99 protein-coding genes (2 of these 99 cut by a window edge) are annotated in these 113353 nt (G+C 65.6%); 52 read left to right on the top strand and 47 right to left on the bottom strand.

The genetic code is table 11. From position 1 onward, the window contains the following. The 10 genes from AC13GI_RS03540 to AC13GI_RS03495 form a co-directional block, all read right to left on the bottom strand. On the bottom strand, positions 1 to 1144 hold the 5' portion of the coding sequence (locus AC13GI_RS03540; RefSeq protein WP_482995518.1) for an SPFH domain-containing protein. 5 nt of this gene lie to the left of the window's left edge; only the first 1144 of its 1149 coding nucleotides appear in the window; it begins with the start codon at positions 1142 to 1144; its stop codon lies beyond the left edge, outside the window. A 168-nt stretch (positions 1145 to 1312) separates the two neighbouring features. Further along, positions 1313 to 1846 (bottom strand): lipocalin family protein, encoded by a 534-nt coding sequence (locus AC13GI_RS03535; RefSeq protein ID WP_099818556.1) that lies wholly within the window; start codon positions 1844 to 1846, stop codon positions 1313 to 1315. 14 nt (positions 1847 to 1860) lie between these two features. Then, complete coding sequence (locus tag AC13GI_RS03530) at positions 1861 to 2937, bottom strand: SAM-dependent methyltransferase (RefSeq protein ID WP_482995517.1); 1077 nt, start codon at positions 2935 to 2937, stop codon at positions 1861 to 1863. Between the two features lie 5 nt (positions 2938 to 2942). Beyond that, complete coding sequence (locus tag AC13GI_RS03525; RefSeq protein ID WP_482995516.1) at positions 2943 to 3719, bottom strand: DUF1295 domain-containing protein; 777 nt, start codon at positions 3717 to 3719, stop codon at positions 2943 to 2945. Beyond that, the gene (locus AC13GI_RS03520) at positions 3719 to 4261 is read right to left on the bottom strand and encodes a DUF2878 domain-containing protein (RefSeq protein WP_482995515.1); all 543 of its coding nucleotides are present in this window, start codon (positions 4259 to 4261) and stop codon (positions 3719 to 3721) included. Before AC13GI_RS03520 ends, AC13GI_RS03525 begins: the two co-directional genes overlap by 1 nt. Before the next feature lies 1 nt (position 4262). Beyond that, on the bottom strand, positions 4263 to 5528 hold the full coding sequence (locus tag AC13GI_RS03515) for a class I SAM-dependent methyltransferase (RefSeq protein WP_482995514.1): 1266 nt from the start codon (positions 5526 to 5528) through the stop codon (positions 4263 to 4265). Continuing rightward, positions 5525 to 6292, bottom strand: a complete 768-nt coding sequence (locus AC13GI_RS03510) for a DUF1365 domain-containing protein (protein WP_482995513.1) — start codon at positions 6290 to 6292, stop codon at positions 5525 to 5527. The genes AC13GI_RS03515 and AC13GI_RS03510 overlap by 4 nt, the downstream gene beginning before the upstream one ends. Beyond that, a complete protein-coding gene (locus tag AC13GI_RS03505; RefSeq protein WP_482995512.1) occupies positions 6289 to 7566 on the bottom strand; it encodes an NAD(P)/FAD-dependent oxidoreductase in 1278 nt (425 codons plus the stop codon). The genes AC13GI_RS03510 and AC13GI_RS03505 overlap by 4 nt, the downstream gene beginning before the upstream one ends. A 1-nt stretch (position 7567) precedes the next feature. Further along, positions 7568 to 8524: an acyl-CoA desaturase gene (locus tag AC13GI_RS03500; protein ID WP_482995511.1), complete on the bottom strand. Its 957-nt coding sequence runs from the start codon at positions 8522 to 8524 to the stop codon at positions 7568 to 7570. A gap of 84 nt (positions 8525 to 8608) precedes the next feature. After that, positions 8609 to 9376: a hypothetical protein gene (locus tag AC13GI_RS03495; protein WP_482995510.1), complete on the bottom strand. Its 768-nt coding sequence runs from the start codon at positions 9374 to 9376 to the stop codon at positions 8609 to 8611. Between the two features lie 144 nt (positions 9377 to 9520). Here AC13GI_RS03495 and AC13GI_RS03490 point away from each other — a divergent pair, with 144 nt between their 5' ends. The 4 genes from AC13GI_RS03490 to AC13GI_RS03475 all read left to right on the top strand — a co-directional run bounded on the left by AC13GI_RS03490 (position 9521) and on the right by AC13GI_RS03475 (position 11886). Continuing rightward, complete coding sequence (locus tag AC13GI_RS03490; RefSeq protein WP_482995509.1) at positions 9521 to 10144, top strand: sigma-70 family RNA polymerase sigma factor; 624 nt, start codon at positions 9521 to 9523, stop codon at positions 10142 to 10144. After that, the gene (locus tag AC13GI_RS03485; RefSeq protein ID WP_482995508.1) at positions 10141 to 10815 is read left to right on the top strand and encodes a ChrR family anti-sigma-E factor; all 675 of its coding nucleotides are present in this window, start codon (positions 10141 to 10143) and stop codon (positions 10813 to 10815) included. The genes AC13GI_RS03490 and AC13GI_RS03485 overlap by 4 nt, the downstream gene beginning before the upstream one ends. A gap of 19 nt (positions 10816 to 10834) precedes the next feature. After that, the gene (locus AC13GI_RS03480) at positions 10835 to 11518 is read left to right on the top strand and encodes an NAD(P)H-binding protein (protein WP_482995507.1); all 684 of its coding nucleotides are present in this window, start codon (positions 10835 to 10837) and stop codon (positions 11516 to 11518) included. 71 nt (positions 11519 to 11589) lie between these two features. Beyond that, entirely contained in the window at positions 11590 to 11886 is a 297-nt protein-coding gene (locus tag AC13GI_RS03475; protein ID WP_482995506.1) for a hypothetical protein, read from the top strand. Positions 11887 to 11897: 11 nt separating this feature from the next. On the opposite strand, the gene AC13GI_RS03470 is transcribed toward AC13GI_RS03475, so the two are convergent. Both AC13GI_RS03470 and AC13GI_RS03465 read right to left on the bottom strand, forming a co-directional pair. Next, positions 11898 to 12383, bottom strand: coding sequence for a TspO/MBR family protein (locus AC13GI_RS03470; protein ID WP_380651962.1), 486 nt, complete (start codon positions 12381 to 12383; stop codon positions 11898 to 11900). 80 nt (positions 12384 to 12463) lie between these two features. Beyond that, positions 12464 to 14659: an AsmA family protein gene (locus AC13GI_RS03465; RefSeq protein WP_482995505.1), complete on the bottom strand. Its 2196-nt coding sequence runs from the start codon at positions 14657 to 14659 to the stop codon at positions 12464 to 12466. Positions 14660 to 14779: 120 nt separating this feature from the next. Between AC13GI_RS03465 and AC13GI_RS03460 the strand changes: the two genes are divergently transcribed. Further along, entirely contained in the window at positions 14780 to 16627 is a 1848-nt protein-coding gene (locus AC13GI_RS03460) for an XVIPCD domain-containing protein (protein ID WP_482995504.1), read from the top strand. A gap of 34 nt (positions 16628 to 16661) precedes the next feature. Here the strand turns inward: AC13GI_RS03460 and AC13GI_RS03455 are convergent, their stop codons facing one another. Continuing rightward, on the bottom strand, positions 16662 to 17672 hold the full coding sequence (locus AC13GI_RS03455) for a hypothetical protein (protein WP_482995503.1): 1011 nt from the start codon (positions 17670 to 17672) through the stop codon (positions 16662 to 16664). Positions 17673 to 17793: 121 nt separating this feature from the next. On the opposite strand from AC13GI_RS03455, the gene AC13GI_RS03450 reads away from it, so the two are divergent. Genes AC13GI_RS03450 through AC13GI_RS03440 form a run of 3 tightly spaced genes read left to right on the top strand, consistent with a single transcriptional unit; the run spans position 17794 to position 18925 of the window. After that, the gene (locus tag AC13GI_RS03450; protein WP_380651974.1) at positions 17794 to 18255 is read left to right on the top strand and encodes a helix-turn-helix domain-containing protein; all 462 of its coding nucleotides are present in this window, start codon (positions 17794 to 17796) and stop codon (positions 18253 to 18255) included. 11 nt (positions 18256 to 18266) lie between these two features. Beyond that, positions 18267 to 18698, top strand: a complete 432-nt coding sequence (locus AC13GI_RS03445; protein WP_099818538.1) for a VOC family protein — start codon at positions 18267 to 18269, stop codon at positions 18696 to 18698. Next, complete coding sequence (locus tag AC13GI_RS03440; protein WP_099818537.1) at positions 18695 to 18925, top strand: hypothetical protein; 231 nt, start codon at positions 18695 to 18697, stop codon at positions 18923 to 18925. Before AC13GI_RS03445 ends, AC13GI_RS03440 begins: the two co-directional genes overlap by 4 nt. 82 nt (positions 18926 to 19007) lie before the next feature. On the opposite strand, the gene AC13GI_RS03435 is transcribed toward AC13GI_RS03440, so the two are convergent. Next, entirely contained in the window at positions 19008 to 19748 is a 741-nt protein-coding gene (locus tag AC13GI_RS03435; RefSeq protein ID WP_099818536.1) for a DNA/RNA non-specific endonuclease, read from the bottom strand. A gap of 458 nt (positions 19749 to 20206) precedes the next feature. Between AC13GI_RS03435 and AC13GI_RS03430 the strand changes: the two genes are divergently transcribed. The 3 genes from AC13GI_RS03430 to AC13GI_RS03420 all read left to right on the top strand — a co-directional run bounded on the left by AC13GI_RS03430 (position 20207) and on the right by AC13GI_RS03420 (position 22246). Further along, entirely contained in the window at positions 20207 to 20554 is a 348-nt protein-coding gene (locus tag AC13GI_RS03430) for a hypothetical protein (protein ID WP_099818535.1), read from the top strand. A gap of 122 nt (positions 20555 to 20676) precedes the next feature. After that, entirely contained in the window at positions 20677 to 21441 is a 765-nt protein-coding gene (locus tag AC13GI_RS03425) for a DUF72 domain-containing protein (protein WP_482995502.1), read from the top strand. After that, the gene (locus AC13GI_RS03420) at positions 21434 to 22246 is read left to right on the top strand and encodes a DNA-formamidopyrimidine glycosylase family protein (protein WP_482995608.1); all 813 of its coding nucleotides are present in this window, start codon (positions 21434 to 21436) and stop codon (positions 22244 to 22246) included. Before AC13GI_RS03425 ends, AC13GI_RS03420 begins: the two co-directional genes overlap by 8 nt. Before the next feature lie 219 nt (positions 22247 to 22465). Here AC13GI_RS03420 and AC13GI_RS03415 read toward each other — a convergent pair whose 3' ends face one another. The 3 genes from AC13GI_RS03415 to AC13GI_RS03405 form a co-directional block, all read right to left on the bottom strand. After that, positions 22466 to 22963, bottom strand: a complete 498-nt coding sequence (locus tag AC13GI_RS03415; RefSeq protein WP_482995501.1) for a YciE/YciF ferroxidase family protein — start codon at positions 22961 to 22963, stop codon at positions 22466 to 22468. A 146-nt stretch (positions 22964 to 23109) separates the two neighbouring features. After that, on the bottom strand, positions 23110 to 23409 hold the full coding sequence (locus AC13GI_RS03410; protein WP_205404204.1) for a hypothetical protein: 300 nt from the start codon (positions 23407 to 23409) through the stop codon (positions 23110 to 23112). Between the two features lie 182 nt (positions 23410 to 23591). Continuing rightward, positions 23592 to 23831 carry a hypothetical protein gene (locus AC13GI_RS03405; protein WP_482995500.1) on the bottom strand — a complete coding sequence of 80 codons (240 nt, stop codon included), beginning with the start codon at positions 23829 to 23831 and terminating at the stop codon, positions 23592 to 23594. A 247-nt stretch (positions 23832 to 24078) separates the two neighbouring features. Here AC13GI_RS03405 and AC13GI_RS03400 point away from each other — a divergent pair, with 247 nt between their 5' ends. The 5 genes from AC13GI_RS03400 to AC13GI_RS03380 all read left to right on the top strand — a co-directional run bounded on the left by AC13GI_RS03400 (position 24079) and on the right by AC13GI_RS03380 (position 30660). Next, on the top strand, positions 24079 to 24612 hold the full coding sequence (locus AC13GI_RS03400) for a sugar dehydrogenase complex small subunit (RefSeq protein WP_482995499.1): 534 nt from the start codon (positions 24079 to 24081) through the stop codon (positions 24610 to 24612). Positions 24613 to 24657: 45 nt separating this feature from the next. Next, the gene (locus AC13GI_RS03395) at positions 24658 to 26298 is read left to right on the top strand and encodes a GMC family oxidoreductase (RefSeq protein ID WP_482995498.1); all 1641 of its coding nucleotides are present in this window, start codon (positions 24658 to 24660) and stop codon (positions 26296 to 26298) included. Beyond that, complete coding sequence (locus AC13GI_RS03390; RefSeq protein WP_482995497.1) at positions 26295 to 27692, top strand: c-type cytochrome; 1398 nt, start codon at positions 26295 to 26297, stop codon at positions 27690 to 27692. The genes AC13GI_RS03395 and AC13GI_RS03390 overlap by 4 nt, the downstream gene beginning before the upstream one ends. Beyond that, positions 27689 to 28960, top strand: a complete 1272-nt coding sequence (locus AC13GI_RS03385) for a carbohydrate porin (RefSeq protein WP_482995496.1) — start codon at positions 27689 to 27691, stop codon at positions 28958 to 28960. Before AC13GI_RS03390 ends, AC13GI_RS03385 begins: the two co-directional genes overlap by 4 nt. Before the next feature lie 125 nt (positions 28961 to 29085). After that, positions 29086 to 30660, top strand: coding sequence for an alpha/beta fold hydrolase (locus AC13GI_RS03380; RefSeq protein ID WP_482995495.1), 1575 nt, complete (start codon positions 29086 to 29088; stop codon positions 30658 to 30660). A gap of 73 nt (positions 30661 to 30733) precedes the next feature. Here AC13GI_RS03380 and AC13GI_RS03375 read toward each other — a convergent pair whose 3' ends face one another. Next, on the bottom strand, positions 30734 to 31180 hold the full coding sequence (locus AC13GI_RS03375) for a hypothetical protein (protein WP_482995494.1): 447 nt from the start codon (positions 31178 to 31180) through the stop codon (positions 30734 to 30736). A gap of 121 nt (positions 31181 to 31301) precedes the next feature. Here AC13GI_RS03375 and AC13GI_RS03370 point away from each other — a divergent pair, with 121 nt between their 5' ends. Together AC13GI_RS03370 and AC13GI_RS03365 are read left to right on the top strand one after the other, a co-directional pair. Further along, a complete protein-coding gene (locus tag AC13GI_RS03370) occupies positions 31302 to 31460 on the top strand; it encodes a hypothetical protein (protein ID WP_165787226.1) in 159 nt (52 codons plus the stop codon). After that, positions 31429 to 32475, top strand: a complete 1047-nt coding sequence (locus AC13GI_RS03365; RefSeq protein ID WP_482995493.1) for a retropepsin-like aspartic protease — start codon at positions 31429 to 31431, stop codon at positions 32473 to 32475. Before AC13GI_RS03370 ends, AC13GI_RS03365 begins: the two co-directional genes overlap by 32 nt. 146 nt (positions 32476 to 32621) lie before the next feature. On the opposite strand, the gene AC13GI_RS03360 is transcribed toward AC13GI_RS03365, so the two are convergent. Both AC13GI_RS03360 and AC13GI_RS03355 read right to left on the bottom strand, forming a co-directional pair. Further along, positions 32622 to 34346: a fatty acid--CoA ligase gene (locus AC13GI_RS03360; RefSeq protein WP_482995492.1), complete on the bottom strand. Its 1725-nt coding sequence runs from the start codon at positions 34344 to 34346 to the stop codon at positions 32622 to 32624. A gap of 25 nt (positions 34347 to 34371) precedes the next feature. After that, positions 34372 to 36225, bottom strand: a complete 1854-nt coding sequence (locus AC13GI_RS03355) for a 3-hydroxybutyrate oligomer hydrolase family protein (protein WP_482995491.1) — start codon at positions 36223 to 36225, stop codon at positions 34372 to 34374. An 88-nt stretch (positions 36226 to 36313) separates the two neighbouring features. On the opposite strand from AC13GI_RS03355, the gene AC13GI_RS03350 reads away from it, so the two are divergent. Continuing rightward, positions 36314 to 36988 carry a response regulator transcription factor gene (locus AC13GI_RS03350; protein ID WP_099818522.1) on the top strand — a complete coding sequence of 225 codons (675 nt, stop codon included), beginning with the start codon at positions 36314 to 36316 and terminating at the stop codon, positions 36986 to 36988. A gap of 7 nt (positions 36989 to 36995) precedes the next feature. Here the strand turns inward: AC13GI_RS03350 and AC13GI_RS03345 are convergent, their stop codons facing one another. The 4 genes from AC13GI_RS03345 to AC13GI_RS03330 are packed head-to-tail and all read right to left on the bottom strand — an operon-like array spanning position 36996 to position 43921. Further along, positions 36996 to 40328, bottom strand: a complete 3333-nt coding sequence (locus AC13GI_RS03345) for a hybrid sensor histidine kinase/response regulator (protein WP_099818521.1) — start codon at positions 40326 to 40328, stop codon at positions 36996 to 36998. A gap of 46 nt (positions 40329 to 40374) precedes the next feature. Next, the gene (locus tag AC13GI_RS03340; protein ID WP_099818520.1) at positions 40375 to 40860 is read right to left on the bottom strand and encodes a MaoC family dehydratase; all 486 of its coding nucleotides are present in this window, start codon (positions 40858 to 40860) and stop codon (positions 40375 to 40377) included. Further along, complete coding sequence (locus AC13GI_RS03335) at positions 40857 to 41735, bottom strand: alpha/beta fold hydrolase (RefSeq protein WP_099818519.1); 879 nt, start codon at positions 41733 to 41735, stop codon at positions 40857 to 40859. The genes AC13GI_RS03340 and AC13GI_RS03335 overlap by 4 nt, the downstream gene beginning before the upstream one ends. A gap of 11 nt (positions 41736 to 41746) precedes the next feature. Next, positions 41747 to 43921, bottom strand: coding sequence for a TonB-dependent receptor (locus tag AC13GI_RS03330; protein WP_482995607.1), 2175 nt, complete (start codon positions 43919 to 43921; stop codon positions 41747 to 41749). Between the two features lie 170 nt (positions 43922 to 44091). On the opposite strand from AC13GI_RS03330, the gene AC13GI_RS03325 reads away from it, so the two are divergent. Together AC13GI_RS03325 and AC13GI_RS03320 are read left to right on the top strand one after the other, a co-directional pair. Then, complete coding sequence (locus AC13GI_RS03325) at positions 44092 to 45495, top strand: GntP family permease (RefSeq protein WP_482995490.1); 1404 nt, start codon at positions 44092 to 44094, stop codon at positions 45493 to 45495. A gap of 87 nt (positions 45496 to 45582) precedes the next feature. Further along, complete coding sequence (locus tag AC13GI_RS03320) at positions 45583 to 46587, top strand: extracellular catalytic domain type 1 short-chain-length polyhydroxyalkanoate depolymerase (RefSeq protein ID WP_482995489.1); 1005 nt, start codon at positions 45583 to 45585, stop codon at positions 46585 to 46587. Between the two features lie 117 nt (positions 46588 to 46704). Here AC13GI_RS03320 and AC13GI_RS03315 read toward each other — a convergent pair whose 3' ends face one another. From AC13GI_RS03315 to msuE, 3 genes are read right to left on the bottom strand one after another with little or no spacing between them, the layout of a single operon-like run. Beyond that, a complete protein-coding gene (locus AC13GI_RS03315; RefSeq protein WP_099818516.1) occupies positions 46705 to 47745 on the bottom strand; it encodes a methionine synthase in 1041 nt (346 codons plus the stop codon). Between the two features lie 40 nt (positions 47746 to 47785). After that, complete coding sequence (locus AC13GI_RS03310) at positions 47786 to 48763, bottom strand: DUF1852 domain-containing protein (RefSeq protein WP_482995488.1); 978 nt, start codon at positions 48761 to 48763, stop codon at positions 47786 to 47788. Positions 48764 to 48820: 57 nt separating this feature from the next. Beyond that, positions 48821 to 49402, bottom strand: a complete 582-nt coding sequence (gene msuE / locus AC13GI_RS03305; protein ID WP_482995487.1) for an FMN reductase — start codon at positions 49400 to 49402, stop codon at positions 48821 to 48823. Between the two features lie 174 nt (positions 49403 to 49576). Here msuE and AC13GI_RS03300 point away from each other — a divergent pair, with 174 nt between their 5' ends. Together AC13GI_RS03300 and AC13GI_RS03295 are read left to right on the top strand one after the other, a co-directional pair. Then, positions 49577 to 50491 (top strand): LysR family transcriptional regulator, encoded by a 915-nt coding sequence (locus AC13GI_RS03300; protein WP_482995606.1) that lies wholly within the window; start codon positions 49577 to 49579, stop codon positions 50489 to 50491. After that, positions 50491 to 51438 (top strand): methylenetetrahydrofolate reductase, encoded by a 948-nt coding sequence (locus AC13GI_RS03295; protein ID WP_482995486.1) that lies wholly within the window; start codon positions 50491 to 50493, stop codon positions 51436 to 51438. Before AC13GI_RS03300 ends, AC13GI_RS03295 begins: the two co-directional genes overlap by 1 nt. Here AC13GI_RS03295 and AC13GI_RS03290 read toward each other — a convergent pair. The 3 genes from AC13GI_RS03290 to AC13GI_RS03280 all read right to left on the bottom strand — a co-directional run bounded on the left by AC13GI_RS03290 (position 51389) and on the right by AC13GI_RS03280 (position 54246). Further along, positions 51389 to 52321, bottom strand: coding sequence for an ABC transporter six-transmembrane domain-containing protein (locus tag AC13GI_RS03290; protein ID WP_482995485.1), 933 nt, complete (start codon positions 52319 to 52321; stop codon positions 51389 to 51391). The genes AC13GI_RS03295 and AC13GI_RS03290 overlap by 50 nt on opposite strands. Before the next feature lie 128 nt (positions 52322 to 52449). After that, the gene (locus tag AC13GI_RS03285) at positions 52450 to 53526 is read right to left on the bottom strand and encodes an ATP-binding protein (protein WP_482995484.1); all 1077 of its coding nucleotides are present in this window, start codon (positions 53524 to 53526) and stop codon (positions 52450 to 52452) included. A 3-nt stretch (positions 53527 to 53529) separates the two neighbouring features. Continuing rightward, positions 53530 to 54246, bottom strand: coding sequence for a response regulator (locus tag AC13GI_RS03280; RefSeq protein WP_482995483.1), 717 nt, complete (start codon positions 54244 to 54246; stop codon positions 53530 to 53532). Between the two features lie 234 nt (positions 54247 to 54480). On the opposite strand from AC13GI_RS03280, the gene AC13GI_RS03275 reads away from it, so the two are divergent. The 6 genes from AC13GI_RS03275 (at position 54481) to AC13GI_RS03250 (ending at position 62119) form a co-directional block, all read left to right on the top strand. Beyond that, entirely contained in the window at positions 54481 to 55662 is a 1182-nt protein-coding gene (locus tag AC13GI_RS03275) for an efflux RND transporter periplasmic adaptor subunit (protein ID WP_482995605.1), read from the top strand. 2 nt (positions 55663 to 55664) lie between these two features. Then, positions 55665 to 57608 (top strand): MacB family efflux pump subunit, encoded by a 1944-nt coding sequence (locus tag AC13GI_RS03270; protein ID WP_482995482.1) that lies wholly within the window; start codon positions 55665 to 55667, stop codon positions 57606 to 57608. A 99-nt stretch (positions 57609 to 57707) separates the two neighbouring features. Continuing rightward, positions 57708 to 58895, top strand: coding sequence for a serine hydrolase domain-containing protein (locus tag AC13GI_RS03265; RefSeq protein ID WP_482995481.1), 1188 nt, complete (start codon positions 57708 to 57710; stop codon positions 58893 to 58895). Positions 58896 to 58966: 71 nt separating this feature from the next. After that, entirely contained in the window at positions 58967 to 59548 is a 582-nt protein-coding gene (locus AC13GI_RS03260; RefSeq protein WP_482995480.1) for a hypothetical protein, read from the top strand. A 96-nt stretch (positions 59549 to 59644) separates the two neighbouring features. Next, the gene (locus AC13GI_RS03255) at positions 59645 to 61150 is read left to right on the top strand and encodes a serine hydrolase domain-containing protein (RefSeq protein ID WP_482995479.1); all 1506 of its coding nucleotides are present in this window, start codon (positions 59645 to 59647) and stop codon (positions 61148 to 61150) included. Positions 61151 to 61297: 147 nt separating this feature from the next. Further along, on the top strand, positions 61298 to 62119 hold the full coding sequence (locus tag AC13GI_RS03250; protein WP_482995478.1) for a trypsin-like serine protease: 822 nt from the start codon (positions 61298 to 61300) through the stop codon (positions 62117 to 62119). 45 nt (positions 62120 to 62164) lie between these two features. Here AC13GI_RS03250 and AC13GI_RS03245 read toward each other — a convergent pair whose 3' ends face one another. The 3 genes from AC13GI_RS03245 to AC13GI_RS03235 are packed head-to-tail and all read right to left on the bottom strand — an operon-like array spanning position 62165 to position 71669. After that, a complete protein-coding gene (locus tag AC13GI_RS03245) occupies positions 62165 to 62650 on the bottom strand; it encodes a hypothetical protein (protein ID WP_482995477.1) in 486 nt (161 codons plus the stop codon). Between the two features lie 50 nt (positions 62651 to 62700). Next, entirely contained in the window at positions 62701 to 62961 is a 261-nt protein-coding gene (locus tag AC13GI_RS03240) for a hypothetical protein (protein WP_482995476.1), read from the bottom strand. Beyond that, positions 62958 to 71669 carry a glycoside hydrolase family 94 protein gene (locus tag AC13GI_RS03235; RefSeq protein ID WP_482995475.1) on the bottom strand — a complete coding sequence of 2904 codons (8712 nt, stop codon included), beginning with the start codon at positions 71667 to 71669 and terminating at the stop codon, positions 62958 to 62960. Before AC13GI_RS03235 ends, AC13GI_RS03240 begins: the two co-directional genes overlap by 4 nt. 200 nt (positions 71670 to 71869) lie before the next feature. Between AC13GI_RS03235 and AC13GI_RS03230 the strand changes: the two genes are divergently transcribed. Beyond that, on the top strand, positions 71870 to 74521 hold the full coding sequence (locus tag AC13GI_RS03230; RefSeq protein WP_482995474.1) for an excinuclease ABC subunit UvrA: 2652 nt from the start codon (positions 71870 to 71872) through the stop codon (positions 74519 to 74521). A gap of 75 nt (positions 74522 to 74596) precedes the next feature. Here the strand turns inward: AC13GI_RS03230 and AC13GI_RS03225 are convergent, their stop codons facing one another. From AC13GI_RS03225 to AC13GI_RS03215, 3 genes are all read right to left on the bottom strand, one after another. After that, the gene (locus AC13GI_RS03225) at positions 74597 to 75445 is read right to left on the bottom strand and encodes an alpha/beta fold hydrolase (RefSeq protein WP_243379805.1); all 849 of its coding nucleotides are present in this window, start codon (positions 75443 to 75445) and stop codon (positions 74597 to 74599) included. A 94-nt stretch (positions 75446 to 75539) separates the two neighbouring features. Beyond that, positions 75540 to 76322: an SDR family oxidoreductase gene (locus AC13GI_RS03220; RefSeq protein ID WP_099818499.1), complete on the bottom strand. Its 783-nt coding sequence runs from the start codon at positions 76320 to 76322 to the stop codon at positions 75540 to 75542. Beyond that, positions 76319 to 76648: a nuclear transport factor 2 family protein gene (locus AC13GI_RS03215; RefSeq protein ID WP_482995473.1), complete on the bottom strand. Its 330-nt coding sequence runs from the start codon at positions 76646 to 76648 to the stop codon at positions 76319 to 76321. The genes AC13GI_RS03220 and AC13GI_RS03215 overlap by 4 nt, the downstream gene beginning before the upstream one ends. Before the next feature lie 100 nt (positions 76649 to 76748). On the opposite strand from AC13GI_RS03215, the gene AC13GI_RS03210 reads away from it, so the two are divergent. Together AC13GI_RS03210 and AC13GI_RS03205 are read left to right on the top strand one after the other, a co-directional pair. Then, entirely contained in the window at positions 76749 to 77684 is a 936-nt protein-coding gene (locus AC13GI_RS03210) for a LysR family transcriptional regulator (protein WP_482995472.1), read from the top strand. Positions 77685 to 77774: 90 nt separating this feature from the next. After that, a complete protein-coding gene (locus AC13GI_RS03205; RefSeq protein ID WP_482995471.1) occupies positions 77775 to 79286 on the top strand; it encodes a serine hydrolase domain-containing protein in 1512 nt (503 codons plus the stop codon). Between the two features lie 119 nt (positions 79287 to 79405). Here the strand turns inward: AC13GI_RS03205 and AC13GI_RS03200 are convergent, their stop codons facing one another. From AC13GI_RS03200 to AC13GI_RS03190, 3 genes are all read right to left on the bottom strand, one after another. After that, positions 79406 to 80407 carry an NADP-dependent oxidoreductase gene (locus AC13GI_RS03200; RefSeq protein WP_482995470.1) on the bottom strand — a complete coding sequence of 334 codons (1002 nt, stop codon included), beginning with the start codon at positions 80405 to 80407 and terminating at the stop codon, positions 79406 to 79408. Continuing rightward, the gene (locus AC13GI_RS03195; RefSeq protein WP_099818495.1) at positions 80404 to 81186 is read right to left on the bottom strand and encodes an SDR family NAD(P)-dependent oxidoreductase; all 783 of its coding nucleotides are present in this window, start codon (positions 81184 to 81186) and stop codon (positions 80404 to 80406) included. The genes AC13GI_RS03200 and AC13GI_RS03195 overlap by 4 nt, the downstream gene beginning before the upstream one ends. 61 nt (positions 81187 to 81247) lie before the next feature. Then, the gene (locus tag AC13GI_RS03190; RefSeq protein WP_482995469.1) at positions 81248 to 82345 is read right to left on the bottom strand and encodes an alkene reductase; all 1098 of its coding nucleotides are present in this window, start codon (positions 82343 to 82345) and stop codon (positions 81248 to 81250) included. Positions 82346 to 82478: 133 nt separating this feature from the next. Between AC13GI_RS03190 and AC13GI_RS03185 the strand changes: the two genes are divergently transcribed. Next, entirely contained in the window at positions 82479 to 83060 is a 582-nt protein-coding gene (locus tag AC13GI_RS03185; protein WP_482995468.1) for a TetR/AcrR family transcriptional regulator, read from the top strand. Positions 83061 to 83150: 90 nt separating this feature from the next. Here the strand turns inward: AC13GI_RS03185 and AC13GI_RS03180 are convergent, their stop codons facing one another. Beyond that, on the bottom strand, positions 83151 to 84044 hold the full coding sequence (locus tag AC13GI_RS03180; protein ID WP_482995467.1) for a LysR family transcriptional regulator: 894 nt from the start codon (positions 84042 to 84044) through the stop codon (positions 83151 to 83153). Positions 84045 to 84153: 109 nt separating this feature from the next. On the opposite strand from AC13GI_RS03180, the gene AC13GI_RS03175 reads away from it, so the two are divergent. From AC13GI_RS03175 to AC13GI_RS03165, 3 genes are read left to right on the top strand one after another with little or no spacing between them, the layout of a single operon-like run. Beyond that, the gene (locus AC13GI_RS03175; RefSeq protein WP_482995466.1) at positions 84154 to 85212 is read left to right on the top strand and encodes an alpha/beta hydrolase; all 1059 of its coding nucleotides are present in this window, start codon (positions 84154 to 84156) and stop codon (positions 85210 to 85212) included. Further along, entirely contained in the window at positions 85209 to 86417 is a 1209-nt protein-coding gene (locus AC13GI_RS03170; protein ID WP_482995465.1) for an MFS transporter, read from the top strand. Before AC13GI_RS03175 ends, AC13GI_RS03170 begins: the two co-directional genes overlap by 4 nt. Next, the gene (locus tag AC13GI_RS03165; protein ID WP_482995464.1) at positions 86417 to 86902 is read left to right on the top strand and encodes a cyclophilin-like fold protein; all 486 of its coding nucleotides are present in this window, start codon (positions 86417 to 86419) and stop codon (positions 86900 to 86902) included. Before AC13GI_RS03170 ends, AC13GI_RS03165 begins: the two co-directional genes overlap by 1 nt. Before the next feature lie 141 nt (positions 86903 to 87043). Here AC13GI_RS03165 and AC13GI_RS03160 read toward each other — a convergent pair whose 3' ends face one another. Then, on the bottom strand, positions 87044 to 88363 hold the full coding sequence (locus AC13GI_RS03160) for an outer membrane protein transport protein (RefSeq protein WP_099818489.1): 1320 nt from the start codon (positions 88361 to 88363) through the stop codon (positions 87044 to 87046). A gap of 260 nt (positions 88364 to 88623) precedes the next feature. Between AC13GI_RS03160 and AC13GI_RS03155 the strand changes: the two genes are divergently transcribed. The 6 genes from AC13GI_RS03155 to AC13GI_RS03130 all read left to right on the top strand — a co-directional run bounded on the left by AC13GI_RS03155 (position 88624) and on the right by AC13GI_RS03130 (position 96719). Next, complete coding sequence (locus tag AC13GI_RS03155) at positions 88624 to 89250, top strand: TetR/AcrR family transcriptional regulator (RefSeq protein WP_099818488.1); 627 nt, start codon at positions 88624 to 88626, stop codon at positions 89248 to 89250. Positions 89251 to 89315: 65 nt separating this feature from the next. Continuing rightward, on the top strand, positions 89316 to 90428 hold the full coding sequence (locus AC13GI_RS03150; RefSeq protein WP_482995463.1) for an efflux RND transporter periplasmic adaptor subunit: 1113 nt from the start codon (positions 89316 to 89318) through the stop codon (positions 90426 to 90428). Next, positions 90425 to 93490, top strand: a complete 3066-nt coding sequence (locus AC13GI_RS03145) for an efflux RND transporter permease subunit (protein ID WP_482995462.1) — start codon at positions 90425 to 90427, stop codon at positions 93488 to 93490. Before AC13GI_RS03150 ends, AC13GI_RS03145 begins: the two co-directional genes overlap by 4 nt. 39 nt (positions 93491 to 93529) lie before the next feature. Then, positions 93530 to 94807, top strand: a complete 1278-nt coding sequence (gene fabF, locus AC13GI_RS03140; protein WP_482995461.1) for a beta-ketoacyl-ACP synthase II — start codon at positions 93530 to 93532, stop codon at positions 94805 to 94807. A gap of 62 nt (positions 94808 to 94869) precedes the next feature. Continuing rightward, entirely contained in the window at positions 94870 to 95445 is a 576-nt protein-coding gene (locus AC13GI_RS03135; protein ID WP_482995460.1) for a TetR/AcrR family transcriptional regulator, read from the top strand. Between the two features lie 71 nt (positions 95446 to 95516). Continuing rightward, positions 95517 to 96719, top strand: a complete 1203-nt coding sequence (locus AC13GI_RS03130) for a serine hydrolase domain-containing protein (RefSeq protein ID WP_243379795.1) — start codon at positions 95517 to 95519, stop codon at positions 96717 to 96719. Positions 96720 to 96731: 12 nt separating this feature from the next. Here AC13GI_RS03130 and AC13GI_RS03125 read toward each other — a convergent pair whose 3' ends face one another. The 4 genes from AC13GI_RS03125 to AC13GI_RS03110 all read right to left on the bottom strand — a co-directional run bounded on the left by AC13GI_RS03125 (position 96732) and on the right by AC13GI_RS03110 (position 100860). Continuing rightward, positions 96732 to 98327 carry a phosphoethanolamine transferase gene (locus AC13GI_RS03125; protein WP_482995604.1) on the bottom strand — a complete coding sequence of 532 codons (1596 nt, stop codon included), beginning with the start codon at positions 98325 to 98327 and terminating at the stop codon, positions 96732 to 96734. Positions 98328 to 98445: 118 nt separating this feature from the next. Continuing rightward, complete coding sequence (locus AC13GI_RS03120; RefSeq protein ID WP_380652116.1) at positions 98446 to 98838, bottom strand: diacylglycerol kinase; 393 nt, start codon at positions 98836 to 98838, stop codon at positions 98446 to 98448. Positions 98839 to 98898: 60 nt separating this feature from the next. Beyond that, positions 98899 to 100119, bottom strand: a complete 1221-nt coding sequence (locus tag AC13GI_RS03115) for a sensor histidine kinase (RefSeq protein ID WP_482995459.1) — start codon at positions 100117 to 100119, stop codon at positions 98899 to 98901. 45 nt (positions 100120 to 100164) lie between these two features. Then, complete coding sequence (locus tag AC13GI_RS03110) at positions 100165 to 100860, bottom strand: response regulator transcription factor (protein WP_099818481.1); 696 nt, start codon at positions 100858 to 100860, stop codon at positions 100165 to 100167. Between the two features lie 123 nt (positions 100861 to 100983). On the opposite strand from AC13GI_RS03110, the gene AC13GI_RS03105 reads away from it, so the two are divergent. Together AC13GI_RS03105 and AC13GI_RS03100 are read left to right on the top strand one after the other, a co-directional pair. Continuing rightward, a complete protein-coding gene (locus tag AC13GI_RS03105) occupies positions 100984 to 101523 on the top strand; it encodes an NADPH-dependent FMN reductase (RefSeq protein ID WP_482995458.1) in 540 nt (179 codons plus the stop codon). A gap of 141 nt (positions 101524 to 101664) precedes the next feature. Then, on the top strand, positions 101665 to 102012 hold the full coding sequence (locus AC13GI_RS03100; RefSeq protein ID WP_025877128.1) for an RcnB family protein: 348 nt from the start codon (positions 101665 to 101667) through the stop codon (positions 102010 to 102012). 78 nt (positions 102013 to 102090) lie between these two features. Here AC13GI_RS03100 and AC13GI_RS03095 read toward each other — a convergent pair whose 3' ends face one another. Next, positions 102091 to 102369, bottom strand: coding sequence for a hypothetical protein (locus AC13GI_RS03095; RefSeq protein WP_482995457.1), 279 nt, complete (start codon positions 102367 to 102369; stop codon positions 102091 to 102093). A 142-nt stretch (positions 102370 to 102511) separates the two neighbouring features. Between AC13GI_RS03095 and AC13GI_RS03090 the strand changes: the two genes are divergently transcribed. Genes AC13GI_RS03090 through arsN2 form a run of 3 tightly spaced genes read left to right on the top strand, consistent with a single transcriptional unit; the run spans position 102512 to position 104102 of the window. Then, a complete protein-coding gene (locus AC13GI_RS03090; RefSeq protein ID WP_482995456.1) occupies positions 102512 to 103162 on the top strand; it encodes a hypothetical protein in 651 nt (216 codons plus the stop codon). Further along, positions 103163 to 103627: a Rap1a/Tai family immunity protein gene (locus AC13GI_RS03085; RefSeq protein ID WP_482995455.1), complete on the top strand. Its 465-nt coding sequence runs from the start codon at positions 103163 to 103165 to the stop codon at positions 103625 to 103627. It abuts the gene before it with no gap. 4 nt (positions 103628 to 103631) lie between these two features. Then, entirely contained in the window at positions 103632 to 104102 is a 471-nt protein-coding gene (gene arsN2 / locus AC13GI_RS03080; protein WP_482995454.1) for an arsenic resistance N-acetyltransferase ArsN2, read from the top strand. A gap of 24 nt (positions 104103 to 104126) precedes the next feature. On the opposite strand, the gene AC13GI_RS03075 is transcribed toward arsN2, so the two are convergent. Further along, positions 104127 to 105164 carry a LacI family DNA-binding transcriptional regulator gene (locus tag AC13GI_RS03075; RefSeq protein ID WP_243379790.1) on the bottom strand — a complete coding sequence of 346 codons (1038 nt, stop codon included), beginning with the start codon at positions 105162 to 105164 and terminating at the stop codon, positions 104127 to 104129. 408 nt (positions 105165 to 105572) lie between these two features. Here AC13GI_RS03075 and AC13GI_RS03070 point away from each other — a divergent pair, with 408 nt between their 5' ends. From AC13GI_RS03070 to xylB, 5 genes are all read left to right on the top strand, one after another. Further along, positions 105573 to 108704 carry a TonB-dependent receptor gene (locus AC13GI_RS03070; protein WP_482995453.1) on the top strand — a complete coding sequence of 1044 codons (3132 nt, stop codon included), beginning with the start codon at positions 105573 to 105575 and terminating at the stop codon, positions 108702 to 108704. A 68-nt stretch (positions 108705 to 108772) separates the two neighbouring features. Next, positions 108773 to 109531 (top strand): SapC family protein, encoded by a 759-nt coding sequence (locus AC13GI_RS03065; protein WP_099818473.1) that lies wholly within the window; start codon positions 108773 to 108775, stop codon positions 109529 to 109531. Between the two features lie 3 nt (positions 109532 to 109534). Next, complete coding sequence (locus AC13GI_RS03060; protein ID WP_230109535.1) at positions 109535 to 110554, top strand: cupin-like domain-containing protein; 1020 nt, start codon at positions 109535 to 109537, stop codon at positions 110552 to 110554. Further along, positions 110554 to 112098: a tryptophan halogenase family protein gene (locus AC13GI_RS03055; protein WP_482995452.1), complete on the top strand. Its 1545-nt coding sequence runs from the start codon at positions 110554 to 110556 to the stop codon at positions 112096 to 112098. The genes AC13GI_RS03060 and AC13GI_RS03055 overlap by 1 nt, the downstream gene beginning before the upstream one ends. A 64-nt stretch (positions 112099 to 112162) precedes the next feature. Then, a protein-coding gene (gene xylB, locus AC13GI_RS03050; protein WP_482995451.1) for a xylulokinase crosses the window boundary here: on the top strand, positions 112163 to 113353 show its 5' portion. It continues 303 nt past the right edge of the window; the window shows 1191 of its 1494 coding nt (coding positions 1–1191); it begins with the start codon at positions 112163 to 112165; the stop codon falls past the right edge of the window.

The raw sequence follows: 113353 nt of genomic DNA, 5'->3' as shown, positions 1-113353 counted from the left end.
GTCCCAGCGCCTTGGCCTTCAGCGCGTCGTAGTCGGTCTGGGTGATCAGGCCCAGATCCAGCATTTCCTTGGCCTTCTTCAGCTTGGCCACCGGGTCGTCGGCAGCTGGCGCGGCCGGGGTTGCCGGCTGCTGCAGGTTGCCCGCGCCGAACATGCCCGACGCCATGCCCACGCCGACAAGGCCGGCGGCACCGCCGTTCTCGCCTGCGGACTGGATGCCCTGGGCAACGCTGGCCTGCAGGTTGGAATTGCCGCGCGAGCCGGACAAGGCATCGGCGCGCTGCACGGTCTTCAGCAGCTCACGGGTGTTGGCGTCGTACTCGATCGAGACGATGGCGGTCTTGACGATGGCCAGGCCGCGATCGGACTTCCACTGGTAGCCCTGCTCGACGGCGGCCGACAGGCTCTGCGCAAAGCCCAGCGAATCCTGCTGCAGCTTGGTGATGCGGTTGCCCTTGCCCGGATCGTTGGTGTACAGGCTGAACGCCGGCGCCAGCGAACCCACCACTTCATTGAACAGCTGGCTGGCAGCGGCGTTGTCCAGGTCGGTGAAGTCGAACACCTGGCCCGGCTGCAGGTAGCTGGCCGGAACGAAGTTCTTCACGAACAGGATCGGGTCGACGATCTTCAGCGTGTACGAGCCACGGGTGACCGCGCCGACCTGGGTGTTGAGGAAGCCATCGTCCCAGTAGATTTCCGACTGGGTGCCGAAGCGGTTGTCCGGCAGTTCCTTCAGCGAAACGAAGAAGGCGGCCTGCTGCGAGCCCGGCTGGCCGCCGAACTTGAAGCGCTCCCAGCTCTGCTTGATGAAGGTGCTGACCAGGCCGTCGCCGGCGAAGATCGACTGCGAGTTCAGATCATCCGAGCGCCACTCGTAGCCACCCGGCTCGGCGACGAAGGCGGTGATCGCGCCATCCTGGAACAGCAGCAGGCCGTAGCCTTCCGGCACGACGATCTTCGAGCCGTTGCTGATGATGTTGGAGGAGCCACTGGTGTTCGAGCCGCGCCCGGCGTTGGTGCCGTGGGGCACCGCCGCGAACAGGGCTGCCGTGGACGGCAGGCCGGTCGGCACGGTGTAGAAGTCTTTCCATTGGTCCGCCAGCACGCCGCCGACTGCACCCTTCACCGCTTGTACCAGACCCATGACCCACTCCCTGTAGTTGCCGGACAGGCACCACGCCTGTCGTGCTCGGCTGACTATAGAGGAGGCAGGCTACGCGCGGCTAGCGGCCGGGCGAGTCCCCATTCATCTGGTTGTGGGGCCTTGGCCCGCCTGACGCCCCAGCCGCAGCCCGTAGCACTTGCAGGCGTCTCAGCGCACCGACTGCGGTACCCGGCGCAGCTTTCCAGTGTCATACCCCATTGCCTTGATGCGGGCGACCGCCTGCTGATACTCCGCCTCGCTCACCTGCGGCGTACGCGCCATGTACCACACGTAGTCGCGCTTGCTGCGGGCCACGATGGTCTGCGTGTAGCCCTCATCCAGCCAGGCAATGAGGTATTCGGCCTGGATGGGCCAGATGAACTGCATGCCCCAGACCGCACCATTGCCATGCTTCTCGACGCGGCCTATCGGGTGCATCGACTTCTGCGGTGACTGGAAGCTGCCCTTGCGATAGGTAAAGGTGGTCTGGATGCGGCCATCGGCCTGCAGCGCGTAGCTTTCCACGGCATCGAAGGCCTCGCGCTCGGGCCGCGACGGAATATGCGCGATGACATACCAGTCGCCCATGAAACGGGGCACGTCGACCTTCGGCGGCAGCGGGATGGGGCGGGTGTCGTGGCTGCTGCAGCCTGCGCCGAACAGGGCCACGGCCAACAGTGTGAACAGTGGGGCGATGCGCATGGTGGCGGTCTCCTTCAGCGCGGGCGGAACAGGTAGTGGGCGACCAGCCATTGCTGGCCGTCGTCGTAGCCGAACAGCTCGGCGCAGGCCATCCAGAACATGCGCCAGCGCTGCCACCAGATGCGTGCAGCGGCTTCGTCGCCATAGGTCTGCGCCAGGATCGGCAGCAGCTGCTCGCGGGCGGCATCCTGGTTGGCCAGCCAGTGGTTGGCGGTACGCTGGTAGTGGGTGCCGTCCAGCAGCCAGCGCTGGTCCAGTACCAGCTCGCGCTGGAAGTGCAGCAGCGTGTCCGCAGCCGGCATCAGGCCGCCGGTGAAGAAGTGCCGGCCCATCCAGTTGTCGTCGCCCTCGGTTTCGAACGGATACATCAGCGTGCGATGGGCGAAGATGTGCACGAACAGCGCGCCGTCCGGCTTCAGCCAGCGGGCGATGCGACCCAGCAGGCGGTCGTAATTGCGCACATGCTCGAACATCTCCACCGATACGCAGCGGTCGAATGCCGCTGCAGGCAGCTCCAGCTGGTTGACGTCGCGGGTCAGCACCTCGACGTTGCCGAACCCGCGTGCCTCGCACTGCGCCAGGATATGGCTGCGCTGGCTGTGCGAGTTGGACACGGCGGTGATGCGCGCGTTCGGGTAGCGCTCGGCCATCCACAGCGTCAGCGAGCCCCAGCCGCAGCCCAGCTCCAGGATGTGCTGGCCGTCGGCCAGCCCGGCGCGCTGTCCGTACAGCTCCAGCATCGCGTCCTCGGCCTGGTCCAGCGTCTCGCTGCCGGTACGGTAGTAGCAGCTGCTGTACTTCAGGCGATGCCCCAGGCAGCCCTGGAAGAAGGAGGCAGGAACCTCGTAGTGCTGGCGGTTGGCTGCATCCACGTGCAGCGCGAGGGGGCTGCTGGCCAGTTCGGCAATGCGGCGGCTGAATCGCTGCGACTGCTCCTCCATGCTGCCGGCCGACTCTTCGGCCAAGCGTTGTGCGCATAGGCGACGGATGCCCGCGCGCAGCGCCGCATCGGGCAGCCAGCCACGTTCGGCCCAGCCGGTGAGTCCGCCCTCGGTATCGGCAACCGGAGCAAGGGACGGGGTGCTGTTCATCGGAATCACTCCTTGGGGCTGCGCGGAAACCACGGGAAGAACATCGAGGTGCTGCGCTGGTAGTCGCGATAGTCATCACCGCGACTGCGCAGCGCCTGTTTCTCGGTGAAGGGAACGCCACTGAGGTAGCGCAGTAACACATACATCAGCACCGGCCCGGACCAGGCCAGCCACCACAGGGGCGACGTTGCTGCCAGCAGCACATAGGTGAACCAGTGCAGCCACTCGAAGAAGTAGTTGGGATGGCGTGTATACCGCCACAGCCCTTCGCGGCAGGTGCGGCCCTTGTTGGCCGGGTCGGCACGGAAGCGGGCCAGCTGGCGGTCGGCGAGTGCCTCGCCACCCACGCTGAGCAGCCACACCACAACGGCCGCTGCGATCCAGCCAGGCATGTCGCTGCGTGGGTTGCTGGCCACGGCCACGAACGGCAGTGCAAACAGCACCACCAACGCGGCCTGCGCCATGAAAAAGCCGAAGATCTTTCCCTGATGGCCCTGCCAGTGCTCACGTAGATAGCGGTAGCGACCGTCTTCCGCCTCGCTGCGCACGCGGCGCCAGAGATGCAGGGCAAGTCGGCTTCCCCACAGGCCACCCAGCACCGCCAGCGCAATGCGGGGCTGCAGCGCGCCATCACCCAGCCACGCAAGCAGCAGCGCGCCGGCCGCCACGCCCTTTGCCCAGAGGACATCGACGATGCCGATGTTGCGGTGCCTGCGCTGCCAGGCCCAGCCCCAGGCCATGATCAGCACGGCATACAGCAGTACCCACCACACGCTGCTCATCAGGTTGCTCCAATCAATGGGGTGTCGTGGTTGCCGGGCGTTCCGCGGCGGGCCACCGCGCACAGCAGCGACAGCGCGATGCACCAGCCCAGCGCCAGTGTTGCCACGCCCTGCCAGGCAGGGGGCGTGAAATGCACCGCCTGGAATCCGCGCGCCGCAGACAGATACGCCAGCGGCGCCAGCAGGCCGAGGGCCACCGGCAGCAGCCAGTGCCGCTGCAGGAAGGCCATCGATGCGGTCAGCGTCATCGCAAAGGCAGCCCACAACGCGAAGATCCACGGCGGCGGCACCCATCCCAGCGACGCCGCGGCGTAGTGCACGCTGCCGCTGGCGGCAGCGCTGCCATCCACCAGCCAGGCGCAGGCCAGCGCGAGCAACAGCAGGCGAACATCCAGGCGCGGCTGCGGCGAGGTGAGCAACTGGCTGCCGACATACACGCTGGCTGACAGCACCGCCGGCCATTGCCAGCCACGGCCGGCGCCGACAACGGCGCACAGCCACACCATCTGGTTGCCGATCACGTTGGCCCAGGTGCGGCGCATGTCAGTCGATCCGTTCGCCGTGGGCATCGGCTTCGGGGCGGTAGCCAGGCCGTGCCAGCAGCAGATGCGACACGCCGATGGAGCGTTCCAGGAAGCCACCTTCGCAGTAGGCCAGGTAGAACTCCCACAGCCTGCAGAAGCGCTCATCGAAGCCCTGCGCGCGTACCGCCGGCAACTGCGCCAGGAAGCGCTGCCGCCACGCGCGCAGGGTCAGTGCATAGGAGTGGCCGAAGTCCTGCTGGGCGATCAGCTGCAGGTCACTGGCCCGGGTCTTGGCGGCCAGGATGGCGTTGATCGACGGGATGAAGCTGCCCGGAAACACGAAGCGCTTGATGTAGTCCACGCTGCGCCGCGCCTGTTCATAGCGCTGGTCTTCGATGGTGATGGCCTGCAGCAGGGCCAGCCCATCAGGCTTCAGCAGCCGCTGCAGCGTGGCCATGTAGGTGTCCAGATACTCGGCACCGATGGCCTCGATCATCTCGATGGAGACCAGCTTGTCGAACTGTCCCTGCAGATCGCGGTAGTCCTGCATCAGCAACGTCACCCGATCCTGCAGGCCGGCCTCGCGCACGCGCTGTGCAGCCAGTGCGTGCTGTTCCGCGGAGATGGTGGTGGTGGTGACATGGCAGCCGTAGTGCTGCGCGGCGTGCACGGCAAAGCCGCCCCAGCCGGTGCCGATCTCGACCACGCGATCACCCGGCTGCAGTCGCAGCTGCTGGCAGATGCGGTCCAGCTTGCGTCGCGACGCACGCTCCAGCGAGTCGCCGGTATCGGTGAACAGCGCCGAGGAGTACATCAGGTCCGGCGACAGGAACAGGGCGAAAAAATCATTGCCCAGGTCATAGTGGGCGGCGATGTTGCGACGGCTGCCTTCGCGGCTGTTGCGCCGCAGCCGGTTCCAGCCACGCAGCAGCCAGCCGCCGATGCGCGCCGGCCCGCGTTCCATGCCATCGAGCAGGTCGCGGTTGCGTACCAGCAGCTGCACCAGCGCCACCAGATCATCGCAGCGCCAATCACCGTTGATGTAGCTCTCGCCGGCGCCAACGCTGCCGTTCGCGGCCACCTTGCGGTAGAACGCCGGGTCATCGATGGTCACGGTGACCTGCAGGTCGCTGCCTGCCTTGCCCAGCTGCACATCGCCAAACGCATCGCGCACGCACAGGCGGCCGTTGTGCAGCGGCGCAAGCTGGGCCAGCAGGCGCCGGCGCAGGAACGCGTCCAGGGTGCCGGGCTGGGGCAGGGTGGCCGAGGGGGTCATTTCGTTCATCGCGGTTTCTCGGCTAGGGAAGGATGGTCGTGCACAGGGTTGCGCTTGAGCCAGAGGCGCAGTGCCTGCCAATGGATGGCGGCGACCACCTGCGCGCTCATCAAGGGGTAGCAAGCCAGCACCCGGGCAAGTCCGCGGCCATCAATGGGCCGCCGCTGCATGCTCTGGGTGGCATCGAACTGGCGTTGGCCGTCGCGCCAGACCTGCATGTGCACGCGCAGGTCATCAGCGGGCGCGGTAAAGCGCCAGTCATAGGCACAATCCATCGGCATGAAGGGGGAGACGTGGAAGGCCTTGTCGAACTGCCAGCGCAGGGCGCGGCCCTGCCGTATCGCAGTTTCGACCGGAAGCACGTAGGCGTGTCGCTCCTTCCAGGGGGTATTGGTGATCTCGGCGACGATGCAGTCCAGGGTTTCCCCGTCAGCCTGGTAGCAGTAGTAGAAGCTGACCGGGTTGAACACGTGGCCGCCGAAACGCAGGTGGCTCAGCAGGCGCACCGGACCATCGGGGCGCCGCCCGAGCACCGTGGCGGCATGATCGCGCACGGCGTCGGCCAGGGAGAGGGCGGGATCGCCGAAGTAGTCGCTGCGGCGGAACTCTGCCAGGTTGCGGCGCCCGACCGACCACAGCCAGCGCCCGGCGAATACCTGGTCCAGCTCGTCGAGGTCCAGCAGCAGCTGCGCGATGGGATAGCGGAACGCGTGCGCATGCGGGTGGTAGCGACGATGCTCGACGTGGCCGAAGTAGATGGCGCTGGCGCTCATGCAGGCACCTCCATCCGCTGCGCGATGCCGCTGTGGAACGAGCGCGCCTGCAGCGCGTCGACCACGCGGCGGGCACTGCGGATGCCGTCTTCATGAAAGCCCCAGCCCCAGTAGGCACCGGCAAACCAGGTGTGCCGATGGCCCTGTACCTCGCCCCAGCGCTGCTGTGCCTGTACCGCAGCATGGTCGTGTACAGGATGTGCGTACTGCAGGCGCCGCAGTACCTTGGCCGGATCGATGGCCTCGCTGCGGTTGAGGGTCACCACCAACGGCGTGTCGCCGGGCAGCCCCTGCAGCAGGTTCATGCAGTAGCTGACCGTGCAGGGCGCAGCGGGGTCGCGCGGCACATGCGCGTTCCAGGCCGCCCAGGCCTTGCGGTTGGCGGGCAGCAGCGAGGCATCGGTATGCAGCACCGCCTCATTGGGCTGGTAGCGGATCGCACCGAGCACCGCCTGCTCAACCGGATCGGCGTCGGCCAGCAGCGCCAGGGCCTGGTCGCTGTGGCAGGCCAGGATCACTTCATCGAAGCCTTCAATGCCGTTCGCCGTGTGCACGCGCGCGCCCCAGGGCATTCGCTCGACGGCGTGCACGGGGCATTCCAGCCGCTCGTGTACCCGCCAGCGCGCACGCAGCGCATCGACGTAGCGGGCCGACCCGCCCTTGACCACGCGCCAGGACGCGCGCCCGGTCATCTGCAGCATCTGGTGGTTGGCCATGAACTGCACCAGGTAGCGCGCCGGAAAGTCCAGCACCTGTGCGGTCGGTGATGACCACAGCGCCGAGGCCATCGGCAGCAGATGCTCCTGCACGAACGCCTCGCCATAGCGCTGGCTGTGCAGGTACTGGCCCAGCGTAGGTCCCTGCTCCTCGCCGAGCAGCAGGGGGGCGTCCCGATAGAAACGCCGCAGGTCAGCCAGCATTCCCCAGAAGCGCGGGGACATCAGGTTTCTTCGTTGGCAGAACAGACCATCCAGCGAGGTGGCGTTGTACTCCACGCCGCTGCGCTCGCTGTGCATCGAGAAGCTCATCGTGGTGGGCTGCGAGGCCACGCCAAGTTCATCGAACAGGGCCGACAACAGCGGGTAGTGGTGCGGATTGAAGACGATGAACCCGCTGTCGACCGACATCCTGCGTCCGTCCACCGTCACGTCGTGGGTGTGGGTGTGGCCGCCCAGGTAGTCGTTGGCCTCGAACAGGGTGACGTCATGCTCGCCGTCCAGCCACCACGCGCTGGCCAGGCCGGCGATGCCGGAACCGATGATCGCGATGCGCATGTCAGTGCCTCGCCTTGGCCAGCACCCAGGCCGGGATCGGCTTGAGGCCCTTCACCAGGCCCAGCGCAGCCATCACCCGCAGGCCATACCAGCTGATGTCGATCTCCCACCAGCGGAAGCCCTGGCGCGCGGTGCCTGGGAAGAAGTGATGGTTGTTGTGCCAGCCCTCACCGAAGGTCAGCAGGGCCAGCCACAGGTTGTTGCGGCTGTCATCGCGGGTCTCGAAGCGGCGCCGGCCGAAGCGGTGCGCCAGCGAATTGATGGTGACCGTGGCATGGAACAGCACGACGGTGGAGATGAAGAAGCCCCACACCAGCAGCTGCGGGCCGCTGGTGTGCAACGCCGGGGCCACGCGCTCGAGCACCGCGCCGAGGCCGTACAGCGCAGCGGCCAGCAACACGGGCACCACGGTGTCGAACCGGTCCAGCCAGCGCAGCTCGGGGTACCGGGCCAGATCGGGGATGCGCTGCAGGTCGGTGGCAAAGGCGCCGCGGGTGAGGAACCACCCCATGTGACTGCGCCAGAATCCACCCTGGCGTGGGGAATGCGGGTCCTGCGGTTGATCGGCGTGGCGGTGGTGATGGCGGTGGTGTGCTGCCCACCAGAGCGGGCCACGCTGCACGCTGGCGGCACCGATGACGGCGAACACGAACTGCACGGTGCGCGATGCCTCGAAGGTGCGGTGCGAGAAGTAGCGGTGATAGAAGGCGGTGATGGCGAACATCCTGATTGCGTACAGGAACACGGCGACCGCAACCGCCGTCCAGGACACGCCAACCCAGATCACCCCGAGGCAGGCCACATGCAACAGCGCGAAGGGCAGGGCGCGCAGCCAGTCGATGCGGTCACGCTGAGCGCCGTCCGCCGCCACTTCGCTTCCGGCATCGGTATCGAACCAGCGCTGGAAGGTGCGCAACAGGCGCGAACGTCTGCGGAGGGGAGGCGCTGCGGATGCCATGGACGGAAGCCCGAGGGAGTCGATTGCCTACCTCTACGTGTTGCGGTGCCGGTTGGATGCAGACGATTGCACGCGACTGCGCTTTCACTTGGCCGTAACAACGCAGCTCGATACCAGCGGTCGCTGCAGTTCATCGCGCCAGCGTTGCTCCGGGTGCTCGGTGGCGGCGGCGGCAAAGCGCACGGTCACCTGCGGATAGTTGCCACGTGCATCGCGCAGGTTGCTGGTGCCACGGAACTCCAGCAGGCGGCGATCTGCATCGGCGTATATAAGCGACAGACGCGGGGCCACCGCGCCGAACCACGTGTCGAGGCGGACGTCGATGGCGTGGGCGGCAAGCCCCTGCCAGCGCACGGGGCCCTGGTACTGCACCTGCACGGGGTAGAAGCGCTGCCGGCCGGGCACCAGGAAAGGCAGGCTGACCGGCCTTCCATCCAGCAGCGTCTGCCAGTGGCCCCGCACGGCGGCATCGAAGCCGACGTCGATCACGGCATCCGCCGGTAGAGGCAGCTGCTTGATTCGTGATGGCGCAGACCTGTCTTCCTTCCAGTCGACCTGCACCCCGTCGCGGCCGACCACCACGCGGGCCGCCTGGCCGCTGCGGGCGTCCTGCAGCACATAGCCCCGCGCCTGCAGCCGCGCGGCGGCGGGCATCTGTTTGCGGGCGAAGGGTTGCCCTGCAGGGCAGAGGTACTCCACCCAGCGCTCGCTGCCATCGCCGGCCCCGCGCTGCCAATGCACTTCGCGGTAGGCGGCGGTTCCATCGGGTAGGGTGGCAACGCCCTCCGAACGCAGCAGCGGCGCCGCACCGGCGGCGCAGGGGGCGACCATCAACAACCAGGCAGCACGCATCGGGGCGATCCATGGGAGACTTGCCCGCCTGTACGGGCGGTGGCACCGGCTGGATGCACGCTGGCGCCCATTCCGGGTGCATCCAACCGGCGCTGCTGTGCGTAGAGACAAGGACTCCTCTTCACTCAACGGCTGCCCCCGCCGATGTACCGTCCACCCGCCAGCCCCTCTCTTTCCTTCGACACCGCGCGGATCGTGTCCAGTTCACAGCAGCCCAGCAACGAGCCGACGAACTGGAACGGCGAGATGGACGGTGTCGCCCGGCTGCGCGACCGTGATTGCTTCCTGCGCATCTACGACCACTTCATGCCGCGCCTGTGCATCTATCTGCGCGGCCTTGGCGCACCTGCAGCGGTGGCCGAAGAGCTGGCCCAGGAATGCCTGCTGCGCCTGTGGCTGCGTGCAGCCGAATTCGATCCTGCGCAGGGCGCGCTGAGCACCTGGCTGTACCGCATCGGCCGCAACCTGCACATCGATCGGGTGCGCCGTGAGCGCAGCTGGATGCAGGTGCAGGAGGCGGTGGAGGATGCTGCCGCTGGAGATGTCAGCGAACGCAGCAGCGCCGAGCAGTTTGCCGACCATGCCCGCCTGCGCCAACGCATCAACGAGCTGCCGGCCACGCAGGCGCGCCTGGTACGGATGTCCTACTTCGAGGCCAAGAGTCACAGCGAGATCGCACAGGCGCTGGGCATGCCGCTGGGCACGGTCAAATCGCACCTGCGACGAGCGTTCCTGCAGTTGCAGTCGAAGGTCGGGGGTGCATCATGAATCCGCACCATCACCTGCATGAGTCGACGTTGATGAGCTACGCCGCCGGTGCCCTGCCGACGCCCTTGAGCATCGTCGCCGGCACGCATCTGGAACAGTGTCCGCACTGCCGCCAGCGCCTGCGCGAAGCGGAGGCCATCGGTGCCGCACTGCTGGAGCAGACCCAACCGCCGGCAGCTGAGGCGCGGCGGGCAGGGCTGCGCGACGCAATGCTTGCGCAGCTCGATGTGGACCAGGCCGGCACGGTGCCGAGCCCGCTGCGGTCGATGCCGCCGGAACGGCCCGAGGCCGACCCGGACCATCTGCCGAAGTCGCTGCATCCTTACTTTGGCGATTCGCTGGGTCGGCTGGACTGGCGCTGGATGGCCCCCGGCGTGCATTGCATCCGCGCCGAGCAGATGCCATCGCTGATCATGCTGAAGATCGCGCCGGGAAAATGCCTGCCGATGCACAGCCATGGCCGCAGCGAACTGACCCAGATCCTGCGCGGCTCCTACAATGATGCACTGGGGTTGTTCGCGCCCGGCGATGTTGCCGATCTGGACGAGGACGTCGAACACCAGCCGGTAACGGCGCCAGGCGTACCGTGCATCTGCGTGTCCGCGCTGGACGCGCCGCTGGTGTTCAGTGGTTGGCTGGCACGGAAGATCCAGCGCTTCGTCAAACTCTAGGCTTGTTCAAGGTCAACGCATGCACCCAACACGCCCGCTGCGGATTCTGCTGACCGGTGCGACCGGACTGGTCGGGCAGGGCGTTGCCCGTGCCTGCCTCGCTTCGCCGCAGGTGGCGCGGACCGCAGCCCTGGTCCGCAGCCAGGCCGGGCTGGACGCGCGGATCGAACAGATCGTGCTGGAGGATTTCCAGCATGCCCGCGATGTGCGCCCGCAGCTGGACGGATTCGACGCCTGTTTCTATTGCGCCGGCGCGCCACCGGTCGGCACCGCCGAGGATGAGTATCGGAAGGTCACGCTCGATGCCACCCTGGCTGTAGCTGCAGCATGGGCCGAGGCGAATCCAGACGGCCGGTTCCTGTATGTCTCCGGTGCCCACGCCAATCCACACAGCCGGATCATGCCGCTGCGCATCAAGGGCGAGACCGAGACTGCATTGGCGCAGCTCCCGGTGCGCACCGTCATGCTGCGTCCTGCCGGGGTGCGCCCTGTGGCGGGAACCGGCACCCGCCATGTGGCATTGAAGCCGCTGTATCGCTTTGGCGGCCCGTTGATGGCGGCGGCGGGCCGCATCCTGCCTTCGCTGGTGACCAGCAACGAGGCCATCGGCCGCGCGATGATCGTGCTGGCGACGATGCCGGACCCGCCAGCAGTGCTGGAATGTGCGCAGATCAATCGGCTGGGTTCTGCTTCCGCAGACTGAAGACCGTGGTGCACATCTGCTGCACATCGCGGCAACTACAGTCGAGGCTCCTCCTTCTGTGACGCATCGACGTGAACCTGCAGCCATCGTCCTCTCCGCTTCGCCCATCGCGCCCCGCGCCTGACAACGGCCGCTTTGATCTGCTGGATGTCAACGCACTGCAGGATCCCGGCAGCGGCCGCATCGTTCATCTCTATTCGCTGGTGGCGCGCTGCCTGTCCTGCGAGCTGGTGTTCAAGGCGCAGGAAGGCGATGGGCTTGTGAGCACCTCTGCCGCACGGGTGCTGCGCTGCCCGACCGGCTGCGGTGAGCAGGCCTTCAGGGGCAGCGCGCTGCGTCAGTGGCGGCAGGCGCCACACGCTCTGTAAGCATTACCCGGCTAAAGCACGGCCGGATTGGCCTGCCACACGGCGTAGTTGAGCGCGCTGGCGAACGCCACCCATGCCAGGTAAGGCAGCAGCAGCCACGCCGCTGCCGGGCGCACGCGATGGAAGGCGACCACGGTGGCCACGATCAGCACCAGCAACAGCAGGATGTCAGCAAACGCCAGCGCCCCCTGCTTCCAGCCGAAGAACAGCCAGCTCCACAGCACATTGAGCGCCAGCTGCAGCAGGTAGAGCACCAACGCAGGCGTGGCCGCGCGCCATCCGCCCTGGCGCCAGACCAGCCACGCGGCCAGCGCCATCAGCGCGTACAGCAGCGTCCACACCGGGCCAAACACGCTGGCAGGCGGCGCCCATGCCGGCAACGCGAGGCCTGCGTAGAACTCCGCTGCAGAAATGGAGGCGCGCGCGCCCAGCGCGGCGGCCAGAAAAGTGACGATGGCCCAGCCCAGAAGACCAACTGCCTGCCTGCGGACGTTCATGGTGTATCTCCTCCAGCACAAGTGCGGACTGCGGTAGTGCGTTGTACGTAAACGCGCCGCGACTGGATGCAGCCTTCGGTTCAGTCGGCCGTGCCGCCGTCGCTGGCCGCTGCAGCACCGGGCAGCAGCGCTGGCCGCTCCTCGAACCACTCGCGCGCGCCGGCCAGGTGCCATTGCCGGCGCTGGCCATCCAGCTCGATGCCGGCACCCAGCAGGCCCCAGCGCAGGTAGAGGTCGCCGCGCTTGCGCTGCTCCAGCAGATCCAGCCGCGCACGCAGTGAAAGCCGCTCGTTTTCCGCCTGCAGTCCATCCAGTACCAGATGCCCGGTTCGCCAGCGCAGTCGGGTGTGCGCATCCACCTGGCCGGAATCGAGCAGGGACAACGCCCAGCGCGGGTAATCGCTGCGCTCGGCAAACAGCGCCAGCAGCGGGCCGGCGTCGCGCATGGCGAGGTCCGCACGTGCGTCCACCTGGAAGGGTGACTGCGCATCGATGTCGCCGCGGGCGATGGTGACCCGGCCCCACCACGGTTGTGGTCGCTGCTGGTCACCCACCTGCACATTGCGCAGCTCGATCACGCTCCCGCCCAGATCGAACCGGCGCTGGCTGAAATCGCCGCGTCGCAGCCTGCCATTCACGCGCGCGTCGCCCTGCAGGTCGAGCCCGGCGACCTGCAGCCGTGCGCGTTGACTGCGCAGGCGCACGCTGCCGTTGCCGACCCGTCCCTGGGTATCAAGTTCAACGTCGCCGCTCACCTTGCCAGCGCCCCCCTGCAGCCGGACCTGGCCGTTGCCCAGGTAGCGGTTGTAGGCGGTGAGGTCTGGAATGGTTGCGTCGTCGAAGCGCAGCTGCGCGCGCACTCCCTTGCGCAGTTCGCGCAGACGGCCGTCACCGGTGAGTGTCAGCGCCAGATCGCGACCATCGAACAACGTGGCACCTTTGGCGCCGCCGGCATGGGCGCTGAACGTAGGAAGCTTCACCGCCAGTACGGCGCGCGTCGGCGTTCCGGCCTGCAGTTGTCCATGGGCGCTGGCCGTTCCCTGCAGGTGCACGCCGGCCACCTCGGCCACCGCCCGTGCCGCTGGAATATCGACGCTGCTGCCGGCGGCCAGCTCGCCGTTCTGCAGGCGCAGGTCCGCGCGCAGCACGCCGCCGCCCTGCAGCTGGAACCAGGGCTTCTGCACGAACAGCGCGGGAATCCAGTTGAGCGAGGTGAAGGTCCATTCGCCCTTGACCGTGCCAGAGGTGCGTCCCAGCACCTCGCTGGGATCGGCAAATGGAATGTGTCGCCCGGCGATGATCAGATCCGCATCGAGTGCAGCACCGGTGCCATCGCGTTGCGGCAATCGCGCCTGCAGACGGATATCGCGAGCGGCATCCAGCTGTATCGCCAGCGTTCCACGGTCCGGTGCGCCGGCCCCTACCTGCAACGGAACCCGCCAGACGGCATGGCTGCCCGGCTGCAGCGCGCCCTGGTCAAGGGTAAGCGAGGCCTGCAACTGCCCCGGTACGGCAGCGCTGGCAACGGTGGGTCGTTGCGTGTCCGTATCCAGGCGCAAGCCCTGGCTGCGCGCCTGTACCTCCAGCACCGCATGCAGCAGGCCCAGTTTTTCCAGGCCAGGCGCCTGGTCGCGGTAGTGTCGTGGATAGGAGAACTGCGACTGCAACTGCATGTCGCCAAGCAGCTGGGTGCCGTCGAGGCTGACATCGGCATCCGCGAAAGACACCTCCGAGTCCAGCAGCTCCGATGGCCCGCCGCGCAATTGCTTGACGAAGCCGACGGTGCCGCTGCCCTGGCCGACGATCAACAGCTTGCCCGTTCGGACGCTGCGGATGCTGTCGCTGTGAATGGCATCGAATCGCAACGTCCAGCCGCGATCACCGCGTGGCGGTGAGGGAATGGCCTCATCCACACGCGCGATCTCGGCGGCCACACCGGTCGCGTGCAGCGACGGCACGCGCACTTCACGCCGGAACAGTGGCAGCAACGCCAGGCGGGCACTGGCCCGGTCTGCGCGCAGCACATACACCGTGTGATTGACGTGGCCGCGCATCTGCACGTTCCAGGCGATGACATGTCCCGGCAGCAGCGTGATCGCGGGCCCGGTGGTCATCACGAACTTGTGCGGCTTGCGATTGGTGACCTGATCGAACAGCGGCGTATTGAGAAAGACATTGCCCGCGAGCAGGTACAACAGATACAGGCCCAGCAGGACGGTCAGCAGCGTGCGGCCGTGACGGAACCATTGCTGCGGCGGGGCGAGGGAGCGGGGCATGAACCCTCGGCGTGGAATGAGATGACCATCACTATCGTGGATGCCGCTGCGGCGCGATGTGAACGTGCTGCGCACGCTGCGCCCTATAATCGGCGTGTCTCTGTTCAAGGAGGTCACGGCATGAATGCCCAGACCAGCAAGGAAGGCGCAACCCTGGATGCGCCACGCGATGCCGCCGCGGCGTCGTTCGATCCGACTTACACCTCGGCCAACAGCGAGGTCCGCGCTGCCGCCGGCGGTTACTCGGTCACGTTGAACGAGGGCGATGGGGCGTTGAAGGTGGGCGCCGAGCAGAAACGCGCAGCGTCCAGTCTTGCATCGCAGTTCCAGGGCACGTCGCTGAACATGGCCGGCAGCCCGACAGCCGACGGTGGCAGGGACTACCTGCTGACGATGGAGTCGGTGGTCGGTGCAAGCGTGAAAAGTGCAGGCTTCCAGGACACCAGCAGCACCGGCGTACGCGGGCGCTACAGGGTCAGCCTGCCCAGCGACGCGGTGGACGTCGATCCCACCCGCATCAATCCTTTCGATCCGCAGACCATTCCCAACGGTGGCAGCGTCACCCTGGATGGCCAGCAGTTCACTGGCACTGCACTGGAAGGCAGTTTCCGCAACATCGCCATGCAAACCCAGACGACCGAGGCGAGCGGTGCCAGCTACCGCGTGGATCGCCTGGATGATGGCCGGGTGCGCGTCACCACCGGGCCGAACGAGGCGGTCGAAGCCTTCAACGGCATGGGATTCACTGCAGGCAGGTTCAGCGCGATCGCCGGTCGCCAGGACGCGCTCGGCCACTCGGCTGTCCGCACTGCGACCTTCGACATCAATCAACCCGAAGGCCGCCAGGCCTATGAACAGTTCATCGACAACGGCACGCTGAACAGCCAGACCGCGGGCGTGCAGGATCTGGCCACGGTCGAGCGGCTGGGCATGAGTTCGCAGACGCGGCTGAAGGTCGGCTACGGCGACACGTTTGGTGTCGACCTGGCCGGTGCACGCAACAGCGGTGACGTGGTGCAGGTCAGCCGCGAAGACGGCAGCCGCACCGAACTGCGCAGCGTGCAGTACAGCGGCAACCTGCCGGCAACCCGGGTCAGCGCTTACGGCGCCGATGGCCAGGAGGACACGGCGCAGCGCCGCTACGAATTCACCTTCGACCTGCGCGGGCATGCGCAGGGCGAACAGATTGCCGGGATGGTCAACGCGGCGCTGTCCGGCGACCCCGCCGGCGATCGCGGGCCGATGAAGGCTGGCGAGCTGAACACCCTGAGCTTCAGCGAGGCCCAGATGCGCACGCTGATGGAGCGCACCCAGTCGATGGTCAAGGACAACCCGATGCTCGGGCCATCGTGGCAGGCGCTTGCCGAGGACGGCAGCGGCAAGCCGCAGCAGGACGTGGATGCCTTTGCCCAGGGGCTGGCACGCAACCAGGGGCAATCCACCTACGGCATGGCCGAGCGCATGTTCCACATTGCCGCGGCGGGCGGCAAGGATCTGCAGAAGATCGACGCGGCGGTGCAGGGCGAGCACCTGCAGTCACTGGCGCCGCCGTCACCGCTGCTGCCGCGGCAGGATCCACGGCACGCCGCCAGCCCGGACCATGGCCTGTGGCTGCAGAGCCAGGGCGCGGTCAGCAGCCTCGACCAGGCGATGGGGCGCCAGCCCGATGCGATGAGTGAACGGCTGGGGATGGCGCTGCTGGTCGCGGCCAAGGACAAGGGCATGCAGCGGATCGACGAGGCCGTGCTCAGCGACGATGGCCGCTATGCATTTGCAGTGCAGGGCCAGCCGCACGCCGCGGATCGCCAGATCGCCCGCACCGAGACCGCGCAGGCAGTGGCCATGCCGGTCGAAGACCAGGTACGCAGGCTGCAGGACGCACCCGGGCGGACCGACGCCACCCAGCAGGATGCGCAACAACAGGAGCAGGCGGTACAGGAGCAGACCGCGCGGGCCATGGCGCGCTGACGCGCGCACGGGGCCAGCCGCCTGCCGGGCACGGTCACCGCGCGAAGGAGCCCTCCGGCGGGCACTGGCGCTCGGCTGAATCGACGACCATGCCCAGGTAGGGTTCGCCGATGCCCTGCGCGGCCAGCGACCGGCGCTGCCACGCTTTCGTGGCGGGCACGTCGCTGCTGAGGCAGGCATGGCGGGCTGCCGCCTCCAGGTTCCATGCGGTGGGGTACTCGGCGAGGATGTCTTCCCAGCCCTGCCGCATCAGCGGCCAGTCGACTGCCGAGTTCTGGAACAGCTGCTGCCCCGACACGCCTTCGCTGACCGATGCGTACAGGCGTGCATACAGGCTGGCGCGGCGGCGCGTGGATGTTCGTGCGATGGCATGCCGGGCGAAGGCTTCCATCTGCTGGGTATCGCCCTGCCAGTGCGGGGTGAAGCGCTGCATCGCGATCAGATACAGCGGGTCATAGTCGGGAAACAGCCTGCTGCCTTCGTCGACCAACGCCATGAAGGCTGCTTCGTCCACGCCTTGCCGCAACGCGATCAGGAGGGACATTTCGTACCAGTAGGGGTCGCGCTTGGCGATCGCCTTGTGCTCCTGCATATAGGCTGCTGCCACCGCGTTGTACTCGTTGAACTGCTGCCAGTCCTGCGCCGTCACCTCGTTCGCATAGCCATCGCCACGGAAGCTCCAGGCCAGGTTGAGCGGCACCCGCGCGGCCACCAGGTGCGCCGACGGAGAACGCGGTGATTGCCGGATCCAGCGTGCGGCCCACGCGGTCCAGTCATTCCACTGCTGCACGTCCTGATGCGCGGTGCCGATGCGCCGTGACATGCAGATGTAGAAACGGCCGAGGTTGGAATAGCCGCTGGCGTTGCGCTGGCCCTTGCGGAAGCGCTCGGCCATGGCATCCAGCGCTTTGAAGTCGTCGGCGTCCATCAGCGGCGCTACCTGTTCGCACAGGGCCAGTGAATCGGGATCTTCCGCAGCCCAGGCGGGCGAAACGGAAAGACAGGCCACGCTCAACAGCGTGCCGACGAAGTGCATCCTGCGCATCGGGGTCATCCTTGAAGTTGGGGGGGCCGGGAGCGGCTTCAAGGCCGGCTGCGGCAAGCGCAGTATCCCACTGCCCGCTATCCATCGGAAGCGCCGCCGGCATCTGCGCTACGCTGGGCGCATGCCCCAGAGCCCCGAACTGCTGCGCCGCCTGTTGCGCGCCAAGGACCACATGGACCGGGCCAGCCACGAAGACTGGCCGGTGGCACGGTTGGCGCAGGTCAGTGCGGTCTCTACAGCCCATTTCGCGCGTTCCTTCAAGGACGCCTTCGGGATGCCGCCGCACCGCTACCTGCTCAGTCGGCGCATCGAGCGCGCCGTCGCTCTGCTGCGCGATACCGACCTGCCGATCACCGAGATCGCACTGCAGACCGGCTGGACCAGCCTGGGCACCTTCGGCCGGATCTTCCGCGATATCACCGGCGACAGCCCCGGCGCCGTCCGCGACAGTGAGCGCGCCCGTGCTCCGGTGCAGGGCCCGGTACCGGAGTGTCATGCGCGTGCTGCGCAGCGCCCGGACCTGAAGATCGCAGTTTTGGAGAAGCGCCGCCGCAGCGGCCTTGTTAGCGTAGATCCCACCTGAGGGAGGATCCTATGACTGGCATGGTGAATGTGGTCGGCCTGTATGTGCACGACCAGGACGCAGCGCTCGATTTCTACGTCAACGCGCTCGGCTTCAAGGTGCACACCGACGTGGGCAACGGCGACTATCGCTGGCTTACGGTGCATTCGGGCGACGAGGGTGGCTTCCAGCTCGGGCTGTTCAAGCCGGGACCGCCAGTTCACGACGCGGCCACCGCGCTGACCCTGCAGCAGATGGTGGCCAAGGGCGCGATGCCGCCGCTGGTGCTGGCGGTGGACGATTGCCGCGCCAGCTACGAACAACTGCTGGCCCGTGGCGTGGAATTCACCCAGGAGCCGGTGGAGCGCTACGGTGCGGTGGATGCCGGGTTCCGTGATCCGTCCGGCAATGGCTGGAAGATGATCGAGCGTCCCGTGAAGCCTGCCGAGAGGAAGCCGCAATGAGCGCCGGTGGCTGGGCGCGTCCGGTGCACCGCTGGACCTCGATCGTCTTCACCCTGGCGGTGATCGCCAACTTCGTGGCGCGCGGGATGGGGCAGGGCGAGCCCCCGGCGTGGATCACATATTCGCCGCTGCCGCCGTTGTTCCTGCAGTTGTTCACCGGGCTGTATCTGTTTGCGCTGCATTACCGGCGCGCAGCGCCAGGCGCGCGCGCCGGGGCCGTGCCTTGAGATGGGCCAGCAGAGATCATCCAGGCTGAGCTGCCAGGCGCGATAGGCCCGGCGGAGCGCATTCCGTCGGGCCATCGGGGGCTCAGCTCAGATCGCATCCGCTCGGCAGCGGCCAGCTGGCGCTGGGCAGCATGTTCTTCAGCGACGCCGGCGCGTTGATCGCCACGTAGCTGGCGCCCAGCAGCTCTTCCAGGTCGGCGATGGTGACCAGATAGCTGTCCAGGCTGCCCAGTCCCGCTTCATTGGGAATGATCCAGCTGATGGCCTTGGCGGTGCCGGTGTTCGGATCCTTGGTGATGATCGTTTTCCAGAAGAATTCCGGGGTCGGAATGCCATGGCTGGACAGGAAATAGTCATTGGACGCATCGCCATAGACGACGCCGCCATAGACGTCGACCGGGGCGATGTCCCGATAGCATTCGGCCACGTTCTCGGCCTTGACCCAGATGCCCTGGTTGAAGCTGGAGACCTGCGGCACGATGTTGGTCATGTAGTTGGCGCGACGGATGTAAGTGGCGTCGTAGTCCATGTGATTGGACGTCACCAGATGGCCGCGGTCATAGCCGGACTGCACGCTGGCATAGGAGGCCGTGCTGGTCTGGCCGAGGCAACCGGCCGGCAGCTCCGGATCCTTGTAGAAGCTGGACGGGCGGGCGGCCGAGCCAGTGTCCGCCACCAGGGTGTATTCGTAGCGGGTCGCACTGTGGATGCTGCAGTCATAGGTCAATACAAACCCGCCCCTGTTGAGGGTCACGACCTGGGCATGTGCGGCCCCGGCAAAGGTGCTGAACACAAGGGCAAGGAAGAACGTGGCAAGGCGCATTGCGGATCTCCATGGGTATGGGCAAGGCGCAGCCGTCCACCACGGCAGGCCAGGCCTTTCCGTGTGAAGGACGATGCGGTGGCAGGGATGGGGGACGCGATCCGGCCGTGGCCGGTATTGCCTGGGATCTCGACCGCTGCAGGGCGTTACGAAGGCTGTCGCGGTGTCGTTAGCGTCATTTGTTGACGCCAGCAGGTCAACGAGCAAAGTGCGAAGGTGTGACTGCGCGCAAGCACTGGGCTCCTGTCAGACCAGGGCGCCCATGCATGAAAAGAAGACCTGCTAATGGCGTGGCCGCTACCGGGGCAATGCGCGGTTGCAGGTGCCCCTCGGGGAATGCCGCGACGCATCACGGGCAACGCTGTCAGCCGACCTGCACGCGGTATCCATGGCTTCTTGACGGCGCCTTGGCGCCGGGCGTGGATACTGCCGCCGTCGTTTGCCGAGGAGGTTTGAAAATGGGTAGTGCCGAGACCGTCAAGACACCGCGCATCCTGCGTGTGGAGGTGATGCCGCTGGACTGCGGGGAAACCGCAGTGGTGGTGGAACTGGCATCGGCTCCGGGCAGAGCCTGGGAGAAGGCGCTGAAACGCGTTCTCTCCGAGACCGAGGGGCTCGAATCGGCGCAGTCGCGCTGCGATGGCCGCTTCGTCTACATCATCGGTATCGAGCCCGGTGGTCGCGGCACACTTCATCGCGTGAACCAGGTGATGGCCGCCACCCACGAACGCGTTGCGCCACGCAATGGACATTCCCTGCCAGCGCGGCAGCCGCCGAACGGTGCAATGGTCAGCGCCAGCCTCTGAGCAGCAAGGGTCGATGCCGGGCAGCGCCTCCTCGACAGGCCGGCCACGCCCGGCGGCGTGCTTCACGCCGCAGCCGACGTGTATTCACCGCACTGCTACGGTCCCGCCATCACCGTAGCGCAATGGCACTTGAATCTGATGACCCACACTCGGCGCACCGCGTCGCCGTCGGCTGCGCAGGATGGTCGCTGCCCACCGATGTCGCCCACATGTTCGGCACGGGCGACAGCGCGCTGCAGCGTTACGCATCGCGCTTTCCGATCGTGGAGATCAACTCGTCGTTCTACCGTCCACACCAGCCTGCCACCTACGCACGCTGGGCGGCGAGCGTGCCGGACGATTTCCGCTTCTCGGTGAAAATGCCGCAGGCGATCTCGCATGTCGCACGCCTGCGCGGCGCGGCGCCGTTGCTGGACCCCTTCCTGCACGCGGTGGCGCATCTCGGTGATCGGCTGGGCGCGCTGTTGCTGCAGCTGCCCCCCAGTCTGGCCTGCGACGGCCGCACCGCGTCGGCGTTCTTCCGGGCATTGCGTCGGCGTACCGCGACGCCCATGGCGTGCGAGCCCCGCCACCCCAGCTGGTTCGACGCAAAGGCCGATGCGCTGCTGGAAGACCATGACATTGCACGGGTCGCGGCCGATCCCGCGCGGGTTGCAGGGGCTGGCCAGCCGGGCGGAGCCAGGCACTGGAGCTACTGGCGGTGGCACGGGCAGCCGCGGATCTACTACAGCGCGTACCAGCAGCCGGAGCTGTGCAGGCTGGCCGGCGCAGCAACGCAGGCCGCCGGGCCGGGCGGGGCCTGGGTCATCCTCGACAACACGGCACACGGCCATGCCGTTCCCGATGCACTGCAACTGCAGGCCTTGCTGGAGCACGCCAATGCCTGAAGGTCCTTCCATCGTGCTGCTGCGCGAGGCCGCCGCCAAATTCAAAGGGAAGACGGTCCGCGAGGTCAGCGGCAACAGCACGCTCGACCTGGCCTGCCTGCAGGGCCGCCGGGTGCGGGCCGTGCGCAGCTGGGGCAAGCATTTCCTGCTGGAATTCAGTCACGTCACGCTGCGCATCCACCTGATGATGTTCGGCAGCTGGCGCATCGACGAGCGCAAGGAGACGCCAGCGCGGGTATCGCTGCGCTTTGACAACGGCGAACTGAACTTCTACACCTGCTCGGTAAAACTGATCGCGCAGCCGCTGGACGAGGTATACGACTGGCGCAGCGACGTGATGAGCGACCTGTGGGATCCCAGGCTCGCACGTCGTCGCCTGAAGTCGATGCCCGATGTCCTGGTCTGCGACGCCCTGCTGGACCAGACGCTGTTCTCCGGCGTGGGCAACATCATCAAGAACGAGGTGCTGTTCCGCATCCGGGTCCATCCGGCCAACCATGTCGGCGACCTCCCGCCGCGCAGGCTCACCGAGCTGGTCGCGCAGGCCCGCGAATACAGTTTCGACTTCCTGCAATGGAAGCGCGGGTTCGAGCTGAAAAAGCACTGGCAGGTGCACACCCGGCGGACATGTCCCCGTTGTGGTGGTCCGGTCAGCAAGGTCCATATGGGTACGAGGCATCGGCGCACCTTCTTCTGCCCGGTGTGCCAGATTGACTATCGAGTACTGCCGCTACCGCCAGCCGCGAAGAAGCGCACGCGGGCGAGGCCTGCAGCACAGCGCGGTGCCGGCAAGGCCGTGCGCTGAAACGCGGAGCGCAGGATCGGGCGGACGCGCCGTCCTGCTGCTCGTTGCGCGCGGTGCCGGCAATGAGGCGATCAGCGCGCGATTGCGAGGCACCTCGGCAGTGCCTGCCAGTGAATGCCGGTGATATCAGGGTGCATGCAACACCTTCCGGTAAGAGCGCGTCGGCCTCCGGGGAGCGACGCGCCGGACGGATGTGCAGTGCACCTGCGCTTACCCGGCTTACCCGGCCTTCGCGGCGTTGGCGTTGCCGCCGCCACTGGCCAGCAGGGTCAGCTTCTGGTCGGTGGCCTTCTCTTCCTCCAGGGTTTCCAGAAGCAGGGGCACGGCGTCCTTGTAGCCCAGCTGCCTGGCCAGCGCGGCAATGGTGCCGTAGGAGGCGATTTCGTAGTGCTCCACCTTCTGTGCGCCGCCGATCAGCGCCGCATCGCGCACGGGGCCCTTGTCGATGCTGTCGATGGCCTCCTTGCCTTCTTCCACCAGCCCCTCCATTGCCGCACACTTGATGCGCTTCAGGCGGATCCCCAACAGCTCGACCACCTTGTCGATACGTTCGATCTGCCCCTGGGTCTCTTCCAGATGGGTCTCGAACGCAGCGGAGAGGTCAGGATTGTCAGCGGCGCGCGCCAGGCGGGGCAGTGCCTTGGTCAGCTGCTTCTCGGCACTGTATATGTCGGAAAGTTCGTGGATGAACAGATCTTCAGCGGTCTTGATCGCCATGGTGTGCTCCGGAACGAAGGGAGACTTCACCGTAGCCGTGAGGCCGTTGGGATACGGGGTAGATGCAGTGAACGGCAGATGCCCAACGGGCGTGTGGTGCATGCATCCTGCTCACATCGCCGTGCTCCATCACGGGCAGCGCTGCATCAGCGCTCACCTGCGGCGACGGCGGGCCGCTCGGCCGCTGCGGCATGCGCACCATCGGCAAAACGCGCGTTGCTGACCGCCTGGTGGGTCCCGCATCTCCCACAGGTGAGAAGCGTGCCACCCGCCACCCGCTTCAGGTCCGCGTCGGCACGGGACACGTGGTGGCATTGATTGCAGCGGAAGGTGATCGAGGTGATCCGGTCGAGGCCGCCGCGCGCGTCGGCCGCGTAATCCACTGAGAAGACGTAGAAGAGTCCGGTGTCAGGCATGTGGTAATCCTCTTGGGTCACCTTGAACATGCCACCGCACAGGCGTTGTTGGCGTGAATCCTGTCGGGGTCCAATTTCACATCGCGCTGCATCAATCTGTCCAGGTCAGTCGCTGCGGAGGTGCCGGAATCACTGTTGTGGCAGAGGGTCGTTGGCCCATCGCAGGGACGTCCGGCGTGCCTGTCCGAGCCACGCCGGCGACCCTTCTGGATTCAGCGCTTTGCAGGAGACTCCGGCGGTGCCTCCTTGCCGCTGCTGGCGCCGGTTCCTGACGACTGGTCTTCGGAGGCTGCGGTCCCGCTGCCGCCGCCGGGCACGTTGCGCGTCGGCGCGCTGGCCGCTGGCGGGTTTTGCCGAACCGCATCGGCATGTTGTGCCTTATCGGTCGGTTCGCGTTGGTTGCAGGCCGACAATGCCATCGTCGCCACGGCACACAGCAGCAGTACCCGCATGGCCACTCTCCAGAGTAGGAAACCCCTTGTTTCTAGCGTTGACGGTGTTGTGCGGGCGTGACGGGGGCCCCTGCTTGCCGGCGGGAATCTGCTTGCGTTGATGCCGCAAAGCAGGGCACTTCGCCGTTCTGCGGCTGTTTCCACTCACCCCGCGACGACGAGCAGGTGCGTTACAGTTTCACCCGTAGGTGCCCCCCGCGTCGCGGTCAGGGGCAGCCGAAGACGTGACGCATCAGGAGTCCACATCATGAGTGTTCCCGAGGGATTGGAAGGGAGTGGGCAAGGCCTGACGCGCAGAACCTTCCTGCTGGCGGTCGGCTCGGCTTCGCTGTTGGCTGCCTGCAGTGGCAAGGCACCAGCGCCCGCTGCCAGTGCCGCCCCTGCGAAGCAGGCGGACGGGCGCTTTCTGCAGCTCTCGCAGGTGCTGACGGGCAAGACCGATCTCGATCCGGCGACCGCCGGGCGCATCGAAGCCGCTTTCGCCAAGCTGCATCCCGACATGCACGCCCAGTTCCCCGCTCTGGCGGCAAAGGCGCAACAGGTGCAAGGCCCTGAAGCACTGCTGGCGGCGGCGGGCGATGCCCGGCCCGCAGCGCTGGCCATCATCACCGCCTGGTACACCGGCAGCGTCGGCAAGGGCCCGCAGGCCATCACCGTTTCCTATCGTGATGCGCTGATGCAGCGGCCCGTGGACGACGGCCTTTTCCCGCCGACCTACGCACAAGGCGGCCCGGCATGGTGGACGGCTGAACCGCCGGCGGCGGTACGTGCGCACGGCTGAGCCTGCGCTTTCATCTCTTTCCCGTAATTGATCTGGATTCCCCTCATGAAAGCTCCGGTTTTCCGTGATGGCGACGCCGATGCCGATGTTGTGATCGTCGGCTCGGGCGTCGTCGGCGCATTGATCGCCCATCAGTTGGTTCGTGCCGGAAAATCGGTTCTGGTCCTTGAAGCGGGCCCGCGCCTGCATCGCTCCGACGTCGTCGAAAACTGGCGCAACGTCAGCTTCGAGCGACGCATCGGCAGCGACTTCCAGGGGCCGTATCCGCAGTCGCCGCTGGCCACCGCGCCGCTGTATTTCCCGGCCAACGACTACGTGGGTTTGACCGGCCCCGATGCCAGCAGCTTCCACCAGGGCTTCATCAAGGCCGTGGGTGGCACCACCTGGCACTGGGCCGCCTCCTGTTGGCGCCACCTGCCGGTGGATTTCAAGATGCAGTCCACCTATGGGGTAGGGCGCGACTGGCCGATCAGCTACGACGACATCGAGCCTTATTACTGCCGCGCGGAAGAGGCGATGGGTGTGTCCGGGCCGAACGACCCGGGCAAGCAGAGCCCCTCCGAACGATCCAGGCCCTACCTCGCCGACATGATCCCCTGGGGCAACGGCGACAAGGTATTTGCCGAGGTGGTCAATCCGCACGGCTACAACCTGGTGCCCATTCCGCAGGGTCGCATGGTCACGCCGTGGAATGATCGGCCGGCCTGCTGCGGCAACAACAACTGCCAGCCGATCTGCCCGATCGGCGCGATGTACAACGGCATCCATACCATCGAAGCGGCCGAGAAACTGGGTGCGCAGGTGCTGGCCGAAGCAGTGGCCTACAGGATCGACACCGACGCGCAGAACCGGGTCACGGCTGTCCACTGGTATGACAACAACAAGGTCAGCCACAAGGCCACCGGCCGCAGTTTCGTGATCGCCTGCAACGCACTGGAGACGCCGCGCCTGCTGCTGCTTGCCGCCAACGAGCAGAACCCGAACGGTATCGCCAACAGTTCCGACCAGGTCGGGCGCAACATGCTCGACCATTCCGGTTTCCACTGCTCGTTCATCGCCGATCGCCCGATCTGGCTGGGACGCGGACCGGCGCAGTCCAGCTGCATGGTTGGTCCGCGCGACGGCGCCTTCCGTTCGCAGTACTCGGCCACCAAGATCATCCTCAACAACATCAGCCGGGTGGCGATCGCCACCGACCAGGCCCTGAAAAAAGGCCTGGTTGGCGACGCGCTGGATGCGGAAATCCGTCGCCGTGCGGTCTTCGGCGTCGATCTTTCGATCAGCCTGGAGCCCTTGCCGGACCCGAGCAATCGGCTGACGCTGTCGAAGACGCGGGTCGATGGCCATGGCCTGGCCTGCCCGGATATCCACTACTCGCTGGGCGACTATGCCCGCAAGGGCTATGACGAGTCCTGCAAACAGTTGCGTCACATCGGCTCGCTGTTCAACGCCGAGGAATTCGTCATCACCACGGCGCTCAACGCCAACAACCACATCATGGGCTCGACCATCATGGGCGCGGACCCGCGCGATTCGGTGGTCGATGGCGATTGCCGCGCGCACGATCATCCGAACCTGTGGCTGCCAGGTGGCGGACCGATGGTGTCGGCCAGCGTGGTCAACAGCACCCTGACCATGGCCGCGCTGGCATTGCGGGCCGCAGACGCCATCGAGCGTGCGGCATGAAGGCCGTCACTGCGGCTCTGCTGATGCTGCTGGCTGCAGCCAGTCACTCCGCGCGCGCAGACGAAGTCGCCGAACGTGGGCGCTACCTCTCGGTCGCCGCCGATTGCGTGGCGTGCCACACCAGCCCCAAGCAGGGAAAGCCTTATGCCGGCGGCTACGCGATTGCGTCCCCGCTGGGTGAGATCTGGGTCAGCAACATCACCCCCTCCAAGAGCCATGGCATCGGCCTCTACAGTGAAGATGACTTCGCCAAAGCAGTCCGCGAAGGCGTGCGCAAGGATGGCGCCCATCTGTATCCGGCGATGCCCTATACCTCGTATGCCAAGCTGACCGACGAGGACATCCACGCGCTGTATACCTACTTCATGAAGGAGGTGGCGCCGGTCGACGAGGAAGCACACGCGACCGAACTGCCGTTCCCCTTCAGCATCCGCCAGTCCATGGCGGTGTGGAACCTGCTGTTCCTGGACAAGGAAACGTTCAAGCCCGATGCGGGAAAGAGTGCGCAATGGAATCGCGGCGCCTATCTGGTGGAAGGCTTGGCGCATTGCTCGAGCTGCCATAGTCCGCGCGGGCTGATGATGCAGGAAGTGGGCGGCAAGGCCTTCGCCGGCGGCTCGCTGGGTGACTGGTACGCACCCAATATCACCTCCCATCCCATCAGCGGTGTCGGCGGTTGGAGCGACGCCGAGCTGGCGCAGTACCTGAAGACCGGCCGCGTTGCCGGCAAGGCGCAGGCCGGTGGCGGCATGGCCGAAGCGGTGAGCAACAGCCTGTCCAAGCTGCAGGACGATGACATCGCCGCGATCGTTGCCTACCTGCGCACGGTGCCGGCCGTGGCCGAACCTGACGCCATGCGGGCCGCCTTCGCCTGGGGCAACGCCACCGCCACGCCGGGCGAGCAGCCGGTACGCGGTACGGGTGCCGCATTGGCATCGGGCGGAGTGCTGTACTCGGGTTTGTGCGCAAGCTGCCATGGATCGCGGGGCGAGGGCAGCCGGGACGGCTACTATCCCTCCCTGGTGCACAACACCACCGTGGGCATGACCCGTCCGCAGAACCTGATCGCCACCATCATCGGCGGCGTTGACCGCGACGTGCAGGGCGAACACGCATTGATGCCGCACTTCTCGAAGGGTTCGTTCGTGCAGGACCTGAGTGACGCCGATATCGCAGCGGTGGCGACCTACGTGCGCACGCAGTTCGGGCCGGGCGACCAGGTCACCGAGGCACAGGTCGCACTGACCCGCGCCGGCGGCGAGAAGCCACTGCTGGCGAAGATCGCACGCTTGTGGCTGCCGATGCTCATCGTTGCGGTGCTTGCGCTGGTCGGCGTCGTGCTGCTGGTGCGTCGTGCCTGGAAGAAGCGCAGGAACAGGAGGGCTGCGGCATGAAACTGCTCTCCTTGTATGGCATCGGCCTGCTCCTGCTCGCGGTCAATGGCCCGGTGTCGGCCGCCGAAGCGACTGCCACCGCCAAACCCAAACCAGTGGACAGCATCGTACAGACGCCGCTGAGTGCCGATTGGGCCGCACGCCTGTGGCTGCAGGACCACGGCGTAACCCCCAGCGCACGCATCGTGGTCGGCACTGGCGTCAACAGCGATGGTTACAAGGGCAGTGGCTGGTCCACCGCCGAACACATTGACCTGGGCGCGACGATCGATACCGGCAAAGCACTCGGCTTCGACGGCACGCTGCGCGTGGTGTTCTCCGATCGCTTCGGCAACGCCATCAACGAGCGGTCCACCGGTTCCTATATCCAGAACCAGGCCTTCTATGGTCAGGGCCAGAACCTGCGCTTCAACGAACTCTCCTACGAGCGGCTGCTGCTGGACAAGCGGCTGAGCCTGAAAGGGGGCTTCTACTCGATGGGCAACGATTTCGGCGGCTTGCCCTACACCTGCAACTTCAACAACAACGGCCAATGCGGGCATCCGCTGGGCCCGATCTACAGCTCCGGGTGGCTGGACAACCCGACGGGCCAGTGGGGCCTGCGGGTGAAGTGGAACGATCCCTCGGGCTGGTACGCACAGACCGGCATCTACGACGTCAACCCGACGCGCAAGCAGGCCAACAGTGGCTTCCGTGTTTCGACGAAGGGAAAGACCGGCCTGTTCCTGCCCCTGGAAGTGGGCTACAGCCATGGCACGTCCGGCGAGGACTATGGCGGCACCTACAAGGTCGGCTACTACCTGGACACCTCCAACGCCGATGACATCGGTGATCCGGCCGCACCTCGCGCCTCGCATCGCAGCGGTTCGTACGTGCAGGCCGCGCAGCGCGTGTGGAAGCCCGAGGGCGATACGGTGCGCGGCATCTCGGTGTTCGGCGTGGCCACCCGTGCCGACGCAAAAACAGGGCTGATGCGCTACTCGTGGGAAGCGGGCGTGAGCTGGCGCGGCGTGATCGCGTCGCGCGAGGATGATGTGCTCAGCCTGGCCTGGAACCGGTTGGATATCTCCGACCGGCTCGCACGGCATCAGCAGCTGACCGGAAAGGATGTGCAGAGCAACGAGCAGTTCGTCGAGCTGAACTACGGCGTGCAGGTCGCCCCGTGGCTGGTGCTGCGGCCAGCGGTGCAGTACGTGGCACGTCCCGGCGCCTATGCCAGCCGACCCGACAGCTGGGTGTTCACCCTGCAGGCGCAGGCAACGCTGTAGGCGCATTCAGGCCCGCGGCGTGAGGTGGCAGGCCCGCCGCCCCATGCTGCGGCGCAAGGTGTCAGCCACCATTCGCACTGGTACGGTCCAGCCCGTTGCACCACCAACGACGGGGAGAGACGACGATGCGCAAGGTATTGCTGCTGTTGATCCTGCTGACCGGGCTGGCGCCCACCGCCTGGGCCGCCACGGTCAAGACCACCCACCGCACCCTTCCCGGTTGGGATGGCACGCCCCTCGGGGTCTTTGTCATCGAGCCGCAGGACGCAGGTGGCGGCAAGTACCCGCTGCTGGTGATGCCCAGCAGCTGGGCGGTGCCGAGCGTGGAGTACGTAGGGGTGGCGCAGTCGCTGGCCAAGCGCGGCTACGTGGTCATCAGCTACAGCTCGCGCGGCTTCTGGGAGTCCGGCGGGGCCATCGATATTGCCGGGCCGGCCACGGTCGAGGATGTCAGCGCATTGATCGACTGGGCGCTGGACAACACCCAGGCCGACCCGGCACGGATCGGCGTCTCGGGCATCTCCTACGGCGCCGGCACCAGCCTGCTGGCCGCCGCACGCGACCCGCGCATCAAGGCGGTGGCCGCCCTCAGCGGATGGGCCGACCTGCAGGCGTCGCTGTACGCCAACGACACCCCCAGCGCACAGGGAATCGCGCTGCTGGTGGCCGCCGGCCTGGTCACCGGCCGCCCCGGTTCCGAGTTGGCCACGATCAACCGCAACGTCGTGGTCGGCAACTATCAGGGCGCCGTGGAATCACTGCTGCCGGTGGCCGCGATCCGCAGCCCTGTTGCCAGCATCAACGAGATCAACGCCAACCAGCCGGCGGTGTTCCTCGCCAACGCCTTCAACGACAGCCTGTTCCCGCCGGGTCAGCTGGTGGATTTCTTCAACCAGCTGAAGGGCCCCAAGCAGCTGCAGCTGCGTCACGGCGACCACGCCCTCAACGAGGCCTTGGGCGCACTGGGCATTCCAAACGAGGTCTACGACTCGGTGGGCGACTGGTTCGACCATTACCTCAAGGGCGTGGCCAACGGCATCGACCGCGAGCCGGCGGTGCAGCTGAAGTCACAGAAGGGAAGCTGGAGCAGCTACCCGAACTGGCAGGCCACCAACAGCGGTGCAGTCAGCTACGCGTTGACCGCACCCGGCGGCCTGCTTCTGCCCACCGGGGGCCTGGTTGAAAATGGGCGCAGCAATGGCTGGAACTACCGCATCGGCAGTGGCCTGGCGACCGCCGCCAATTCCGGCGTGGCGATGGTGTCCGGCTCGCTGCAGATGATCAACCTTCCGCCGGGTGCGTACGTGCCTTTCGTCGGGCGCAACGCCGCCGGTGTATGGCAGGGGCCGATCTACTGGAACGCACGTCGCCTGGACGGCGCGCCGGAAGTGCGGGTGACCGTCACCCCCAGCCGTGCCAACACCACGCTGTATGCCTACCTGTACGCGGAAGATGTGCTGGGCAATGGTCAGCTGATCAGCCACAAGCCCTACACCCTGCGCGGCGTTGCGCCGGGCCAGGCGACCACCCTCGATCTGCGGCTGGAAGCAAGCAGCTGGAACATTCCGGCGGGCAGTCGCCTGACGCTGGTGGTCGATACGGTGGACCTGCGCTATGCAGGCATCAGTCAGCTGGGCGGGGCGGTGACCTTCAGTTCGCCCGCGTCCGCGCCATCGGTGTTGAAGGTGCCATTGCACTGAATCCATGCCGCGCCCGCGGTTGCGGGCGCGGCAGCGCCATGGGCACACCGGCGGCAGATGCCGTGTGGCGTGCTCAGAGCTTGCCGGCCACCCTGTAGCGGGAGACACCCTGTTCGATCAGCATCTGCAGTTCGTGCAGCAATGCTGGATCCCAGGCATCGAAGTTGAAGCAGGACTTCCCCTGCATATGCTTCTTCAGGGCCGGGCTGATGCCGGCCAACAGCTCGGGGAAGGTGTAGATGGGCATGAAGTGGAATGAATGCCTGCGGCCGGACACCCTCACCGCGCCGAAGAACTGAGCCTTGCCCTTGGCATCTACGTTCCTGCAATTGGCGTAGAAGTGATCGCCATCATCGTGTACCACCAGAAGGTCGGCCTGGTAGGGAAGCAGCAGGTCCCGCAGGGCGACGAACAGGTTGGGCGACGGGCCTTCCATTGCACGATCCGACTCGGCGGCAGGTACGGGTGGGCTCTTCATGGACGTCATCCCGGAGGGGAATGCAGCTGCGATATCGTGCACGGGTTCTGCTGGGCCAGCCTACCACGGGGCAGTATGCCGACAGTGGCAGATGGCTATGGACTTATAGCGACGAGCACCTGACCATGGCGCTCCAAGAATACCCGCACAACCTGGCAGCTCGATGAAAACACTGGCCCTGATCGCACTTTCCCTCTCCATCTGCATCAGCCTGACCGGCTGCATTGCGCCGTTTCGGGTAAAGGCGCGCGAGTTTGCGGCTGCCGACGTGCCGTCGCCAGAAAAGCGCGATGCGCCCGTTCCGTCAGCGCCACCGCAGTGACACCCCGTCGTTCGGCATCACCCGCAGCACCGGCACCGATGTAAACCCTTTCCGCATTAGTGGCATCCATCAGGTGCCACGCTACCACCGCCAAACGAAAGGAAAGTCGCCCGTGCCTGGAATCCCACATGTACTTCTGGTTGCCGCCATCGCTTGTGCCACTTCAGGCGCGAGTGCCGGTGCCAATGCCACGCCCGTGGCAATCCCGTTTGAGCAGGACAAGGACCACCGGATCTACGTCCGCGGCAGCGTCAACAGGTCCGAGCCCTTGCGATTCCTGGTGGATACCGGTGCGGATGGACTGGCCCTGTCACGCGCCATCGTGCCGAAGGCATCGGTGGTCATCGATGATCGTACTGAGAACACAGGGTCAGACGGCGTCACCACGATGGACTACAGCACGCGCAACGACGTTGAGATCGGCGGGCTGCACACGCGCATGGGCGCAGTGGTGGTCGACTACAGGAACCGTCCCTTTGATGCGGTTCTGGGATGGAAGTTCTTTGAAGGGAAGGTGGTCGAGATCGATTACGACCGGCAGCAGCTGCTCGTCCATCGTAGCCTGCCGGATGTAACCGGCTACACCCGCGCCAACATCCGCTGGATCGACAACACGCCCGCAATCGAAGTCACGCTCGGCAACGGTGACGCCGTCGTCAAGCCCTGGCTGGCACTGGATACGGGAAGCAACGGCTCCATCGATCTCAGCTATGCCTACAGCTCGCGCCATGGGCTGATGGACGTTTTCACCCAGAAGGTGGGAACGTCCCGATTCACCGGCAGCGCGGGCAATGTCATTCGTGCCGTGGATGTGCGCGTCCCGTCTGCAAGCATCCAGGGGTTGGCCATCGGCAACGCCGCTGCGTCGTTTCCAATCGACGATGACGCCTCCACTGGCGACGGCACGCTCGGCGCGGGTGTTCTCCGGCAGTTCAATATGCTGCTGGACATGAAGACGGGTGAGGTCTATCTGCGACGGAACCAGTACGTTGGCGTGGACCCGATCAGTAAGTAGCAGCTGGCGCTGCTGCGGCGATGTGTTGTTTGGAACCAACCGCCTTGGCATGCGCGTGGTTCCCAACGCGGTAGTTGCTCGAGCCGCTGATGGCGTGCTGGGTGCAGCGTTTGCGCCAACGATGCACCTGTTCTACCGGGAGCGTGTCATCGACGTTGCAGATGCGCTGCCGAAGTACCTCGATGGGTGGGATGGTCCGCTTCATGTGAGCCCGGGCCACCAGCAACTACCTCCGGATCATGCAGCCCACGCAGCTTCTTCTTGTTGATCTTGCCCACGCTGGTGCGTTCCAGCGAATCCACGAAGCTGACGCGGTCGGGGATCGCATAGCGGGAGATGTCGCCTGAGCGGCTGCGTGCTGCGACCAGTTCGATGATCTCAGCCTCGGTCACATCGCTGCCGGGCTGCCGGACCACCAACGGCAGCGGTCGCTCGCCCCATTTCGTATCGCTGATGCCGATCACGGCGACCTCGTTGACCGCCGGATGCAGGGCGATGATGTCTTCCAGGGCGAGCGAGGAGATCCACTCGCCGCCGGTCTTGATCACATCCTTGATGCGGTCGGCCACGCGCAGGTAGCCGCCGCCATCGATGTTGCCGATGTCCCCGGTATGCAGGTAGCCGCCCGCCCACAACGCCGTTGAAGCGTCCGGGTTGTGCAGATAACCCTGGGTGAGCCAGGGCGTGCGTACCACCACTTCGCCGGTAGCGACGCCATCGTGGGCAACGTCGTTCATGTCTTCGTCCACGATGCGCAGATCCACCAATGGCACCGGGATGCCGGCCTTGGTACGCAGCGACAGCTCCTCATCCGGGTCGTCCAGGGCGTGGGCATCGATCTGCGCGATGGTGAGCAGGGGGCAGGTCTCGGACATGCCGTAGCCGCCGAAGATGTCGATGCCACGGGCCAGTGCCTGCTGCGCCAGTGCCCGCGGCAGTCCCGCACCGCCGATGATCACCTTCCAGCTGCGCAGATCGGTATCGGCAGCCGTGGCATCGCCCAGCAGCATATGCAGGATGGTCGGCACGCAGTGCGAGAACGTCACCTTCTCGCGGGCGATCAGCGCCAGCAGCTTGCCCGGCAGATAGCGTCCGGGGTAGACCTGCTTGATGCCCAGCAGCGTGGCCACGTACGGCATGCCCCAGGCGTGGACATGGAACATCGGGGTGATCGGCATATAGACATCGTCGCGGTGCAGCCGCCCCTGGCTGGATGCACTGCCGAGCGCGGCCATCGCCGCAAGCGAGTGCAGCACCAGTTGCCGATGGCTGAAGTACACGCCTTTGGGCAGGCCCGTGGTGCCGGTCGTATAGAACGTCGTGGCGCGGGTGTTCTCGTCGAAGTCCGGGAAGCAGGTGATGGGCGTGGCCTCGCGCAGTCCGGCTTCATACTCGGTCACGAAGCCCGTTGGCAGCGGGCCAACCTCATCGGCCAGCAGAATACGCGTGCGCAGATCCGGCAGCTGTTCGTCGATGGCTTCCAGCACCGGCAGGAATTCACGGTTGGCCAGGAGTACCCGCGCGCCGCTGTGATTGAGCGTATAGGCAATCTGCTCTGGCGCCAGGCGGATGTTCACCATCATCAGCACCGCTCCGATCATCGGCACGGCGAAGTAACTCTCCAGGTAGCGATTGCTGTCCCAGTCCATCACGGCCACCGTATCGCCGCGCTTTACCCCAAGGGTGGTCAGCAGCCCGGCCAACTGGCCGATGCGCGTCTGAAGGGTGCGGTAGTCGAAGCGGACCTTGTCGCCGTAGACGATCTCCTGCTGTGGACGCACCGCCAGCGGCGTCAGCAGCAACTGCTTGATCAACAGGGGAAAGGCGTTGGCCTCGGCAGCGGGCGTGTCTGTAGCGGTGGCGGACGACATGGGGGGCTTCCTGGTGGGCGGCGTGTCAGCGGTTGGAGAGGGTCGTGACCGCGGGAATGGACAGCTGCTCGCGCAGCAAGGGTGCTTCCGCGCGTGGGGTCGGCTGGATGAGCGCATCCTTTGGCAGCGCATGGGCTGGATCCTCAAGGTGACCCCACACCTGGTCCAGCGCCGCGAACAGGTAGGGCAGCAGTGGCACATAGCGCTTGCGGTAATCCGGGAAGCCCAGCAGCGAGTCGAAGTGCTGTGCGTGGTTCACGCGCCAATAGGCGATCTGCGCCCCCGCCTTGCGCGTAGATGGCACATAGCGATCGCTGGTCATGCTGATCGGCACCAGGCCGTCGTCCAGGCCATGGATCACCACGATCGGCACACCGCGACGCGGGGCCTGGGCGGTGGCCGCGGCGATGCCGGCGCGCACACGCCGTGCATCTGCGCTATCGCCATTGCCGAGTGCACGCAGGCAGTTCAGACCGCGCAGTGGATCAGCTTCCGCCCCGGCGGCATTGCCATCCACCAGCACCACGCCACTGCCTGGCGGAATGCCGCTGCCCTCGCTCCACCAGGTTGTGCGAGCCTCGGCGGTGGCCGCGCCGGGCCTGCCGTCTGCCCCAGCGGCGGAGAAGCTGTACGCGCAGGGATGTTCGCCGGCGCCGTAGCGTCCATAGGCTGACGAATAAGTGACCGCGATGGCGCGCCACAGATCGAACCCGGTCGAGAACGCGCCGGCACGAAGTGCGTCGGCACTCAAGCCAGCGTCGAGCAGCTGCTGCCGTGCCGACCGTGCCTGTGCCGTAGTGTCATCACCTTGCACCAACCCGGCGGATTTCAGCATGGCACATCGCTGGGCCCACACCGGCACGGCCTGCGCCGACATCGGCGGTTGCGGCAGATCGTCCTCTGCCAGCAGGGCACAGGGCATCAGCAACGCGGCCCGGGTAACGAAGTCGTACAGCGGCGGTGCGCCTGCCACCGAGACATTGGGCTCGCCGGCCACCATCGCATCGAACCAGTTGCCTTCGATCTCCGCCGCACGCAGCACGGCGCCACCGCCATTGGATACGCCAACGCCCAGGGTGCGCGTGTTGGCCGCCGTGAACGGGGCCGATTCGGGGTAGGCGCGGTCCAGTACCTGCAGGCCGAACTGCAGCGCCTGCAGCAGATGCCGGCCCCAGTCTGCTTCCGGGTTGTCACCCGAATGGGCATGTTTGAAGGCGATTCCCTGGGTGGCTGCCGTACCCGCAGGAACAAAGGCCAGCGCGCCTTGGCTGGCGGGCGTGCCGTCGTCCTGGAAGCCCGTCTTGGCGGCCAGGTCGTAGTAGTCACTGCCGGCGCCCTTGTCGGTATAGGCGACGGCGCAGCCATGGGCCAGACCCCAGCTGCCGGCTACCGCAATCGCGCCATAGATGCCACGCGAGCCGGAAGACGCAGCGACGACCAGGCAGCGTCGCGAGGTGTCGAAGGTGTCGGGTACCTGCACCAGTACGCGGTGGGGTTGGCGTGCGCCATCGATGCGCGCATAGGCCGAGAATTCGCGGCCGGGCACTGCCTGCAGGCTACCGTAGACATCGCCGAAACCACCGCCGGGAGTCAGGTCGGCAATACCACGCCAACTGCTCCAGATCGCACGGCGTCGGGCCTCGTCGGCGGTGGGCCGGGCCGGGTTGGCGAACTGGGGCGCGCTGGCCGAGCGCAGGGCGTCGAGGCCCAGTCCCGCGGTCAGCAGTTCATCGTCGCCGCGATGCAGGGTTTCCCGCCACTGCTCGAACACCGGAACAGCAGTGATGGGGCGGGGCGCGGCAGCCTGGGCGGCGGAAATGCTGCCCACAAGCAGCGGCAGCGTGGCGCACAGCAGCGTAACGGGGCGGTGGATGTTCATGGCTCCACCCTAACGATCCGGGCGGCGCACGCCAGCGTACCTTGGTACCCGTGCCCAACCGCAGGCGATTTGCTAACCTCCGCTGGACATGCCGACCCTGCTCATCGCCGACGACCATCCCTTGTTCCGCGCGGCGCTGCATCGTGCGGCCGAGGAGGCGGTGGCTGACCTGCAGATCAGCGAGGCCGATTCGCTGCACAGCGTGCTGGAAGCGATCGAGAGCCAGCAGATCGACCTGATGCTGCTGGACCTGCATATGCCGGGCAACCATGGTCTTGCCGGGCTGGCGACCATCCGTGCACTGCAACCGGGGCTGGCGATCATCATCGTCTCGGCCAATGAAGAGCCGCACGTGATCCGCCGCGCCATCGACCTCGGCGCAGCCGGCTATCTGCCCAAGAGTTCGGGGCTGACCGACCTGCAGTCCGCGCTGCAGACCGTGTTGGAAGGTGAGCGCTGGATTCCGGCGCTGCTGCGCGAGCCGGTGGCACGGGTAGCGCCCTTCAACAAGGACGCCGATCTTGCCGCGCGCTTGTCCAGCCTGTCCGCGCATCAGTACAAGGTGCTGAGCCTGGTGGCCGAAGGGCTGCTCAACAAGCAGATCGCGGACCGGCTGGGCGTGCAGTTGCGCACGGTCAAGGCGCACATGACCCGCATCATGGGCCGGCTGGGCGTGCGTAATCGTGCGCAGGCCATCCGTGTGCTGCACGAGATGGGGCTGAGCGATCCCTCGCGGCAGATCGAAGAGACGCAGGACGCCTGACCCTTGGTCACGGTGTTGCCGTCGCGGCCGTTGCCAGCAGATGGTTGATCGCCCAGCGCAGTGCCAGCGGCTTGAACGGCTTGTTGAGCAGCGACAGGCCCACGCTGCGCACTGCCTCGCGGGTGTCGCTGCCGGTGTCGGCGCTGAGGATCACCGTCGGCCGTGTACCGTGGACGGCGACAAGGCGCTTCCACAGTGCGACGCCGGTATCGCCATCATCAAGGTGGTAGTCGAACAACCACAGTGCCGCTTCCTGCGCTGAAGCACCCAGCGCATTGACATCGCGCGCCGCGATGACATCGCAGCCCCAGGAAAGCAGCATCTGTCGCATTGCCTCCAGGGCCTGCGGATCGTTGTCGACCACCAGCACGCGGATACCCTTGATGCTGCTGTTGCCAGCGGCGGGTTCAGTGCGCGGGGCCGCAGGCGGCGCTGCCCGCGCCACGGTGATCGAGAAGGTTGAGCCGCGATCGAGCGCGCTCTGCAGTTGCAGCGGCGCGTGCAGCAGGTCGGCAATGCGGCTCGCGATGGTCAGCCCCAGACCGAGGCCCTGGCCGTTGCTGCGGTCGCCACGATGGAATTCCTCGAAGACCACCGCTTGTTGCTCCGCTGCGATGCCGGGGCCGCTGTCATGCACGCCGATCGACAGGGTCTGGCCATGTCGGCGCACCCCCAGCAGCACGCCGCCATGGCGGGTGTAGCGGATGGCATTGGCCAGGAAGTTCTGCAGCACCCGACGCAGCAGCAACGGGTCGCTGTGCACCCACGCGCGGGTGCGCACATGGCGGAACTGCAGGCCGCGCGCCGCTGCCAGCACGGCGAACTCCTGCGCAAGTGGATCCAGCACGGTCGACAGCGCGAACGGACGCGGATCGGCGACCAGTCCGCCGGCTTCCAGCCGCGAAATATCAAGCAGGCCCGACAGCAGATCGTCGGTGGAGTCCAGCGCGCCACGGATCTGGCGCAGGAAGCTGTCCAGGAACTCCGATTCGATGTGCTGCGACATGGCATCGGTCAGCAGCTGCGCCGCATGCAACGGTTGAATCAGGTCGTGGCCGACGGCGGTGAGGAAGCGTGTCTTGGCCACGTTGGCCCGCTCGGCTTCATGCACCGCCTGCTCCAGCCGGGCGGTGCGGTCCTGCACGCGGCGCTCCAGGGTTTCGTTGCTGCGCTTCAGCGCGTCTTCTGCACGTCGGAAAGCGGTGACATCGGTGAAAGTGGCCACGTAGCCGCCACCCGGCATCGGGTTGCCGCGGATTTCAACGATGGTGTTGTCCGGGAAGATCCGCTCGGACAGATGCGGGGTACCGCGCCGCATGTGCACCACCCGCCGTTGCAATGCCTTGTCGCGCGAGTCGCCAGGGGTGTCGCCGATCTTCAGCTGTCCCAGCGCCCACGCCGTCAGGTTCGACACCGGTTGTCCCACCTGCAGCAGCTCCGGCGGGAACTTGAACAACGCGGCATAGCGACTGTTCCAGGCCACCAGCTGCAACTGCGCGTCGACCACGCTGATGCCCTGGCTCATGTTTTCCAGCGCGGCTTCCAGCAGGCGCTGGTTGAAGCGCAGTACCTGGGTGGCTTCGCCGACCGCACGGGTGACGGCGTCCAGCGGTGCAGCGCCACCATCGCGGGCCGCCTCCACCAGCAGGCGTGCCATGCCCGCACCGACCACGGCGGTCAGCTCCCGCTCGATGGCGGTGACCCGCTCGTCATCCAGCATCTGCCCGGCGTGTCCGTCCATCAGCTGGCGCGCCCGTTCCTGGCCGAGGAAGCGACCGGCCGTCTTGCGCAACGATGCTGCGGCGATCGCGTCGCGCTGCCGTGGCATCGAGGGACGCACCGCACGCGACACCAGCACAACGGTCGCCAGGTTGACCGCCAGGCTCGCCCCCATGCTGATGGCGATATGGCCCGGCTGCATGCGCAGCGAGAACATCGCCAGCCAGTGCAACCCGTCGGGGCTGGCCGACGGTGGCGGGGCGGGGATCACCATCGGCAGCAGTACCAGCCACAGCCAGACCAGTGAACCCAGCACGATGCCGGCGATGATGGCCGGGGAGGGCGTGCGCGGCCGGTATACCGCCAGCAGCACGGCCGGTGCCAGCTGCGAGAGCGCGGTGAACGACATCAGGCCGAAATCGCTGAGCGCCTCGGTGCCGCTCATCGCGCGGCTGTACAGCCACGACATCAGGAACACGGCGAGGATGCCGGCGCGACGGAAGGCCAGCACCCGCGGTCGCAGATCGGCGCCACTGCTGAAGCCACTGACCCCGCTCAGCAGGCGTGAACCCACGCCGTGGTTGCCGAGCATGATCGACAGGGTCAGCCCGGACAGGATCATCATGCCGGTGGCCGCGCTCAGGCTGCCCAGGTAGGCCAGCAGTGCCAGCAGGTGGTGGCCGCGTTCCTGCGGCAGGGCCAGGACATACAGGTCGGGCGACACCGAAGACGGCAACTGTGCGGCGCCGGCCAGTGCCATCGGCACCGACGGCAGGCCGATCAACAGCAGGTACACCGGGAACAGCCAGCGCGCCGTCTTCAGGTCCGACGACTGCCGCAGTTCAACCACGCCCACATGGAACTGATGGGGCAGGGTGAACGCAGCCATCGCACCGAGCGCGACCATGGTCAGGTAATCCGGCACCACTGCCGGCGGCGGCAGGTGCGCCATCTTCTCAAGCAGCGGCACGCCGGCCTTGTGTACCGAGCGCGCGGCATACAGGCCAATGGCCAGCAGTGCCGTCAGCTTCAACAGCGACTCCAGCCCCAGCGCGACCACGATGCCGCGGTTGTGTTCGGTGGCCGACGCCTTGCGTGCGCCGAACAGCGTGGTGAACGCCGCCATCGTCAGCGCGAACCAGAACGACATGTCCAGTTGCCAGCCGACGGGCGCGAACTGATCACCGAGCAGGGCGGCAAGCCCCTGGCTGACCGCTTTCAGCTGCAGCGCGATGTAGGGAATGATGCCGAACAGCGCGACCAGGGTAATGGTGATGCCCAGCCCTTGATCGGCACGCAGGCGCGCGACCACCAGGTCGGCGATGGTGGCACTGTTGTGCTGCTTGGCCAGTCGCCCCAGCCGCACCAGGAACGGCAGGCCGAATGCAAAAATGAGGGCCATGCCGACCAGTGTCGGCGGGATCGGGAAGCCCCACTGCACGCCCTGCGAGGCGGCCCCGTAATAGGTCCACGCCGTGCAGTGCACGCCCAGCGACAGCGCGTAGATGGCCGGCCAGACCTTCGACAGCCGATGCCCCTGGCGTTCCCCCCACAGGGCGACGCCGAACAGCAGCACGGTCCACGCGATGCAGGCGAACAGGACGATGGAGGGCGTCAACATCGCTCCAGTGTAGAGAGAACCGTGGCCGGCGGGCAGCCGGCCGGCGCTAGTCGGCGAGCACGATCAGCGACAGCTGTTCGGCGACCACCGCGACCTCGCCGGCGGGGATCACTTCCACCGTCTTGTGCTGGGTCAGCAGCCACTGCCCGGGCCTGCGTGCCTCCAGTGACAGCAGCTGCGAGCGCACCCGCACCTCGGAACGGCTGGGCACCGGCGCCAGGAAGCGGACCTTGTTCAAACCGTAGTTGAGCACGTGGGCGATGCCCGGAAAGCCGGCCAGGGCCGCCACGTCGTCCTCGACGGTGAGCGAAAGCAGAAGGAAACCATGCGCGATGGTCTGCCCACCCGGCAAGCCGGTCTGGGCGCGGGCCGGATCGGTGTGGATCCAGTTGTGGTCGCCGGTGGCGTCGGCGAAGGCATCGATGCGCGACTGCGCAATGTGTGTGCTGCCGCTCAGTCGCTCGCTTGCCGCCCATTGCCGCAGTGCCCGCAGGGCGGCAGGCAGCTCATCGATCGACACGTCGGCACTCATCGCACGCGCTCCAGCAGGGCCAGAATCGCATCGCGCGCCTCGGGCTCGGACAGCATCGGCGCATGGCCTACCTCCGGTACTTCAACGAGGCGGGCGTTGGGCGATGTGGCTGCCATCTGCCGTGCGACATCGGCAGGCAGGATGTCCGACAACGCCCCGCGCACCACCAGCACCGGCACCCGCGACGTCAGGCCACGCACCGCACGCCACAGCACCGGGCGCAGCAGCCACAGCAGCCACGGCCGCGTGGTACGGATCACCGCCGGGTCGTAATCCAGCACCATCAGGCCATCGCTGCGCTGGCGGAAGGTGCGCACGGCCATCGCCCGCCAGTCATCGGTGGTGAAGCGCGGGAATGCGGCCTTGCCGATGGATTCCACGTAGGTCGTAGCGTCAGCCAGGTCCATCGGTGGCACCGGCTTGCCGGCGTACTTGCCGATCCGCGCCAGGGCTTCGCGCGGCACCTTGGGGCCGGCGTCGTTCAGCACCGCCGCGGCGATCAGCCCGGGCGCACGCGAGGCCAGGGTGATGGTGACCAGCACCCCCAGCGAGGTGCCGACGAACACCGCCTTATCGATGTTCTGTGACCGCAGCAGCGCCACCATGTCATCGGCATAGGCGCGCGGGTTGTAGCTGGACGGGTCCGGCGCACGTTCCGAGCCCGCACGTCCACGCAGGTCGACGGCGATCACCCGCCAGCCGACGGCGGTCAGTGACTGCGCAAGGGCATCGAAGTCGGCGCCGTTGCGGGTCAGGCCCGGGATGCAGACCACCGTGCCACGGGGCGGTTGTCCCGCGCCCGGGGCATGATCGCGCGCATGCAGGCGCAGGCCATCGTCACTTTTCCAGTACAGATCATCGTAAGACGGTGTCATGCAGACGCTTCCTAGAAATCGTAACGGACGCTGAGGCTATATTGGCGCGGCGGCCCATAGAAACCAATCAGCGTGCCGACCGCCGGAATGTTGTAACCGGTGGTGCGGTACTCCTTGTCGGCCAGGTTGGTGCCCTGCAGCGAGAAGGTCCAGGCGTCGTCAAGCTTCCAGATCACGCCGGCGTTGACCAGTCCGTAGCCGTCCTGGCGGATCACCGGGCTCAGATCGGTGGTTGGCCACACCTCGCTCTGGTAGCTGTAGCTCACCCGAGCGGACAGGTTGCTGCCATTGGCCAGGTCGGTGCGGTATTCCACGTTCAACGCGCCCGAGAAGTCCGGCGCGTTGGTGAACTTCATCTGCTTGGCCACGTTGACGCCACGATCCATGTACTCGTCATACTTGGCGTCCAGCCAGGCCAGGTTGCCGGAGATCAGCCAGTGCTGGCTGGGCAGGTACTGGTACTCGATTTCCAGGCCGTTGATGGTGCCGGCGCCGGCATTGGTGAAGTCGCCGAAGAAGGCATCGTCGACGCCATCGCCATTGGTATCGATGCCGGTGAACACCGACAGCTGGATGTCCTTGTACTTGTTGTGGAACGCCGACAGGTTCAGGAACAGGCGTTGGTCGAGGAAGGCCATCTTGCTGCCGATCTCGAAGCTGTCCACGGTCTCGTCATCGAACGGTTCGGCCGAGCGCGGCACCGCCACGGCATTGGCGCGGATGTTGTAGCCGCCCGACTTGAAGCCACGGGTAGCCAATCCGTAGACCATGATGTCCGGAGTGATCTGGTAATCCAGCGACACCTTGGGCGAGACGTTCTTGAAGTTGGTCTTCTTGTCGAAATCGGCGGCGGTGGCGATCGGGCGCGTGAACGTCGCATCCGAGTAGAAGCGGTTGAGCACGATCGCGCGCTTGTCCTCGTCGGTGTAACGGGCGCCGACGTCCAGCTTCAGCTTGCTGGTCAGGTCGAAGGTCCAGTCGGCATACAGCGCGATGCTGTCGGTCAGTACCTTGCCACGGGTATCGCCGAACTGCAGGTTGAAGAAGTTGTTGCGGATCTGGCCACCGGCTTCGCCACTGAACTGGTACAGGCCGACCACGCCACGCACGCGTCCGCCGGCGTCGTAGTTCAGCTGCACCTCGTTGCTGACCTGGTCGTCGTGGTAAGTGCCACCCACATCGGCCAGCTTGACCGGCGTGCTGTCGAAGTCGATGTTCGCATCGCTGTCCGATTCGCGCTTGGCCACCACGTACTTCAGCGCAACATCCTCGCTGGGCCGCCAGTTCACCGTGGCCGAGGCACCCTTGGTCTCCACGCTGTTGAGGTTGCGCATGCCCGAGCGGATGTCGTAGCGGTCATCCATCGGCGGGTAGGCGCGCACGAATGGATTGGGTGCCAGCATCTTCGAACCGCGCATGCCGGACTGGTCATCGATCCAGTCCAGGGCGAACTGCACGTCGAAATCGTCGCCGGCATACGCACCCAGGTTGAAGCGTGCCGCATTGATCTGCTTGTCACTCACCGGCTGGTTGGTGAACGTGTTCTCACCGAAGCCGTCACGATTCATGCTGGCCACTGCCACGCGGGCGCGCAGACCGCTGTCGGCGCCACCGATCGGGCCGCCGATCGCCGCCTTGGCGTCCAGTTGGCTGTAGTTGCCCACGGTGATCTGGGCAAAGCCTTCGGTCTGGGTGGGCAGGCCGCGCGAGATGTACTTGATGGCACCGCCGATGGTGTTCTTGCCGTACAGCGTGCCCTGCGGGCCGCGCAGCACCTCGATGCGCGAGACGTCGAACACGTCCAGCAATGCACCCTGCGGGCGCGCGATGTAGACGTCATCCAGGTAGATGCCCACGCCGGGGTCAGCGCCCCAGGTGGGGTCGGACTGGCCGACGCCGCGGATGTAGGCCGTGACCGTGCTGCTGGCCCCGCGCGCCGCGTAGATGGTCAGGTTGGGCACCTGTCCATCCAGGTCGCTGATGTCCTGGACGTTCATCTTGTCCAGGGCTTCGGAGGTAAAGGCAGTAACGGCAACCGGCACCTCCTGCAGGGTTTCCTCGCGCTTGCGTGCAGTCACCGTGATGCTGTCCAGATTGGTCGCCGAAGCGGTCCTGCCCACCGCCGGCGTGCCCTGCGGCGCGTCCTGCGCCAGAACCGGCCCGGTGGCCAACAGCATGCCGATCATCAGGCTCAAGCAATTCCGTTTCATTCGGTCCTCCCCCAAGGCAGATGGCCCATTGCCACCCATGCTGCCTAGGCTAGCGGCGCCGTGGCACACCGGCGAGTGGACCTAGGTCCAGTCGGCAGCGGTCGCCAGATCCGGATACTGGGCGCGTCCCCACCTGGAAGCGCCGTATGTCGTTACTGATCGTACTTGCAGCGCTGGCCTTCCTGATCCTGGTGGCCTACCGCGGTTACAGCGTGATCCTGTTCGCGCCCATCGCCGCCCTCGGCGCCGTACTGCTGACCGATCCGTCGCTGGTGGCGCCGATGTTCACCGGCTTGTTCATGGACAAGATGGTCGGCTTCCTCAAGCTCTACTTTCCTGTGTTCCTGCTGGGCGCGGTATTCGGCAAGCTGATCGAGCTGTCCGGCTTCTCCCGATCCATCGTCGGCGCGGCGATCCGGCTGTTCGGTGCGCAGCGGGCGATGCTGTCGATCGTGCTGGTGTCGGGCCTGCTCACCTATGGCGGCGTGTCCTTGTTCGTGGTGGTGTTTGCGGTCTACCCGTTCGCGGCGGAAATGTTCCGCCAGAGCAACATCCCCAAGCGCCTGATTCCGGCCACGCTGGCGGTGGGCGGTTTCAGCTTCACCATGGATGCGCTGCCGGGTACGCCGCAGATCCAGAACATCATTCCAACCACGTTCTTCGGCACCGATACCTGGGCGGCGCCGGTGCTGGGTACGCTTGGCGGCATTTTCGTGTTGGCGGTCGGCCTGGTCTACCTCGAGTGGCGCCGCCGCGTCGCGTTGCGCAACGGCGAAGGCTACGGCGATCTGGCCACCCTGGTGAACGAGCCTACACCGTTCGTCGGGACTCATCTGGCACATGCAGGCATTGCCGTGCTGCCCCTGCTGCTGGTGTTCGTCTCCAACAAGCTGTTCACCCTGGGCATCCCGCACTGGTATGGCAGCCAACACAGCTTCATTCCGTCGATCATGGGCAGCGCCGCGCCGGTAGTGCAGGACGTGGCGAAGATCACCGCAATCTGGGCAGTGCTGGGGGCGCTGCTGGTGGGCATTCTGTCGGTGCTGGCGCTGGCCTGGCGCCCGGTGGTCACCCGGTTTGCCGAGGGCACCAGGGCGGCGATCGGTGGTGCGGTGCTGGCTGCCATGAATACCGCTTCGGAATATGGCTTCGGCGCGGTCATCGCCGCGCTGCCGGGTTTCATGGTGGTGGCCAACGCGCTGGGTTCCATCAAGGATCCGCTGCTGCACGAAGCGGTGACCGTAACCGGCCTGGCCGGCGTCACCGGCTCTGCATCGGGCGGCATGAGCATCGCCCTGGCGGCAATGTCGGAGACCTTCATCGCCAATGCACAGGCCGCCGGCATCCCGATGGAGGTGCTGCATCGTGTTGCCGCGATGGCATCCGGCGGCATGGACAGCCTGCCGCACAACGGTGCCGTCATCACCCTGCTGATGGTGACCGGGCTGACCCATCGCCAGGCCTACAAGGACATTTTCGCAGTAACCATCATCAAGACCCTCGCGGTGTTCGTGGTGATCGGCATCTATTACGCCACCGGCTGGGTTTGACAGCGGCGTCGCAGCACCCTCTGGAAGGTCGGTCCACGAGGATTTCCGGTACCACTTCATCCACGACTCACGCATGAGGATCTGGTCATGAAATCTGGAATCGATTCAATCAAGGCGCTGATGCTGCTGCTGTGCACCTGGCTGGCCACGGCGGGTACCGCAGCTGCGGCAGACCCCGCCGGGCATTGGGATGTTGGCCTGTACGGCAATCTGTTCGGTGCCCGCGAGTACCAGGTATGGGTGCCGGCCGGCTACGACCAAACGCAGCCGCTGCCCCTGTTGCTGGTGCTGCACGGCTGCGTGACCGGGCCGAACCTCATGGGCGAGGCCTCCGGCTTCAACGAGGTGGCCGATACCGAAGGCCTCATCGTGGTCTATCCCCGGCAGAACGTGACCTCCAATCCGGCACGCTGCTGGAACTGGCAGCTGCCGATCAACCAGGCGCGCGACAGCGGCGAGGCCTCGATCCTGGCCGGCATCGTGGACAAGGTGAAGACGGGCTACAGCATCGATCCGCATCGCGTGTACGTCACCGGAATTTCCGCCGGCGGGGCGATGACCTCGATCATGCTGGCCTGCTATTCGGACGTGTTCGCTGCGGGCGCGATCCATTCCGGTGGCATGTACAAGGGCGCGACCACGATCTCCGGCAGCGCCTACGCGCTGTTGGCCGGGAGCATCTACTCACCGGACAGCAACGGGCGGCTGGCCTGGCAGTGCTCGGGTTCGCCGTCACCGCGACCGATCCCGGTGCTGGTATTCCACGGCACCGCCGACGCTACGGTGAACCCGGTGAACGGACAGCAGGCCGTGCGCCAGTTTCTGCAGACCAATGACCTGGCCGACGATGGCCTGGACAACGACTCGGTGAAGTATGTGCCGACCAACATCTTCCATGGCCAGGTGCCGGGTGGGCGCGCCTATACCGTCGATAGCTACACCTACGGCGGCAGGACGCTGGTCCAGCATTACGTGGTACAGGGCATGGGGCATGCCTGGAGCGGCAGCCAGTCGGGGTTGCCGTTCACCGATCCCAAGGGGCCGGATGCCACGCTGATCACGTGGCTGTTCCTGAAGGATCAGCAGCGCTGAGTATCGGGGCGCAAGGGTAGGGGAGGCGGCGCCAGTGCGGGAGTGGAGGGCTCCCGCGCTGGCACGCGGCCTTTGCTTCGCGGAGCGGAGCGTGTTCGACAGGATGCCCTGGCCCGCTCAGCCCTGGGCCAGAAGCTCCTCGCGGATGATCTGTGCGCCTGCGCTGAGCGCGCGCAGCTTGCCCCGCGCCACCTCACGCGCCAGCGGCGCCATGCCGCAGTTGGTGCTGGGGTAGAGCTTGTCAGCATCCACGAACTGCAGCGCCTTGCGCAGGGTAGTGGCCACTTCTTCCGGCGTCTCCACCACGCTGGACGCCACGTCGATGGCACCGACCATCACCTTCTTGCCGCGCACCAGCTCGATCAGGTCAATCGGCACGTGCGAGTTGTGGCACTCCAGCGAGATGATATCGATGCTGGAGGTCTGCAGCTTCGGGAACGATTCTTCATATTGGCGCCATTCCGAACCCAGCGTCTGCTTCCAGTCGGTGTTGGCCTTGATGCCATAGCCATAGCAGATATGCACCGCCGTTTCGCACTTGAGCCCTTCGACCGCGCGCTCCAGCGCGGCCACGCCCCAGTCGTTCACTTCGTCGAAGAATACGTTGAATGCCGGCTCATCGAACTGGATGATGTCCACGCCGGCCGCCTCCAGTTCCTTGGCTTCCTCGTTGAGGATCTTCGCAAACTCCCATGCCAGCTTCTCGCGGCTCTTGTAGTGCGCGTCATACAGGGTGTCGATCATGGTCATCGGGCCCGGCAGTGCCCATTTGATCGGCTGCGTGGTCTGCCTGCGCAGGAACTTCGCATCGTCCACAAACACCGGCTTCGGGCGGCTGACAGCGCTCACCACGGTGGGCACACTGGCGTCGTAGCGGTCGCGGATGCGGACGGTTTCACGCTTCTGGAAGTCGACGCCACTGAGGTGTTCGATGAAGGTGGTGACGAAATGCTGCCGCGTCTGTTCGCCGTCACTGACGATGTCGATGCCGGCGTGCTGCTGTTCCTGCAGGGACAGGCGCAGGGCATCCTGCTTGCCTTCAATCAGGCCGTCATCCTGCAGCTTCCAGGGCGACCAGAGCTTTTCCGGCTCGGCGAGCCAGGAGGGCTTGGGCAGGCTGCCTGCGGTGGAGGTGGGGAGCAGTTTCTTCGTCGACATTGCGTCTTGTGTCCTGAGGGGCGAATGGAAAAGCGGTGGATCAGCGGGCGGCCCACTGCTCAAGCACGGCGCGGTATGGCTTGATGAAGTGTTCTTCGGTGAACCTGCCCTGCTTGACGGCCAGCTGGCTGCGCTCCTCGCGGTCGTAGACGATGCGGGTGGAGGAGTAGTCCTGGTGCTTCAGGCTGGGCTGGTAGACCTTGCCGGCCACGGAATTGGCGTTGTAGATCTCCGGGCGGTAGATCTTCTGGAAGGCTTCCATCGTGCTGATGGTGCCGATCAGTTCCAGATTCGAGTAGTCGCCCAGCAGGTCGCCCTGGAAGTAGAACGCCAGCGGCGCGACGCTGCCTGGCGGCATGAAATAGCGCACCCGCAGGCCCATCTTGTCGAAGTACTGGTCGGTAGGAGAGAACTCGTCCTGGCGGTATTCCACGCCCAGGATGGGGTGGTGGTTCTCGGTGCGGTGGTAGGTCTTGCTGCTGGAAACGCTGATGCAGATCACCGGTGCCTTGTTGAACTGCGCGCGGTAGGCGTCGGACTGCAGGAAGTGCTTGAACAGCTTGCCGTGCAGATCGCCAAAGTCTTCGGGAATGGAGAAGCTGTCCTTGCCCTCGTTGCTGGCGGGCAGTACCACGCTGAAATCGTAGTCACGCACATACGACGAGAAGTTGTTGCCGACAATGCCTTCGGTGCGCGCGCCGGTGTGCGTATCCACCAGGGTGGGGCGCAGCACTTCGATCAGCGGGAACGGATCGCTGCCATCGCTGCCATCGATGTGCATCTCCACCGAGATGATGTCCAGCTCCACCACGTAGCGATCGGCGTTGGGGTTGTCCCAGTGCGCCAGATCGTTGCAGCGGTTGTTGATCATGCCGAGCGTGTTGCGCAGGTTTTCCTGGCGGGATTCGCCGCGGGCCAGGTTGGCGAAGTTGGTGGTGATGCGCGTGCCGTCAGCGGGCTGGTAGTCCTCGTTGAAAGGAATGCGGGTGATGCTGAAGGTGAAGGTGTTGGTGGTCATGGGCGGCGTTCCGGTTTGCGGGGTGACATCCGAATGCAGGTCGATGGCATTCGGCGTTCAGAGAGCGGCAGCGGCCACAAGGGGAACAGGTGCTGCGCGATGGGAGAGGGCAAGCAACGGCATCGCCCGCTGTACCGCCAGGCGCGCCCGCTGGATCAGTGCTTCGTCGTGTACACGGCCGTCGGCGAAATCACGATCGGTCGCGTAAACGCCCAGGGGCAGGGTACGGGCCTGGAAGAAGCTGAAGAGCGGTCGCAGCTGGTGGTCGATCACCAGCGCGTGGCGCTCGCTGCCGCCGGTTGCGGCCAGCAGGATCGGGGTGTCGACCAGCGCGTCCTGGTCGATGAAGTCGAAGAAGTGCTTGAACAGACCGGTGTACGAACCGCGGTAGACCGGCGTGGCCACCACCAGCACATCGGCCTGCTCGACAGCGACCAGCTGCCGCTCCACGGTCTCGGGCAACTGCGAGCGCCAGAGCGCCCCGGCCAACTGCGGCGCCAGCGCACCCAGTTCAATCAGGTGCTGATCGCAGGGGACGCCTTCGCCAATCAGGTCCAGCAGGTGCTCGGCCAGGGTCGCGGCCCTTGAGGGGCGCTGCAGCCCGCCGGAAACGGCGACGATACGGAGGGGGCGGGTCATCTCTTCGCTTCAGCTGGGGAGGGGCTCCTTCGAGTGATCTGCAGGGGCGCAGTTCTGCAGGCCGGCGGGGTGGCCGGGCTGGCAGGCATCCGAAGGCATGAACCGATGCTAGCCAGCCCTTCCCATGACGTAAAATGGTATTACTTCACCAATCCATGAGTGAAATTCATCGTCATGTTGGAGCGCATCCATCTCAGCATCGTGCAGCAGGTCGAGCAGCAAGGTTCGCTGACCGCTGCCGCAGGCGTGCTCAACCTGACCCAGTCGGCCCTGAGCCACAGCATGAAGAAGCTGGAGCAGCAGCTGGGCACCAACGTCTGGCTGCGCGAGGGCCGCAGCCTGCGCCTCACCCAGGCCGGCCAGTACCTGCTGGCGGTCGCCAACCGGGTGCTGCCGCAGCTGGACCTGGCCGAGGAACGGCTGGGCCAGTTCGCACAGGGCGAGCGCGGTGCGCTGCGCATCGGCATGGAATGCCATCCCTGCTATCAGTGGCTTCTGAAGATCGTCTCGCCCTATCTGGCCAGCTGGCCCGACGTCGATGTGGACGTCAAGCAGAAGTTCCAGTTCGGGGGGATCGGCGCGCTGTTCGGCTACGAGATCGACCTGCTGGTCACGCCCGACCCGCTGCTGAAGCCCGGCCTGAAGTTCGTCCCCGTGTTCGACTACGAGCAGGTGCTGGTGGTGGCCAAGGGCCACGCGCTGGCCAAGGTGGACTACGTAAAGCCGCGTCAGCTCAGCCAGGAAGTGCTGATCAGCTACCCGGTGCCGTTCGAGCGGCTGGACATCTACAACCAGTTCCTGCTGCCGGCCGGGATCACGCCCAGGCGGCACAAGACCATCGAAACCACCGACATTATGATGCAGATGGTGGCCAGTGGCCGTGGCGTGGCGGCCATGCCGCGCTGGCTGGTGGAGGAGTATGCCGCCCGCATGGACGTGGTGCCGGTACGGCTGGGCGCCAAAGGCATTCCCAAGCAGATCTATCTGGGTGCGCGCGAGGCGGATACCGGCATCGATTACCTGCAGGCGTTTGTCGAGCTGGCACGGCACAGCTCCACCAGCGCCGGCAACCTGCGCGGAGCCGGCTGATGTCGGGGGCTGTCGACCGCCGGGCTCCGATTCTGGCGGGCACGCCCGACCGCGCGCAGCGGGCGCAGGCCTTCATCGGCGCCGCTTCCCTGGAAGTCAGCGCCAAGGCCCTGCCTGCGCTGCACGCAGAGGTGGCCCGCATCGCACCGGGGACGATGATCTCCATTCCCTACCTGCCCAGCGAGGACGACCCTGCCCGACTGGCCGCAGTACGCGCGGTGCGCGAACTGGGTTTCGAGCCGATGCCACACCTTTCGGCACGCCGCATCGTCTCGCGCGCGGCGCTTGAGCACTTCATCGACCGTGCCGTCATCGACGCCGGTGTCGAGCGCTGTCTGTTGATCGCGGGTGATCTTTCCACCCCCGCCGGGCCGTTTGCCGACAGTGCGTCGATCATCGAGAGCGGTGTGCTCGACCGCGCCGGCATCAAGGTTGTCGCTGTGGGCGGGCATCCGCAAGGTCATCCGGTGATGACCAGCGCCGATCGCTGGCGCGTGCTGGAACGCAAGTGCCAGCTTATTGAAGCGCGGAGCATGAAGCCGCTGATCATCACTCAGTTCGCATTCGATGCCGATAGCGTGCTGACCTGGTTGAATGAACTCCGCGGCCGCGGCATCACCCCTCCGGTGCTGGCGGGCGTTCCCGGGCCCGCCAGCATCGCGCGGCTTGTACGATATGCGGCGATGTGCGGCGTGTCTGCAAGCACCTCGATGCTGTCCCGCTACGGCATCTCGATCGGCCGCTTGCTGGGCAGGGCGGGGCCGGATGTGTTCGTGGATCGCCTGGTGGACGGGTTGACCGAAGCCCATGGCCAGGTCAGCCCGCATCTGTTTCCCTTCGGGGGTATCGCAGCATCCATGGAATGGGTGGAGCACTACCGGATGCGGGCGGGCGAGCTCATGGCCCAGGACGGGCACTGTCCTCCGCATCCTCCATCCCCGGGCTGACCCGACGGCCGATGTCCTTCAGGCGGGCCAGCTGGTCAACCATCGACGGTGCATCGTCGAGGCTGCCGACAAAGGTCCACAGGTAGGTCATCACTGCATAGACGTGGCCCGGTGTGATGCCATCGGTGGTGGCGAGGCGGCCGATGGTCAAGGCAAACAGCACCGCCGCCGCACCGCCGACGACCACGAAGGCGCCTGCCTCGCGATCGGACAGCAGGATGCGCAGCCGTGACAGTGTGGTGTAGTGGCGGCGCAGCACCGACGGGCTGACCCGGTCCACCAGCCGGATTTCATGCTCCAGCCGGTTGTTCAAACGTCCGTGCAGCTGTTCGTTGCGCCGCGCGAACGAAGGCAGCAACAGCAGTGCGCCGAGCAGGGCAATGAGACTGGCCGCGCCAACCAGGGGCTCGATTGCCAGCAGCATCGCCGCCGCGCCGAACATGGAAACCAACGCCGTGGCGATGATCGGCACGTGCTTCTCGAAGAAGTCGACGAACTCGCGGGCCAGCACCACCCGCGCCGCCGAGGTGGAGGTGGCCTGGCCCAGCCGTCGCTGCGTCTGCACCACGTTCACTGCCAGATCGGCATAGATGCGGGTGAACGTGCGCGTATCCACCGCACGCCGGGCGGCACCGACCAGCCAGAACAACAGCACCACGCCCGCGTAGGAAATGGCATGGCCGACGTTGCCACGGATGATCGCATCCACCGCGAAGCCGGCGAACAGCGGATAGGCGAGCAGCAGCGCATTCTCCAGCGCCACCAGCGAGAAGGTGCCGGTGAGCTGCCAGGGGTAGGTACGCAGGATGACCTTCAATGTGGCGGCCGCATTCTGTTGGCCGATGCTGCCGGCTGCGGTGGCCGGATCGTGCGCGTGTTTCATGGGAACCTGGATGGATCGAGGGTGGGGCAGGGAATCGAGGCAGGAACCCCCGGCAACACCCAGTATCGGCAGCGCCTTGGAGCGGGGATGGAGGAACGATGGAGATCGCGTGGAGAAGCCGGTGGCGTTCAGCGACGGCCGTGCACCGGCCAGCGGATCTCGAACACAGTGCCGCCACGCTCGCTGGGCCGGCACTGAGCCGTTCCGTGATGGGCCACGGCGATCGCGCGCACCACCGCCAGGCCGAGCCCGGAACCGCCGCCCTGCCGGGAACGTGACACATCGGTGCGCTGGAAGGCATCGAAGATGCTGTCGCGCAGTTCATCCGGCACGCCGGGCCCGCCGTCGTCCACGGTCACGGCGCAGTGCCCCGCGGCCAGCTTCACATACACCCGCAGCGGGCAAGGCGTAGCGTGGCGGCGCGCGTTCTCCAGCAAGGCCAGGACTGCCTGGCGGATGCGTGCGGGATCGCAGTCTGCCAGCGCGGCGCGAGCCTCCAGCGTCACCGAGAAGCCACTCTCGGCCAACGCATCGGACATCGCTTCTATTACCGCAGCCACCTGTACGCTGACGTCGCTGCGCTGCAGCCGCAGGTCCAGATGACCACTTTCGGCCAGGCTCACCACGCGCAGGTCTTCGATGATGCGGGTCAGGCCTTCCAGCTGGGTCAGCATGCTGGTGAACTGCTCCAGCCGTGGCTCGAACACACCGTCGGCGATGCCCTGCAGGCGACCGCGCAGAATCGTCATCGGCGTACGCAGTTCGTGCGCGATGGCCGCGTTCCAGAACACCCGGTTCTGCGACATCCGGCTCAGCCGCTCGGCCATGGAATTGAAGTCGCTCACCAGGGTAGCCGCTTCGATCATCGAGGTGTGGTCGCCGCGCGCACGTGCATCCAGATCGCCGCTGGCCACGCGGCGCAGGCTTTCGGCCACCGAGTTCAAGGGGGTGATGATGCGCCAGGTCAGGCGCGAAGCGATCAGCGACGCCAATATGATGACCACCATGGCGGTGAGGCCGATCCACAGCCATTCCAGCCCCGACGGCAGCATCGTCTGCGGGGTGTCGTACCAGCGCGGGTAGAACACTTCCATCAGGTAATAGAACAGATAGAAGCCGGCGATCGACAGCACCGTCGAACACAGCGATGCCACCACGATCGAAAGCGTGATCTGACGGCCGATGCTCTTGCCTCTACTGGTCATCCGTCAGCCCAGCAAGCGGTAGCCAACGCCGCGGATGGTCGCCGGAATGCCGCGCACGCCCACATCCTCCAGCTTGCGGCGCAGCTTGCTCACGTGGCTGTCCACCGTGCGTTCCTGGGCATCGCCCTCGGGCAGGCAGGCGTGCAGAAGATCGGCGCGCACATGTACCTGGCGCGGCGCACGGGCCATGTGCACCAGCAGGCGGAATTCAGTGAGGGTGACCGTCAACGCATGTCCTTGGCCGTCGACATTGACCGTCACATCGTGGCTGCGCAGATCGATCTCGAACGGCCCCTGCCGGATCACGCCGTTGGCCACATCGGCCACGCAAGGCGCGCTACGGCGCAGCACCGCCTGGATACGCGCGACGATCTCGGCCGGATTGAACGGCTTGGCTACATAGTCGTCGGCGCCCACGCGCAGGCCGGTCAGCTTGTCCAGGTCCTGATCGAGTGCGGTGAGCATGATGACCGGGGTGTTGCCGCGCCGGCGCAGTTCGCTCAGTACCTGCCAACCATCCTTCTTCGGCATCTGCACATCCAGCAGCACCAGGTCGGGGCGCAGCTGGTGGTGGATAGCCAGCGCCGCCTCGCCATCGCTGGCCCTGACACTACGCATTCCGGATCGCGCCAGGTAGGCGCCAACGATGTCGGCGATTTCACCTTCATCTTCGGCAATCAGGATCAAAGGCATCTGATGGGTGCGGATATCGCGCTTCATTGCAGGCAGGGGACGGATGACCCCAGCGAGGCTAGCGCTGCTTGATGGAGACCCGGTCGAGATTGTGTCGAGATTGTGTGGACCCGCGCCTGGGTTCAGCGGCGGGCGGTGCACCTGAACGCAGGCCCCGGCTCCATGCGATCTCCACACGGGCTCCAGGAAACGTCCAACCAAGGCTCCCAGACTGAGGGCTTGGCGGTCGCGATGGGTGACCGCAAGCAGCCGGGCATCCCGATGAAAACCCGCAAGACTCTGATCATCGCCGCCGCCGTGGCCACCCTTGCGGGCAGTGCCGGCTGGTGGGCGTTCGCCGATGGCGATGATGGCGCCCTGATCACCGCGCCGGCAAGGGTAGCGGATCTGGAGAAGACCGTGCAGGCGGTGGGCCGGGTCAATCCGAAGGAACTGGTGGCGGTGGGCGCGCAGGTGTCCGGGCAGGTCAAACGCCTGCACGTGGTGCTGGGCCAGCGCGTGCACGCCGGTGAACTGATCGCCGAGGTCGACTCGCAACCGCAGCGCATCGCCCTGCGCAGTGCCGAAGCGTCCACCAACGCACTGCGCGCACAGCATGCCGCCAGCGTGGCCCGCTATGCGCAAGCCAGCCGGATTCACGATCGCCAGTCGCAGTTGGTGGTATCGCGGCTGGTCTCGCAGGAGGGCTTCGAGGCCGCCCGGGTGGCACGTGATGCGGCACGCTCGGAGGTGGCTGCATTGCAGGCGCAGATCGATCAAGCGGTGACCCAGGTGGAAACGGCCCGGATCAACCTGGGCTACACCCGCATTCTCTCGCCGACCGACGGCTACATCGTCGCCATCGTCACCAAGGCCGGGCAGACGCTGAACTCCATGCAGACCACGCCGACTATCGTGATGCTGGCGCAGATGGACACGATGACCGTACGTGCCGAGATCGCCGAGGCCGACGTGGAACTGATCGCGCCTGGCCAGCCCTTGTGGTTCTCGACACTGGGGCCGAGCGGACGCCGTTACGAATCCCATCTGCAGCAGCTGGAGCCCGCGCCGTCCTCGATTGCCGACGCGGCTTCGGCCACCACCGGCAGTTCGGCGCAGACACCAAAGGCGGTGTACTACGCGGGCCTGTTCGATGTGGCCAACCCTGGCCTGAAGCTGAAACCTTCGATGACCGTGAAGGTGACGCTGCAGCTGGCCCGGGCCAGCAACGCACTGCAGGTGCCGCTGACCGCGCTGACCGGATCGGATGGCAACGACGGCAATCGCGGCAGCGTGCGCGTGGTTGATGCCAAGGGGCGTGCCCACGAGCGCGCGGTGACCACCGGCCTGCGCACCGCCACCGCCGTGCAGATCCTGTCCGGCCTGCGGGTTGGCGAGAACGTGGTGGTCGGCCAGGCCCCGAGTGGCGGCGAGCCGCAGGCCACCAGCCTGCTGGGGATGTGAGCATGACCCACGCGCTGCTTCAATTGCACGGCGTATCGCGCGCCTACAGCACTGCCGCCGGTGACGTGGTGGTGCTGAAGGAGGTATCGCTGCGCATCGATGCCGGCGAGTTCATCGCCATCATCGGCCCATCAGGCTCGGGCAAGTCAACGCTGATGAACATCCTCGGCTGTCTCGACCGCCCCAGCCAAGGGAGTTACCGCGTAGACGGTGCGGCCACCGAACAGATGCCTCCGGACGAGCTGGCACGCCTGCGCCGCGAACACTTCGGTTTCATCTTCCAGCGCTACAACCTGATGGAGAATCTGAGCGCCACCGAGAACGTGGCGCTGCCAGCGATCTACGCAGGCGTGGATGCCTCAACGCGCACGGCGCGGGCACGCGTACTGCTGGAAACGCTGGGGCTGGGCGCACGTACCGGCAACCGGCCGAGCCAGCTGTCCGGCGGCCAACAGCAGCGCGTATCCATCGCCCGTGCGTTGATGAACGGCGGCGCCATCGTGCTGGCCGACGAGCCCACCGGCGCGCTGGACCATGCCAGTGGCCAACAGGTGATGGCCGAATTGAAGCGCCTGCATGCGCACGGCCACACGGTCATCCTGGTGACCCACGATGCATCGGTTGCCGCCCACGCGGCACGCGTAATTGAGATCGCAGACGGGCGCGTCGTGGCTGATCGCGGTGCGGGCGGTCGCGCGGCCGCGTGCGCCAGATCCGCGCCCGAGACCGAACAGTCGTCGCGTGCCGGGCGCCGTGCTCGACTGGATGGCGTGCGCGAGATTGCACACATGGCAGTGCGCTCGATGCTGGCCCATCGCCTGCGCACGTTGCTGACCATGCTCGGCATCATCATCGGCGTAGCCGCCGTGGTCACCGTGGTGGCATTGGGCAAAGGCGCACAGGCGCAGGTGGAATCACAGATCAACGAGCTCGGTGCCAGTACACTGGAGATCTTCCCGGGCGCCGACTTCGGTGACCCGCGTTCGGCAGAAATCGAAACGCTGGTGGTCGCCGATGCCGACCATCTGGCCGCACTCAGCTACGTGGACAGCGTCAGCCCGTCCTTGAGCGGCTCGGTGGCCGCGCTGCAGGGCAGCCGACGGGCCAACACGCAGGTGATGGGCGTTGGCGCAGATCTGCCGCGCGTACGCGGCCTGCGCCTGAAGGCCGGGCGCTTCTTCACCGAGCACGAAGTGGAGGCGTATCGTGCGGTCGGCGTGGTCGATCAGAAAGCGGCCACGGCGCTGTTCGACGGCGACCCGATCGGCAGTACCGTACTGCTGGGCGGTATGCCGGTGGAGGTCATCGGCGTGGTCGGCGCCAGCGCCTTTGCCGGTGGAGCAACACCGACGGTCTATGTGCCGCATACTTCCGCCGCCTCACGTTTGTTGGGCAGCCAGCGTCTGGAGAGCATTACCGTGCGTGTGCGCGACAACGTGTCGACCAAGGCAGCCGAAGCCTTGCTGGGCGCCGAACTGCAGCGCCGGCATGGCCGCCGCGATTTCTTCATCTACAACGCCGACCAGATCCGCAAAGCGGTGATGAAGTCCAGCCAGACCATGGCGGCACTGGTGTCCGCCATTGCCGCGGTGGCGCTGGTGGTGGGTGGGGTGGGGGTAATGAACATCATGCTGGTATCGGTGAAAGAGCGCGTGCGCGAGATCGGCGTGCGCCTGGCCGTGGGCGCGCGGCAAGGCGACATCCTGCGCCAGTTCCTGATCGAAGCGGTGCTGATCTGTCTCTTCGGCGGCGTACTTGGCGTGCTGCTGGCCTTCATTGCGGGTGCGCTGTCCAGCCTGTTGTCGCTGGGCGTACCGTTCCTGTTTACCGCCGCGCCGGTACTGGTTGCACTGGCGTGTTCGTCGGCCATCGGCCTGGCCTTTGGTTACTTCCCCGCGCGCAGTGCCGCGCAGCTGGACCCGATCCAGGCCTTGGCGGCGGAGTAGGCGGCGGGCGTGGCCAGCCGTGAGAACAGGCACAGGCGTGGGCCCTGGCCATCGGCTATCTTAAGGCCCCATTCCGTACCTCCCTTCAAGCAGCGACGCATGCACGCGACTTCGATGAGTGTCCGAAACAGGCGATGGCTTAGCTGCCTCTTGGCGTCCGCCGCGCTGTTGGTTGCAGGCTGCGCCAGCGAAAAGGTTCCAACGAAGGATCTGGGGACGGAGATCGATGAGGTCGCCGCAACGCTGGTCCAGCAGCCGTTGCTTCATTCAACCTCGATCGGCGTCGTGTACCGGGGCAAGGAATTCATCCGTCATCGCGGCGACATGGAAACCGGCAAGCCAGGCCCTCCCACCGATGCGACGCTCTACGAGATCGGTTCGTTGAGCAAGACCCTGGCCGGCACCCTGATGGCCAATGCCGTCCTGGAACACAGGGTGAGTCTGGACGACGATGTTCGGCAGTACCTGCAGGGGGACTACCCGAACCTGCAGTACAAGGGCGAGCCCATCCGCATCCGCCACCTGCTGTCGCACACCAGCGGCCTGCCGAACATGTTGCCGGAACGCGCGAACACGGTGCTGGCAGACTTCACCGATCATCGTACGCCCAGCGAACTCAACGCCATCTACGCGCACTACGGCAAGGCTGACTTCTTCAAGGACCTGCACACCGTCGAGATCGGCCGGGCGCCCGGCAAGGATTACGCGTACTCAAGTGCCGGGACGGAGCTGACGGCGCATATCCTCGAAACCGTCTACAAGCGCGACTACGCGTCGCTGCTGCGCGGATTTCTCGGTGATTCCGCCGCAATGACCGACGTCAGGATCCAGCTGGGCGACGCCGAAGCGCTCCGGCTTGCAGCCGGCTATCACAGTGACAACCCGGTGCCGACCACACCGATGCCGCAGTTGCCATGGGGCGCCTCCGGAAACGTGAAGGCGACCGTCCCGGAAATGGTGAAGTACCTCAGGTTCCAGCTGGCCAATGGGCCCGTGGTAAAGGAATCGCATCGCCCCTTGGTCCAGTTCGATTCCGGGTTCAGCATCGGCTACTTCTGGAACATCGTCGCCAGCGATCACCTGAAGGGCGTCTACTACGCCCATCATGGTGGCGTACCGCGTTCGCAGTGCTACATCTACATCGTGCCCAAGTATGATCTTGGCATCTTCGTCATCACCAACCAGAGCGGCGACCAGACGGCGCGCGCCATGGAGACGGCGATCGATACGCTGGTCGAGAAGATTGCCGCGCGGGAGACTCTTGCTGGTGATGGGATTTCCCGTTAGCGCCCCCGCGATTTCCGTCTGTCGGTGTAGTGCCGAACGGTCTTGGCACCCCCAGGCAGGAGTATTTCGTTTTGATCATCCGTACGTTGAACGTGGTCCTGCTGCTCGCAGGCCTGGGGCTTGCCATGGCGCCCGCCGCGCCAGCGGCAGAATCAATCCGCAAGACCGCTCCCAAACAGGAGGACATTGATCGAGCGCTGGCGCTCGTGTCCTGCAAGGCCGATCGCACGGCATTCCGGACCTTGGCCTATCAGTTGCGTGACATCGCAACCAGCGGAAAGCCGTCGGCTGGCTGGCAGCAGATCGCCGGCAAGGCCGGGGGCTACAGCAACGCACTGGGCGATATGCCCGGTGTTGTCGCGGAAATGCAGCTTCCCGCCCCGGTTCTCGTCTTCGGCCATCCATCCACGCGGTTGATACTGTCGCGCAGTTCCGTGGTGGCCGTCTTCGATGAAGCCCTTGCTGCGGACCTCGGCAAGGCCCTGTCCCTCGACACGTCGGGGGCGCAGGGTGTCCCCGCAGGAATGCGCGTGGTGCGGTCAGCGCCGGAGGCCCACGGCGACGGCATCGAAGTGATGGCACTGGTGGCCCAGCGCATCGACGCCGACCCGACGCCGATCGCCGTAGCCGGGTGCCTGTACTTCACACGATGAAAGGCTGGCACCCATAGGCCATCAGTCATGGCTCCCGTTACAGCCTGCGACTGCTCGGCACAGCTACACTGCGCCTTTCCCAAGTGAGGCCTGTAGATGCCCAGCGCCACTCTGCTGTTCGCGCAACACGCAAGACGCTTTCTGTTGCGAACTGTGCTGGCAGCAACAAGCGCCATGGCGATAGTGATCGGCATTTCGGGACAGGCGAGAGCGGCGGCCAATCCCGCCGAGTTGAAGCAGCTGGTAGACAGCTATGCAGCGAACCGTGACTTCAACGGCGTGGTGCTTGTGGCCCAGCATGGAAGGGTGCTGTACCGCGGCGCCTACGGCCTGGCCAACCGCGAATGGCAGGTGCCGAATGTGGGCGAGGGCGTGTTTCGCATCGGCTCACTGACCAAGCCGATCACCGCCATCCTGGTGATGCAATTGGTGCAGGAGAACAGGCTGCGGCTGGATGGGACACTGGGTGAGTACCTGCCGGCGCTCTACGCCAACACACCGGCCGCCCCGGTAACCGTGGCGCAGCTGCTGAACCATACCTCCGGCATTGCCGATCTGCCTCGCAGCTATGACGACCCGTGGTGGCAAACACAGGCCCGGCTCTCGCTCGAGCCGGTTGATTTCGCGAAGGCGTGGATCCCCGCGAAGCTGCAAAGCGCTCCGGGAACAGAGTGGCGCTACAACAACAACGGCTATTTCCTGCTTGGCCTGATCATCGAGAAGGTGACGGGCACCAGCTACGAAGCCAACCTTCGAAGCCGGGTTCTGGACAAGGCAGGCATGAAGGACAGCGGGCTGTATCGCGCCAACGAACTCATTCCACGCTTGGCGACGGGCTATCAAACCCGGCCCGACCTCAGCCTGGCTCGCCCCATGCCCATCGATCCGAGCGTCTCGTTCTCGGCAGCCGGCCTGTACTCCACCGTCGACGATCTGCTTCGCCTGGACCAGGCCCTGCAGGGCGATTCGTTGCTGACCGAGCCGTCGCGGCAGGCAATGTGGACCGACCATCGCTCGGGCTATGGGTACGGCTGGGAAGTGGAGAGCTGGCCCTTGCCGGCCGGTGGCACCTACAAGGTGGAATCGCATACGGGCAGCGTTCCCGGCTATCAGAGCTACTGGCTCCGCGCCGAGCAGGACCAGTCTGCGGTGATCATCCTGGACAACTACTGGCAGGGCGAGACGGTAGCGACCTTGGGCAAGGACCTGATGGCAGTACTGCACGGCAAGCCGATTGCCCTCGCCAAAAAGAACCTGGGCGACCTGCTGGTACCGCTGGCCCTGTCACAGGGCGTGGCGGGCATGGCCCGAGCCTACGAGGGGCTGGGCACGACCGCCGGACAATACGACACGTCCGAGAAGGCGCTGAACTCGCTGGGCTATCGCCTGTTGAGAATGAAGCGCATGGCAGAGGCCGTGGCGGTGTTCCAATGGAATGCCAGTGCGCATCCGGAATCCGCGAATGTCCACGACAGTCTCGGTGAAGCCTACCGTGCCAATGGACAGCGTGATCAAGCGATAAGCAGTTACCGCAGAGCCGCCCAGCTTGCGCCCGATGATGCGCGCCTGCGCGGGATTCTGAAGGAGCTGGAAGGCCAGTGAATTCAGGGCTGCCGTGATGCCGGAGCTGCGGGCTACACCCTCGGCGCTTCCTCGTACGGGTGTGGGACTTGGGGGGCGCGCACGTAGTGCCCGGGACGGATCTGTTCGGCAAGGCTGCGACAACTGAGCACAAGGATGAACGTACCCATGATTCGCTGGCTGTTCCTGGCGCTTGCCGCGCTGCCATTGTGCGCCGGGGCTATCGTCATCCGCGATGACGTTGACGATGCCCGATACCGGATCGACGGAACGGAGTTTCCTGCTCTGGCCGATATGCCGGGCGAGGGGCAGGGCGTTCTGATCGCTCCCAGATGGGTATTGACGGCGGCGCATGCAGCTCCGATGGAAGGGATGGGAGCCACAATCGCCATCAATGGAACGGACTACGGCGTGGAGCGCGTGTTCCTGCATTCCGGCTACAGGAGAATGCCTGAGGCCTTGGGCAAGGAGGCACTGGCAACGGGAAATCCCGCCAAGATCCACGCGTTCCTGGCCGAAACGGATGACATCGCACTGATCAGGCTTCAGGCACCCGTGAATGATGTGCAGCCCGTGCCGCTCTATCGAGGCACCGCTGAGGTCACGCAGATCGCAGCGCTGATTGGGAAGGGCGCCACCGGCAATGGCGCCGTTGGGCTGGTGCCGGGCGGGCCGCATCGCACGACGCTGCGGCGTGCGTACAACGCCATTACTGGCGGTAACGATCGGTATCTCTGGTACCGTTTCGATGCTCCTCCGCATGGCCTGCCGCTTGAAGGCGTGCTGGGTAACGGCGACAGCGGCGGCCCACTGATCATCAACAATCACGGAATCTTGCAGCTGGTGGGCCTCGGTTCCTGGATCACTGCCGTTCCCGAGCACGCGCTTGAAGCGGGCTTCTATGGCCAGGTTGTCTACAACGTACGTGTATCTCGTTACATCGACTGGATAGAGAGCGTAATGCGCACCAGCGATGACGCGTCACGCTGATCCTCCGTTCGCCTCCATCTTTGGCGGGTAGGCGTGGTTGGACGCTCAGCGCATCGCGCATGTTGTCGAGGTGGACCGTGGGGCGGGAACCCGCCAGACCTGTTCACCCTCCTCGTCATCGCCGACGTAGAACGCGATGCGCCCATCCTCCTCGTAGCGGAGAGTAGGGCTGAAGGTAATGCTATCGATTTCGCTGCCCTTGCCGATGAAACGCATTTCGCCGCCACAGACAAAGTTCGAGCCGGGCGCCTCTCCCAGCGCGCCACAGTTCAGTGGCGAGGATTCGGCACGGTCCAGCTGCTTTACGCGAGGCTGGATGCGTCCCTGGTCAGCCAGTTCGCAGAAGTAGTCGGCGATGGTGTTGCGCATCTCGGCTTGCGACGGCATCCACGCCGGGCAACCGGATGCATCAGCTTTGCAGCTGCTTGCTGGCGCGGTGGAAGCAGGCCGCGGGGGCGATGCCGCGATTGCCATGGAGAGCGGCAGCTGGGACGCCGCTATGGCAAGCAACAGGCGCGCGGAGACGAGCATGCATATCCCTGGTCGGTTGAGCCCGGCATCGTAACGCAGGGAGCCAACCCTCACTCTTCTGGCTGCCGCGATGGCACGCTGTCGTCACGTTCGTGCCAGAGCGGCAGCTCGAGCGCGTGGCGCTTCAGCATGGCCTGGATGCACGCGTGTGCGTGGCCCCTTTCCGCGTGCTCACATTGGTCCAGAATTTCTGCAGCCAGCGTTTCAAACTGCGGCCAGAACTGCGCCGGATGCCGCACCTGCGCCAACCAGTGCACCAGCATCTCGGCCAGCGCATCAAGCTGCACCTGTATTTCGGGGCGGACGTTCATCCCGGGGGCGCACCGAGATCAAGCGCAACACGGTAGTGATGCCCGTCATCCCGAAGCAGGACGGTAAGGTCCGGCTGCAGCATGCCATCCACATGCAACGTTGGCTGGCCCTGCGCAGTGCGGGTCACCACGAATTCGTAGAAGCTGCGACCGAAGCGGTAGCTCAGTTCGAATGATGGCCAGTGATCGGGCAGGCACGGTGCAAGCGACAGGCGATCGCCCTCACGACGTATGCCGAGCAGGGATTCCACCAGCAGGCGATACATCCAGCCGGCCGAGCCGGTGTACCACGTCCAGCCGCCGCGGCCGACGTGAGGAGACACGGCGTATACATCCGCTGCCAACACATACGGTTCGACGCGGTAGGTCTGCACCGCTTCCGGGTCCAGCGCGTGATTGAGCGGATTGATCATGCCGGCCAGCTCCCAGGCACGCACCGCGTCTCCCTGCTGTGCGAATGCCATCGCCGCCCACACGGCCGCGTGGGTGTACTGGCCGCCATTCTCGCGCACGCCTGGTACGTAACCACGGATGTAGCCGGGGTCTTCAGTGGTCTGGTCGAACGGCGGATCGAGCAGCTGGATCAGCTGGGCGTCCTTCCGCACCAGATGCGTGTACAGCGAATCCAGCGCCTGCGTGGCACGCTCAGGTGCGGCAACGCCTGACAGCACCGACCAGCTCTGGGAGATCGAATCGATGCGACATTCCTGGTTCTGTGACGAGCCCAACGGGGTGCCGTTGTCGAACCAGGCGCGGCGATACCATTCCCCGTCCCAGGCATGCTGTTCCAGGTTCTGGCGCAGGCTGTCGGCCTGCTGCTGGCACCATTGAGCACGGGAGGTGTCGCCACGCGCGTTGGCCACCCCGATGAAGCGGTGCAGCGTGTCATGCAGGAAGAAACCGAGCCACACACTTTCACCGCGCTGCTGGTCGCCGACGCGGTTCATGCCGTCGTTCCAATCACCACTGCCCATCAACGGCAGGCCGCGCTCGCCGAGCAGCCGGCAACCGCGCTCGAGCGCGAGGACGCAATGTGCATACAGGCTGTCGCGCTGCGTCGAAGGGGTAGGCGTGTCGTAGTACCCTTCCTCTTCTGCGGTCACCGCGCGCCCCTCGATGAAGCCGACCGTCTCGTCCAGCACGCTGGCATCGCCGGTGACCTCCAGGTAACGGCAGGCGCCGTGGGGCAGCCACAGATAGTCGTCGGAGCAGCGCGTGCGCACCCCACGACCTTGCGGCGGGTGCCACCAGTGCATCACATCGCCATCGGTGAACTGGTGTGCAGCGCACAGCAGCAGGTGTTCGCGGGTCAGCTCCGGGCGAGCGTGTACGAGGGCGAGCGCGTCCTGCAGCTGGTCGCGGAAGCCGAACGCTCCGCCTGACTGATAGTAGCCACTGCGCGCCAGGTAGCGGCAGCCCAGGGTCTGGTAGACCAGCCAGCCATTGGCCAGTGCGTCCAACGCCGGGTCCGGCGTACGCACCTGCACCGTGGCCAGCACATTGCGCCAATGGATGCGCACCGCGTCCAGCGCGTCGATGGCCTCCTGGGCGCCCTGGCGGCTTCGTGCCAGTGCCAGCGTTTCCTCGCGGTCGCGCCCCGCGCCGAGGCGGAACGTGGTTTCACTACGGTCGCCCGGCGCCAGCTCCAGGGGCACCTGGATCGCCGCACAGGGATCCAGGCCCGCGCCCATCCGTCCATCCAGCCGTTCGCGCCGCAGCGCCGCCGGTGCCTGCAGGCTGCCGTTGCGGCCGATGAACTCCAGGCGATCACAGGTCCAGCCGCAGCCGTCGGCATCGGTGTCGAAGAAGGCCATCCGGCCGCCGAAGTCGGTGCTGTAGGTATTGCGCGCCAACAGCGCGCCGGTCTGTTGGTCGCGCTCGGTGACCACGTGCATGCGCGACTTCGCGCGCAGGTCACCCATCACCCACTCGACGTAGCCGATGGCCGACAGCCGCCGTGTCCTGCCCGACAGGTTGTGCAGACGCAGGACCGAGAACTTCAGCGGCGCGGCGACGTCGACGAAGACCCACAGCTCACTGGCGATGCCGTCCTCGACATGCTCGTACACCGTGTAGCCGAATCCGTGACGCGTACGGTAGGCCCCGGTGCCCCTGCGCGGCAGCGGCATCGGCGACCAGACACGACCGGTGTCCTCGTCGCGCAGGTAGAAGGCCTCGCCGCCCGTGTCCGAGACCGGGTCATTGAGCCAGGGCGTCAAGCGGAACTCGTGCGCATTCTCGAACCAGGTGTAGCCCGGCGCACTTTCGCTGACGACCGTTCCCAGGCGGGCGTTCGCGATCACGTTGGCCCAGGGCGCCGGCGTCGGCGCGTCTTCGCGCACCACCACGACATACTCGCGGCCGTCCTCACTGAAACAGCCGGTGCCGTTGTCGAACTGGCCGGCGCCGCGGTAGGGAAGGAACGGCCACGGGTCATCCATCTCCTCGTCGTGCCCGGCGCCCGGGGGCAAGCCGGCGTCGAGGCCCCCTTCTGCGACGATGGACAGCCCCGGCGTCGCCTCCGACGACAGTGCCAGTTCCTGCTGCACTGCCTGCGGCACCAGAGGCGGGATCCGTCGCGGAGGCGGCGGTTGGCGGCCGACCTGTGCGGCGAGGGTGCCGTCCTCGTCGCTGATCACCGCCCGTGCCACCGCCTGCAACAGGACGCGATCCTCGTGGGTCATGTTCTGCACCGGCCGCACGAAAATGCCGCCGGGGCGATCAAGCAGGCCCGTCTCCGAACTGGCGGCCACCATCCCCAGGATCTGGTCCTGCAGTTCCTGCCGATAGCCGGCCTTGCTGTCGTTCCAGATGACCAGGTCGGTGTTGAGTCCCTTCTGCCGCCAGTAGGCGTGTGCCTGCACCAGCTGCCTGACCAGTTCCACGTTGTCCGCATCGGTGACCTTGAGCAGCACGATGGGCAGGTCACCCGAGATGGCATGGCTCCACAACCCGGATTGTCCGCGCTGGTTCTGCAGGAGGACCCCGGCGCCCGCGCGCAGCAGTGGACCGACATACAGCACGTGGGCGGCCAGACGCTCGTACAGCGCCGCCTCGGCCTGGCTGGCGTTGATCTGCCGGCGCACCACCTGGCTGTGCGTCCACGCCAGGTCAAAGACGCGGTCGGCCAAGCGGCGGTCACGGTATTTGTCCACCAGCACCTCGCAACCGGGGCGGTCGGCGCCGACGCCATACACCATGTCCAGCTGCACGGTCTGCTCGGGCTCAAGCACCACGCGGACGCGGATCGCCACGATCGGGTCGAGCACCGAACCGTCCGTGCCGGAAAGCTCGGTATCGGTGGTCAATGCCTGTGGCGTCCGCGGCGTGTTGCCACGGCCCAGGAAGCGCGCACGGTCGGTTTCGTAGGAGATCGATACCACCTCCGCGTCATGCACGGCGACCAGATGGAACATCCACGGCGGAACCTCGTCGTGCGAACGCGGCCGGCGCGTGCACAGCACGGCCTGCTTGGCCGCCAGAATCTCGCTCTGCACGAACAGGTTGCTGAAGGCCGGGTGCGCATCGTCGGCCGCCGCAGGTGCCAGCACCACTTCGGCATAGGTGGTGATCTCCACCGTACGCTGGCGACGGCTGCGGTTGGTCAGGCGCAGGCGCCTGAGCTCGATGTCGTCCTCGGCGGAGATGGCGACCTGCAGATGGCTCTCGCAGCCGCGGCGGGTACCACGGAACTCTGCCTTGGCGTCAGAGAAGATCGCCTCGTAATTGTCCACCGCCACGCAGGTGGGCTGGTACGCGGCAGACCAGAACTCGCCGCTGTCCACATCACGCAGATAGCAGAACGACCCCCAGGCATCGGTGGTGCCGTCCTCGCGCCAGCGGGTCAGCGACAGATCGCCGTGGCGGCTGTAGCCGCCGCCGGCATGGGTCAGCATGCCGTGGTAGCGTCCGTTGGACAGCAGCTGCACCTCCGGGCGCGGGCCGCCCGGGTCCCGCAGTACGCGCAGCGCTGTCTCGTCCTCGGCCGTGGCCGAGTGCTCGCCCAGCGCTTCCACCTCATGCGGGTGGAAGACGCCGATGCGCGGGATGCGTTCCTGCAGCAACAGCAAGGTGGCTTGGAACTCGACATCGGCAAGGAAGCGGCGCTGCATCGGCTGGTCGCGCAACAGGTAATCCAGCGACAGCAGGCCCATGCCCTGGTGGTGGGCCATGAACGAACGCAACAGCACGTGATCCTGCCCCGGCGGCAGCCGGGCAGGGGTGTAGTCGATCGCCTCGTACATGCCAAAGCGCCCGGCAAACCCCAATCCCTCCAGTACCTGCAGGTTCTGGCAGGCCGCTTCCGGCGCCACCATCAGCGCCATCATGCTGGCATAGGGCGCGATGACCCGATCCTGGCCCAGGCCGCGCTTCAGCCCCAACCCCGGTACGCCGAACGCCCGGTACTGGTAGTTCAGGCGGGCATCGACGGCGTTGTAGCCGGACTCGGACACGCCCCACGGCAGGTTCAGGGTCCGCCCGTAGACGATCTGCGCCTCGACCGCATGCCGTGTGGTCTGGTCCAGCAGCGTATCCGGATAGCTGGGCATCACCAGCTGCGGCATGAGGTACTCGAACATCGAGCCACTCCATGACAGCAGCGTCGGCGTGCCGTTGACCTCGGTGAGCATCCGGCCGAGCGCAAACCAGCTCTCCTGCGCCAGCTGGCCCTGGGCGATGGCGACGAAGGCGCACAGCCGTGCTTCGGAGGCCAGCAGGTCGTAGAAGCTGTTGTCGAGGCGATGGTCGTCGACGTTGTAGCCGATCGAAAGCAGGTTGCGGGTGCGGTAGAACAGGAACCCGTATTCCATCAGCGAGAACTGCCCGGCGCGGTGCGCCAGGGCCTGCAACTGCTGGATGCGCGCACGGGCATCCGCACCGGCGGTGCCGCGCCGCGCAGCCAGCTGGCGCAGGCTGGGCACCGGTGCTTCGTCGTCCGTATTGGCATCGGCAGGGAGATTGGCAAGCGACGCGTGGGCGGCATGGCATTCGGCGGCGAACAGGGTCGGCCAGTGCAGCTCACCATCCTCGGGCGATGGCGGTGCGGGCCACTGCGCCAGCACGACGTCGGCCAGGCCGACCAGTTCCTGCAGGCGGGCGAGAATCTCCGCCGTTCCGACAGGGCGGTCGACACGCGTTGAGGCCAGACGCTGGCGCAGATGGTTGAGCGCCTCGACCAGTGCTGCATCGTCGCGGCGATGGCGCTGCCGTTCCTCTTCCAGCACGCCGAGCGTATCGGCCAGGCCATCGAAGGTGTGCGGCGCCAGCACCGGCGCATCCACCAGCGCGAGCAGGCCCTGGCGCAGCGTCAGCAGATGCCCGGCAAGATTGCCGCTGTCCACGGTGGAAACGTAGCGCGGCGGCAGCGGCGCCAGGGTTTCAGTGTCGTACCAGTTCAGGAAGTGGCCGCGATGGCGCGGCAGCTGGTCCAGCGTGTCGAAGGTGAGGGCCGTACGTTCAGCGACCGCGCCCAGCTGCAGATAGCCGAAATCCCATGCCGACAGATTGGCCAGCAGGGACAGGCCGATGTTGGTTGGCGAGGTGCGGCGTGCCACCACCAGCGACGGATGCTCCTGGATGTTGTCCGGTGGCAACCAATGATCCTGCTCGCGCACCCAGGCCTGGAAGAAGGACCAGGTGCGCCGCGCCAGCCGGCCCAGGAACGCCCGCTGCGTTACCGAAAGCTCCGCCACGCTCGCGGCCGGTGGCCGGCCCAGCCACGCCATCAACGCGGGGGCAAAGACCCAGGCCAACAGCAAGGGCAGGGCGAACGGCAACGCCTGCGGACGCAGGCTGGCCACCACAACCACCAAAGCGATCGCCAGCAGTGAGGCCGGCGCCATCACCCGCCATTCCGCGCCGCGGTCGCTGCCGAGACGGCGCTCGACTTCGCTTGAAGGGTTCCACTGCAGCAGGTGGCGGCGCGTGACGGCCATGCGCCAGAGCGTGCGCAGCACTGCGTCGCTTGCCAGCAATGCCTCGAAGGGCAGGCACGCGACCTGGGTGGACGCGCGCAGCAACGATTGCAGCGTACCGCGCCCGACCTTGATGTAATGCGCTTCCAGCGGCGTGTCGTCCGGAACGCTCAGGGCATCGCGCAGCATGCCTATCAGCGGCGGTGCGAACCACAGCGCCAGCACCCACGCGGTCCATGCAACAGGGTTTGCGGCATACAACCAGCCCACCACCAGCAAGGCCAGCGCAGCGATCGGCACCAGGCTGCGGCGCAGGTTGTCCAGCAACTTGCCGCGCGACAGCAGACTGAGCCGGTTGCGTTCCCATCCCGGGCCCGGGCGCGGCGTCCACGGCATCAACCAAGGCAACAGCTGCCAGTCACCGCGGATCCAGCGTGCACGGCGCTTGGTGTCGGCGGCGTAGCGCTCGGGGTAGTCCTCGTACAGGCGCACATCGCTGACCAGGCCCGCACGTGCATAGCAACCTTCCAGCAGGTCGTGGCTGAGGATGCGGTTCTCGGGCAGGCGACCCTCGAGTGCATGCTCGAAGGCCTCGACGTCATAGATGCCCTTGCCGACGAACGAGCCTTCGTCGAACAGGTCCTGGTAGACGTCCGAGACCATGCGCGTATACGGATCGATACCGGGCTCGCTGCCGAACATCCGGGCAAAACGCGAGGTGCGGCGCCGGCCCAGGCTGGTGCCGACGCTGGGCTGCAGGATGCCGTAGCCCTCCACCACGCGTTGCAGCGTCGGATCGAAGCGCGGGCGGTTGAGCGGGTGCGCCAGGGTGGCGACGAACGCGCGTGCCGCATCCCGCGGAAGTTGTGTATCCGAATCCAGCGTGATGACGTAGCGGACGCCGATCAGCGCAGCCGCGTCACCGACGATGCGCATGAACGCGGCCGCATCGCCCAGACGGAGCAGGGCATTGAGTGCCGCCAGCTTGCCGCGCTTGCGCTCGTGTCCCATCCACACGCCTTCACCCGGGTTCCATTGCCTGGGGCGGTGCAGCAGGTAGAAACGATCGCCGCGCTCGGGCGCGTAGCGCCTGTTCAATTCCTCGATCCGTGCCGTGGCGTGCGCAAGCAGGGTGTCGTCCGTCGCCGCCGTGGCCTCCGCCGCGTCGAGAAAGTCCGTCAGCAGCACGAAGCGCAGCTGAGGATCACGGTTGGCCAGGAAGCGCACCTCCAGCGCTTCGACCAGTACGTCGATTCCGTCGATGCTGGACAGCATCGAGGGGACCGCGACCACGGTGGCGCAGGCGGCAGGGATGCCTTCGCTGAAATCCAGCTTGGGCAGCGGCCTGGGGGCGACCAGCACCGTCGCGGTCCAGTTCACCAGCACGATGCCCAGCTCACTGAACACCAGCAGTGAGAGCAGCGCGGCCAGCCAGAGCGGTACCGAACCACTGCCGGTTGCCAGCAGGCCCGCAGTGGCCAGCACCGCCAGCAGGGCGATCGGTAGCAGGTACAGCGCAAGCGGTACGCGATGCGCCAGTCGCCGTGCCTTGCGGTGGCGCGGTGCTGCCTCGGCCACCGCTTCCACGGTGGCGTCCAGGCCCTCGCCAACCAGCCAGTAGCCCACGTGCGCACGCGGCCCCTCCGGCGGTGTCGCCGTCCGTGCCAGGTCCAGCGCGATGGTGGCAACACGCTCCTCTGCCATGCGGCTGCCGCGGGCGACCTTCTCCACCACATGGCGGTAGGCGTCGCGGGTAGCGAAATCCATCTGAGCATAGACGGCCATCGGGTCTTCGCGCAGCCGCTGCTCCACCACACTCATGTCTTCAACAAAGGTGCGCCAGTCCATGGTGGACAGAAAGCGCAGGCTGCCGATGCTGTTGCCGATCGACACCTGGTCGGCCGCCTGCTGCTGCCCCTCGGCGGCGACCAGCTCGTCGACGCGCTGCCCGGCCGCTGCAGCCCACTGTTCCAGCCACGCGACGGGCATGGCCCAGGCACCGCCGCGCCCATGCAGCGAGCGCGTCAGCTCGGCGATGAACGCGCCGGTCAACGGCGGCGTGGATCGTGCCATGTCCGCAACCACCAGGACCACATCGGTCGGGGTCTCGGAAGCGGCTTGATTGAGGCTGTCCGCCCATTGCGAAGCGAGGCGACGATCGGTTCCATCGCGCATCACCCGCGCCGCCATGCGCCGCAGGTTCTCCAGCAGCGCCAGACGCAGCATGATGGGAACCGCCCACAGCTCGCCCAGGCTCAGCGGCGCGAGCGATTGGTACGATGCGATGAAACGGCCCAGCGTGTCCGCGTCAATGCGACCGTCACCGTGCGCGATGGCCTGCATCGACAGCTCATACACCCGCGGCAACCCGGCCGAGGGGCCCGAGACAAGCGACGGCAGCTGCCGGCTGTAGCCGCGCGGCAGGTGGCGCCGCGCGGTCTGGATCTGTTCCTCAACCAAGTAGTAGTTGTCGAGCAGCCATTCCCCCGCCGGGGTTACCGGCCGCTGTTCGCGCACCACACTGCTGAGCAGCGAATTGGCGTCTTCCAGCACGCGCTCGTTGGCCTGCAGGCGTTCGAGCAGGCGCTCCGGGCCGGGGCGCATCCGCACGCGGTGCTGGCGCGCCAGCGCGCGGCCGTACACCTCCATCTGTTCAACGCTGTACAGCGCGGCACGCAGTGGGCCCTCGGTGGCCTCGATGGCCGGGACCGAGGCCTGGTGTTCACGCCAGCGCCAACGCACACGACGACGCAGGCGCAGCCAGCGGCCAAATAGACGACGAAGGTGGGGCATGGGCTACCAAGGGGGAGGGTGCGTCCTGCATGGTTGCATTGCAGGTGCCGTGGTAGCTGTGAAGGCCGGGTTCCCGGTCCTTGATGGCGGAGTCGAGCCCCCGGGGCGGAACTCCCTCGCTCCATTCACCCCGCAGCAGCGAGAATGTGTCACCGGGCACGCTCTGCTGCGTGCCGCTTACTGCCTGCAGGATCGCGAAGATGTCCAACACCCCCTTTGGCGAATCGTCATGTGCTGCCGCCGCCAGCGGCTGCGTCGAGGTGCGCGGCGCGCGCGAGCACAACCTCAGGAATGTCGATGTCTCCATTCCGCGCAACGCACTGGTAGTGTTCTCTGGAGTATCGGGTTCCGGCAAGTCATCGTTGGCCTTCGGTACCGTCTTCGCCGAGGCGCAGCGGCGCTACTTCGAATCCGTAGCGCCATATGCACGCCGCCTGATCGACCAGGCGGGAGTGCCCGATGTGGATGCCATCGACGGTCTGCCGCCGGCGGTCGCCCTGCAGCAGCAGCGCGGCGCCAGCAATGCACGTTCATCGGTGGGCAGTGTCACCACGCTGTCCAGCCTGGTGCGCATGATGTACTCGCGTGCAGGCGCATACCCGGCCAACCAGCCCATGCTGTACGCCGAAGATTTCTCACCGAATACGCCACAGGGCGCCTGCAGCACCTGCCATGGCCTGGGGCACGTCTACGAGGTGACCGAAGCGCTGATGGTTCCGGATCCGTCGCTGAGCATCCGCGAACGCGCTATCGCCTCCTGGCCGCCGGCATGGCATGGCCAGAACCTGCGCGACATCCTGGTCACGCTCGGCTACGACATCGACATACCGTGGAAGAAGCTGCCGAAGAAGGACCGGGAGTGGATCCTGTTCACCGAGGAGACGCCGACCGTGCCGGTCTATGCCGGCTTCACGCCCGCCGAAACCCGTGCCGCGCTCAAGCGCAAGCTGGAGCCCAGCTACATGGGCACGTATACCGGCGCCCGTCGCTACGTACTGCACACGTTTGCCAATACCCAGAGCGCGCTGATGCGCAAGCGGGTTTCGCGCTACATGGAAGGCAAGCTGTGCCCGGCCTGTCACGGAAAGCGCCTGAAGCCGGAGGCGCTCTCGGTCACCTTCGCGGGCGTGGATATCGGTGAATTCATGCGCCTGCCGCTGGATCAACTGGCGGACTTGCTGGAGCCCATCGCGCAGGGCGACTTCAGCGCACACAGCCGGGATGAACGCACCAGCAGAAGCGCCACCCGCCGCGACCGCACCACGCGGGCAGCGAGCGGTCGTCCTGTCCATGCTTCGGCCCCCGACGTACGGCTGACCTCTGCCCTGTCGGAGGAGAAACGTCTGGCTGCACAGCGGCTTGCAGGCGGTGTCATGGCGCGTGTACACCAGCTGCGAGGCCTGGGCTTGGGGTATCTCTCGCTGGATCGCGCCACGCCAACACTGTCGGCCGGCGAACTGCAGCGCCTGCGACTGGCCACCCAGCTCAGCTCGTTGCTGTTTGGTGTGCTGTACGTGCTCGATGAGCCCTCGGCCGGCCTGCATCCCGCCGACAGTCAGGCGCTGTACGACGCGCTGGACCGGCTGCGTGACGGCGGGAACTCGGTGTTTGTTGTCGAACATGATCTGGAGCTGATGCGCCGCGCGCAGTGGCTGGTGGATGTCGGCCCTGAGGCGGGCGAGCATGGCGGGCGCGTGCTCTACAGCGGCGAGCCCGAAGGCCTGCGGCACGTGCAGGATTCACGCACGGCCCGGTACCTGTTCGACCAGGTGCCTGCGGCCGCCAGCCGGCAGCGCAGTGCCAACAGTTGGCTGGAGCTGAAGGGCATCCACCGCCACAACCTGCGGGGTGTGGATGCGCAGGTGCCGCTGGGGCTGCTGACCGCAGTGACCGGCATTTCGGGCTCCGGCAAGTCCAGCCTGATGGCGCAGGCACTGCCTGAGCTGATGCTGCTGCACCTGGGGCATGAGCCCGCAGACGATGGAGCGGAGGGCACGCCTACGGAAGGGCCGACCGTGATCGAAACCACGCGAGGCCAGCTTGCAGGTGATGTGGACGCCATCCAGCGGGTCGTGCAGGTGGACCAGAAGCCCATCGGCCGCACGCCACGCTCCAACCTGGCCACCTATACCGGCCTGTTCGACCACGTGCGCAAGCTGTACGCGGCGACACCCGATGCGCGCCGCCGTCGCTTCGATGCGGGCCGCTTCTCGTTCAACGTGGCCAAGGGCCGATGCGAAACCTGCGAGGGCGAAGGGTTCGTCAGCGTCGAGCTGTTGTTCATGCCCAGCGTCTATGCGCCTTGCCCCACCTGCCACGGCGCCCGCTACAACGAGGCCACGTTGAAGGTGTTGTGGAACGGCCGCAACATCGCCGAGGTCCTGCAGATGACGGTTGAGCAGGCGCATGCGTTCTTCATCGAGGAGGATGCCATTGCCCGCCCGCTGCAGTTGCTGCAGGACATCGGACTGGGATACCTGCGACTGGGCCAACCGGCCACGGAACTGTCAGGCGGTGAAGCACAACGTATCAAGCTGGCCACCGAGCTGCAGCGCAGCCAGCGTGGGCGCACGCTTTACGTGCTGGACGAGCCCACCACCGGCCTGCATGCGTCGGACGTGGACAGGCTGCTGGTCCAGCTGCAGCGGCTGGTGGAGGCCGGAAATACGGTGGTGATGATCGAGCACGACATGCGTGCCGTCGCGCAGGCGGACTGGGTGATCGACCTCGGGCCGGGCGCCGGTGCTGCGGGTGGCACCATTGTGGCGAAGGGAACGCCGCAACAAGTGGCCCGCGCCAAAGGCAGCAGGACGGCGCCTTTCCTTGCGCGGGAGCTGGGGCAGGGCGGCTGATCGAGGGGCGGACGCATTGGACGAAGACGCCGGGCGCGACCGAGGAGTCGGCGCCCGATGTCCTGCTGCCGGAGCCTACTTTGTCGAGCTGATCGCTTCCTTGGCCGCTTGGTCGATCGTGTGGGCGACCACCTTGGGCTGCGTCATGAAGACCGCATGGCTTGCCGAAACCCTGGTGATGCGGGCGTTGATGCGCTCGGCCATGTGGATGAGCATCGCCTGGTCGAATGCCTGGTCTTCGGTGGCAATGACGGCCCAGCTGGGTTTCGTCCGCCAGGCGGCCTGTGTCAGCTTCGTGGCGAACGCCGACATGTTGATGGGCACCTGCGAGTCGCGCAGGAATGCGGCGTCAGCGTCCGTGGTGTCGTGTGCGAAGCCGGCCTTGAACGCGGTCTGGCTGATGAATCCGAAGCCGTCGCTCCCGGTTTCAATGACGAACCTGGGGGTGGGGGCGAACCCTTCGTACTGCTGTGCGGTGGTCTCACCTGCATCCGGTGCCAGCGCGGATACATAGACCAGGCCTGCCACCTTGCCGTGCACGCCGGCTTCGGTGATCACGGTGCCGCCCCAGGAATGGCCGACCAGGATAGTGGGACCATCCTGTCGGTCGAGCACGCGCTGGGTGGCCCTCACGTCATCGGCAAGCGAGGTCAGCGGGTTCTGCACGATCGATACACGATAGCCGAGCGCGGTCAGCTCGTTGTAGACCGGACGCCAGCCCGCGCCATCGGCAAAGGCGCCATGGACCAGGACGACGTTCTTCACCCGGCCGGCATCGCCAGCGGCGGCATCGGCGGCCTGTGTGGACGGGCTGAAGCCGGCCGCCAGGGCGGCGGCGAGCACGGCGGAAATGAGCGTGGACATGTGTGTTATCCCAGGTGGTGATGGTCGGCAGGGCAACTTTGCGCTGAGCGGCAGGATCATGGGTGGCATGGAATCCTGATAACTTGATCCAGCGTACTGATTGGCGTGGGGGCAAGGCCGGACGTGATCAGCGCTCGGCCAAGCGGAAGCCTGCCTACACCGTCGGCACCGTTCCGCCGTCGATGATGTGCTCCGATCCCGAAATGGAGGCCCCACGGGGCGAGACCAGGAACGCGATGAGATCGGCCACTTCGCTCGGTTTGGCCGGGCGCCCCAACGGAATCCCGCCCAGCGCATCCATGACCATCTGCCTGGCACCTTCGTAGTCGGTGCCGGCATTGGCGGCGATGCCGCCGAGGAAATCGACCGCAGCTTCCGTCTCGATCCAACCCGGCGAGACACGGATCACGCGCACGCCCTTGGGGGTCACTTCCTTGGACAGGGCCTTGCTGTAGGTGGACAACGCCGCCTTCGCGGCGGCGTAGGCGATCGTGGCGTCATGCAGCGGCAGCATGCGCTGGATCGACGACACATGCAGGATCACACCGTCCCCCTGCGCGATCATCGCGGGGAGCAATGCACGATCCATCCGCACGGCCGACATCAGGTTCAGATCGAGCGCCGTGGCCCATTCGGCATCGTCCAGCCTGGCAAAGCCACCAGCAGGCGCCGAAGAGCCACCGACCACGTTGATGAGGATGTCGATTCCATGGAGCTTTTCCTGCGCCGCCTCGACCGCTTCGCGTACCCCGTGCGCCGTCGCGAGATCGGCCGCCACGTAGTGGACGCCCTCGACAGGCTGCTTCGGAATCGAGCGTGCCGTCGCGACGACCCGGGCATCAAGCTGGGACAGCAGTTCGACGACAGCCGCGCCGACGCCGCGCGTGCCGCCCGTTACCAGGATGCGCTTTCCCGCCAGTTGGAGATCGAAATTCATGGCGCGACCTCCAGTGAGGCGATCTTGCCGCGCTCCAGCACGAAGACGTAACGCAGGTCCAGCGGGCTGCCGGGAAAGTTGCCCGACACCCGGCAGGTAACGACGTGGGAGCGCCCCTGGGTTTCCAGAGTGTGAGGTTGGGTCGTATAGGTGTACCTGGCAGATGCCTCGTTCTTCCAGGCTTCGATCGCGGCCGCGCCGGAATGGGTGTTGCCCTCATCAAGGACTACACCCTCCCTGGTGAAGCAGGAGGCTACCGCATGACCGCTCTGGTGGTCGGCGGCGAAGTAGGCTGCGATCGGCGCGGGCAGGTCCAGATCTTTCATTGCAATGTTCCGTTTGGGGTGTACGGAGCTAGATTGATTGGTTTCCTGCGGTTAGAGAATCACCTATTATCCGATCAGGCCATGTAGGAATCAGTGCACAATGCGCGGCTCCGAATTTGCGGAACTCAAGGCCTTTGTGGCCGTGGTCGAGCGCGGCAGCTTCGCGCGGGCTGCCGATCATCTGGGCCTGTCACGGTCGGCCCTCAGTCAGATCATCCGCCAGTTGGAAGCCCGGCTGCGCGTGCGCCTGTTGAACCGCACCACACGCAGCGTCTCGCCGACCGAGCCCGGTCGGCGGCTGCATGAGCGCATGGCCCCCATGCTTCGCGAGATGGACGAAGCCGTGGCGCAGGCAATGGGCGCGAGTGCGCGTGCGGCGGGAACCCTGCGTATCAACACCCTGAGCATGGGCGCCAAGCGCGTGCTCGCGCCACGGTTGGGACGTTTCGCGCAGGCCAACCCCGATGTCGTTCTCGATATCGTGATAGATGATGGCCTCAGCGACATCGCGGGAGAGGGATTCGATGCCGGCATACGGGTAGGTGGGCGGCTGCAGAATGACATGGTGGCGGTCCGGCTGACTCCAGATTTCGAGCTGCTTGCCGTAGCTTCGCCCGAATATCTTGCCCGGCATGGCACACCCAGGACGCCGGCGGATCTGAGCCGCCACGCCTGTATCAACTGGCGCTTTCCGGGCAGCGGCAAGGTCGCGGGCTGGCCGTTCAAGAAGAAGGAAAAGGCGATCGAGTTCTTCGGTGATGGAAAGGTGATCTCGAACCATCAGGACATCATCGTGCCCGCCGCGCTGCAGGGACTTGGAATCCTGTACGCCTACAATGACAGTGACATAGCGGACGCCCTGCGCGATGGACGGCTCAAACGCGTACTTGCCGATTGGTCGCCGACGGTGCCCGGCCTCTTCCTCTACTATTCCAGCCGGCGTCACATGCTGCCGGCACTGCGTGCTTTCATTGATTGCCTGCTTGATCAGGACGTTGGCAGCGACGCGCCCACCCAGCCAGGCCTTTCCGGCTGATCGTCCCGCTGGAGGTCCAGATCCTCGATGCCTGCTTTCGACCCAAAGCGATCTCCCTTGGCGGGGGCACGCTCCACCTTGGAGACCACGATGCCTGATGTCGTCGCGCCTGCAGAGATCGGACAGCGCCTGTTGCTCCGCACCAGTCTCAGCGTTGCATCGATCGTGCTGATGTTCGTGGTTCCATCGGCCCCTGCGCAGGAGGTTTCACCTGCAATCCAGTCCCGGATTGCCCGGGTGGAGCAGGGTCTTTCCAGTCGCGTAATCGTCAAGGGCGCCACCGGCCAAAAGGCGTCGATTGCCACACGCATGGTCTTCCACGCTGTTCCAGCGGTCAGCATTGCGCTCATCAACGATGGGCATGTCGAATGGACGCGGAGCTACGGCGTGCTCGATACGACCGGTCAACGCGCGGTCACACCTGCAAGCCTGTTTCAGGCTGGCTCAATCAGCAAGCCTGTCAGTGCACTGGGCGCGCTGCGCCTGGTTGAGCAGGGCAAGCTGTCGCTGGACGATCCTGCGAACGGTCAGCTCAGCAGCTGGAAGATTCCGGAGAACGCGTTCACCCGGCAAAGCCCCGTCACGCTACGCGGTCTGCTCAACCACAGTGCCGGCATCAACGTCCATGGCTTCTACGGCTACGCAAAGGGCCAACGGGTACCGTCGCTGCTGCAGGTGCTGGATGGCGTGGCGCCAGCGAACTCCGAGGCGGTTCGTGTGGAGGCCAGGCCCGGCACCGGTTGGAAGTACTCCGGGGGTGGCTACAGCGTTGTCCAGCTGATGATGACCGAATCCGGCGGGAAGCCATTCCCCGAGTTGATGCAGGCGTTGGTCCTCGGACCGCTGGACATGGACGACAGTACGTTCGCCATGACACTGCCGCCAGCATGGCAGGCGCGGGCCGCAACGGGCCATGACAGCAACGGAACGCCCCTCGCCGGCGGTTGGCACGTCTATCCGCAGTCGGCAGCAGCCGCGCTCTGGAGCACTCCAGCGGATCTGGCCAAGGTGGTCGTCGACATCCAGCAGGCGCAGTCCGGAAAGCCCGGAAAGGTGCTGTCCAGTGCGATGACCTCCACAATGCTGAGCCGGGGTCTGGGTGAGTACGGCCTCGGGCTGTACGTTGAAGAGCTTGGCGCGGGCAGCAGCTTTTCCCACTCGGGAGGTACGGATGGGTTCCGCTCGCAGCTGTATGGCTACACCCACACCGGGCAGGGCGTGGTGGTCATGACCAATAGCGATAACGGCGCTGCTCTGATCGATGAGATTCTTGTCAGCGTGGCGGCAGAGTATGGCTGGCCGGAGTTCCAGATCATCGAGAAAGCTGCGTTGGCAGCCGACCCAGCGGCCAACGCGACGTATGCGGGCGACTACACTCTGGTGGGCAAGCCTGCGCAGATCATTGCCGAAGGAGACCGCCTGTATCTCCAGAGCGAACTGTTCAGCAAGCGGCCGATGCAGCTGTTTGCGGAGTCAAAGACCCGGTTCTTCATGACCGCACAGGACATGACGGTCGAATTCCAGCAGGCAGGCAGCACGAGGCCAGGCAGCTTTTCGCTGAAGCGCGGGAACAGCACCTACGTCGCCATGCGGGCGGATTAGTTGCGAAGCCAGTACCACTCGGATGTCCGCTTCCGGCCGGAGTCGCACACGCGCGGGGGCAACGCGCTTTCAAGGGTATCGAGTGTCCACCCACCCGCGATGCCTGACTTCGTCAGAATCTACGGCAACTCGACAACAACCTTGCCCTTTGCCCGCCCGCTCTCCACATAAGCCAACGCGCCTTGGGTGTCCTGGAACGGAAACACCCGGTCAATGACCGGGCGGATCACACCGGACTCGACCAGCGGGGTGATCCCGCGCAACTGCTGCCCGTCGGCGCGCATGAAGACAAAGGTGTAGGTCACGCCTTTCTGCCTGGCCTTGCTGCGGATGCCACGGCTGAGCAGGCGCAGGACCTGCTTGAGCGGCCAGCCGAGCCCGCGCGCGGCGGCAAAGGCCGGCGTCGGTGGCCCGGAGATGGAGATGAGATGTCCGCCCGGCTTGAGGATCTGCAGAGAGCGCTCCAGCTCCTCTTTACCCAGGCTGTTGAGCACCACATCGTAGTCGCGGAGTTCGGAGGCGACGTCCTGCTGCCTGTAATCGATGACGACATCCGCGCCCAGCGCCTTCACCCACGCGACGTTGGCCGTGCTGGTCGTGGTCGCCACGAAGGCTCCCAGATGCTTGGCCAGTTGGATGGCCACGGTGCCGACGCCGCCGGAGCCGGCCTGGATGAACACCTTCTGTCCTGGCTTCAGCTGTGCGGTTTCCACAAGCGTCTGCCACGCGGTCAGTGCGACCAGCGGCAGCGAGGCGACCTCCACCATGCTGAGGTTGCCGGGCTTTGGCGCCACAGAGCCCGCGTTGAGCGCGATGAACCCGGCGAACGTGCCGATGCGATCATCGTCGGGACGTGCATATACCTCATCGCCCGGCTTGAACTGGGAAACGCCCGCGCCCACACGCTCCACCGTACCGGCCAGGTCGTTGCCCAGGATCAGCGGCAGGCGATACGGCAGGACCGCCTTGAACTCGCCACGCCGGATCTTCGTGTCCAGCGCGTTGACGCTGGCCGCGTGCACGCGGATGAGTACATCGCCGTCGCGCAGCGGTGGCGTTGGTACCTCTCCGATGCGCCCCGTTTCCTTCTTGCCATACCGGTCGATGAGGAAGGCTTTCATGCGCGGTAGCGCTCCGCTGCCTGCGCCTGGCGGAGATCCGAGAGCAGGCCCTGGCGCGATGCCTCCAGCGTGTCCCAGCGTTCGGCCACATGCAGCGGCGGAATGGTCACCGGTTCGCGGCGATCAAAGCCGACCAGCGCGGCATCGACCAGTTCGCCAACGTCCATCACTTCGGGCAGCGTGTTGATGTCGATGCCGGCACGCTCCCAGATCTCGGTGCGGGTGGCCGCCGGCAGGACGGCCTGCACGTAGACGCCCTTGGGCGACAGTTCCAGGCTCAGGCCCTGCGACAGGAACAGCACGAAGGCTTTGGTCGCGCCGTAGACGGTCATGCCAAGCTCCGGTGCCAGGCCGACTACCGAGCCGATGTTGACGATCGCGCCTTCGCCGGCGGTGGCCAATCGCGGTGCAATGGCAGCGGCCAGGCGCGTCAGGGCGAGGGTGTTCAGTGTTACCAGTTGGTCGATGCTGTCGGCCGATTGCGCGGTGAAGCCACCGGACTGGGCGATGCCTGCGTTGTTGATCAGGATGCCGATACGGGCATCGTCACGCAGGCGGGCTTCCACGGCGGCCAGATCGCTGCGCTGGGTGAGATCGGCCGGCAGGACGTCTACGGCGACCCCGGTGTCCTGGCGCAGGCGCGCGGCCAGTGTTTCCAGACGCGTCCTGTCGCGCGCAACCAGCACCAGGTCGTGTCCGCGGCGTGCGAAGCGTTCGGCGTAAACGGTGCCGATGCCGCTGGAGGCGCCGGTGATGAGGACGATGGGAAGCTGGCTCATGGTGTGTCTCTTGGAATTGGAAGGGGCGAACGGGGTGTGCAGCGTGGCGCTGTCGAACGGGTTACTGCGGCGCCGTATCGGTCAATGCGGGGTAGTCGGTGTAACCCTCCGCACCGCCGCCGTACAACGTCGCTGGATTCAACGCGTTCAACGGCGCGCCGGTTTTCAGGCGTTCGACCAGATCGGGATTGCTGATGAAGGCACGGCCAAACGCGACCAGGTCTGCTTTGCCAGCGGCAAGCCGTGCGTTGGCCAGTTCGAGGTCGTAGCCATTGTTGGCCAGGTAGGTGCCGGTGAAACGCCGGCGCAGGCTGTCAAAGTCGAACGGCGCTACGTCGCGCGGGCCACCGGTAGCACCTTCCACCACGTGCAGGTACACGATGCCCAGAGCGCTGAGCTGATCAACGATGTAGTCGTACTGCGGCTGCGGGTCGCTGACGGTGGAAATCGCGTTGGCCGGAGAAACCGGCGAGATGCGCACACCGGTACGATCGGCGCCGATCTCCTGCGCCACGGCGGCGGTGACGTCCAGCAGCAGGCGCGCGCGGTTCTCGACCGAGCCGCCGTACGCATCGGTGCGCTGGTTGGCGCCGTCCTTGATGAACTGTTCCAGCAGGTAGCCGTTCGCACCGTGGATTTCGACCCCATCGAAGCCGGCGGCGATGGCATTGGCGGCGGCCTGGCGGAAGTCGTTGACGATGGCCGGCAGTTCGTCGATCTCCAATGCGCGCGGCTCGGACACATCAACAAAGCCGTTGTGCACGAACGTCTTGGTCTGCGCACGGATGGCGGAGGCGGAGACGGGTGCGGCGTGGCCGGGCTGCAGATCCACGTGCGAGATGCGGCCCACGTGCCAGAGCTGCACGAAGATGTGCCCGCCACGTGCGTGCACGGCGTCGGTGACCTGGCGCCAGCCGTCGATCTGATCCTGCGTGTAGAGCCCGGGCGTGTCCTGGTAGCCCTGGGCCTGGGCCGAGATCTGGGTGGCCTCGGTGATGATCAGGCCGGCCGAGGCCCGCTGGGCGTAGTAGGTGGATGCCAGTGGGCTGGGCACCAGGCCGGCATCGGCGCGGTTGCGCGTCAGCGGTGCCATCACGATACGGTTGGCCAGCGTCAGCGGGCCAAGGGGGTAGGGTTGGAACAGTGTCGTGGTCGTCATGTGATGTGGGGCTGCTGGTCGTTGCCGCAATGATGATGACCGTAATCCATGATGTCAATGGTTTGATGATGAACGTAATCAATACGTGCTAGACTGCCGTCCTTCCGCAGCACAGCCCCTGGGGCATCGGGTCATGAAGGTCACCAAGGCACAAGCGCAGGCCAACCGGGCGCACATTGTCGAAACCGCATCCACGCTCTTCAGGGAGCGGGGCTACGACGGTGTAGGCGTCGCAGACCTGATGGCGGCTGCAGGCTTTACCCACGGTGGCTTCTACAAACACTTCGGCTCCAAGACCGACCTCATGGCCGAAGCCTCCCTCTGCGGCCTGGCGCAATCTGCCGACGCCGCAGCGGGCATGGATCTGGCGGGATTTCTTGGCTACTACCTTTCCCGGGAGCATCGGGATGACCCAGGCCACGGCTGCACGATGGCCGCGTTGAGTGCAGACGCCGCGCGCCAGCCGGCAACGGTCAAGGCAGCCTTTGCCGCCGGCATTGAAGCCCAGGTAGGGCGCCCTGCCGGCGAGGATGATCCGTCGAGCGAGCACGCCAGCCCGGAGGCGCGTGCGCGCCGGATAGCCCTGATGGCCATGGCCGTGGGCGCGGTGGTGCTGTCCAGGTCCTGTCCGGATGATTCGCCGCTGGCGGACGAAATCCTGGATGCGTGCCGGGCGGCCGTCATCGCGCGCCTGTCGGATGCGCCCGATCGCTGAGTCGCGCCTGCGCGCGTGCGTCTGGGCCGTCAGCCGGCGCGCGCGATGCAGGCCGCCGTGCTTCAGTCCGTCCTGGCACCACCGCGGACCTTAAGCGTCCCGCTTCAGCCAGCCCACCAGCGCCGAAAATGCCGGCGAGGGCTGCCGGCGGTTCGGGTAGTACAGGTGATAGCCCGGAAAAGGCACGCACCATTTGTCGAGCACGGCAAGCAGCCGGCCCTCGGCAATGTGATCGGCCACCATCGGCTCAGGCACGTACGCCAGGCCCAGGCCGTCCAGGGCGGCATTGATCACGTGGATCATGCTGTTGAACACCAGTGGTCCGTCGCCGCGCACGGTGAACTCCTTGCCCTTCTCCTCGAACTCCCACGCATAGATGGCGCCATTCGGGCGATGCCGGATGTGCACGCAGCGATGCTGGGTGATATCGGCGGGCTTCCTTGGCTTGGCATGCTTCTGGAAGTAGTCGGGCGATCCCACCACCACCAGCCGCCAATCCGGCCCGACCCTGACCGCGATCATGTCCTTGCTGAGCGCCTCACCCAGCCGGATGCCGGCGTCGAAGCGCTGTTCCACCACGTTGGTGAAGCCGTAATCAACGTAGAGCTCCAGTGTGATGTCCGGATACTCGGCGAGGAATCCGGCAAGGCGAGGGCGGATGATGGTCTCCATCGAATCGTCCGTGCAGGAGATCCGCAGGGTTCCGGCCGGGCGATCGCGCAGATCCCCCAATGCCTCCACACTGGCGCCGATGGCCTCGAAGTGCGGTGCGATGGAGCGCATCAGGCGCTCGCCCGCCTCGGTCGGGGAGACGTTGCGCGTGGTCCGGGCCAGCAGCCGGATGCCCAGGCGCTTCTCCAACAGCCGCATGGAGTGGCTGAGCGCCGAGGGTGTCACCCCCAGGCGAACAGCTGCCTTGGTGAAGCTCTGCTCCTGGGCCACCACCAGGAAGGCCTGCAGGTCGTTGGTCTTCACGCTGCTCATGGGTCAATTGTGAGCTCAACTCAGTAATGCATCAACTTTCAGCCGGCTTATCGCGGTAGCAGGCGCCGTCTATCGTGGCGACCTGAGTTCCCACTGAGGCCGTCCGCACATGAAACCCACCACGCTGCTGCTGGCACTGATTGCCAGCCATTTCGTTCCGCAGTCGGCCGTGGCCGCCGAGGCACCGGTCGCCGCAAGAACCGCCGGCGCCGACAATTTCTACAGAAGCGCCAGCGTAAAGGGCGAGCGCGTCAGCTTCCGCAACCAGTACCAGATGGAGGTGGTCGGAATGCTGTACCGGCCTCAGGGCCAGGTGCGGGGTGCCCGCGCGCCAGCCGTGGTAGTCGGTCATCCGATGGGCGCAGTGAAGGAGCAGAGTTCACAGTTGTACGCGCAGAAGCTGGCTGAGCAGGGCTTCGTTACACTGGCGATCGACCTGTCCTTCTGGGGTGAAAGCGCCGGTACGCCTCGGCACCTGGTGTCGCCGGAGATCTATTCGGATGACATCAGCGCGGCGGTGGACTTCCTGAGCGCGCAGTCGTTCGTGGACCCGGAACGAATTGGCGGCTTGGGTATCTGCGGCAGTGGCAGTTTCGTGATCAGCGCTGCGAAGATCGATCCACGCATCAAGGCAATCGCGACGGTCAGCATGTATGACATGGGCGCCGCCGTGCGCCAGGGGTTGAACAACACGCAGTCGCTTGAACAGCGCAAAGCGATGATCCAAGCGGCGACGAAGCAGCGCCTGGTTGAGTTCAACGGTGGGCAGGCCGCCTATGTGCCGGGTACCGTGAATACGCTGGATGCCGATACGCCGGACGTGCAGCGTGAGTTCTTCGATTTCTACCGTACGCCGCGCGGTGCCTATGCAGCCGCAGGCGAGCAGCCCGAACGAACCACCCAGCCGCTGTTCAGCAGCCTGGTCAAGTTCGTCAACTTTTATCCTTTCAACGATATCGAGGCCATCTCGCCGCGGCCGATGTTGTTCATCTCGGGTGACCATGCACATTCCCGTGAGTTCAGCGAGGATGCGTACCGCAGGGCAGCCCAGCCGAAGGAACTCTACTGGGTGAAAGATGCCGGCCACGTAGACCTGTATGACCGCACCGACCTGATTCCCTTCGCCAGGTTGGCGACGTTCTTCCAGCAAGGCCTCGCTGGGAAATGAGCAGTAACGACGCGACGGCCGAACGGGCCAACTGGGGCGGTGTGCTCGCGATGACACTATGCGTGTTCGCACTGATCGCCTCCGAATTCATGCCGGTGAGCCTGCTCACGCCCCTGGCGGCTGACCTCGGTGTGTCCGAAGGGCTGGCCGGGTATGGAATTGCCATCTCCGGCGCCTTCGCAGTGCTGACCAGCCTGTCGATCTCCCGGTTGGCCGGCAGCATCAACCGGAAGACGCTGCTGCTGACGCTCACCGCAGTGATGGCGGTGTCGGGCGTGGTGGTGGCGATGGCTTCCAGCTACCCGATGTACATGATGGGCCGGGCGCTGATCGGCGTGGTGATCGGTGGGTTCTGGTCGTTGTCTGCGGCCACGGCCATGCGCCTGGTGCCTGCAGCGCAGGTGCCGCGAGCACTGGCGATCTTCAATGGCGGCAACGCGCTGGCGACGGTCGTGGCCGCGCCACTGGGCAGTTACCTTGGCGGCGTGATCGGATGGCGCGGCGCGTTCCTGTGCCTTCTGCCTGTGGCAGCCATCGCGCTGGCATGGCAGTGGCGGTGCCTTCCCTCCATGCCCGCAGAAGGAAGGCCATCCCACGGCGGGGTACTGGCCCTGTTGCGGCGGCGGGTGGTGATGCTGGGCATGGCGGCGTGCGGCGCGTTCTTCATGGGGCAGTTTGCCGTGTTCACCTATGTGCGCCCGTTCCTGGAGAAGGTCACGGGTGCAGGGGAATCCGCGGTTCCGCTGGTGCTGTTGGCCATGGGTGCAAGCGGCTTTGTGGGCACGCTCGCGATCGGGGTATTCATCAGGCGCGGCCTCTACCGCACGCTGGTGGCTGTCCCGATCCTGATGGCGGTGATTGCCGTAACGCTGGTGCCGCTGGGTTCGCACCTTTGGCCGACTGCCGCACTGTTTTCGGTATGGGGGCTGCTGGCCACGGCTGCGCCGGTGGGCTGGTGGAGCTGGCTGGCGCGCACGTTCACCCGCAACGCTGAGGCGGGCGGCGGGCTGATGGTAGCGGTGGTGCAGTGCTCGATCGCGTTGGGTTCCACCCTCGGTGGCCTGCTGTTGGACAGCGCTGGTTTCGCCAGTACGTTCCTGGCCGGCGCAGGCCTGCTGTTGCTCGCGGCCTTGCTTGCCCATGTCACGGCTGCCGATGCTGCATCCGCGTCCGGCTCGGCGGTTGCCGCGGAAGCCCGAGGCTGATGGGACGCGCGGCGCAGATCATTGCGCAGCTGCTTTCGCTTTGCCTTGCATTCGCGGCGGTGCCTGCATGTTCTGCCGGGCAGAATCAGCACGCCGTTGCGCTCATGAAAACCGCACCCAACCCGAAGGTCCCTGCAATGAAGATCCGGCTGATCATCAACGACCAGACACTGTCGGCCACGTTGGAGGACAGCGTTCCCGCACGCGACTTTGCCGCCCAGTTGCCGATTACCCTTCAGCTTGAGGACTATGCTGCTACGGAGAAGATCGCGCAGCTCCCGCGCCGCCTCAACATTGCCGGCGAACCGGACGGGATCACGCCACTGGCTGGCGATATCGCCTTCTACGCGCCGTGGGGGAACCTGGCGATCTTCCACAGACCGTTCGGTTACTCGAAGGGGCTGGTGCTGCTTGGACGTATCGAGGGAAGTCTGCAGGCCCTTCGTGCCGAGGGACCGCTGGTGGTTCGACTGGAAGTCGAGTAGCGGTCTGGCTGCCGCGCTTACTCCGAACCGCTTCTTTGTTGGCGACAGGGCCTGGCATCCGCTTGTGTGATCGGGATTGCCAAGGCGGCTGGCGGCTTGCGCCGCCAGCCTACGGACGCGGGAGGGGACCCGCCCGGTGCTTTAGAAGTAGTAGGCAGCTGAAAAAGCCACGATGTCTGAGCCGACGTCGTACTCGCCCTGCAGGCTGCTGCCCGTAGCCGAGGTCACCGACACTTCCGGCTTGTCCAGGAAGAGATGCGTGTAGCCGACGCTGTACTCAGCCGACTCAGAGGCTCGATACGTAGCGCCCAGGGATAACCACTTGCGGTTGCTGTCTGGCACGCGGACATCACGGATATCGTCTGTCACAGGGCTCTGATCGGTCGCGATGCCCGCGCGGAGCGTTAGCTTCTGGCTATAGCGATACTCCGTGCCGATGGAAGCAAACGTTGTATCCCGGTAGCTGAAGTCCAGAGCCCGGGTGGGCTGAGCAGAGTGGAAGTCCAGCCTGATTTCGGCGAACTTGGACCATGCCGTGCGTGTCACATCGGCCATGACCGTCCAGCGGTCGTTGACCTGGTGGCTGATGCTGCCGGTCAGCGTGGCGGGAAGATTGAGCGCAGTGCTTGCGTTGGTGTCGACAAACCAGCCAGGACGCGCTGCTGCCAACAATGGTGCGGCGGTCGCTGGAACCCCGAAGCGTACCTCTGCGTCGTTGAGCTTGTGTTCCACCCTGGACCGATATGCGATGCCGATGTTGGTTCCCTCTACCGGCGTGAAGAGTCCGCCGAGGGTGAAGCCAACCGCGTCATCCTCGGCGTCAATGCGCGTATAGCCATCTGCGCTTCCCGGAGAAAAGCCGGGCGCCCGTGCGCCAGCGAGCACGGCGCCAAAATCGACAGCGTCGTAGAGCTTGGCTTCCACGCGCTCGACAAAAATGGAGGCGCCAAAGGACACATAAGGATTTACGTCGTAGGAAAGCGACATCCCCAGGTCAACCGATTTAATTTCCGTCTTGATCCCGTTGTAGCGACCGACCCAGTCGCTCTCGTACTCAGTCTTGAAGCCAAATGGCGCCGTCAGTGAAAGCCCCAGGTGGGCCTTCTCACCCAATGGGGTGTTGAAATAGAGGGCAGGGATGGGGCTGGTGTCACCCGCGTCCCCGCCATCGCCTCCAGAGAGCGGACGTCCCAGGGCATCGCGTCCTTCGCCTTTGAAGTCCACGGTGTAGTTCACAACACTTGCATCGGCTTGAAACAGCCGCCCATCGAGAAGACGCATGGCAGCCGGATTGTCCGCTATCACCGATGCGTCGCCTGGCGCACTGATCGACCCCGCAAAAGCGCGGCCCAGGCCCTTTGCACTTTTCTCCTTCAACTGGAATGCAGCAGCCTGCGCATTACCAGTCGCGCCTGCCAATGCACCAAGCAGGGCCAGCGCAAGTGTCGTTTTTGTGGTCATTGCTTGCCCTCCACAGGCAGCTGTCGATGCGGCGATTCGGATGGGGAGATGCTTGATTCAGAAGGCGCTCCTCACGGCATGAGACGGTTCGGCCCTGGTGCGCAGCGCGCATCCCGGCTGCGGAGTCATCGCCCAGCTGAGCCGCCCCGAGTATTGGACAGGTGACCGAGGCCGTCAACCGTCACTCTGGGGCCGATAGTGGACCGATACCCGATCGGTCACCATTTGCCCGCGTTAGCGCGCGGCGCTACCCTTGCCCGATGTCTACTTCAACCTCTGCAGCACTCGACGCCGGGCGCGGCCCCGCCGAGCACGACGTGCGCACCCAGATCATCGAGGCTGCCACCGCGCATTTCAGCCACTACGGCTATGACAAGACCACGGTGTCCGACCTCGCCAAGGCCATCGGTTTCTCGAAGGCCTACGTCTACAAGTTCTTTTCCTCCAAGCAGGCCATTGGCGAGGTGATCTGCGCCAATTGCCTCAGTCAGATCGAAAGCGAGGTTCATCAGGCCCTGCAAGGCGTGCAAGCGCCTGCCGAGAGGCTGCGGTTGTTGTTCACCGTCATTGTGGAGGCCGGTCTTCGCCTGTTTCTGCAGGATCGGCGCCTGTATGAAATTGCCGTTGCGGCCGCGACGGATCAATGGCCTTCAGCGCAGGCGTATGAAGGGCGCATCAGGCAGCTTGTTGAAGACATCATCAAGGATGGACGCGCTTCCGGCGCATTTGAGTGCACGACGCCGCTCGAGGACACCAGTCGTGCGGTCTACCAGGTCCTGCTTCCTTATCTGAATCCGGTGACGCTGCCGCACCTGGCGCCCCTGCACAAAGAAGCGCCAAGTGCCTTGCAGGAGTTGGTCCTCCGGAGCCTTGAGTCACGCCCGTAGTGACTATTGACTATATTAGTCACTAGGAACAGAATGCCTCCGGATACCCCACTCCGGAAGGCCGCATGCGTCGCCGTTTTGTAGTCACAGCCCTCTCCTGTGTTGCTCCGTTGTTCCTTGTGGCCTGCGGAAAGTCGGATGACGTCGATCCCCGGACCGCTCCGCCCATCGTCCGGATTGCCCAAGTGCAACCGGGGGCGGGAGGCGCGCGCACGTTCACAGGAACCGTCGCTGCACGCGTACAGAGTGATCTGGCCTTTCGAGTGGGTGGCAAGGTCACCGAGCGCCTGGTTGAGACGGGGCAGACGGTAAAGCGCGGCGACGTGCTCTATCGGATTGATCCTGTCGATCTGAATTTGGCAGCGGCCTCCCAGCAGCAGGCCGTCATCGCGGCCCGAGCGCAAAGCGCGCAAGCCACCGCAGACGAAGCGCGATACCGCGATCTGGCAGCCAAGGGCGTCGTTTCCCGGTCGGCCTACGAGCAGATCAAAGCGGCGGCGGACGCAGCATCGGCACAGCTCAAGGCGGCCGACGCGCAAGCCCGGGTTGCACGTAATGCCAGTCAATACACGGCGCTCATCGCCGATGCCGACGGAGTGGTCATGACCATCTCCGCTGAGCCCGGTCAGGTCGTGGCGGCGGGGCAGATCGTTGCCCGGCTTGCCCGTGCAGGCAGTCGGGAGGCCGTGGTCCAGTTGCCCGAGACGCTGCGACCCCAGATCGGCTCCGTGGCCTCAGCGTCCCCGTTCGGGGCAAGCGGCAAGATCCCCGCACGGTTGCGCGTGCTCTCGGAATCGGCCGACCCCGCCACCCGGACCTTCGAAGCCCGCTACACCCTGGAAGAGGGCAGCACGGCGCTGCCGCTGGGTTCCACGGTGGCGGTCGAACTTGCAGGCGCAGCGCCTGCCGGTGCGTCGGCCGGCGTCGCGGTGCCGTTGGGCGCGCTGTTCGATCCTGGTACCGGTCCCGGCGTCTGGGTGATCGGTGGTGAGCCGCTCAAAGCCCATTGGACGCCGGTCGCCGTCAGGCAGTTGGGTGATGACCGGGTCGTGGTTGAGGGGGCCCTGAAAGCATCGGATCGCGTGGCTGCCCTCGGCGCCCATCTACTCAGCGAAGGGCAGGTGGTTCGCATCGCTGACGCCGCCAGGAACGCCGCTGCAAATGGAGCCCACCAGTGAGTGGGTTCAATCTGTCGGCACTTGCGGTGCGCGAGCGTGCCATCACGGTTTTCCTGATCTTTCTGGTCTCCGTTGCCGGCATCGTTTCCTTCTTCCAGCTCGGCCGCGCTGAGGACCCTGCGTTCACTGTCAAGGTCATGACCATCGTGACGGCCTGGCCTGGCGCTACGCCAACAGAAATGCAGGACCAGGTCGCCGAGAAGCTGGAAAAGCGCCTGCAGGAACTGCGCTGGTATGACCGCAGCGAAACCTACACCCGGCCTGGCCTGTCCTTCACTACGCTGACATTGCAGGATGGCACGCCACCGTCGGAGGTACAGGAGGAGTTCTACCAGGCGCGCAAGAAGATGGCTGACGAAGCCGCAAATCTGCCCACGGGCGTGATCGGCCCGATGGTCAACGACGAGTACGCGGATGTCACGTTTGCTCTCTTCGCACTGAAAGCGAAGGGTGAACCGTTCCGCCTGCTCGCGCGTGATGCCGAGACGCTGCGTCAGCGATTGCTGCACGTACCTGGCGTGAAGAAGGTCAACATCATTGGTGAGCAGTCCGAGCGCATCTATGTGGAGCTGTCACACGAACGGCTGTCGAACCTGGGCATAACACCGCAGGACGTGTTCGGGGCGCTGAACGGACAGAACGCGTTGACCCCGGCAGGCTCGGTCGAGGCCAAGGGCCCGCAGATCTTCATTCGCCTCGATGGCGCGCTCGATCAGCTGGACAAGATCCGCGATACACCCATCGTTGCACAGGGCAGGACCCTCAAATTACGGGACATCGCCACCGTCAAGCGTGGCTATGAGGACCCGTCGACCTTCATGATCCGCAACGGTGGCGAGCCAGCCATGCTGCTGGGCATCGTCATGCGCGACGGCTGGAATGGCCTGGATCTTGGCGCCTCACTCGACGCGGAAGTCAGGAAGATCAATGACGGGCTTCCTGTCGGGATGGCGCTGGACAAGGTCACCGATCAGGCCGTGAACATCAGCTCGTCGGTCGACGAGTTCATGATGAAGTTCTTTGCCGCGCTGCTGGTGGTGATGCTGGTCTGCTTTGTCAGCATGGGCTGGCGGGTGGGTGTCGTGGTGGCTGCGGCCGTGCCGCTGACCCTCGCTGCCGTGTTCATGGTGATGGCTGCAACCGGCAAGAACTTTGACCGCATCACGCTCGGCTCGCTGATCCTGGCGCTCGGTCTGCTGGTGGACGACGCCATCATTGCCATCGAAATGATGGTGGTGAAGATGGAAGAGGGCTATAGCCGGGTCAAGGCATCGGCCTACGCGTGGAGCCATACGGCAGCGCCCATGCTGGCCGGCACCCTGGTCACTGCGGTGGGCTTCATGCCCAATGGCTTTGCCCGGTCCACTGCGGGCGAATACACCAGCAACATGTTCTGGATCGTGGGCATTGCGCTGATCGTGTCGTGGGTGGTCGCGGTGTTCTTTACGCCTTACCTCGGGGTGAAGCTCCTCCCTGAACTCAAGACCGTCGAAGGCGGGCACAGCAGCCTCTACGACACGCCGCGCTACAACCGTTTCCGTTCAATCCTGGCGCGCGTGATCGCGCGCAAGTGGCTTGCGGCAGGTTCGGTGATCGGTCTGTTCGTGCTTGCTGTGGTGGGCATGGGGTTGGTGAAAAAGCAGTTCTTCCCCATTTCCGATCGCCCGGAAGTGCTGGTCGAAGTGCAGATGCCCTACGGCACCGCCATCGAACAGACCAGCCTGGCTACCAGGAAGGTCGAAAAGTGGCTTTCGCAGCAGGAAGAATCGAAGATCGTCACGGCCTATATTGGTCAGGGCGCTCCCCGGTTCTATCTTGCCATCTCGCCGGAACTACCGGATCCGGCATTCGCCAAGATCGTGGTGCGTACCGACAGCCAGGAACAGCGCGATGCCTTGAAAGCAAGGCTGCGCCAGGCGGTGGCTGAGGGATTGGCACCAGAGGCGCGTGTGCGTGTGACGCAGCTGGTGTTCGGGCCTTACTCGCCCTATCCGGTGGCCTACCGTGTCAGCGGTCCGGATACGGATGTCATCCGTGGCATTGCGGCCAAGGTGGAGCAGACCATGCACGCCAGCCCGATGATGCGCACGGTCAACACCGATTGGGGCGTGCGCACGCCAACGCTGCACTTCACGCTGGATCAGGACCGCTTGCAGGCCATGGGCATGACCTCGGCGTCCGTCTCGCAGCAGTTGCAGTTCTTCCTGAGCGGCGTGCCGGTCACTGCCGTTCGTGAGGACATCCGCACCGTCGAGGTTGTCGCTCGATCTGGTGGGGCAACGCGGTTGGATCCTGCGCGCATCGCAGACTTCACCCTCGTCGGTGCTGCTGGCCAGCGTGTGCCGCTGTCGCAGATCGGCTCGATCGAGGTTCGGATGGAAGAGCCGGTGCTGCGCCGCCGCGATCGGGTACCCACCATCACCGTGCGCGGTGACATTGACGATGCACTGCAGCCACCGGATGTATCCACCGCGATCAGCAAGCAGCTTGCGCCGCTCATTGCCTCGCTGCCCGAGGGCTACGCGATTACCCAGGCCGGCTCCATCGAGGAATCGGGCAAGGCGATGAGCGCGATGCTGCCACTGTTCCCAATCATGCTGGCGGTGACCCTGCTGATCATCATCCTGCAGGTACGTTCCATCTCCGCGATGATCATGGTCTTCATGACCAGTCCGTTGGGGCTGATCGGCGTGGTGCCGACCCTGCTGCTGTTCCAGCAGCCGTTTGGCATCAACGCGCTGGTTGGATTGATCGCATTGTCGGGCATCCTGATGCGCAACACGCTCATCCTCATCGGCCAGATCCACGAGAACGAAGAAGCGGGGATGGATACCTTCCACGCCATCATCGAGGCGACAGTTCACCGCGCCCGCCCAGTGATCCTCACGTCTCTGGCAGCGGTGCTTGCGTTCATTCCGCTGACCCATTCGGTGTTCTGGGGAACGCTTGCCTACACGCTGATCGGCGGCACCATCGCAGGCACCGTCATGACACTGGTGTTCCTGCCGGCGATGTATGCCATCTGGTTCAAGGTGCGAGCGGACAAGACCCCCGTCGCCTGATGGTGGCCCGAAGAACCTCCTCCAAATGGGACGTGAGACATGAGTACTGCCGACAGAGACCGCATTGTGGTGACCGGAATGGGCGTGGTCAGTCCACTCGGCTGTGGAGTTGAAACCGTCTGGTCGCGCCTCCTGGCCGGGCGCTCCGGGATCGGGTCGCTGGGTGCCGAGCTTGCCGCGGGAACCGGCTGCGAAGTCGGCGGCCGCGTGCCAGACCGGATTCAGGATCCCGAGGCGGGCTTCGATTCCGCCGGCATCATCGCACCGAAAGACCTCAAGAAGATGGACCGGTTTGTTGAGTTCGCGCTGGTCGCCGCCCATGAAGCGCTTGCACAGGCTGGCTGGAACGAGGCCGATGAACAGGGGCTGCTGCGAACAGCGACCGTGATCGCTACGGGAATCGGCGGATTCGGATCGATCGTCACGGCGGTCCACACCACGGACAGTCGCGGCCCCGGCCGGCTGTCGCCATTCACTGCGCCCACGTTCCTGGCCAACATGGCAGCGGGGCAGGCGTCCATACGCTACGGATTCAAGGGCCCGCAGGGTGCACCCGTCACCGCGTGCGCAGCGGGTGTCCAAGCTATCGGCGACGCGGCGCGCCTCATCCGATCCGGTGAGGCGGACATCGCGTTGTGCGGTGGTGCAGAGGCAGCAATGCACCGGGTCAGCCTCGGTGGCTTCGCCGCTGCCAAGGCACTGAGCACGTCATTCAATGACACACCGCAGGCAGCGTCCCGCCCGTTTGACGAGCAGCGGGACGGGTTTGTCATGTCCGAAGGGGCGGGGCTGCTGGTGATCGAGCGGCTGGATCACGCGCGCTCGCGTGGTGCCACCCCGCTGGCCGAGCTGGTCGGCTACGGCACCACCTCGGATGCCTACCATTTGACCGCGGGGCCCGACGACGGCAGTGGCGCCCGCAGGGCGATGGAGATCGCGCTGGCGCAGGCGGGCATTTCCGCTGAGCAGGTCGACCACATCAATGCGCACGCGACGTCGACCCAGGTGGGGGACCGGGCAGAGCTTGCGGCCATGCGTGCCTTGTTCGGCGCCCGTCCAGATCTTCTCATCTCTGCCACCAAGTCCAGCACCGGGCACCTGCTCGGGGCGGCTGGCGGCATCGAAGCAATCTTTACGGTGCTTGCCTTGCGCGATCAGGTTGCGCCGGCGACGCTCAACCTCGACCGCCCGGATCCGTTGGCAGACGGGCTTTCGATCGTCGCCGGCGGGCCGCGGAAAGCGGAGATCGAGTTCGCGTTGACCAATGGATTTGGCTTTGGCGGCGTGAATGCCAGTGCATTGTTCAGGCGGATGTGAGCGTGGTTCGCTCCAGCGGCCTCCCAAGCAAAACCGCCCTGCGCTGGGAAGGTGCACGGGCGTTGAGCCGACGTTGGATACTGGATGCAGCCGGCACTGTGTTTGCGGAAGAAGGGTTTGAGAACGCGACGATGAAGCGCATCGCTGAGGTCTGTGACGTCAGCAAGGTCACGATCTATGCCCACTATCGTGACAAGGCGCAGCTCTACGGGGCGGTCATGGACAGCCATCTGGCATCCTTGCCGGTTGCTGGGCTGCACATGCATGGAACGTTGGATCTTGGCGATGCGCTGATGCGGATCAATGATGGCATCGGACGGTTGGCGGCAAACCCTTCATGCCAGGCCTTCTGCAGTGCGCTTTCGCGTTCAGATCATGCCCGCGCTGTCTACATGGAGCACTGGCGTGCGGTGCTCCAGCCGTACTTCGATCTCGCCGCGCAGGCGATGGCGACGGCCTCTGCATGTTCGCCGCATTCCAGTGACAGTGAGAAGTTTCTCAGGCTCATCCTTGCAGAGCATGGCCTGCCAAATGGGGCAACGCCCATGTCTGGAAGCCATGCCACGGTCGCGCTTTTCGTACGCGCCTATGCACAAAGGCCGTCGGATGCCTGGCAGGCGCCGCCCGGGCGTGGGTGAAGGCACCCGGTCGGCGCATGACTTCATGCACTGCACGATGACTACAAATGTAGTCATCCTGTACCTGTCCAATGGAGGAGCCCGCCATGAGAGCCTGTTTATTCGTCTGCATAGTCTTCCTCGCGTTGCGCCCCTGGGTGGCCGGCGCCAACACGCCTGACGCCCTTGCAGTGATCGAGCAGAATGCCCGCAATGCGCATTCCGACGCGGTCTTCGTTGAGCGAGAAGGCGCTGTCCTGCTGCAGATCGCACCCGCCGCCGGTGAAGAACGGATTCACCTCATGTCGGCGACCAAGTCCGTCGTCGCCCTGGCCATCGGACTGCTGCTCGATGACGGCAAGCTCGCTTCCATCGACGAGCCGGTCAGCATTGTCTACCCGGAATGGCGGCAGGGCAGGAAGCGGGACATCACGATCAGGATGCTGATGGACCACACCTCCGGACTGCAGAACGTAGCCAACGCCGGTGTGGAACTGGAGGGCGCACCGGATCTGGTGAAGCTGGCGCTGGCGGCCGAGGTGTCCACCGATCCAGGCACCACGTTCGCCTACAACAACAAGGCCACCAATCTCCTGCCGGGCATCGTCGAACGGCTTGCCGGCAAGCCGCTGGATGTCTACCTGGACGAACGGCTGTTCAAGCCACTCGGCATCTCCGGTCATGCATGGATGAAGGATCAGGCCGGCACGCCCTTGGGCATGGCCGGGCTATCGCTGTCAGCCCCTGATCTGGCGGCGATCGGAAGACTGATGCTGGCCGGTGGCGTCGCCCCGGACGGCAAGCGGTTGCTGAGCGAACGCTCGGTGGCGTTGATGACCGCCGAGAGCGCACGCTCCCCCGATGTCGGCCTGCTGTGGTGGCGCATCCCCGCTTGGGAGCACTACCGGCTGAAATCAGCGGCAGCAGCCTTCCTGTCTGCCCGCAGCGTGGACGCCGGGATGCAGGAGGTGCTGCTGGCCACCGAGGCCCGTCTGTTCGACAGCAAGGCAGCGCTGATCAGCTTCCTGGCCGAACGCCTGGGACCTGCCTGGCCACAGCGCTACGCTGCCGAAATCAGCGGGCGCGGACTGAAACTCAGCGACATCTTCGACATCGACCGGGGGCCTGTAGCGGCATACGCAGCCAACGGCTATCTCGGCCAGCACCTGGTCATTGTTCCCGACAAGGGCGTGGTCGCGGTCAGGCAGATCCACCGGCGGGACAGCCACAGCGCGCCGCTCGACGATTACGCCGCGTTTCCCATGGACGTACTGCGTTTGGCGGAGACACTGTGACAGTCGACCACGCTAGGGTAGGCGGCAGCCCGCGAACACATCCAGGCCCGGCTCGTAAACCCCGCTGCTGATATCGAACAGCCCCAGCAGGGAGTGGAAGAGATTGTCGTGGCTGTAGGATCTGGTGCCCGCAGCATGACGCAGGCAGGCAACCTCAAGTCGTGCATGGGTCGCGAAGGCAGGAGAGAACCACATCACCAGCGGCACCTGGGTCTGCTCCCGTGGCGCGATGAAGTAGGGCGTCCCGTGCAGATACAGGCCGTGCTCGCCAAGCGACTCGCCATGGTCGGACACATAGATCAGGGCTACATCGCGCTGGTCCGCGTAGGTCTGCAGGAGGTCGATGGCCTTGCCCAGCAGTCGGTCGGTATAGACCAGCGTATTGTCGTAGGTGTTGACCAGCGCTTCATTGCTGCATTTCTGGATCTGGTTGCTGTCGCAGGTGGGGCTGAATGTCCTGGCATCGGCCGGATAGCGTTCAAAGTACGTGGGCCCATGGCTGCCCAGCTGATGCAGCACGATCAGCCCATCACCCGGCATCGCCTCGATGCGAGCGCCCAGCTGGTGCAGCAGGATTTCGTCATGGCAGGTGCCATCCCGGTTGACACACAATCCAGGCACTTTCAGCGGAGGCATGTCATCGGTGGGCACGCGCTCGCACACACCCTTGCAACCGCCATTGTTGTTGTCGCGCCAAAGCACGCTGACACCGGTCCGCTGCAGGATGTCGAGCACGTTCTCTTCCGATGCCGCAGCGACTCCGTCGTACTGCGACCGCGTCATCTGCGAAAACATGCAGGGCAGCGACACGGCCGTTGCGGTACCGCAGGAGGAAACGTCGCCGAAGCTGATGACGTTGTCTTTGCGTGACAGATACGGATTGGTCGGGCGTGGGTAGCCGTTGAGCTGGAAGTTCTGTGCTCGTGCCGTCTCGCCAGCCACCACGACCACCAGGCGGGGCCGTTTTCCGACGATGCGGGTGGCATCCTCGCCGACAGCCCGCAATGGCTGCGCCTTGGCGCTGTAGCTGCTCCTGAGATAACCATAGGTGTGGCGGACCACATTCAGCGGCAGCACCTGTTCACGGATGTAGCGATTGTTGCGCAGCAGCGACGAGTACTCCTTGTAGAACGCAAACGTCACCGCCGCAAGCACCATCAATGTCGCCAGCACATTTCCCAGCCATACCAGGGCCGCCCGCAAGGGGCGACCGCCATTTCCACTGCGCATCACCAGCAGCACACACGAGGGCAGGGCGCCCAACAACAGCACTGTCAGCAGCAGCGGGACTGAGAGATAGGACGTCATCTCGGCCTGGTTGGTCTCCAGCGCGTTCTGCACCATGTCGCGGTCGATCAACACGCCGTAATGAAGCATGAAGTAGCTGCACGCGGCACTGATGAGAACCAGGAGCGCCAGTACCGGCTTGCGTACATAGGGAAGGATGCCGATCGGCGTGAACAGCAGATTGAACAGGCAGAACAGCAGCACCGGCAGGCTGAAGAAGAACAGGGTGCTGCGCAGGTCATGGATGTCCATGACAGACCACAGTGTTTTCCAGAGGGCGATGTTTCCCAGCGTGGCGAAGAACAACGCGGTGCACCACACAAGCACGATCGGATGATGAGGGGAAAGTCTGAAGCATGGACGCACGTGCACAATCCGTTGTACGAGAAGTGCGCGCAGTATCTGGATGCGTTTATCAGGAAGTTGTCAGCTTTCGTGCTCAGCCCAGCAGAACCACGGCCCATACCGTAGCGACCATCAACAGCGCCGTGGTCTGCGCCGCACTGCCCATGTCCTTGGCGTTCTTGGAGAGCGGGTGATGTTCCAGCGAGATGCGGTCGACCACTGCTTCGATGGCCGAGTTGAGCAGTTCCACCATCAGGCTGATGAAGCAGACCATCAGCATCAGGGCGCGCTCGCTTCGGCTGACCTCCAGCAGGAAGGCCACGACCGCCAGTGCGCCATGCAGCAACAGCAGCTGGCGGAAGGCGGCCTCTCCGCGGAAGGTGGCGATGAAGCCATCGCGCGAATGGATCAGGGTATGGAAGACGCGGCGCAGGCCGGTCTTTCCGTGCGGGTACTTGCCGTTGCCATTGGGGTGCCCTGGCTGCATTTCTGTCCTGCCTTCACGTGGAAATCCGGCAAGGATGTGCAGGCCTGTGTCAGGAAGCTGTCAGGTGCCGCGCGCCGCTGGGAGCATCTGCAGGGTGAACCGGCAGCCTTGCGCCGATGTCTCGACTGTCATCTGCCACCCCATGTGCTCGACCGCACGCTGCACGATGGACAGGCCCAGGCCTTCACCGCTCTGCCGGGCACTGGGCATGAAACGCTGGAACTGCTGCGCATCGATGCTGGTCGGCAGCCCCGGGCCGGTGTCGGCAATCCGCAGCGTGGCACTCCGCAGCTCGACCCGCACTTCGCCTTCTTCCGTGTACTGGCAGGCATTGCGCAGCAGATTCCAGATCACACTACGGGCCAGCTCTGCATTGGTCAGCACCTGCTGGTCCTGCGGCGCATCCAGAACCAAGCGCACCGGCTTTCCCGAAAGCCACGGCGCACATCGCTCCCTGCATTCCTCGATCAGTGCCCGCACAGGCACGACGCTGCGCGGCACCGTCCTGGGGTCACGCGAAAGCAGCAGAAGGCAGGTCAACTGCCGCTGCATTTCCTGGGTGGTGCGCATGATGCGATCGGCGCTGGCCACCAGGTGGCTGTCGGCGGGCAGCTGGTGCACCAGTGTCTCGGCCGCGCCACCGATGATCGCCAAGGGCGTGCGCAGCTCATGACTGGCATCGCCTGCAAAGCATTGTTCGCGTTGCAGGAACTGCTCAAGCTCGTCGCTGTGCTGGGCAAAAGCGCGCGCCAGCACACCTATCTCATCGCGCGCATCCTGGTAGGGGAAGGGCTTGTGCTTGTTCTGCACCGCCTCGGCCAGACGGGTGATGGGCGCGATGACATGGGTCGCGGTTCGGCGGCCGATCCAGAACGCGCAGAGCACGCAGGTGAGAATGACCAGCGCCGCGAAGGCGTTGATCAGATGCTCCAGGTAGGCATAGTGCTCGCCATCCTGCAGCAGGTAGTAGCGCTGTCCGTCGCTTTCGAAGACCCGCAGATGCCATTCGTTCGGGCCTTCTTCACCGTGGTAGCCCGGCCCGTATCTGCGCAGCACCTGAGGAGCCGAGCGCGCGTCATACAGCTGGCTGCCCTTTGCCAGTTCCGGTTGCGCGCCACTGGCCAGTGCGGCCTGCAGCCGATGGACCTCGCGGTCCTGGGTCATCGAAACGACGGAGGCTCTTACCTCGTCGTAGTCCACCAGTTCGACCAGCACGATGAAGCCCATGGCACCGGCCATCAGCAGCACGAACGACACCGTGATGCGCGTTCTCAGTGTCATGCTTCGATAGAGCGACCTCAGCGAGCGGGTAGTCAACGGCATGGGCTACTCCGCAGGTGCCAGTGTCGGCCTGTCCAGCCGCCAGCCAACGCTGTGCACCGTGGCAATGAGTGCAGGGTTGAACGGCCTGTCCACCTGCAGGCGCAGCTCATGGATGTGCGTGCGCAGTGCACCGCTCTCAGGCGGCTCGTCGCCCCAGATCAGGTATTCCATCTCCTGCTTGCGCACCACCGCGGGGGCAGCCCGCACCAGGCACATCAGCAGCTTGTGCGTTGTCGGGGTCAGATTGAGGGGGTGGCCCTGGCGCCACGCCTGCGGTGAACGGGTGTCGACGCGCAGATCGCCCCAGTCCAGCACACTCTGGACCTGCCGGCCCTGGGCGCGGCGGACCAGCGCCTTGATGCGCGCATCCAGCTCCTTCAGGGAGAAGGGCTTGACCAGGTAGTCATCCGCACCCAACGCGAGCCCCTGCACGCGGTCCTCCACCGGATCACGGGCGGTCAGCATCAGGATCGGCACCGGGTTCTGGAACTCCTGACGGAGCGTCTGGCAAAGTGCCATGCCATCGAGGCGGGGCAGCATCAGGTCAAGCAGAATGGCGTCGTAATCGTTCTGCGTTGCCCTGCGCAGGCCGGTGGCACCATCCCGCGCATCGTCAAGCACGTAGCCCAGTGGCTCGAAGAAGGCGTAGAGATTTGCAACCAGCTCGGGGTTGTCTTCAATGATGAGCAGACGTGTCATGGGCTATGCGCATCCGTGCATGATCAATGGACGTTGAACGACCACCGCTAGTTTGCCACGTGCAAGGGCGCGCTGCGGGTCATTGCCGGACACGGCGGCAGGTGCCTGTGATAGCGTGCCGGGATGAAGATCCTTGCCCTATCCGGTAGCGCTCGCCGGCTGTCCACCAACACCGCATTGCTGAGGGCGCTGGAAGAAATCGCGCCACCGGATATCACACTGAGTACCTACGCCGGCCTCGGCGGACTGCCCGTTTTTTCTCCCGATCTTGAAGATCTGCCCTTGCCTGACAGCGTTGTGCACTTCAAGCGCTGCATTGAAGCCAGCGATGGCATTCTGATTTCAACCCCCGAGTACGCTCGAGGCGTTCCGGGCGGCCTGAAGAACGCCATCGATTGGCTCGTATCGGGCGACCTTGTGATTGCAAAGCCCATCGCGCTGGTGCACGCATCCCATCGCGGCGACGACATGCTCGCGGCTCTGCGGCTTGTGCTGTCGACCATCAGCTCCCGCTTCAACGAAGAACTGTTCCTGCGCTTCCCCTTCATGAAGATGGAGCCGGAGGCCATTGCCGATGCCGTAAGGCAGCCGGTCAATCGCGGACCGGCGGAGGCCTTTCTTCAGGAATTTGCCCGCTACTGCCAGCGACAATCGGGTGATTGAACATGATCGTTGGCGCAGTCTGCTGACAAGGGCTTGCGGACGCCCATCGGGTCCGGTCCGGGCGCACGGATTCATTCACAGGCGCTGCTCTATATTCCGGGCCACAACGCCGCATGCCGCGGCTGGACCGGGAGTATCTCCATGAAAACCGGACGTTTGCTTGGCATTGCCCTGGGTGCGGCAGTGACCCTGGTTGCTGCGCCTGCCTGGGCCGATCCGCCGCATCATGCACGGGGCAACGGACCGCCGCCCCATGCAGGCGGCCCGCACAACCGCGACGCACCCCCGCCGGGCTGGCAGAAAAAGGCATGGCGCCGCGGTGACCGCTTGCCTTGGGCCGAGGTTGACCGGCGCTACTGGGTGGACGACTACGCGCATTACCGTCTGCGCGACCCCGGCCGCGGTCAGCGCTGGGTGCGGCAGTCGGATACGGAATACCTGCTGGTGGAGATCGCCACCGGCGTGATCATCGACGCCCTGCGTCGCTAGGGATTCCGGCATGGGCCCCGGGCGGCGCGCAGCCGCCGCGGGGGTAATGCAGGCACGGCCGCCGGTGGCATCGCGCGCTTACCCCGGCAACTCGCACTTCATCCTGCCGTCCACGTAATACGGCTTCGGTACGTTCGGGTTGTCGCTGGTCTTCTCAAAGACCACTTCGAACGACGCCGCGTCGGGCGAACCTTTGCGATCGGCGCAGGCGTCCTGCAACTTCTTCTTGACCGCAGCAATGCCGGCCTCGCGGTTGGCGCCGTCAGCGCTGTTAGTGAGATTCACGGATTCAGCCAGGGCCAATGGGCTGAAGGCAGACAGGGAGCTGGCGATCATCAGGGTATGCAGCTTGGTCAAGGGGCGCGCCTCGCGGAAATCCAATGAGGCAGTCAGCATAATGCGGGAGCGTTAACAGCACGTGCCCGGTTGCGGCAGTTGGCTTGGCTGACGTTGTTTGGTACAAGCCTCGCTGTCGAAGATCAGAGAATGGATGCGAGCCATGTCCGAACCCTATTCGGCCCTGCTCAGGCTGCGGCTGCCACGCGAGCGTCTTGCACGCTGGTTGGCCGCGCCGGTGCCTGCGGCATCGAGGTGGAAGGACTGGCGATCGATCGCCGGCCGGTGGCGCCTGCCCGGCGGCGCCGATCTGGCTGCGTCCAGTGATGTGGAGCTGGGTGAATTCCTCGCCGATTGCAATGCAATGCTGGCCCGGCATGCGGACAATCGCGCAGCGTTGGCCGCGATCCTGCAATCCGCGCAGGCGGAGAACATCAAACTTGCGGCCTACGATCAGGCAGGGGCGTACTTCGTTGCAGGGTCACTGACGTATTCCGAGAACCTCCATGACCTGGTCGTGTTTCTGGCCATGGCGCGCGGCGCCGCCGATTTCCTTGAGCCTGGCGAGCACGGCGAGGCACTGGTGCACGACTACCTGTGGGCCGAGGATGGCGAGCGGGAGACGGTTGCTGCGGTCCACCTCGCCGGCAAGGGCGATTCCGGCTTCATGACGCCTGCGAAGTCTGGCGAGACCGCTGCAACCTTCGATGCAATGGTCGAGCTCATGCTGGAGGGAGCGGACGACCCGCAGTTCACTCCACGCAATCAGTTGGACCGTATCCAGGAGCGCGGCCATGCTGCCCAGGAGAACTAGATGACAGACACGGGCATCCGCAGGGATCCGGTCGGCAGGAGAGCGCGCTGCGTGCCCGCCGCCCTTGTGCTCTGCCTCTGCCTGTTGGCGGAGTCCGCGCTGGCCGAGACGGCACCGGCTGCGCGCACGTGGTTCGTGAGCGGAGCAGAGCTGGCCAGGCTCCTGCAGGGCAAGGGCGAAAGCGGATTCTGCAGCAGTGATCAGTGCCGGGACCTGTCGAGCGCCCGCGCGAGCGCCTATATCCAGGGTATTGCGGACGCAGGCCGAGGGCAGTGGTGCGGCCAGGGGCAGATCCTTCCCCATGAACTGGTCGACCGGGTGGCTTCGCACATCCGGCAGTTGCCTGCCGAACGACTGCAGCAGGATGCCGCATCTCTGGTCATCGAAGCGCTTCAGACCGCGCTTCCCTGCCAACACGCGGCGTCCAGCAGCGACCGCGCCCACGCCGCGCAGGGAGCGCGATGAGCGCTTGCTGCCGCTGCACGCCGGGCCGGAACGAAGAGAGGGCTGCCGCATGCGCGTGATGGAGACAGCGTTGTCTGCCGATGTGCTGGTCCTGCTGGAGGCCAGCGGCCTGCCAACAGAGGATCTGCGTGCAGGCAGGCCAATCACCTTTCTGGCAGCGACGTTGGATGGAGAGCTGCTCGGCTGTGTGGGCTACGAATCGAGCCGGGATGTGGTGCTCCTGCGTTCGCTGGCTATCCGGCCGATGTCGCAGGGCAGGGGTCTGGGGCGGCACCTGGTTGAGGAACTGGAGCGGCATGCCAGAGCGGCGGGCGGCAGGACGGTGTTCCTTCTCACGACCACATCAGCGCCGTTCTTCGGGCAGCTTGGCTATGAGCGCGTCGCGCGCGATGCAGCGCCTGGATTCATCGCTGCGTCGACGCAGTTCAGTGGACTGTGCCCAGGCTCAGCCCAGCTGATGATGCGGCGGCTGTAGGGCAACCGGGCCCGGGGCGGTGCTTCAGCCGCCGCGCCCATCGGCGTCAGCGGATTGCCGCGTTGCAATCGGCGATGCCCGCAGTGCAGAGGGCCGCTGCGGTGTCGATACCGAAGCGCGCGTGATCAACCGGTGCGCGAGTACGTGATTGACCGTCGCGCGTCCCGGCGAGGCGGAGTGACGGATCGCCCGCAACAGGATGTCCATCGCGTTGTCGGCCATCTCCGCTACCGGCTGATGGATCGTGGTCAGCTCCGGCCACACCATCGTCGAAGCGGATGTGTCATCGAACCCGACTACCGAAAGATCGCCCGGTACCTGCAGGCCGCGACGATGCGCCACGGAAACGACCGCCGATGCCATGTCATCGTTGCTGGCGAAGATCGCGCTGGGTGGCGGCTGCAGCGTCAGCAGCTGCTCGGCAGCCTCCAGTCCAGACCGGTAGGTGAAGTAGCCCGGTTGGACGAGCGCGCCGTCGTAGACGATACCAGCTTCGGCCAGGGCATCCCGGTAGCCCTGCCAGCGATGCGCACTGGCTGTCTGGTTCGGATCGCCCTTGATGTAACCGATGCGGGTATGCCCACGGGAGACCAGATGCGCCACCATGTCATGGCTGGCCTGGCGGTCGTCGATGCGCACGCAGGAAATCCTGTCGCTGAAGCGGCTGGACGCGATGGAGACCGCGGGAATGCCGGCATTGACGAATACATCGACGATGTCCTTTGACTCACACAGGGGCGGCGGAAGAATCACCCCTGCCACGGTGGTGGAAAGTTGCCGTGCCGCCTCGCGACGTGCCTGGGCGCCCAGTTCATCCCATGCAGCGATCACCAGCTGCGCCGCCGACCGCGTGGACCCGCGCAGTGCGCCGACCAGCAGCTCGCGCAGGTAGCTGGAGCTGGGATTGGTGTAGATCAAGGCGATGCACGTGCGCTGCGCGGCGGCCAGTGCGGATGCGGCGAGGTTGGGCCGGTAGTCCAGCGCGTGCACGCTGCGCAGGACGCGTTCGCGGTTTCCCTCGCGTACCCCGGCATGGCCGTTGATGACGCGCGATACCGTCATGGCGGAAACGCCTGCATGCGCAGCGACGTCATCGATGGTGATGGCGCTCGCTTTCCGGCGGACCGCTTTGTGGCCGTTCTTCAAGTGTCGATTCCCTTTGCTGCGCTGCATGATGACAAGCGCGATTGCGGGTGAGTAGTCTGCGCCCTGACGCGATGGTAGCGCTACCACTGGGCCGGTGTAAGGCCAGCGGATGCCCCCCCCCTTTACCGCGCGGCTGTTCCGGCAGGTCTGAAAGCGAGTGTGAGTCGCAGTGGGTGCAAAGCGCACTGCGATGTTCGGTGTGGAAGACGGGCATCGCCCGTGCGTGCCCCCAGGAGGGGCGGTACATCCATTCGATCGTATGTCAGAGGGGAGAGTCATGAGCGCTTTTTCGTTCCGTCGTACCCCAGGCCGGAGGGCTCGTCGATGAGCCGGACGCTGGCGAAGTTCACCTCCAGGGCCATGTTCACCTTTGTCGGTGGGGTCCTGGTCATCAATCCCGCATTCGCGCAGGAGACGTCACCCGCCGCGCCTGTCGCCCAGCAGCAGAACCCGCCCAGTCCGAAACAGCTGGATACCGTGCAGGTCACCGGCATCCGCAACAGCCTCAGCCAGGCGATGGACATCAAGCGCGACTCGGCCGGCGTGGTGGATGTGATCAGTGCGGAGGACATCGGCAAGTTCCCCGACACCAACCTGGCAGAGTCCCTGCAGCGCATCACCGGCATCTCGATCGAACGACGTGACGGTGAAGGTGCACAGGTGACGGCGCGTGGCTTCGGCCCTCAGTTCAACATGGTGACGCTCAATGGGCGCCAGATGCCCGGCGCCGATGCATTCGGTGCGTCCGGGCAGGTCGCCATCGGTGGTGTCGACGGCGGTACCCGCGCCTTCAACTTCGCCCAGCTGGCTGCCGAAGCCATCAACGGCATCGAGGTCTACAAGACCAGCCAGGCCAATGTCCCCAGCGGTGGCATCGGTGCCACCATCAACATCCTTACCTCGCGGCCGTTCGACCATGAGGGCATCGTCGCCAGTGCCGGCGCGAAAGCTGTCTCCGACCGCAGCCAGCCATTCGGTGACGACCTGACACCGGAGCTGTCCGGCATCTTCAGCTACACCAATCCGGAAAAGACCTTCGGCGTGGGCGTGAGCGCCAGCTACCAGAAGCGCAAGGGCGGCTCGGTGCAGGCCACCGAGAACTACTGGAATGTGCAGCCCTGGACCGGCACCATGCCGGGCAACCCGAGGGTAGTCAATGCACCGGCGGTGGGCGCGCTGTACGCCCGGCCCAATGACCTGCGCTATGCGTTCTCCGAGTTCGAACGTGAGCGCATCAACGGCCAGGCGGTGCTGCAGTTCGCGCCGACCGATGCAGTGACCCTGACCCTGGACTACACCTATTCGACCAACGAGATCACCGAGAATCGTGGCGAGCAGGGCATGTGGCTGCAGAACAGCAATTACACCGATGTCGAATTCGACACCAGTGGCGCGGTAGCGACCCCAACCTACATCCGCGAGATCGCCGGCACCAAGGACTTCGGCCTTGAGCAGCAGCGCAGCATGCAGAAGTACAAGCTGGGGTCGCTGGGCTTCAATGCGGCATGGAACGTGACCGACCGCTTCAAGCTGACCTTCGATGCGCACAATTCGAAGAACGAAAGCCGCCCGAACGACCCGCTCACTGGCGGTGGCTCCATCTTCATGAGCATCGCCGGCACCAACAACTGCACCACCGGCCCGCATTGCGGCGGCTCATGGGTGCAGGAGCTGAACTTCAACAACGGCCTGCCGATCGGCACCCAGGTCTGGTTCCCGTCCAACGCCGATGCAGCCGCCAATACCAACGGCGTGGTCAACCCGGGCTTCGTGCCGGGCGAGATCGGCAGCCAGGTGCTGCGCGTCAACTCGCAGACCCAGATCAGCGAGATCAAGCAGGGCCGCGTGGATGGCGAGTGGATCTTCGACAGCGGTCGTTTCCAGTTCGGCGTGGACAGCAGCAAGTCCACCACCCATCGCATCCAGGCCGAAGAGGCCTATTCGACACTGGGTGACTGGGGCGTAGCCAACGTCAACCGTGACACGGCCGGCGGGCTGATGGACCTGATGCAGCCGGTCAACATCGTCGGTCTGTTTGATGATTACAGTGCCAGCAGCTGGAACGCATGGCGCGGCGACGCCGGCCGCCTCGCGCAGTGGGCGGCGAACGAGTATGGCGTGGGCCTCGGCGTGAGCCCCAAGCGCGCCGCCGACAACCTGGTGGAAGAGAAGACGAAGTCGGCCTACTTCCAGGTTGAGCTGGATGGCGAGCTGGGCGGCATGCGTACCAATACCCGACTGGGTGTGCGCTATGAAACGACGGACGTTGTCTCCACCTCGAACATCGCCATCCCGGAAGCGATCGAGTGGCAGTCCAACAACGACTTCCGTGTGGTGTTGTCCGACGAGCAGCAGCCGTTCACCGAAAAGAGCAACTACAGCTACATCCTGCCCAACCTCGATTTCAGCATCGATCTTCGCGAGGACCTGAAGGGACGCGTCTCGTTCGGCAAGAGCATCGCGCGCGCGCCGATCGGCAACCTGTATGCCGGCCCGACTGCCCAGCAGCCGTTCGGCTCGGTCCTGATCGACCCGTCCTCGCGGGCCAGCGGCACTGCACAGAACCCGCAGCTGAAACCGTTGGAATCGGACAACCTGGACCTGGCACTGGAGTGGTACTTCGCCGACGCGAGCTACCTGTCGCTGACCTACTGGAACAAATCGGTCGACAACTTCGTTGGCAACACCATTGTCCAGGAAAATCTGTACGGCCTGCGCGATCCTACCTCCGGTCCGGACGCGCAGGCGGCCCTGGCATTCCTCAACAGCGGTGCCTGCGTCACCCAGGTGGGCGCTGCCAACGCGGCAGCGTGCTCGGCCAATGACACCTCGCTGTTCACCGCCCTGGCCCTGCTGCGCAACAATCCGGCCGGGCTGGCCGCCTACAACGGCACCGACGCCCAGGTGCTGGCCACCGAGGCAGCCTACGATCTTTACGGCACCGCTGCCGATCCGCTCTACCAGTTCAACGTCAACCGTCCCATCAACCAGAACAAGGCCAAGCTGCACGGCTGGGAGCTGGGTGGACAGTACTTCTTCGGCGATACCGGCTTTGGCATTCTGGCCAACTACACCCTGGTCGACGGTGATGTGGGCTTCAACAATGCCGGCGATCCGGGCATCGACCAGTTCTCACTCACCGGCCTGAGCGACACCGCCAATGCCGTGCTGATGTATGAGAAATACGGCTGGTCGGTACGCCTTGCCTGGAACTGGCGCGACCAGTACCTGATCCTGGCCAACCAGGGTGCCAGCCGCAATCCGTACTATGTGGAGGCGTATGAGCAGTGGGATCTCAGCGTGAACTACACCCTGGATGATCACTGGTCGTTCGGCCTGGAGGCGATCAACCTGACCGGTGAGGATGTCCGCTGGCGCTCGCGCACCTCGCAGATGATCGTCAAGCTGGCCGACCAGAGTCCGCGGTATATGCTCGGCGTGCGCTACAAGTTCTGAACCGTAGGGGGTGCAGCTGCCACGGCAGCTGCACCGGTTGAAGGCATCTGACCGAACGGGACACGTCCATGCCGCGTTACGAAATGCTCAACAACGTTGCCCACCGCGATCTTCGCGTTGCCACCGGCTTCGGGCCGGAGTTCGGCGATGCGGTCGGCATGGTGCCAGCGTACCCGAGTGAATTTGCAGAATTGCAGCGGGAGTACCCGATCTTCCTGCGCAGGGATGCCGACACCGGTGGCTGGCAGTCGGTGGCTCTGCTGGGCTTCGAGCAGCACGAGAACCTGTTCCTGCAGGGCGGCCGCTGGAATGCGGCGTACCTGCCCGGTGCGGCCGCCAAGGGGCCATTCCTGATCGGCTTCCAGGAGAACCACGTTGATGGCGCGCTCACCCGGGAGGCCGTGCTGCATGTGGATCTGGACCATCCGCGCGTGAGCGCGATGCAGGGGGAGCCGGTGTTCCTGCCGCAAGGAGGGAACTCGCCTTATCTCGAACACGTCGCCGGCGTGCTGCGCGGCATTCACGATGGCCATGCGTTTGCCGCGGAGATGTTCGCCGCCCTCGATGCGAACGGGCTGATCCAACCGGTCACGCTGGACGTGCGGATCGATCCGGAGCATCGGGTCGGTGTCAACGGCCTGCACGCGATCGACCGTGATCGGCTGGCGCAGCTGGACGGTGCCGCGCTGGCCGCGCTCAACCGCGCCGGCTATCTGGAAGGCGCCTATCTGATGCTGGCGTCACTGCACAACATGCGCCGCCTCATCGCCGAGAAGCAGCGGCGACTGCGGGCGCATGATGCCGCTGCTGCGGCAGGCAGGAACTGACCGGTGCTGGACGGCCTCCCGATGCGTACCCTGGAAGGGCTCGATGCCACGGCGCTGCCGCTGGAGTCGCTGGTGGCTGCCGGCGAACCGGTGGTGCTGCGCGGCATCGCGAACGGATGGGGGCTGGTGCAGGCCGGTGCACGTTCCCTGCAGGAGGCGATGGCCTACCTTCGCGGCTTTGACGCAGGCGTGCCGGTTCCCTATTCCTTCGGCGGCCCCGAGATCGAAGGGCGCCCGTTCTACAACGCCGACTTCACCCGCTTGAACTTCGAGGTCCGGCGTGGCGTGCTGACGGAGGTGCTGGACGCAATTGGCGATCATCTGGATTCGCCGAACCCGCCCACCTACTACGTCGCTTCGCTGCTGATCGCACGGGCGCTGCCCGGGTTCGCGCAGCACAACGATGCCGGCCTGGCCGGGCAGGGCATCGATGCCTCGGCCAGCATCTGGATCGGCAACCGGGTGACGGCCTCCTGCCATTACGACATCCCCGACAACCTGGCGTGCTGTGCGGTGGGCCGGCGCCGCTTCACCCTGTTTCCGCCGGAGCAGATCGACAACCTCTACCCGGGGCCGATGGAGCCGACCCCGGGAGGACAGGTGGTCAGCACGGTGGACTTCGAACGCCCGGACGTCGACCGCCATCCGCGCTTCCGTGATGCCATGGCAAGCGCGCAGACCGCCACGCTTGAACCCGGGGATGCCATCTTCATCCCGGGCCTGTGGTGGCACCACGTGCGCAGCCTGGAACCGTTCAACGTGCTGGTGAATTACTGGTGGCGCAGCGCGCCGGCCTTCCTGGGCTCGCCCCTGCCGGCGCTGCAGCACGCGATGTGGGCCCTGCGTGATCTACCGGCACGCGAGAAACAGGCCTGGGCAAGGATCTTCGATTACTACGTGTTTGGTCCCGGCGAGCGGGCAGGGCAACACCTGCCCGAAGCCGCCCGGGGGGAGCTGGCACCGTTCGACGAGACGCAGGCGCGGCGCATGCGCGCGCAGCTGCTGGGTCGACTCAACCGCTGATGGGGAGCATCGCATTGAACGCTGCGGACACTACACAAGGGCGGATCCGGAGAGTGGTGATCGCCGGTGGCGGCACTGCCGGCTGGCTGGCCGGCTGCGCGCTGGCGCACCAGTTCCGCCAGCAGCTGGACATCACCCTGGTAGAGTCCGAGCAGATCGGTACCGTGGGTGTGGGCGAATCCACCGTGCCGCCCATCCGCACGTTCCACCGCTTCCTGCAGATCGATGAGCAGGAGTTCATGCGGGCGGTCGCCGGCACGTTCAAGCTCTCGATCTCGTTCGAAAACTGGCGTCGCCCGGGTGAGCGTTTCATCCATCCCTTCGGCACGATCGGGCAGGGCACGTGGGCCACGCCGTTCCATCATTTCTGGCTGGACAGCCTGCGTCGCGGCATGCCTTCGGAACTGGGCGACTTCTGCCTGGAAAGCGTCGCTTCCCAAGCCGACCGGTTTTCGCTGCAGACCCAGCCCCAGGTCAACTACGCCTACCATTTCGACGCCGGGCTCTACGCCCGTTTCCTGCGCGGCAAGGCCGAAGCCAACGGGCTGCGGCGGGTGGAAGGCAAGATCCGCGAAGTCCGCCAGCATGCCGATGACGGTTCGGTTGCATCGCTGCTGCTGGAGGACGGCCAGGTCATCGAAGGCGATCTGTTCATCGACTGCACCGGCTTCCGTGGCCTGTTGACCGAGCAGACACTGCATACCGGCTATGAAGACTGGAACGAATGGCTGCCCAGCGATCGTGCCGTTGCCGTGCAGACCGACGCGGCTACGCCGCCGGTGCCCTACACCCGCGCCATCGCGCACGAGGCCGGATGGCGCTGGCATATCGCATTGCAGCACCGGGTCGGCTGCGGCCTGGTGTTCTCCAGCCGCCACATGTCCGATGACGAGGCGCAGGCCAAGCTGCTCCGTGATGTCGACGGACGGCCCTTGCGCGATCCCTGGCTGGTGCCGTTCCGCAGCGGACGCCGGTTGCAGGCCTGGAACCGCAACGTGGTGGCGCTGGGGCTGGCCAGTGGCTTCATCGAGCCGCTGGAATCGACCAGCATCCACCTGACCATCAGCGCCGTCGTCCGCCTGATCCAGCTGTTCCCGTCCGAGGGCATCACCCCTTCGCTGGTGGCGCTGTACAACGACGTCAGCCGCCAGGAGATGGAGCATGTGCGCGATTTCATCATCCTGCACTACCACGCCAACCAGCGCGTCGAGCCGATGTGGAAGGCGTGCCGCGAGATGGCGCTTCCCGAGTCACTGCAGGTCCGCCTGCGCGCGTGGCGCGAACGGGCCCATGCCTGGCAGGACCCCGGCGAGCTGTTCCGGGTCGACTCCTGGACCAGCGTCCTGATGGGCCAGGGCATCCTGCCGGGACCGCCGCATCCGCTTGCGCGCGCGATCAGCGACGCGGACCTGCGAACGCTGTTGCATCGACTCCGGCAGCCGGTGCAGGAAGCGGTGGCGAAGATGCCGTCGCAGGCGGACTTCATCGAACGCTACTGCAAGGCTGCGCCGGGAGCCTGGCAAATGGGGCGGGCCGTGGCGTAGCCGCAGTGTGTGCTGTTGCACAGAATTGGTAGCGCTACCTTCACATCATTACGGGGTGCAGTAGATGGAATTGGTTGCAGGAATCGACGCCGGTACGCAGAGCCTGAAGGTGGTCGTCTACGATCCTGATGCACGCAGCCTCGTTGCCAGCGCCAGCGCGCCACTGGAACTGACCAGCGCCGCCGATGGCAGCCGGGAACAGCGCCCAGACAACTGGGTCGCCGCGCTGCAGGGCTGCTTTGCCGCAATCGATCCGGCGCTGCGCTCGCGCATTGCCGCGCTTGCGGTCTCCGGGCAGCAGCATGGCTTCGTACCGATCGATGCAGCAGGGAAGGTCCTGGCACCGGCCAAGCTGTGGTGCGACACCAGCACCGCGGCCGAATGCGTGCAGATCATGGCCGCGGTTGGCGGTGCCGCACGCACCATCGAACTGGCCGGCAACCCGGTGCTTGCCGGTTACACCGCCTCCAAGCTGCCGTGGACGAAGATGCACCGGCCCGACGCCTACGCCCGGCTGGCCACCATCCTGTTGCCGCACGATTACCTCAATTTCGTGTTGACCGGCCAACGCTTCTGCGAGTACGGCGACGCGTCTGGCACCGGCTGGCTGGACGTGCGCACCCGCACCTGGTCGGACGAGCTGCTGCACGCGACCGATCCGCAGCGCGATCTTGCCGGCTGCCTGCCGCGCATCGCTGCACCCGATGAGGTGTTCGACATTGCGCCTGAGGCCGCCGTGGCATTGGGACTTCCGCCCACCGTGAAGGTCGCCGTCGGCGGTGGCGACAACATGATGGCGGCCATCGGCACTGGCTGCGTCGTGCCTGGTCGCCTGGCGATGAGCCTGGGCACGTCAGGCACGCTGTTTGCGTTCTCGGATACCCCCGTGGTCGATCCCAACGGCGCGTGGGCCGCGTTCTGCTCGTCGACCGGCGGCTGGCTGCCACTGATCTGCACGATGAACTGCACCGTGGTAACCGGGCAGGTTGCCGATGCCTTCGGTTTCAGCAGCCGCGATGGCGACGGCCACCTGCACGCCACGCCGCCCGGCGCCGACGGGCTGGTGATGCTGCCGTTCCTCAACGGCGAACGCACGCCGGACCTGCCGCAGGGCAAAGGGGTGCTGGCGGGCCTGGATACGACCAACATGACGCCGGCGCACATCTACCGCGCGGCCATGGAAGGGGCCACCTACGCCCTGAAGTTTGGCTACGACGCATTCGTCGGCGCGGGCATGCAGTTCGACCGCATCGTG

The sequence above is a fragment of the Stenotrophomonas sp. 82F1 genome, from assembly GCF_056861525.1.
This window is presented reverse-complemented; position numbering and strand designations above follow the sequence as displayed.

What these genes read in the sequence shown, in the direction of transcription:
- AC13GI_RS03070 (WP_482995453.1), top strand. Translation starts at nt 105,573, where the DNA reads ATGAGCCGGACGCTGGCGAAGTTCACCTCCAGGGCCATGTTCACCTTT.
- AC13GI_RS03185 (WP_482995468.1), top strand. Translation starts at nt 82,479, where the DNA reads ATGAAGGTCACCAAGGCACAAGCGCAGGCCAACCGGGCGCACATTGTC.
- AC13GI_RS03065 (WP_099818473.1), top strand. Translation starts at nt 108,773, where the DNA reads ATGCCGCGTTACGAAATGCTCAACAACGTTGCCCACCGCGATCTTCGC.
- AC13GI_RS03420 (WP_482995608.1), top strand. Translation starts at nt 21,434, where the DNA reads ATGCCTGAAGGTCCTTCCATCGTGCTGCTGCGCGAGGCCGCCGCCAAA.
- AC13GI_RS03090 (WP_482995456.1), top strand. Translation starts at nt 102,512, where the DNA reads ATGTCCGAACCCTATTCGGCCCTGCTCAGGCTGCGGCTGCCACGCGAG.
- AC13GI_RS03175 (WP_482995466.1), top strand. Translation starts at nt 84,154, where the DNA reads ATGAAACCCACCACGCTGCTGCTGGCACTGATTGCCAGCCATTTCGTT.
- AC13GI_RS03180 (WP_482995467.1), bottom strand. Translation starts at nt 84,044, where the DNA reads ATGAGCAGCGTGAAGACCAACGACCTGCAGGCCTTCCTGGTGGTGGCC.
- AC13GI_RS03225 (WP_243379805.1), bottom strand. Translation starts at nt 75,445, where the DNA reads ATGATCCTGCCGCTCAGCGCAAAGTTGCCCTGCCGACCATCACCACCT.
- AC13GI_RS03410 (WP_205404204.1), bottom strand. Translation starts at nt 23,409, where the DNA reads ATGTTCAAGGTGACCCAAGAGGATTACCACATGCCTGACACCGGACTC.
- AC13GI_RS03360 (WP_482995492.1), bottom strand. Translation starts at nt 34,346, where the DNA reads ATGTCGTCCGCCACCGCTACAGACACGCCCGCTGCCGAGGCCAACGCC.
- AC13GI_RS03210 (WP_482995472.1), top strand. Translation starts at nt 76,749, where the DNA reads ATGCGCGGCTCCGAATTTGCGGAACTCAAGGCCTTTGTGGCCGTGGTC.
- msuE (WP_482995487.1), bottom strand. Translation starts at nt 49,402, where the DNA reads ATGACCCGCCCCCTCCGTATCGTCGCCGTTTCCGGCGGGCTGCAGCGC.
- AC13GI_RS03300 (WP_482995606.1), top strand. Translation starts at nt 49,577, where the DNA reads ATGTTGGAGCGCATCCATCTCAGCATCGTGCAGCAGGTCGAGCAGCAA.
- AC13GI_RS03275 (WP_482995605.1), top strand. Translation starts at nt 54,481, where the DNA reads ATGAAAACCCGCAAGACTCTGATCATCGCCGCCGCCGTGGCCACCCTT.
- AC13GI_RS03195 (WP_099818495.1), bottom strand. Translation starts at nt 81,186, where the DNA reads ATGAGCCAGCTTCCCATCGTCCTCATCACCGGCGCCTCCAGCGGCATC.
- AC13GI_RS03460 (WP_482995504.1), top strand. Translation starts at nt 14,780, where the DNA reads ATGAATGCCCAGACCAGCAAGGAAGGCGCAACCCTGGATGCGCCACGC.
- AC13GI_RS03165 (WP_482995464.1), top strand. Translation starts at nt 86,417, where the DNA reads ATGGGACGCGCGGCGCAGATCATTGCGCAGCTGCTTTCGCTTTGCCTT.
- AC13GI_RS03370 (WP_165787226.1), top strand. Translation starts at nt 31,302, where the DNA reads ATGAAAACACTGGCCCTGATCGCACTTTCCCTCTCCATCTGCATCAGC.
- AC13GI_RS03470 (WP_380651962.1), bottom strand. Translation starts at nt 12,383, where the DNA reads ATGAACGTCCGCAGGCAGGCAGTTGGTCTTCTGGGCTGGGCCATCGTC.
- AC13GI_RS03435 (WP_099818536.1), bottom strand. Translation starts at nt 19,748, where the DNA reads ATGCGCCTTGCCACGTTCTTCCTTGCCCTTGTGTTCAGCACCTTTGCC.
- AC13GI_RS03105 (WP_482995458.1), top strand. Translation starts at nt 100,984, where the DNA reads ATGAAGATCCTTGCCCTATCCGGTAGCGCTCGCCGGCTGTCCACCAAC.
- AC13GI_RS03500 (WP_482995511.1), bottom strand. Translation starts at nt 8,524, where the DNA reads ATGGCATCCGCAGCGCCTCCCCTCCGCAGACGTTCGCGCCTGTTGCGC.
- AC13GI_RS03280 (WP_482995483.1), bottom strand. Translation starts at nt 54,246, where the DNA reads ATGAAGCGCGATATCCGCACCCATCAGATGCCTTTGATCCTGATTGCC.
- AC13GI_RS03100 (WP_025877128.1), top strand. Translation starts at nt 101,665, where the DNA reads ATGAAAACCGGACGTTTGCTTGGCATTGCCCTGGGTGCGGCAGTGACC.
- AC13GI_RS03160 (WP_099818489.1), bottom strand. Translation starts at nt 88,363, where the DNA reads ATGACCACAAAAACGACACTTGCGCTGGCCCTGCTTGGTGCATTGGCA.
- AC13GI_RS03085 (WP_482995455.1), top strand. Translation starts at nt 103,163, where the DNA reads ATGACAGACACGGGCATCCGCAGGGATCCGGTCGGCAGGAGAGCGCGC.
- AC13GI_RS03415 (WP_482995501.1), bottom strand. Translation starts at nt 22,963, where the DNA reads ATGGCGATCAAGACCGCTGAAGATCTGTTCATCCACGAACTTTCCGAC.
- AC13GI_RS03155 (WP_099818488.1), top strand. Translation starts at nt 88,624, where the DNA reads ATGTCTACTTCAACCTCTGCAGCACTCGACGCCGGGCGCGGCCCCGCC.
- AC13GI_RS03490 (WP_482995509.1), top strand. Translation starts at nt 9,521, where the DNA reads ATGTACCGTCCACCCGCCAGCCCCTCTCTTTCCTTCGACACCGCGCGG.
- AC13GI_RS03265 (WP_482995481.1), top strand. Translation starts at nt 57,708, where the DNA reads ATGCACGCGACTTCGATGAGTGTCCGAAACAGGCGATGGCTTAGCTGC.
- AC13GI_RS03380 (WP_482995495.1), top strand. Translation starts at nt 29,086, where the DNA reads ATGCGCAAGGTATTGCTGCTGTTGATCCTGCTGACCGGGCTGGCGCCC.
- AC13GI_RS03270 (WP_482995482.1), top strand. Translation starts at nt 55,665, where the DNA reads ATGACCCACGCGCTGCTTCAATTGCACGGCGTATCGCGCGCCTACAGC.
- AC13GI_RS03150 (WP_482995463.1), top strand. Translation starts at nt 89,316, where the DNA reads ATGCGTCGCCGTTTTGTAGTCACAGCCCTCTCCTGTGTTGCTCCGTTG.
- AC13GI_RS03525 (WP_482995516.1), bottom strand. Translation starts at nt 3,719, where the DNA reads ATGAGCAGCGTGTGGTGGGTACTGCTGTATGCCGTGCTGATCATGGCC.
- AC13GI_RS03445 (WP_099818538.1), top strand. Translation starts at nt 18,267, where the DNA reads ATGACTGGCATGGTGAATGTGGTCGGCCTGTATGTGCACGACCAGGAC.
- AC13GI_RS03200 (WP_482995470.1), bottom strand. Translation starts at nt 80,407, where the DNA reads ATGAAAGCCTTCCTCATCGACCGGTATGGCAAGAAGGAAACGGGGCGC.
- AC13GI_RS03295 (WP_482995486.1), top strand. Translation starts at nt 50,491, where the DNA reads ATGTCGGGGGCTGTCGACCGCCGGGCTCCGATTCTGGCGGGCACGCCC.
- AC13GI_RS03055 (WP_482995452.1), top strand. Translation starts at nt 110,554, where the DNA reads ATGGGGAGCATCGCATTGAACGCTGCGGACACTACACAAGGGCGGATC.
- AC13GI_RS03450 (WP_380651974.1), top strand. Translation starts at nt 17,794, where the DNA reads ATGCCCCAGAGCCCCGAACTGCTGCGCCGCCTGTTGCGCGCCAAGGAC.
- AC13GI_RS03530 (WP_482995517.1), bottom strand. Translation starts at nt 2,937, where the DNA reads ATGAACAGCACCCCGTCCCTTGCTCCGGTTGCCGATACCGAGGGCGGA.
- AC13GI_RS03365 (WP_482995493.1), top strand. Translation starts at nt 31,429, where the DNA reads ATGCGCCCGTTCCGTCAGCGCCACCGCAGTGACACCCCGTCGTTCGGC.
- AC13GI_RS03320 (WP_482995489.1), top strand. Translation starts at nt 45,583, where the DNA reads ATGAAATCTGGAATCGATTCAATCAAGGCGCTGATGCTGCTGCTGTGC.
- AC13GI_RS03465 (WP_482995505.1), bottom strand. Translation starts at nt 14,659, where the DNA reads ATGCCCCGCTCCCTCGCCCCGCCGCAGCAATGGTTCCGTCACGGCCGC.
- AC13GI_RS03255 (WP_482995479.1), top strand. Translation starts at nt 59,645, where the DNA reads ATGCCCAGCGCCACTCTGCTGTTCGCGCAACACGCAAGACGCTTTCTG.
- AC13GI_RS03535 (WP_099818556.1), bottom strand. Translation starts at nt 1,846, where the DNA reads ATGCGCATCGCCCCACTGTTCACACTGTTGGCCGTGGCCCTGTTCGGC.
- AC13GI_RS03345 (WP_099818521.1), bottom strand. Translation starts at nt 40,328, where the DNA reads ATGTTGACGCCCTCCATCGTCCTGTTCGCCTGCATCGCGTGGACCGTG.
- AC13GI_RS03455 (WP_482995503.1), bottom strand. Translation starts at nt 17,672, where the DNA reads ATGCGCAGGATGCACTTCGTCGGCACGCTGTTGAGCGTGGCCTGTCTT.
- AC13GI_RS03495 (WP_482995510.1), bottom strand. Translation starts at nt 9,376, where the DNA reads ATGCGTGCTGCCTGGTTGTTGATGGTCGCCCCCTGCGCCGCCGGTGCG.
- AC13GI_RS03075 (WP_243379790.1), bottom strand. Translation starts at nt 105,164, where the DNA reads ATGACGGTATCGCGCGTCATCAACGGCCATGCCGGGGTACGCGAGGGA.
- AC13GI_RS03505 (WP_482995512.1), bottom strand. Translation starts at nt 7,566, where the DNA reads ATGCGCATCGCGATCATCGGTTCCGGCATCGCCGGCCTGGCCAGCGCG.
- AC13GI_RS03240 (WP_482995476.1), bottom strand. Translation starts at nt 62,961, where the DNA reads ATGAACGTCCGCCCCGAAATACAGGTGCAGCTTGATGCGCTGGCCGAG.
- AC13GI_RS03170 (WP_482995465.1), top strand. Translation starts at nt 85,209, where the DNA reads ATGAGCAGTAACGACGCGACGGCCGAACGGGCCAACTGGGGCGGTGTG.
- AC13GI_RS03220 (WP_099818499.1), bottom strand. Translation starts at nt 76,322, where the DNA reads ATGAATTTCGATCTCCAACTGGCGGGAAAGCGCATCCTGGTAACGGGC.
- fabF (WP_482995461.1), top strand. Translation starts at nt 93,530, where the DNA reads ATGAGTACTGCCGACAGAGACCGCATTGTGGTGACCGGAATGGGCGTG.
- AC13GI_RS03355 (WP_482995491.1), bottom strand. Translation starts at nt 36,225, where the DNA reads ATGAACATCCACCGCCCCGTTACGCTGCTGTGCGCCACGCTGCCGCTG.
- AC13GI_RS03290 (WP_482995485.1), bottom strand. Translation starts at nt 52,321, where the DNA reads ATGAAACACGCGCACGATCCGGCCACCGCAGCCGGCAGCATCGGCCAA.
- AC13GI_RS03350 (WP_099818522.1), top strand. Translation starts at nt 36,314, where the DNA reads ATGCCGACCCTGCTCATCGCCGACGACCATCCCTTGTTCCGCGCGGCG.
- AC13GI_RS03425 (WP_482995502.1), top strand. Translation starts at nt 20,677, where the DNA reads ATGGCACTTGAATCTGATGACCCACACTCGGCGCACCGCGTCGCCGTC.
- AC13GI_RS03485 (WP_482995508.1), top strand. Translation starts at nt 10,141, where the DNA reads ATGAATCCGCACCATCACCTGCATGAGTCGACGTTGATGAGCTACGCC.
- AC13GI_RS03440 (WP_099818537.1), top strand. Translation starts at nt 18,695, where the DNA reads ATGAGCGCCGGTGGCTGGGCGCGTCCGGTGCACCGCTGGACCTCGATC.
- AC13GI_RS03120 (WP_380652116.1), bottom strand. Translation starts at nt 98,838, where the DNA reads ATGCAGCCAGGGCACCCCAATGGCAACGGCAAGTACCCGCACGGAAAG.
- AC13GI_RS03515 (WP_482995514.1), bottom strand. Translation starts at nt 5,528, where the DNA reads ATGAACGAAATGACCCCCTCGGCCACCCTGCCCCAGCCCGGCACCCTG.
- AC13GI_RS03335 (WP_099818519.1), bottom strand. Translation starts at nt 41,735, where the DNA reads ATGACACCGTCTTACGATGATCTGTACTGGAAAAGTGACGATGGCCTG.
- AC13GI_RS03325 (WP_482995490.1), top strand. Translation starts at nt 44,092, where the DNA reads ATGTCGTTACTGATCGTACTTGCAGCGCTGGCCTTCCTGATCCTGGTG.
- AC13GI_RS03130 (WP_243379795.1), top strand. Translation starts at nt 95,517, where the DNA reads ATGGAGGAGCCCGCCATGAGAGCCTGTTTATTCGTCTGCATAGTCTTC.
- AC13GI_RS03340 (WP_099818520.1), bottom strand. Translation starts at nt 40,860, where the DNA reads ATGAGTGCCGACGTGTCGATCGATGAGCTGCCTGCCGCCCTGCGGGCA.
- AC13GI_RS03310 (WP_482995488.1), bottom strand. Translation starts at nt 48,763, where the DNA reads ATGACCACCAACACCTTCACCTTCAGCATCACCCGCATTCCTTTCAAC.
- AC13GI_RS03400 (WP_482995499.1), top strand. Translation starts at nt 24,079, where the DNA reads ATGAGTGTTCCCGAGGGATTGGAAGGGAGTGGGCAAGGCCTGACGCGC.
- AC13GI_RS03215 (WP_482995473.1), bottom strand. Translation starts at nt 76,648, where the DNA reads ATGAAAGATCTGGACCTGCCCGCGCCGATCGCAGCCTACTTCGCCGCC.
- AC13GI_RS03285 (WP_482995484.1), bottom strand. Translation starts at nt 53,526, where the DNA reads ATGACCAGTAGAGGCAAGAGCATCGGCCGTCAGATCACGCTTTCGATC.
- AC13GI_RS03395 (WP_482995498.1), top strand. Translation starts at nt 24,658, where the DNA reads ATGAAAGCTCCGGTTTTCCGTGATGGCGACGCCGATGCCGATGTTGTG.
- AC13GI_RS03115 (WP_482995459.1), bottom strand. Translation starts at nt 100,119, where the DNA reads ATGACACTGAGAACGCGCATCACGGTGTCGTTCGTGCTGCTGATGGCC.
- AC13GI_RS03385 (WP_482995496.1), top strand. Translation starts at nt 27,689, where the DNA reads ATGAAACTGCTCTCCTTGTATGGCATCGGCCTGCTCCTGCTCGCGGTC.
- AC13GI_RS03430 (WP_099818535.1), top strand. Translation starts at nt 20,207, where the DNA reads ATGGGTAGTGCCGAGACCGTCAAGACACCGCGCATCCTGCGTGTGGAG.
- AC13GI_RS03480 (WP_482995507.1), top strand. Translation starts at nt 10,835, where the DNA reads ATGCACCCAACACGCCCGCTGCGGATTCTGCTGACCGGTGCGACCGGA.
- AC13GI_RS03190 (WP_482995469.1), bottom strand. Translation starts at nt 82,345, where the DNA reads ATGACGACCACGACACTGTTCCAACCCTACCCCCTTGGCCCGCTGACG.
- AC13GI_RS03250 (WP_482995478.1), top strand. Translation starts at nt 61,298, where the DNA reads ATGATTCGCTGGCTGTTCCTGGCGCTTGCCGCGCTGCCATTGTGCGCC.
- AC13GI_RS03520 (WP_482995515.1), bottom strand. Translation starts at nt 4,261, where the DNA reads ATGCGCCGCACCTGGGCCAACGTGATCGGCAACCAGATGGTGTGGCTG.
- AC13GI_RS03390 (WP_482995497.1), top strand. Translation starts at nt 26,295, where the DNA reads ATGAAGGCCGTCACTGCGGCTCTGCTGATGCTGCTGGCTGCAGCCAGT.
- AC13GI_RS03330 (WP_482995607.1), bottom strand. Translation starts at nt 43,921, where the DNA reads ATGATCGGCATGCTGTTGGCCACCGGGCCGGTTCTGGCGCAGGACGCG.
- AC13GI_RS03510 (WP_482995513.1), bottom strand. Translation starts at nt 6,292, where the DNA reads ATGAGCGCCAGCGCCATCTACTTCGGCCACGTCGAGCATCGTCGCTAC.
- AC13GI_RS03110 (WP_099818481.1), bottom strand. Translation starts at nt 100,860, where the DNA reads ATGACACGTCTGCTCATCATTGAAGACAACCCCGAGCTGGTTGCAAAT.
- AC13GI_RS03230 (WP_482995474.1), top strand. Translation starts at nt 71,870, where the DNA reads ATGTCCAACACCCCCTTTGGCGAATCGTCATGTGCTGCCGCCGCCAGC.
- AC13GI_RS03235 (WP_482995475.1), bottom strand. Translation starts at nt 71,669, where the DNA reads ATGCCCCACCTTCGTCGTCTATTTGGCCGCTGGCTGCGCCTGCGTCGT.
- AC13GI_RS03245 (WP_482995477.1), bottom strand. Translation starts at nt 62,650, where the DNA reads ATGCTCGTCTCCGCGCGCCTGTTGCTTGCCATAGCGGCGTCCCAGCTG.
- AC13GI_RS03205 (WP_482995471.1), top strand. Translation starts at nt 77,775, where the DNA reads ATGCCTGATGTCGTCGCGCCTGCAGAGATCGGACAGCGCCTGTTGCTC.
- AC13GI_RS03405 (WP_482995500.1), bottom strand. Translation starts at nt 23,831, where the DNA reads ATGCGGGTACTGCTGCTGTGTGCCGTGGCGACGATGGCATTGTCGGCC.
- AC13GI_RS03315 (WP_099818516.1), bottom strand. Translation starts at nt 47,745, where the DNA reads ATGTCGACGAAGAAACTGCTCCCCACCTCCACCGCAGGCAGCCTGCCC.